Origin of the sequence: Lacibacter sp. H407 (assembly GCF_037892605.1) — a bacterium.
Classification (GTDB): domain Bacteria; phylum Bacteroidota; class Bacteroidia; order Chitinophagales; family Chitinophagaceae; genus Lacibacter.
The window spans coordinates 1,730,148-1,845,490 of record NZ_JBBKTU010000001.1 but is presented as its reverse complement, the minus strand read 5'-3'; the positions used below and the strand labels follow the sequence as shown (position 1 = coordinate 1,845,490).

The window sequence follows — 115,343 nt, the reverse complement described above, 5'->3', positions numbered from 1 at the left end:
CAAATGTGCCATCATCGTTCAACTCAAAACCCACCAGTTCTTCATCAAACAAGGATAAATGTTTGATCATGTTTGCATGCTTATCAAACACCAGCGAACCTCCATCAAAAACAATTTCTGTTTGGCTGCCTACACAATTGCAATACAGCATCGGCAGTTTGTATTTCTGCACATTCAGTTTTACAATTGCTTTCCGATCTTCAACATGGGTATAATCAAACGGAGATGCAGAGATATTCAACATCACATCCGGTTGATATTTCATCAATTCATCCATTGGACAAATACGATACAACGGATTATCGCCGAGGTTCCAGATATCTTCACAAATAGTGATCGCCAATTTCTTTCCTTTAAACTCTACAATGTTCCAATCGTAAGCCGGTTCGAAATAACGGTACTCATCAAACACATCATAATTGGGCAAACATGTTTTATGAACAACAGCCTTTACTTCTTTTTCATAGAGAAAGTAAGCAGCATTATGCAGATCTTTTCCTTCAACACGTTTGTTATGATCGGGTGCACCAATGATCACTGCTATTGTATCTGCATGTTGCCTGATTTGATCAATAGCGTCATTGCATTTATTGAGAAAGTCGTTGAACTCTAAAAAATCTCTGGGCGGATAGCCACATACACTCAACTCACTAAACATGATCAATTCACCACCTTGTGCTTTTGCCGCTTGGATCGCTTCAATAATCTTTTGCGTATTGCTCTCGAAATTTCCAATATGATAATTTTGCTGGGCAAGAAATATCTTCATTCGCTTGTATATTATTGTTTTTTACTCCCGATAATTATCGGGATTATTCGTCAAATTTCACGAATTTCAGCCACAGAACCGCACAACAATCATATGAAATAACCATAAAAATGGCCAAACTAACATATATCCAAAGAGATAATAATTTTTATGGTTATACTATGTGGCCAAAAAGCAATAACAATTAACACATTAATATTCCGTTAGTGAGCAACATGAAAAATCTCATCCCCATTTTCTTCATTTTCACACTCATTGCCTGTAACAATCAAACCAATGTACCGGATGTATCGGGTATCAAGGTTGATCTGAAGGTTGAGCGATTTGAACAGGATTTTTTTGGCATTGATAGCAACAATACAAAGTCCGGTTTGGCACAGGTGCAACAGAAGCACCCTCAATTTTTGCCTTTGTTTGTGAATCATGTGCTGGGGTTAGGACCTTTGGTGGATAGCAACTTCCTGGTGTATGATGGAAGCAAACGTTTTCTACACCTGAATCAACCGGTATATGAAGCGTCGCAGAAGTTGTATAAAAATTTCAGCAACACAGCAGAAGAACTCACAAACGGTTTCCGGTATGTGAAGCATTATTTCCCATCGTATCAAATTCCAACGGTCATTACAACTGTTGGACCAATGGATGCATTAGCACCCATGAGTAATAATGAACCAAGCCCTAATTATCTCGGAGAAAATTTTCTGGCTATCGGATTGCAATTTTACTTAGGGAAAGATTATTCGATCTATAATGATCAAGGTTATATCAGCAGCATTGCTCCCCAATACCGCAGCCGCAGGTTCAGCAAGGAGTTTATTGCAAGTGATGTATTTACATTAGTGATTGATGATTTATACCCCGACAGTAGCAACCGCTATCCGTTGATCGAACGTTTTGTAGAAAAAGGAAAACGTTTGTACCTGTTGAACCAATTCCTGCCAAACAGTAACGATACATTGTTGATCGGCTATACAGGCAAACAACTCAACTGGTGTAAAGAAAATGAACGAAGCATTTACAATTTCTTCATCCAGCAAAATCTGCTTTACGAAATTGATCCTTCACGTATCCAGAATTTTATTACAGATGGGCCAACAACGCAGGGAATGCCTGAACAAAGCCCGGGTAATATTGGAGCCTTTCTCGGTTGGGAAATTGTACGATCGTACATGGAGAAAAATCCTGCAGTTACTTTACCACAGTTGATGAAAACATCGAACAAGACCATCTTCAACGAATCAGATTACAAACCGCATTAAGCTGTTTGCGGCGGACGACCCATTTGTTTCATCATCTTGAAGTGAGATACAATCGCTGCTCTCATCGTTTTAATTGAATTATAAGGCAGTTTATATTCCTTACACTTCTGTTCTACTATTTTACTGATAGCAGGGTAATGAATGTGGCTGATACGGGGGAAAAGATGATGCTCCACCTGGTAATTCAAACCACCTGCAAACCATGAAACAATTCTATTACGTGGTGCAAAGTTTGAAGTTGTTTTTATCTGGTGTACAGCCCATTCGTTTTCAATAAGCAATGCTTCATTAGGTCCGGCATATTCAAATTCCGTTTCTTCCACCACATGTGCCAGTTGAAACACGATAGCCAAAACAAAGCCGAGTACAATTTCCATTACAAGGTATCCAACCAACCAAGGCACAAAGCCAACAACCATAATTGGTAAAGCGATATAGAAGAAAGCATACAATAGTTTACTCACCCAAAAAACAACATGATCATTCACGCTCATTTTCTGCATGGGCGTATTATTCACTTTCTTTTTGAAGTATTTATCAAAATCAAGATATGCGGCCCAGGCTAACGAAGAGATCGCATAAAGAAACACAACGTAAATATGTTGATACTTATGAGCCGGTTTCCATATTTGCGACTGGCATTGACGCATTAACGGGCTTCGTGCAATATCATCATCCACACCATCTACGTTGGTATAAGTATGATGAATAATGTTATGCTTGAACTTCCAGATAAATGCATTTCCACCCAGCGCATTGATGGTATAACCTAATAAGCTGTTTACCCATTTTTTACTGCTGTAACTACCATGATTCGCATCGTGCATTACATTAAATCCAATGCTTGCAAACACAATACCCAACACCGCACACAATGTCAACGACAACCATACCGGCATAGATACTGTTAATAACAATATGTAAATGAGTAGTGCTGCGGGAATTAAAACAATTGTTTTAAGATAAAGCTTGAAATTGCCCGTTTTTCGTGTATTTGTTTGCGAAAAATAATTCTCTACTGCTTGTTTGAGATCAGAAAAAAATACAGAATTCTTGTTGTTGAAAGTAACTTTTGCCATTGAAAAAGCTGCCTTTTATGTACAGAAAATGCAGTGGTCAAAGATACATTAAAAAAGCAAGGAAATAGTTTTGTAGAAGGCTGTTATAGCCCCAATACTGTTAAATTCAACACTTAATTATTTTTGAAGGGAGCGATCATCTCAAACATCGGGATGTTTACTTTGAATTGCTTTTTTGTGTGCATGTTTTCCATGCTGTAATTACCTTCCATTTTACCCATCTCGGTTTTCAGGTTACAACCACTTACATATTGGTACTGATCGCCTGGAAGAATCACCGGTTGAACACCCACTACTCCTTCGCCATCAATTTCTTTATAAGATCCATTGCTATCGAAAATATTCCAGTGACGTTGCAGAAGCTTTACGGGAAAGGTGTTGTTGTTTTCAATGGTAATGCGGTAGGCAAACATAAATTCAGCAGCAACCGGATCGCTGTAATCCGGTTGGTAGTAAGTTTCCACACTTACCTTAACGCCTTCTGAAATTTTGAAAACCATGTATTAATTTGCTATAAAAATAATCGAATTTTAGAGAACTGCAGCCATTGAGATGAAGAATGGCTTAAAAACAACAAAGATCAATATGCCAAAGTCAACGCATAAATACAAAAACGGAGAAGTAACCATTGTTTGGAAACCTGATTCTTGTATCCATTCCACACTTTGCTGGAAAGGATTGAGAGATGTGTTTAACCCTGGTAAACGCCCGTGGATAGACCCAAATGGAGCCTCAACCGAACAAATTATTGCGCAGGTAAGTAAATGTCCAAGCGGGGCTCTCAGCTATTTTATGAATGATGCGGAAGATGCAGAAAAAGAATGATGTTTACTTGTCGAACCACCAGCCCACATTTGTCTTGCTCATCAGCCATGTAACTGACATGCCTGCTACCAATACAGAGGAGATGACCATGAGAATGATGGCCCGCTTTTTCTTGCGGCGGCGGCTGCTTGATCCGGAAGCATCGTAAAACAGAAAAAAGCTCCAGATCAAAGCTCCGAATGACAGAAAGAAGAAGAACTTAAACAGTTCAAGTCTTGCTGTATATGCGCCTAACAGAATAATTGACATCACGGGTTAGATGGTTTGGTTGACTTATCGTGTTCTTGTAAAAATAATTAAAACCCTGTTTGCTTCAACAGAAAACATCAGCCGGCCTTTTTTGTTTTGCTGTATCCATTTTTCAATAAGTATTGTACTACTTTTTCACGGTGGTCACCCTGTACAATAATTTCACCGTCCTTCACCGATCCACCGCTGCCACATTGATTCTTTAATTGTTTACCCAGCTTTTCTGCATCCTCGTCGGTTCCCACAAATCCATCAACCAATGTAACCGTTTTTCCTGCACGATGTTTTGTTTCCAGTTTTACACGGAGATTTTGTTGTGCGGGCGGTAAGGTTGCCTGTGGCACCCGTTCCTCATCTTCAAAACGAAAGTTTGGATCGGTACTAAAAACAAATCCGCCTTTATCGGGTTTAAATTTTTTACTCATGATTTCTTCTTTTACTGTTCAACAACTGCTTTTAAACTCAGATCAAGACTGCGTGCCTGGTGGATCAATGCACCTACACTCACATAATCCACACCTGCAGCTGCATATGTTTGAATGTTTGAAAGATTTATTCCTCCGCTTGCCTCTGTTTCAACTTGCTCACCTATTAAAGCAACTGCTTCTTTTATCTGTTCTGCTGTAAAGTTATCTAACATGATGCGGTTTACTTTACCCGTTGCCAGTACTTTTTTTACATCATCCAGGCTTCTTGTTTCTACTTCTATTTTTAAACCAGGTTTTACCTCTTGTACATATTTATATGCTTTTTCAATGGCTGCTTCAATGCCACCACAATAATCAATATGATTATCTTTCAGCATGATCATATCGTACAATGCAAACCGATGATTATGTCCTCCCCCAATTGCTACTGCTTCTTTCTCGAGTAAGCGGAAATTAGGTGTTGTTTTACGTGTATCGAGAATACGTGTTTTATAACCGGCTAATTTATCGGAATAGGTTTTTGTAAGCGTTGCAATTCCGCTCATACGTTGCATACAGTTCAACACCAGCCGTTCGCATTGTAAAATTGTATGAACAGTTGCTTCCACATCAAACGCAATGTCACCAAACTTCATCTGATCACCATCCTTCATATATGCATGAAAAACAATATCGGGTTGTTGAAAACGAAAAATAGCTTCAGCCACTTTCATGCCGGCAAGAATTCCGGCTTCTTTAATTTTCAAAACAGCTTTCCCTTTTGTTTCGGGTGAAATACAACTGAGTGTTGAATGATCGCCTTCACCAATATCTTCTTTTAATGCCGAAGCAATGAGCTGTTGTAACAGTTCATTATAGTTTGCTACCATGCCACAAACGTACATGAAATTTTTGTTCACTGTTATGCACAAAAAAGCCCTCCGCATATCGGAGGGCTCATCATATTATCTTTTCCGTTTGCTTAATTCTTCTGTTCAAATTCAACACCCTGGATCAATTGCTTATCACCTTTTGTACGCATGTAAACAGTTGTGCGATAGGTACCTCCTGCCGAAGTGAGTGTTCCAATAATAAAATTGGATGATGGATTGCTGCCCGAGTGCTGCACTTCAAAGTTTCGTACTTTATTCAGGTTAAAGAAATCTCTGATCACCAGCTCCGCCTGTCCTTTACTGAAGGAATTACTTTTACCCGGAACTGTTACATCCACTGTATTATCAAAATACTTCGCCATTTTTTCTACGCTACCTGTTTTCAAGGCAGCCACAATATCATCTTTCTGTGTAAACGAATACAAAAAAACAGTCAGGGAAAGCAAAAAAGTCATTTGTAAAAAATACCTCATTTTCATATCAATAGGTTTAGGACATCATAATTGCTAAAAACATGCCAACTAACAATTATACAGACGTATAAAGTTAACCAATCGTTGCCTAACGTTTGTAATCAAATGATTTTGACCCAAATAAAGTAATTTTGGTCGTATGACAAAGAATAAAGCAATTCTCGTAATAATGGACGGATGGGGTCTAGGACCGGTAAAAACGGCTGATGCCATCCAAAATGCCAATGTGCCTTTTGTTAGCAGTCTTTACGCTCAGTTCCCGAACACAACATTAATTACCTGTGGTGAAGCTGTAGGCTTACCGGACGGACAGATGGGGAATAGTGAAGTTGGTCATCTCAACCTGGGTGCCGGCCGTATTGTATACCAGGAGTTACAGCGTATTCACGTTGCTGTTCGCAGTGGTGAATTTGTGGCCAACAAAATATTGAATGAAAGTATTGATTATGCAATTGCCAATCAAAAACCCCTGCACATCATTGGTTTGGTGAGCGATGGCGGTGTACACTCGCACACCAGTCATTTGAAAGCCATTACCACTTTGTGCAAAACAAAAGGACTAAGTAACGTTTTCATCCATGCATTTACCGATGGCAGAGATACCGACCCCAAAAGTGGATTGGGATATTTGACCGATCTGCAGCAACATCTTGATACAAGCGTTGGAATAATTGCGTCTGTTACAGGCCGTTACTATGCAATGGACCGAGATAAACGTTGGGAGCGTGTAAAACTTGCATACGATGCATTGGTGAATGGTATTGGTGAAACAACAACAGATGTTTTAAAAGCACTCGCTGCTTCCTATGAAAACGGCATTACAGATGAATTTCTGAAACCGCTTATCAATTCGAACGCAGTCAATTCTACTATCAAAGATGGTGATGCAGTAATCTGTTTCAACTTCCGCACCGATCGTTGTCGTGAAATAACGCAGGTACTTACGCAAATTGATATGCCCGAACATGGAATGCATAAACGCAACCTGCATTATACCACTATGACGGAGTATGATAAAACATATAATAATGTGCATGTAGTTTTTGAAACGGATAACCTAAGTAAAACATTAGGTGAAGTGTTAGAATTACATGGGCGTACACAAATACGTATAGCTGAAACTGAAAAATATCCGCATGTAAGTTTTTTCTTTAGTGGCGGGCGTGAAAAGCCGTTTGAAGGTGAGAAACGCATTATGATCCAATCGCCCAAGGTTGCTACTTACGATCTGCAACCGGAAATGAGTGCAGTAGAAGTTACTGATGCCATTGTTCCTGAAATTGAAGATGAAACTGCTGATTTTATTTGTTTGAACTATGCAAACGCAGATATGGTGGGCCACACCGGCGTATTCCCGGCGGCTATTAAAGCTGTTGAAACGGTGGATGCTTGTGTTAAGCGTGTTGTTACTGCGGCATTGGAACACGGCTATACTGTTTTTCTTACAGCCGATCATGGAAACGCAGATTATATGATCAATGAAGACGGCACACCCAATACCGCACATACATTAAACCCAGTTCCCCTGTTTGTGATCAGCCGTTCATGGAAAGGAAATCTGAAAGCCGGAAAATTGGGAGATATTGCACCGTCCATCTTAACTATTATGGGATTGCCGGTACCAAAAGAAATGACCGGCGATGTATTGATCGATCAATAATGTACTTCATCAGAACGATAACAGCCGCATGCTTACTCATTGGTTTATGTGTGCCCATGTTATCGCCTGTAATATTACAACTCAAACAACTGCATGTTCAACACGAAATGCTGGAGAAACTGGAAAAACAGGAACTCATCAGCATTCGTGTAAAAACAAATTCCATTCATTGGGTAAAGCCAAAGAAAGAATGTGTACTTGGAACTGAAATGTTTGATGTAAAGAAAATAGTGGTTGATGGAGATGAACTTGTTCTTACCGGATTGTATGATGCAAAAGAGAAAGAATTAAAGCGGATGATCCGTCAACAGTCGGAACAACAATCGAAACAATCAAAACAAACAGTACAGTTATTAGCTGCTTTAGCATTACCGGTTGACGCAGCGAACATCTTTTCATACAGAGCCGAACCAGTTGTTTTAAAAAATCTGTTCCGGCAATCTTTTTATCACTCCCCTTTTTTGGGCTTTCTTACTCCCCCGCCCCGATTTGTATAAATATATTTCAATCGACAGATTTTGAACATGAACCTGCAATAAGATGAATCGATCAATCTTGTTGTCAGGTAATTGGTATTTATATTTTATCAAACTAAACAAATGAGAAGAACAGCATTTGCTTTCCTGGCAAGTTTTGCCGGCTTGTGGGCGCATGCGCAGGAAACAGCAAGCGATAGTACGTTAAAAGAATTGTCAGAAGTGGTGATCAGTGCCAGTAAGTTTCCCGAAAAGAAATTAAATATTGCACAACGTATTGATGTCATCAGTTCAAAATATATCAGCAGGGTGAACGCACAGAATACAGGCGATCTGTTGATCAATACTGGAAATGTGTTTGTACAAAAAAGTCAACAAGGCGGCAGCAGCCCGGTTATCCGCGGCTTTGAAGCAAGCCGTGTATTGTTGGTAGTAGATGGTGTACGATTGAACAATCTGATCTATCGTGCAGGTCATTTACAGAACGCAATTACGGTTGACCAGAATATGTTAAGCAGTATGGAAGTATTGTATGGGCCTGCATCAACCATTTATGGCAGTGATGCATTAGGTGGGGTTGTACATTTTCGTACCAAAGCACCCATACTTGCAACAGAGGGTAAAAAAATGTTAGTGAAAGGAAGTGGCTTTGCACGTTACAGTTCTGCTAACAATGAAAAAACAATTCATGCAGATATTAATCTTGGCTGGAAAAAATTTGCCTGGTTACAATCGTACACCTTCAGTGATTTTGGTGATGTGAAAATGGGAAAGAATTATCCTGATGATTATCCAACATTCGGGCGCAGAGATTCTTTTATGACACGCATCAACGGTATTGATTCTGTTGTAAAAAACCCGGATCCACAGGTACAGAAATTTTCCGGTTACAAGCAATGGGATATGTTGCAGAAACTGTTGTTCAAGCAATCAGAAAAAGTATCGCACATGTTGAATGTGCAATACTCAAATACTACCAATGTTCCCCGTTATGATCGTTTGCAGGATAAACGCAATGGCACATTACGTTATGCAGAATGGTATTATGGGCCACAGGAACGTTTACTTACTTCGTATGAAGTAAGTATTGGCAAAGCAGGTTGGTTCGATAATATTAACCTGAATGTAAACTACCAGGCAATTGAGGAAAGCCGTTACACGAGAGATTATCGTCGTTACGATCGTTTGGATGGAAGAGTGGAAAATGTGCAGGTAGCGGGCTTTGTTTTGGATACACGTAAAATCTGGGGTGGTAATGAATTAACATTGGGTACAGATGGACAGTTCAACACATTAAAGTCAACTGCGTCACGAGTAAACATCAATACCGGGGCAGCAACAAAAATCGATACGAGATATCCGAACGGAAAGAATACCCAATTAAATGCAGGTTTGTTTGCACAACACGTTTTCAAATTCAAAAATAAAAAGTGGATATTGAATGATGGTTTGCGTGTACAAACAATTCGCCTTCATTCAACCATTGCTGATAACTCATTTTTAAATCTGCCTTTTACCGAGATCAATCAAAACAACACAACTGTTACCGGAAATATCGGCTTAGTGTATTTACCGGTTGCGGGTTCAAAGTTGAGTGCAAATGTGGCTAGTGGTTTCCGTGCACCAAATGTTGATGATCTTGCAAAGATCTTCGAGTCAAGTACAGCCGCCCGTCAGGTAGTTGTGCCGAATGCCGATATTAAACCGGAACGAACATATAATGTTGATCTTGGCCTTAGTCAAAATATTGGCAAGAATGTACGCTTTGAGGTAAGTGCTTTTTACACATGGTTCCGTAATGCATTGGTAAAAGCCCCGTATCGATTAAATGGCGAGGACTCTATTGATTATAACGGCATAAGAAGTCAGGTTCTTGCCAATACAAATGCAAACAAAGCATACTTGTATGGTTTCTCTGCTTCTCTGTATGCAACTTTTGCGAAGTATATAACCTTCAGCAGCCAGATCAATTTTACCAGAGGCCGTTTTGAAACCGACGATACAAAAAACTCATCGGTATACGAGAAACAAAGCAATGGCAGCTATGCATTGGTAAGCAAAAAAGTATCATCCAAACCACTTGATCACATTCCACCCGTGTTTGGCAAAACAAGTATCAGCTATCAAAAAGATAAAGTGATGGCTGAATTGTTTGCATTATACAATGGCTGGAAAAAACTTGATGCGTACAATGCAGATGGAGAAGACAATGCTCAATATGCAACTGCCGATGGAATGCCGGGCTGGGTTACATTTAATCTTCGTACTTCGTATAGCTTTGAGTTTGCAACACTGCAATTTGCTGTAGAAAACATCTTTGATCGCAACTATCGAAATTTTGCTTCGGGTTTTTCTGCGCCCGGCAGAAATTTCATTGTTGCAGCAAGAGTCAATTTTTAAACCAAGTAACAATGTCCCAAACAATTGTAAAACGAACCAGATGGTATCGCAAAATTCATCGCTGGATCGGCTCGGGTTTGTTTATCTTTTTCTTTTTTATTGCGGCCACCGGTTTACTCCTTGGCTGGAAAAAGAACAGCAATGGTTATTTATTGGCTAATTCCTATCAGGGAACAACCGCTGATGTAAAGCAATGGCTGTCGTTTGATTCGTTACAATCAATTGCCATCAAAACGATTCACGACAGTATATCCCTGGACCTATCTGCAACTATTGACCGGATCGATGCACGGCCGGGTAAGGGAATGGTGAAATTTGTATTCAAGGATCATTACTGGGCCGTACAACTCGATTGCACAACCGGGAATGTGCTCCATATTGAGAAACGACGGGCTGATTTCATTGAGCATTTACACGATGGTTCTATACTCGACAATCTCATCAAAAACAACAATGGACTGTTGAAACTTTCCTATACAACCTTCATGGGTGTTAGCCTGCTCCTGCTCACCTTCACAGGTTTCTGGCTTTGGTATAATCCCAAACGGATCAGGAATAAAAAAGAAAAAAGGCAGGATTGATCCTGCCTTTTTTAAACGTTGAACTAGTTTCTGAAAATGGACTTCAAACGATTGACAGACCTTGATTTCCTTGCTTTATTTTGACACTAAAGCAGCAGTAGTTTCAAAGAATTTGTCTAACTTGAGGGTTGCAAACCCATCTGTGAATGTCTGAGGAAGCAATCTTACAAGGATGTCTTAAAAATCAACCGGCTGCACAGCAGGAATTGTATAGTAAGTACAGTCCTAAAATGTTATCCGTTTGTTACCGTTTTGCCCGCAACCGGGAAGATGCGGAAGATATGTTGCAAGAAGGTTTTATCAGGGTATTCACTCAAATTCATCAGTTTCAAAGTAAAGGCTCTTTTGAAGGTTGGATCAGGCGGATTATCGTGCACACCTGCATTAATCACTTAAAGAAACACAAGAAGTTTAATGACAGTGTTGACATTGCACAAGCCCACACCTTACATGTAAGGGAAGATAGTGTGCCTTCGATCATCCAGGCCAAGCAGGTAGTTGAATGTATCAGAATGCTGCCCATTGGCTACCGAACGGTGTTAAACCTGTTTGCAATAGACGGGTACACACATCGGGAAATTGCCGGTATGCTGGATATTGAAGAAAGTACCAGCCGATCGCAATACACAAGAGCCAAAGCCATGCTGGAGCAGATCTTGATTCAGAAAAAAATCATTTTCCGGCCGCAGAAACAAGGTGAATGGGTGGCAGCAGCCCATGCTCGGTTTTAAATTATCCGTACTACTACCAAACCAAAACTGATTATGGAGCGCTACATGTACAAGGACGAATCTTTTGAAGGAATGCTGAAGGAAAAGGCAGATGAGTATAAAATGTACCCATCCCAACAGTCGTGGGAAAATATTCAAAAACGCATCCGTCATCAAAACCGCATCATCAATTTCAAGTCCATTGGTTTAAGTGCATTGCTTCTTATTGGTATCTCTGTTTCTCTTTCCAACGATCAAACAACAAACAAACAATCCGATTTCACCTCTTTTATAGCCTCAGTTTCTGAACAAAATCCGGCTGTAAGCACAGCATCGGTTAGTATATCTGTACAAAGAACACCGGCTAAAATAATTCCGATAACAACTACTGTTCCGGCAATCGAAAAATCTGAGCAGCCGGTTGTGTTCAATACAACAGCAGTAGCTGAAGAAATTGCTTCACAAAATAATACACAAGAGACCTCACAAGTTTCATCGAAAGAAGTAAGTCCTGCAGTGTTACCTGAGGAAACAGTTGTTACAACCAACCCAACAGAGCAATCATTACAAAAAGCTACTATACATATTGAAGCTCCATCGATCAAGCCTGAAGTAAGGATCAAAGCACCAGGCGAAATCGAGCCTCTTGTTGCTTCAGAAACAATTGCTACAACAGATTTAGTGCCTGAAACAATGCTCACCGATGCTGAATTGAATTATGAAGTGAATGTCCCGATGATCAGCAGCAGAAAAGATAAAAAACTATTGCAGTTCCATATTACACCTTCGGCGAGTTACCGTGTTTTATACAGCGACAATAAATTTACATTCGGCAACTTTCCTCAACAAACCCCTGAAAATGTAGTAAGGCATCGTCCTTTAATAGGGCTGGAGGCCGGAGCATCTGTTTTGTTCCCTGTTTCAAAAAATGTGAAGTTCAGAACCGGTTTGCAGTTTAATTATACCCGTCATAACGTGGAAGTTTTCAGAGCAGCGCCGCAGTTAGCAACTGTTGTGCTTAATTATTCTTCCACCATTCAGCGTGTGAGTTCATTGAATACAGATGGCAACCGTTATCTAATGACTGAAGTGGCGAACGAAACATACCAGGTTTCAATACCTGTTGGTCTGGAATTAAAATTAACAGGCAGGCAGAAATTGCAGTGGCATATGGCAGCGAATGTTCAGCCAACTTACCTGATCGCAGCTTCCGGCTACCTGCTTACAAACGATTTAAAGAAATATATCAAAGCACCCGATCTGTTAAGCAACTTAAATCTGAATACAGCCCTTGAAACATTTCTTCGGTGGGATATCAACAATGTGCAATTCCAGGCTGGTCCTCAGTTGCGTTATCAGCTTTTCTCAAATGTAAGAGGCGATTATCCCATCAAAGAACATTTAGTTGATTATGGATTCCGTATTGGCATTGTTAAAACCCTAAGGTGATTTTCTGCCGAACATTTTCGGCGCACATTCCCATTATAGTTTTCGATATTTTTACGGCATGATACGTATTATGTTCGCTGCTGCATTTCTGGCAGTTTTATTTACATTCTCCAGCTGTAAAAACAAGAAACAGGAACCAAAGAATTATATTGATGTAAGCTCCTACATGAAGGGGCAACTGAAATATATTGATACGGTCCCTTTTGCTTTTTTAAAAGTAGTACAGCAAGACAGCATTTATACCGACTCCCAATTTATCAGCAAAGAGCAGGTGAAAGCAATTGTACAGCCCTTTCTTGTAAAAGAACTGGAGAAGAAAAATTTTGAAGAGAACTTCAAAGAGATATCTTTTGCTGATGCCACCATTGAAACAGTTACCATTACTTATGATGCAGTGAACGAAAAATCGCCTGTGTCCAGAGTTGATATTTATGTGAACCCTGAAAAAGAACGGATCAGTCAATTATACCTGATCCGTCATGAACAAAAAGGCGATTCATCAGTTACACAACAATTACTTTGGAAACACAATAAAAGTTTTGTACTCATTACTTCCACCGCTAAAAAAGATCAGCCGGAAAAAGTGATTACCGAGAAAGTGATTTGGGATGAACGAGAAGATTATTAACGATGACCGACGTTGAATTAAAAAAAGTATTACCCGGCATACCTACACAGCCCGGCATTTATAAATATTATGATGCTGACAAGAAACTATTGTATGTAGGTAAAGCCAAACATTTACGTAAGCGTGTTTCTTCTTATTTCACGAAAACGCTGCAATCATACAAAACACAGGAACTGGTACGGCGCATCAACAGCATTGAGTTTACAGTAGTGAATTCAGAACAGGATGCTTTTTTCCTCGAGAATTCATTGATCAAACAATTTCAGCCTGTATTTAATATTGATCTGAAAGATGATAAAAGCTATCCCTTTATCGTTATCAAAAAAGAACCATTCCCAAGAGTTTTTCTAACACGAAGAAAAATACAAGATGGCTCAACCTATCTTGGCCCGTTTACATCCGTTGCAAAAGTGAGAGATCTGATCGATTTCATCAGACAGCACATTCCCATCCGAAATTGCAAACTAAACCTCAGCGAAAGCAATATTAAAAAAGGAAAGTTCAAAGTATGTCTTGAATATCATTTGGGAAATTGTAAGGGACCCTGCGAAGGATTGCAATCGCTGGAAGATTATCAGAACGATCTGGAGCAAGTCAAAAATATTCTAAAGGGAAATCTTTCGCCGGTGATCCGTCATTTGAAAGAAGAGATGAAGCAATTTGCAAAGGAGATGAATTTTGAGCGGGCCGAGATCAATCGTAAAAAAATTGAACATCTCGAAAACTATCGTGCTACTTCTACGGTAGTAAACCCACGCTTAGGAGATGCAGATGTTATCTCCATCATTATACAGGAAGAAAAAGCATTCCTCAACTATATGATGGTGCAAAACGGAAGTATTATTCAAACAGAAAATCTGCAACTCGAAAGTCATTTAGGTGAAACAGAAAAAGAAATTCTTGAATTTGCAGTGAGTTATATCCGCAACCGTTTTGAAAGTCTTTCACCTGAATTGATCGTGCCTGTTGAATTGGAACTATTAGATGAACAGTTAAAAATAACTGTTCCGAAATCTGGTGAAAAGAAAAAATTGCTGGAGCTATCGCAAAAAAACGTAGCGATCTTTTTTGAAGAATACAAACGAAAGAAAGCATTGCAGCTTACTGATAAACGAAAAGAAAACAGCATCAAGATCATTGAACAGTTGCAACAAGATCTTCATCTGCAACAATTACCAACGCATATTGAATGCTTTGATAACTCCAATTTCCAGGGAGCCTACCCGGTGGCTGCCATGGTTTGTTTCAAAAACGGCGAGCCCAGCAAAAATGATTACAGAAAATTCAATATCAAAACAGTAACCGGAATCAACGATTTTGCATCGATGAAGGAAGTGGTAATGCGACGTTATAAACGATTACTTGAAGAACAAGCTCCATTGCCTCAATTGGTAATTATTGATGGCGGTAAAGGTCAATTATCTTCTGCTATGGAAAGCATTCGTGAATTAAAGCTGCATAAACAAATGACAGTTGTTGGGCTTGCGAAGAATGTAGAAGAATTATTTTTTCCGGGAGATAATGAATCGTTGAAGCTGGATTACAATGGTGAATCATTACGCCTGATACGTACAATACGGGATGAAGTACATCGCTTTGGTATTACATTCCACCGGCAAAAAAGAAGCAAGGGTGCATTTAAAACGCAATTGGATGACATTAAAGGCATCGGTAAAGAAACCATTGATGTGTTGATGAAAGAGTTTAAATCGATCAATAATATCAGCAATGCTTCTGCAGAAGCGATTGCAAATGTAATTGGAGAAAGCAGGGCGAAGTTGATCAAACAGGCATTGGAGAAGAATGAAGAGTGAGAGCAAAAAAAATGGGGCCAGGATAGAAATCCAGCCCCGTCTTTAAAATCCAATATCCTATGAAAAACCGAAACGAAGATACAAACACTTCCTATAAAAGCAATACCCTAATACGGGTATTTTAAAAAAAAGTTGCGTATTTTTTCTGTTGCAATTTTCAAATTTCTCTATCGTAATCACTTGTAATTCAATTATAATATTATCAACAGGCAATAAAAAAACCGCCCTGACGGGGCGGTTTTTTTATACAATATATTTTTACCTTAGTACGACCATAGATCCTGCTCGTAATTGAAAATTTTGTCTTTGATATTCTCCCCTTCTAATAAGCGAAGGATCGGATCTTTGATATAATCTTTCAAACGACGATCATACGGATTATCCATAGTTGTTTTGGTAATATAGCTGCTGAACATGCGGTTTTCAAACAATTCTTCCCATGTCATACGTGCACCAAAGTTTTTGCCATTGAATGCTTCGTAACGTGAAAGAACGCTGCGGGCATCAGGATAATAAATCCAGAACAATGGAATCATTCCCACAAATACACCTGACGAAGTATACTGAGGTTTGATTGGGCAAATTCCTAAGATCCGCACAAACATGCGTGATGATTCTTTATCAAATACCCACTCTTCTTTTATACGGAACTGGTAAATGCTATCCGGATCAAATTCACGAGTACGTACTTCGTATTTTTCAATATTTCCCTGCATGTCATATACTGGCACTGTATCAACGCCACCTGAAAAAGATTGCATTACTTTATCAGGAGTAAGCGGAGTAGTGAATCGATCATCAAGAGATGCATCAAACGCAGTAACTTCCCTGTCACGTATTGCTTTCAAAATAATTGAAATGAAACGTTGGTTGCCATTATCCTCGTCCGCAGCATAGCGGAAAGGCAGATTCATTTTTTCACGAGTATCTAACTCTCTCCATACACGCTGGCGGTATACCGCATCATCCTCACGGATATGTTCATATGCCAACGGTTGACGATCTTTTATAAGATTACGCTCAATGGATGCATCATTACGCAAGGAAGGTATAATCGTATCCATTGCTGAATTACCGGTAGATTGAACAACTACAATTGGAATATTTACTAAAGGCTGATTTGTTTGTTGCTGCTGGTTATTATTACCATACGCAGAATTCTGCTGTGGTTGTTGCTGAGTTGGTGGTGTACCATAACCCGATGAGCCATAGCCGGATGTTTGTTGCTTCGGCGGTGTAGTTTTACGTGTTGTTTTCTTCCGCTGTTGAGCAGAAACAACACCCGAAACCATCAGGGATGCAACCAATAGACCAACGCCAAGGTTTTTCATTTTCATTTTACCGGTTTTATACTGTTTAAACGCAGATTTTATCGAAATAATATACAAGTCTTAATAAAGATTGAAAAACGGACCAGGAATTTTTCTGCGACCACCCGGACCAGATACCTGAATTTCATCAAGCGTAATGGTCGTACCTGGCTTTGCCTTATTGATCAAGTCCTGAACTGCATCAAATGAGTTACCATTTACCTGACGGAACTGAGGATCAGGAAAACCTGCACCGGTTAAGTAGATCACAAACCCTGTAACTGTAAATTGTACGCCTTCAAATACAAAGTTCTCCAAATCGGCTCTGATGCCTCGTTGTGCCTTGAAAATGTTTGATTGAATACGGCCACCTTTACTTGCACCAACCATTGCAACCGGATCCGGAACTGTTTTTACCCTGAATTCAAAGCTGCTTGGTTTACCATCGGAATTAACAGTAACGATTGCTTTACCAGGTGTATTTGGTTTTGCAATATATCGACCCGGGCCGATTTTGCTAAGCGAACCATTATTGATGCTGACAGTTACTTTTTCGTCACCCACGCTTCCACCACTCACAGCGAGCTCATTATCTAAACCGATATACAATACTTTCACTTTTTCAGCACTCACAAAAGCGCCGGTTGCAGTACCTACAGTATAATTAAGATTTGTTTCTTTTGATTGAGGGTTACCATCCTGATCTGTATAGTTTACAACTACTTTTACAGAACCACTTGTACTTCCAACTTTAAATTTCCTTACAGCCATTCCCTTCTCGTTCAGTTCAACAGGCGAACCCGCAATTGAAACAGTAGGGAGCTTGCTTTTACTGAATGCACCTAAACCGGCTGTGATTTCCATTTCCTGTCCTGGAAACAGGTAAGTAGTGTTAGCACCTACAATTGGTTCAAAGGCATCGAAACGAACAACAACCTGACCAACTTGATTATGAAACTCATTTACCAAACGGCTTTCGGTTGTCTTCACATCGTTCTGGAATTTGCTCAGCATGGTTAATGCCGCAACAGTTGGAGTCATGTGGAAGTATGCAGAAGCCCACGTTACTTTACCCATTTTGCGGGTAGTTGACTTAGGTATCTCGGTGTTGATCGGCAGGTTCTTTTCAAACAACTTTCCGATTGCCGGATCAATCGCCAACATCTTTGTTCTGTATTCTTCCAGTTTTTTACGAAGTTTTTCACCTTCGCCTTGCTTATCCATGATGCGGGTAGCAATGTCAACATTATCTTCTTTAAATGTTGAGTTCGGATCTTTTGGGTCGTAACCTCCCTCAACTTTAATTTTAAGTTTCAGTTGCTCAATATAATCAGTTACCTCTTTTGTAAGACGAACAGCCGTTTCAGCCTTTGGCATCCATATCTCGGCTTTTACTCTTGATTCAGGTGCAGCGAGCTTAATTTTGAACGATTCCATGATCGTTTCTGTAGAACGGTTTACGACTGTATTGGTAGTGGTAAGACTATTGTCAACTACTTTGAAGGCGTTAATGATCTCTGCAGATACGTTCAATGCTAACAGTGCTGTTAACACGAGGTACATGAGGTTGATCATCTTCTGCCGGGGCTCTTTAGGTAGTGCCATGATTCTCGGATTTTGGTTTTAAATCAGGTAATTAGTTTTGATTCGTCTGTTGTTTATCTTCCTTGCATTGCGTTGATCATATTACCATACACATTGTTCAATGTGCCGAGATTTTTGGCAAGCGCAGCAATTTGCTCCTGTGCACGTTTTGCATCATCTACACTACCCAACATAGCATCAGATGCCTGTGTGAGGTTACCGTAGAATTTGTTCATTGCTTTCAGGTGATTATTGGTATCCTGTAATTCCAATTCGTAGATCGTATTTAAAGAACCAAGGTTCTTGGTCATTACCTGTACTTGCTCATGGTATGCTTTTGTACCTTCTGCAGCGAGGTTGAAAGAAGTTACAGTTGCAGCAGCCTGTTGGTAAGCATCTTTCATGCCGCCCAACACTTGTGCTGCTTCTTTTGATTTTGCACTTAATTCACCGGTTGATGCAACTACATCACTTACATCTTTAATTCCACCAACTGTGTTGTTCAGTTTCTGGAAATTATCGCCCAGGCTTTTGAGACTGGTTGGAGTAATGTTCGCTTCATTCATCATTTTATCTAGAGAAGCTAACGCAGGTGTTCCTGCGGGAGCTGCAGCTTTATGTTCCTCGTGCATACCATATCCTTGCGACGCCAGGTAAGCATATACTAAGAAGATACCTGCTTCGGTCAACAGACCTACAGTAAGCATCATGTCAGCAAAAGAAAGGTGGAGAATTTTGGCCCACGCTCCGAAGATTACAACGGCGGCACCAGCGGATACGATAATGTTTGTGATTTTTTCGGTTGATTTAGAGACTGCCATAAAAGTTGGTTTTAAAAAAGGTAAATCATTGATGGTTTGAGATCAGCTCAAAAAACTAGGTTTTTGGACTAAAAGGTAAATATTGGGATACAAAATTTAAATGGTTGAGGCATTAACGCTTCTTCATCATTGGTGGAAGGTTAATCACACAGCGGAAGCCGATATACGATTTCGCTGTATCCTGGTACTCATAGTTGCGGGTACTTGTTTGCAGGAAGTAACCAACACTCTGCCAGCTACCACCACGAACCACTTTACGTTTCATACGTGGAGGATCGCTGTCCTTCGCATTATAACGGATATCGGGGTTCATGTCGTGTGCAAAGTTGTAAGCACCTTCGTAGTAAAGAGAACCTGTCCACTCTGCAACGTTACCGGCCATGTTATATAAGCCGAAATCGTTTGGCCAATAAGCATCGGCACGCACAGTATAGAAACCACCGTCTTCAGGATAGTTACCACGACCGGGTTTGAAGTTGGCCATTAAACAACCTTTACGGTTACGGAGATAATAGTTACCCCAAGGGAACATCGATTGTGAACGTCCGCCACGGGCTGCATATTCCCACTCAGCTTCAGATGGCAAGCGGTAGCTTGATTCTGTTGCATAACCTTTTGCGTCGTTGAAATTATTGAGGTGACGTGTACGCCAGTTACAAAATGCATTTGCCTGTTTCCATGTGGTACCAACCACAGGATAGTTTGCGAACGCAGGGTGTGCAAAGTAACGCTGACTCATTGGCTCATTGTAGCTGTATGAGAAATCACGTACCCACACCAATGTATCGGGATATACTTTAATCGGATTCTTGATAATGAATTTTGAACGAGGTTCGTTTGGTTTGCGGTAAGCAGCAGCTTTGTAATCCACATATTCTTCCTGATAAATCAATTTGTCAGGATCGATTTCCATTTTACCGAAGATGCGATCATCCGGTGCCATCATCATCTGGCCCAGTTTTTCATATACATTCTTCTCTTTCCAGATACCGGCTGCTTTTTTCCAGTCGATCGAATTTGTTTTCGGATCGATGTAGTTCAACACAGTAGCTGCAATGGAATCACGTACGTAGAAGATAAATTGCTTGTACTCGCTATTGGTGATCTCGGTGGCATCCATCCAGAAGCCACTGATCGACACCTGGCGGTTACGTGCAGTGTATGCGTAGTTGATGTCCTCATCACTTGGACCCATATGAAAGGTCCCTTGAGGAATCATCACCATTCCCATATGCGTGTTGTTGTTTTGCTTGGCCCCATAGGCTGCACCAACAAGTTGACCGTTGTTTGCTGATTTCGAAGAAGACTTCGATTTACCGCAGCTGACAGCTAGTACGGATAGGGCGGCGATTGTTAGGCAACTTAACAGTTGGTTCTTCATTTGTTAAGAATTTAATTTTCTTGATTAAGGTATTGGACAAATTTAAGTACTCCTTTCAGGAATCACCTTAAAATTCATCGCAATGCTAATAATTAATTTTTAAATATTCAAAATGTTTTTATAGCTCGTCAACGATAACGGGCATTTAATTATTTTATTGTTTTACCCTGTAACTGAGGCCAAAACTTCCCGTATTTCCTGTGTTTCAGCGGTTGGTTTGAGGCATGCATACCCTTTACATAAGTAGTAAAAGGTGGTACCCGGCGGAGGCTCCCTATTGAATAATAGCGGGAAACTACTATTCATTTCTGCGGAAGACTGCAGAATTAAATTCGGCTGATACCAACTCAATACCTCGTCTTTTTTGCTTTCATACTCCTTTCCAACAATTGCCAGCTCCTGAAAACCCTTGATCTGGTTCAAAAAAAGGCCTGCCCAAACCCCAAAAGAACCCGGGTAACGCAGTACAGCATCCTGCAAACCCAACAACATACGGGTACTTCGTTCACGCCAATCGGGTTGATCATACACTATACCAAGGTAATGCAGGTTAACTGCCATCACGGAATTGCCCGAAGGCACAGCCCCATCGTATACTTCTTTTTTCCGGACAACGATATCAGCCTGGTTTGCTTTGGTAAAGAAGAAATAACCCGTTTCCTCTTCTGAAAAATGAGTGGTCACATAAGCAACAAGCTCTTTTGCTTTTTCGAGATAACCGGTATCGGCCGTTATTTCCTGTAAATGAATGAGCGACTGAATAAGAAACGCATAATCATCGAGAAAAGCCGGGTATTTTGCCATGCCTTCCTTATATACATGCCACATGCCTTCACTGCTTTGAAATACTTTCAACAGAAGTTGCATATTGCTGATAGCTTTTTTTCTGTATTCTTCTTTCCCGGTGGCAGCAAAGGCTTTGCTATAGGCACTGTTCATTAATGCGTTCCAGCCAAGAATGATCTTATCGTCGAGTAAAGGACGAATACGCTTTTCTCTTACTGCCAATAATTGATCAAGACAGGTAAGCATTTTTGCTTCAAAAGCACTTAACTCCAACCCATTCTCATTACAAAAATCAGTTGCGGTCTGTTTGGTACGAAGAATATTTACTTGCTCCCAATTGCCATGTGCTGTAACATCATAAAACTTACAGAAGAGTTCTGCATCGTTTTGTAAAACGGCATCCACTTCTTCCTTCAGCCATGTATAGTATTTCCCTTCCACTCCTTCACTGTCTGCATCTAATGCAGAATAAAATCCATTTTCAGGAGAAGTCATCTCCCGTTCAATAAACTGCAATGTTTCTTCTATCGCCCGTTTATAATGTGGCTGTTTGGTAAGTTTATATGCATCGCTCAATACAATTACAAGCAATGCATTATCGTACAACATTTTTTCAAAATGCGGTGCCAACCATTCGGTATCGGTGCTGTAACGTGAAAAGCCTCCACCTGCATGATCATAAATTCCTCCCTGGATCATTTTATCAAGGCTGAGACATGCCTGTTTCAAGGCTTCATTGTTGTTACTGAAATAAGCATACTGCAATAACCATGAAATGGTGAATGTTTGAGGGAACTTCGGCGCTCCTCCAAAACCGCCCCATGTTTTGTCGGCCGATTTCATACTGTTTTCAAACATGAGCTCTCCTTGCTTTTTAACAAACAACTCTTCATTGGGAAAATCAAGCGTAATTACTTTTTGCGTGCCAAAGGAATTTGCATTTTGCAAATGTTGCAGCAATTCATCTGCCTGCGAATTGATCTCATCTCTGCGTTCAGTAAATGCATTCGCAACACCGTACAACACTTCTTTCCAGGAACTACGGTTGTATGCCTTTACTGGAGGAAAATAAGTGCCGCCATAAAACGGTTTCAGATCGGGTGTAAGAAAAACATTGAGCGGCCATCCTCCACTACCCGTCATCGCCTGTACAGCATCCATATAAATATGATCAAGATCCGGCCGTTCTTCCCGATCAATTTTAATATTCACAAAATGCCGGTTCATGATAGCAGCAGTTGCTTCATCTTCAAAACTTTCACGTTCCATTACATGGCACCAATGGCAGGAAGAATAACCAATACTTACAAGAATAGGTTTGTCTTCTGCAATTGCTTTTTGCAATGCTTCATTACCCCAGGGAAACCAATCAACCGGATTGTGTGCATGTTGCAATAAATATGGACTGTTCTCTTGTGCTAAACGATTGTTGTGTTGCATAAAACCTCAGCACAATTTGTGCAACAGCAAACCTACTTTGTTTGCGGAGAAAAAAGAAAATGAAATTACTTAGTAGCCTGTGCTAAAAATTTGTCCAATGCAGAAACCATACTTGGTGCCTGCGGATCGGGAGCTTTGATCTGTAATTGCAGCCCGGCTTCTTCTACAGCTTTGAACGTATTAACGCCAAATGCACCAATGAAGGTTCCGTTCTGTTTGTATTTGGGAAGGTTTTCGATTAAGCTTTTTACACCGCTTGGCGTAAAAAAACAAATGATGTCAAAATCACCGGTCGTAACCAGGTCTTTTACATCATTGCTAACTGTCTTATAAAGGATGGGTGTTTCAAATTCGCAGTTATGATTCCGCAACCAGGTAGTGATCTCGTTATCGAGATTTTCGCTGCAGGGATACAGAAAGCGTTCGTTGCCTTTGTGCTTGTTCACTACATCAAACAAACTTTTATTGGTACCATCGGCACCATAAAATACTTTGCGTTTGCGGTAAAGAATAAATTTCTGAAGATACAAGGCCACCGCTTCTGTGATGCAGAAATATTTTGTTTCCTGTGAAACTACGATCCGCATTTCTTCGCAAATGCGAAAAAAATGATCAATAGCGTTTCGGCTGGTGAATATCACAGCGGAGAAACTGGTAATGTCAATTTTTTGCTTGCGGAAATCTTTTGAGGGAATGCCTTCAATGCGTATAAAGGGCTGAAACGACAATTCAAGATTGTACTTCCGGGCAAGTTCGTAGTATGGAGACTTCTCGGATTCCGGCTTGGGCTGCGTTATCAGAATAGTCTTGATCGCTTTTTCTTTTTGGGGCTTCATACCGGTTTTTTCCTTGCGTGTATTTGGAAAATTTCTGCAAAGGTAAGCACATTTTCTTACAAAAAACCAAGGATCACCTTGTAGATCAGTAGCAGGGGGGCAATTTCAAAAGCCAGGAAAAAGATGAAAAAATGAAAGCGCCCCACTTTGATCTCAGACTGAACAGGTCCGTACGCCCGCAAAAACCGGTACAGAAATAATGCGGTAATAATTGACAGGGAAATAGTTATAGCAACCCCTGCCAAACCCCGTTCGGCAAAAGCGATCACAAACAGGAAAGGCAACAAAATAATGCCGATGATCTTATTGATCAAAAACACAACAAACGAATAGGTTTCGGCCGCCGTTTTCATACTGAATAACCAGCCGCTGAAATGAAGGAAAATATATTTGCCAAGGTATAATAACGCAATTACCCCCGCAGTGATCAGCGGAATGAACAACTCCGGCACCTGGATAGATACGTCAAAATAATCAATGAGTAAATAAACATAAGTGCCTGCTGCAACTGCAAAAAACAAATTAAACAATAACGACTGCAGGCCCGATTGCACCAACTGTTCCCGTATCTGGTTTACCCGTAAGGAGGTGCGGAAAAAAACACGGAACATGTCGTTGAAGTATCGGAGATAACTCAAACGCAACAAACCAAACAACAACGAAAGTCCGAGGATATAATAAAACAGCCATTCTTTTTGCAGCAATTGCTTTTCTTTTTCAATTTGAAATTGAGGGGATGCAAACAACTTCAACTTTGATTGCTGCAGCACGCTTCGGTAACAGGAATCAAAAGGAACAACAGGAGTTGGCGCAACAACATTTGTAATGGGCGCAATTGTTAACCCGGGTAACAACGAATCAGCCGGTTGCTTTACAACAGGTGAATCCTGTGCGTTGGCAACAATGTTGAACAACAAAAAAAGAAAGAGTAGATAATAGCGCATGCGTTGATTGCAAAAATACTATTACGGTTGTAACCAACACAACAAACTTCACTGTTCACAAAACAAATTTCTGTAACAGAAAATTTGAATTGTTGTCCATCAGAAAAAATTCACATAGCCGAAATGAATTTTACTCTGCCGAAGATTGAACGGAAGATCATCCCGCTTACCCGCCGCAAATGCAATATTGAAAATGCCGGCCTTTGTTTCAAACGCCAAGCCAAGCCCAGAACCGATATATGTATTGCTCGTATTAGCAAACTGGCTGTTGTTCCTTGCCCATCCGCCGTCTGCAAACGCATAGATATAACTGTTCAATCCAATAAGTATTCGATACTCCGCCGTTGCCACTGCATAGGCAGATGCAAAAATGCTCTCTTCATCAAACCCACGCAACAATCGAAATCCACCTAACTGATATAACTCATTTCTGAAAATGCGTGGGCTTTGGACCAAGCCGGCATTCACGGCTGTTTTGATCGTGGTTTGTTTTCCGGTTTTAAAATACTTCGCTATACTTCCCCGCAATCGGAAAGTGTATGCCCGAAGACCAACAGAATCGTACAGCGATTGATAATTGAAACCGGGATTGAATGGATCTTTCAGGTTTGAAATATTATTGTTGGGTCGTATTCGACGGATACCTGCCGAACCGGTGAACTTCATATCAAAACCTTTGCGTGGATTGAATCGGTAATCGGTGGTAAACCATTCGTATTCCAACCCAATATTTGAGGTAGTTTGATCGATCTGATCGGGCAATCGTTTGCTGTTGCGGATAGCATTGGTATCAACATCCAGCAGCGTTGAAATAAACTGCTGATAAAAAATCTTTCCGCTGCGGTTGCCGCCAAATGCATATTGCACGCCCATCTGCAAATTGATGTTGAGAAAGCTGCTGTCTTTTTTAAAACCGTCAAATGAAAAATCAACGCCAAAGGGAGAACCAAATAAAAATGGTTGCTGATAACCTAATTGCAAGCGAGGCGATTGTACCTGTATTTGCTGAAACACAATACTCAACGCTTCTCCTAAACCAAAGCCGTTTTTGAGGTTAAGATTAAAATCACCTGTTATTAATAATTTACTGCCGCCTAATTGATCGTTCGATGGAAGAAAACCAATCAAACCATTGATCTGGCTGCTCTTTCGCTCTTTGAGATAAAGATTCACAATTGAACCCGTTCCCAGGAAACTCATGTTCCACTTTTGTTCTTCCAGCAAGTAAGGTAATTGCAATAAACGTGGACTGATGTTTAATAATTTTTGTTTTTGATAAATGGAACCATCTTGTATTTCAAGATACCGTTGCAGAAAACGGTTACTGATCTTTACATCGCCATACACACGAATACTATCTATTTTATACAAGGGCCCTTCATCGATTTTCAGCACTGCATTGATACCATCATTTTGCAATTCAAAACTATCCAGGTACACATTAGCAAACGGATAGCCGGTGTTTTCCAAACGGTCGAGTAATTTTGTTTGTAATTGCTGAACAGCGATATAATCAAGTGGTTGCAGTTTAAAGTTTTTATCACGATAACCTGCTGCGTTGAGTAGTTCTTGCGGAATAGAATCTGCATTCAGTTTTGCCCAACGATAACTTTGCCCGAGAAATAGCAACACATCTGCTTTTGTTGAATCCATTTGTACCGAATCAACAGAAGCTGTAACAAATCCTTTTTTCTGTAACAACTTCGGCAAGTCAAAAATGTATTGCGAACAACTGATCCTGTCAAAAAATTCCTGTTGTAATCCTAACGAAGTGGATACGTCGGTTGTATCAATAAAACGATATTGCAATTGGTACTTGGTTTGTGCACCTACGGTGAATAACAGCAGGCAAAAGCTACCGATAAGAAAAACAGTTTTATAAAATGCTGAACGTTTTTGATGCACGAACGGTTAGTTTTGCAATGTCGAAATTAAGCTTTCATTTGACTGAAACTTCGATTCCTTTTTTCTTTTATTGATCGGTTGTACAGAAACATGGCAGGCAATTATATTCATAATCCTTTTTACAGGCAGGTTCTGCGGGAAAGTAAAATCATATTACAGTAGGCTAAAAATAGAGTTAAAATGCTTTGAGCGTTTTAATACGCCTTCACTGCCCGTTCAGTCTGATGGTTGCTATATTCCCCATGAAAAATCGGGAGCTATCGTTTCAATCTTTAATCGCAAAATAAATCGCATCCGGAACTTAAAATAAATCAATTTGACAGGTTCATGGCTCCTTTTGAATGCGATGGACCCAACCTTGGTTTTCCAACAATTTATTTTTGATTAATTATAAACCAAAAAGAACGACTTCTCTTCATTGAAAAACTCCCAGCGGCGGCATTTGGTGAATTTTAAGATTACTTCCCAAATCGTAACTAGCGCACTACTACAAAGTCAAATTACATTTCTCAGAGAATTGTTTGTTGTCTATTTATATACAGATTCTGTTAGGGTAATTTCCAAAATCGTGGTTGCTGGATTTAAGGAATAATCAACTCCACTAATCGTGATTGTTTTATCGTTATTTTTTACCCATTTAAGTTCGTTGCCGTCATAAAGATTGACCACTTTGCTCACTTTTTTATTTCCTAAAGACTGGGGCGTAAATGTTCTTGTGTTAAGATTGCGATAGCCTTGATAAACGTGACAATAAATTTTGTTCTCTTTAAACGTAAATCCATATTCACCAAAAAGCGGCTGCCATGGTCCACCTCTGGTGCCATAAATGCCTTGCCCTACTTTCGATAGCCAATCACCTGTTTGACGTAACACTTTCTGTTGGTTTTCAGGAATAACGCCTTCTCTATCTGGTGCCACATTCAATAATAAATTGATATTTCGAACCACACAGTTAGACAAGAAAACCGCCACATCTTCAAAACTATAAACATCTCTATTAGGTCTGTAACCCCAGCCACCTTTTTGAAGACTCACGCATTTTTCGCCATAATGTTCAAAGCGAATATCGCCAGATGTAGCACTACCGCCTTCTTCCGCATGCACATCACCAATCCATGAAAAGCGTTCATTCACCACCAAATCGGGTTGGAATTTACGGACCAATCCCATGATGCCTAAAGGTTTACCGGTTGCATCGTCTTTGGTGATATATTTTTCATTAATTGGCCATTCATTATCTGGATTTTGATACTTTCCAGGATCCCAAAAAGCTCTTTCCAATTCTGGGTTAATGGTCTGCCCTAACCAGCCGCCGTCCCAAAACATATAATCTATTTTGCCATAATCTTTTAAGATTGTTGTTACTTGCTCATAGACTTCCTCTTTCATGTCACGGGCATCTTCTTTATGCCAGGCAGCTGTTTTGTAGCCCCAAACATTGGGTTTTACATCTTTTCCGGTCACATCATAATAGCCTGGATAACGCCAACTCATAGGCGAATAATACATGCCCACACGAAGTCCAGCCGCTCTTACTGCAGCAGTATACTCTCTGACAAAATCACGTCCTAAATCTTTTTGACTTGTCCAACTAAAAGGGTGCTTGCTATCAAAAAGGGCGTATCCATCATGATGCCTTGTGGTTAAGGCCATGTATTTCATACCCGCTTTTTTTGCCAAAGATGCCCATTCATTGGCATCGAATTTTGAAGCTGTAAAACCCGTTTTGGGGTTTCTTGCCCGCCTTTGATAGTATTCAAATCCCCATGCTTCTTGGTGTCTTATCCATTCAGCGCCTTCATCCATGGCAGCATAAACTCCCCAATGGATAAACATGCCAAATTTGTCATCAAGAAACCAATCCATTTTGTTGTTTGGTAATTGCCTAACACCACCTTCTTCTTTAAGCACTCTTTCAGGAATTTTTACGAATTCCTGTATTTTGGGTGCGGGTGCTTCGCCTAAATAGATCAATTCAATTTGATCAGCATAACCACTGCCATTTCCTGAAGGATGGATTAACGATATTAATAACTTATCTGTACTAAAAGCTGTTTGAAAGTCAACACTCACTTTGCTGTATTCGGTAAGCGCACTTGAAACAGATTTTGCAGGACCCCCAAAATCACTGACTACTAATTGAACTTCTTCGGCGCCTGACTGTGTTTTTACAAAAGCTGAAATTCTGTAAAGGCTGTTGGGTCTTACTTTAGTTTCCTGAATACAAAACCCTCTTTCTGGTCCGATTTTAATGGCATATTTTCCTGAATATGCTTCGTTAGTGATGACGGAATTTTTTGTTTTCCAGTGTTTCCAACCATCTAAATTACCTGTTTCAAAATCTGAATTGACGATTAATTTGGTATCATTTTGAATTGACGTTTTAGAAGTTTGGGCGTTTATAGTTAGTGTAATGATTAATAAAAAAACTAAAACAACTTTGTTTTTTGATACACTTAAAAGATAGTTTAGTTCCATTTTATTTTTATAAGTATCCTTTTGATTGAATAATTAATTTTTGACCTTTTATACTTTCCGGAGACGATTCATTCAATGCAATAAAGAGAATCCAGTAAGGATTGGTGCCAAAAACAAACCGATCTATATACCTTCCTGCATTAATAGACGCATCAATAATTTGCCATAAACATGTTGAGTTTAGCCAGAACCTTTTATTGAATTATAATTTTCCTGGTAAACTTTTTTTCGCCGATCGTTACTTTAAGAGCAACAATTGTATTCTCTCTTAAATCATACTCATTCAAATTAATTTGAACAAGGGTTTTCCCTGCATTTACTTGTCTATTTTCATTTTTGATGATTCTTCCATCAAGTCCATAAATCTGAATAATAGCTTGTCTATTAACTTTGGAAGAAATTAATAAATTCAAGATTCCATTTTTACTGACAGGATTGGGATAAATCACTTCCAAATAATCCGGAATATCTTCTTCTGAAAAAGAAGTTGTTTTATTAGAAATTTTAGTGCACTCTTTCGTGTCATTTTTTGTGATACCTAATTTCCCTTTTTCATCGTTCCACGATATTTCAAGAGTTTGAATATCCATACCCATTACTTTTTGTGTTTCGATGAAACTATCTCCGGGAAGGGCAAGTATTGATCCTGTTTCACCAGATTCCAATACCTTCCAATTAACTAATACCGAAAAATCATTTGGGTTCTTAACAGCCCACTTGACAGTATTTTCAGAAGGGGCACCACAATCTGCCACTACAATCAACTTATCAACTTTTAAACCTTTTCCAGCATACGCACCAATTGGCGTGAGCGGCGCTCCATATTCATCAAAAAGGGAATTCCCAAAGAAATCTGTAGTTGGTTCCTCAGAAATATGGGCAAAGATACCGGTGCCGGCTGCCGGAAAAGAGGGGTGCGGTTTTTCTTCCCTATTCTTAAGGGCCGGACTATTTTTGAAAAGCCTGTAGCCAGCAGCCTCCAATTTTCCTGGCTCCACATATTTTGGATCAGCTATTACCGCTTTTGTATCAAGACCCTTAAAAACAGTATTTATATCCCCATCAAAAATGTTATTTGAAATATCTAAGGTTCCTTCTTTAGTATCCAAAATATATTCCTCTCCTATTTTTGAGCCATTAACCGACTGGAATATATTGTTATATATGTAAGCATCATTGGATTCTATGGAAATATCGGGCGTTAAACCGTTCCCCACGTAAACTGAATTATTATAAATATAATTTTTGGAAGACCTAATACTTCTGGTACCAGCAAAATCTGATATCCATAACGTATTTCCTTTTCGTTGCCTCAACCCGTCATTCACACTAATGTTATATCTCCAGATACTGTTAATATTGTCACCCAATATTTCCACAAAGCCACCTTCAGAATCTTCAGAGTAGTTATACTGAAATAAAATATTTTTATTACCATAATCAATATGCATTCCATAAGAGTCATTACTTCCACGGGCATGTCTGGAAATATTATATTGAGCAACGACATCGGTACTCTGAAAAAACCAAGCACCGCTGCCACGGGCAGTCATTTTATTTGGAACAACCCCTGAACCTGTGAACTCAAAAATATTAGATTCCACAAGCGCATTCGCTGTGCTTGACAGTACAATACCAGACCCCCCATTTTCAAAAACAGTATTGTTTCTGAAAATAACATCACGATTTTTTATGGATTCCCTGTCAAGGATTTCATTGGGTGAAAATATCCGTCTCGACCAAAAACCTAACTTCCCAATTCTGGAGAAATAACAATCTTCGACCAAAACATCTTCAATATACTTTACAGAGCCCGGGTGACTATTGTCCGTTTCAGCAAAAATACCTGTTACCCTTATTGCATCAAAAGGAACATCATTAATATTCGAAACAGAAAAAACATTGGTAATGGTAAGATTTTTAAATACAAAATTCTCCAATTTTTCAGTTCCTGAGTTTAACAGGTAAATGCCGAAGCTTTCCGAATCAGGGACGCCTTCACGGGAACTACTTCTTGGATTTGTGATGGCTAAATTTTTAATTTGAATATTATCCCGATTTTCAACACGAATAACTTCCAGATACGAACCTTTACCATCGGGAGCATTACTTCCATTCAATAACGGTTTATCTCCTTCACCGTAACTGCTTACCACAATCGGATCGTTTTCAACTCCGCTGGCAGAAATAACCAATTGGCCGTTAAAAACATCGCCGGTTTTAAAAAGAATATCGTCACCGGTAATTTGACCCAATTCGGTAACCCTTGCAAGTGTTTTTAACGGAGTTGCTTCCGATTTACCATCATTACTATCGTCACCTTCAGAAGAGCTAACATAAAAAGTTTTAGGAATAGTGGTAATTTCAGCATTATTACTTAGCCTGTTACCCAGCACCACATCTTTTGAAGTAGTTCCCGTTAATGTTATTTGTATTGATTTCTCACCAATTCCTTTATTTGGCGTAAAAGAAACAGCACCTACAGATTTTCCTAACCCAATAATTATTTCAGTATTGCTAACCGAATAGTCTGACGGATCGATTCCCGTTATACTAAATTGAAAAGAATTGTCTCCATTCACAGGGATATCACTTTTCGCCATAATAACAATGGTTTCACCGGGCATCAAACGTTGCTTTGTCAAAGCAAGATTAATGGTAGCAGGAGTAAATTTAATTAACTCCAACCAGTCGATAGAAGGCGTGGTTACGTTGCCACCAATAGGTTTAAATTCCAAAGTGTTGACACCTGCATTAAATTCAATTAAAACACTTTCAAACAAAGCTCCACCATCCCTACACAGACTTCCGGTTTTAATTGAAGAAATTGTTTTTGAGCTTCCATTCACCAAAACATTCAAGCTTTGCCCTTCAGTAATCCCGAAATAAGCAAAGTTTAATTTGTAATAGCCAGCCTCCGGTACAGTAACATTATTAAACGACAAACGATTATTTGTTGATCCGTACAAGTTGACAAAAGAACTGTTCGAGGCATTTGTACAGCCTGTTATGATTTGCGAACCAGCACCGGACAGAGAACCTGCTTCAGCTTCAGAAAACCAATCGTTCACAGGTTTTTCACTTAGCTCAAATCGGTCTAAAAATGGTGAAGGTTTTCCTTGAGATGGGGCAACCTTAATCGAATTGATTCCCTTTTTGAGTGGCAATTCAACCCTGGTGGACGTTGCAGGCGCCTGAAAGCACCAAGGTGCTTGTTTTACCAAAACCTGCTTTACAAAAACCCCATTTACAAAAAAGGATAAATAGCTATCGCCCCCGTTATAAAAATACTTCGTGTTAAGGCTGTAGGTACCTGCCTCACTCACCGAAACATCATTAAAAGTTAAGGTATTTCCACTTTCTTTTTCTAAGTTCACAAATGAACCACCGGATGCGTTGGTACATCCCGAAGTTGCAGAGGCATTACCAGCAAGTACACCAAGTTCAGCTTCAGATTGCCAATAACCCAATGTTTTGCTATCCACAAATACATTGTCCAACATAAAACTGTTTATCCCAAACTGATAAATCTGTAATTGTGCCTTGGTTTGCCCCGGAGGAGCTATAAATGTAACTGTTGTGGTACCAAACACATTAGGTGTCAGGTTTTCTATTCTTGACGCATTTGCATTGTTTACCGTGCCATTGGTAGTACTTAAGCTAACCCCTGAAATAGGCATAAGGGTATTGTTTCCAAGATTGTCTTCCGTACGTATACGAATAAGATAAACGGCATTCGACAAAGAAATATCAAACTTGATTGTATAACTTTTTCCACCTTGTATTTCAAATAACGGAGATCTTAAAAAATGATCGCCGCCAACGGAGTTTGAAGCCAAAAGAACCTTTGAAGTATTGCCGACACTGCCTTGAACCACTCTACTAGCTCCCCTGTCAAAGAAACTGTTCCAGCCTAACAGACTACCATTATCCCCGATGTTTGCAGACTCAAAATCTTCCCGATAAACCTGTTGTGCTGAGCTATACAGACAGGCAATCGCAAATAATACAAAAAGTAATTTTTTCTTCATAATAATATATTAGGTAATAAAAAAGTTGAACTCAGAAAAAACATAACATTGTATCTTCTATTTATAAAAAGAAAATCTGCTTTGTCACTGATATAACAGCGGAAATTGAATTCGTACATTTCCAAATTCTATATTTTGCTAAATGCCGTGGGCATGATTTTGATTTTTTCCCTTAGTTATAAGCAATTGATAGATATTAGGTGTAGTAATATCTTGGCTACCCTATAGATTGAATCCTATCAGGGTTTCACTTTTCACACATGTAAATTGAATTAATTTGAACTAAACTGAAGGGATAAACAGTTCATAGTGCGGGTATAAAAAGGTCACGAGTCTCCAGGAGAATTAAGTACCGTTAACTATAGAAGCAAAAACTTTGGATTGTTTTTTAAAGGCATACGATTAAAAGCTTGTCGTATCTGCGGGTTTCCACTCGAAGGATTACATTTTGCATATTGCAGGCATTCATCCAGTTAGTTCAGCAAATTGTAATTTATACTTTCCGAAGCTTTGTATCCATGCTGTAAAAAAATCAGCTGATACTCTGTTATTCATGATTGATTGAATCGGCTTTCGTAGTTCCTTATCTGCCTCTGCAATCCGCTTCACTTTCTTCGGGCAATCCTTATCAACCTGAATATTTAAAAACTCATAATTGCGCATACCTTTGATAGTACTTTTGGGTATATATCTAAGTAAGATCCAAACTTAACGGATTTAATTTTTTTATCGAACTGTTATCATGATACTTTGTTACTCGGCGTATTTAAAAAGAATCAGGGCATTATATACCAGTTTATAACTAATCAAAGCAATGGCTGGTATTTATATTCATATTCCGTTTTGCAGACAGGCATGCAATTACTGTAATTTTCATTTCAGTACAAGTCTGCACTATAAGAACGATTTTGTTGAGGCTTTATTGAAAGAGATCGAACTTCAATCGAAAGCCGGCTATCTCCAGGGTCAAACTGTCGAAACAATTTATTTCGGAGGAGGTACACCCAGCATTCTGCAAATTGATGAATTGAAAATGATCATGCAGCAACTTCATCAGCATTTTAGCATTGATCCATCTGCTGAAATTACATTAGAAGCAAACCCCGATGATGTAAATGATGATAAGCTGAAAGGTTGGAAACAACTCGGCATCAATCGTCTCAGTATTGGTATCCAATCGTTGTTTGAGGAAGATCTTCGCTGGATGAACCGTGCACATACCTCTGATGAAGCAAAACAAGTGATCAGCAAAGCAAGAGCCGCAGGATTCGATAGTTTTACGGTTGATCTGATCTATGGTACTCCCGGACTAACTGATGAGAAGTGGTTATATAATTTAAACTGGGTGTTGCAACAAAACATCAATCATCTTTCCTGCTATGCATTAACGGTTGAAGAAAAAACACCGTTAGATAAACAGATACGTCAGCATCAAAAACAGGATGTTGACCCCGAACAACAAAGTCGCCAGTTTTTATTGCTGATGGATCATCTGCAACAAGCAGGTTTTGAACATTACGAAATATCCAATTTTGCAAAACCCGGCCACCGAAGCAAACACAACAGCAGTTATTGGCACGGTACACATTATCTTGGTCTTGGACCATCGGCACATTCGTTCAACGGCAACAGCCGGCAATGGAATGTTGCCAATAATCAGCAATACATTCAATCGTTGGAACAAGCGATCATCCCGTTTGAAAAAGAAGAACTGACTGAAACGCAACAGTTGAATGAATACATCATGACGAGCTTACGGTTGATGGAAGGTTGTGATCTGAACCATATTACAAAGAAATTTGGACAAGAGAAAATAACTGAATTAAGTCGTAATGCAGCAGACCATATCAGTAAAGGCTTACTTGTATTGAGAAGCAATCACCTAATACTTACTAAAACTGGCAAATTGTTTGCTGACAATATTTCGGCAAGTTGCTTTTTCACATCTTAGCATAAGTTTTCAGCTTCAAACTGTCACTCAGAAATCTATTTATAGCCTCTTCATTAGGTATTTTTTCCGTTTCAACCAATTCCCATATCATCTGTCGCATAGGTATTATACGGGGACTATAAGTAACTTCATCCTCTTTGAATGAATACTCAACTCTATTTATTTTCATTTTTTGTTTATCTTCTAAAAAAGTAGAAAACGAAATAAAATCGTTATACGTACGCTTTGTAAAATGAAATCGCAAAGTATCAATTTTTTCCTTACTTGTACTATTTGTAGGTAAATATGTATTTACTATACTTTCATCAGAGAAAGTTTCTGATTTCACCTCCTTGTATAACTCAGGATCAAAAAAATCTACTCCTTTGAATAGTTTTACCCTGTAGAACGAGTCACTAGAAAAAGATCTAATATTAGATAACTTCATATCATAATATCGATTACCAAGACTGTCACTTTTCTTAATGACATTAAGAATATATTTTCTTGTTTGACCACCCATAGCACTTTGTCCTAAAAAATTTCCAGCCCTATCAAAATCCAATCTGGATGTGCTTTCTAATACTGAAGTCAATATCACTCGAAATCCATGATACTCCTTAATAAAAACACTATCCTCTATTTTGTTTACAAACACAGTATCATTTTTTATCCCTACAACCGTAAACTGTGTTCTTAATATGAAAGTTCTGTTTTCAATTTTCATTTTTTTTGCATTATAGCAAGAGCCACTAATCAGATAACCAAGCACTAGTAAAATCAAAAACAGAACTTTCATATTGAATTCACATTAATCATTAATATTAATATATGCCGTTGTATTATACTCCATTGACCAAGAGATGGGGGATTTATTGGGAATTATACACGAGTAATTTGTTGTAAATGCTAGAGACATGGCTGAATTATAAGTGCCAATAGTGGGGTATCCAATATCATTTGTAATACTAACAGACCCCCCTATAATAATTCCGAGAACCTGAACCCTTTCATGTGCTAAAGATTTCCAAGTCCAGTTGCTAACATTCGGACCTGATCTCCTATGATGACCTATTTCTGAACTTTGAGCTACTATAGTGGCTGCTTCTGCCGCAATCCACTTGTATCGTTTTACTCTAAGCGTATCATTTACAGAAATAGTTGTTGAAACGATATCTTTTGCGGTAGCTATCATTTCGAAATTCTCCTTAAAGTTATTTAAAATAATTTCGTCGACATCTTCGAATGCACCGCCACTTCCACCTGAATTTGGGCAAGTATTAACTTCTTGAGAGTTCACTAAAGTCCATTCACTGCAATAATTATCAAAACATGTACGCTCATAAGTATCAACTATATATGTTATACAGTCATTATTGGGATCGTCAATTCTACTGTTAACCTTTTTTCCAATTGGTTTTATTTGTCTAGTTGTGCCACCATTTTTATACTCCCAGCCACAAATAATTTGATTCTTTAAACTTGAGAAAAATACTGATCCAGAAAAATCTTTCGGAACATTTTTATAAAAACCTTGGTTATACTCACTTGTGGTATTAGATTGAATATTCATTTTTATACAAAAAATATTTCCCTTTTTTTTATCCTTTAAAATCAATAACCTTGGTTCGCTTTCGTGAAAATCATCATTCCTGAATTTCAAATAATGTACTGTGGATTCCAATAAAGGTGATTCGACTACCCAAAATTCATCATCTTCAAAGGCATGTGATTTGTCCCATACTACTTCAATATGGCTAAATTCTTTTTTTTGATTTTTTAAACCAATTGAAGAATTGCCTTGTTGGTAAATATTATTAAACCACTCTCTAGCAATAGATATTGTCAATTTGGAACCAGATTCCTGAGTCAAGAGGTCATGATGTCGTGAGTTTTTTTGACAAGAAGATATCAAAGTGAAAGTAAAAAAAAACAGCAAAAGCTGCTTGGAGATGTTTTTTCATAATTGTTAGGTTTAGATACTAAACTTAAAAACTCCTTTTCAATTTTCCTAATATTTTTTACTTTTTTTCATCAGCTTTCATTCTCACCCTCTTGCAACAACGAAGGTTATTTCGTAAATTGAAGAAGCCGCGATGATCTCTCACTGTAAAACCAAGATCGCTCATGCTTCAGCCAGCTGCTGATATTTCCCGTATGCCGGGTGTTGAATGGTTTGGCATCACCATACTTGAACCGTTTACGGTTCTTACAAATCTTATTATTGCGGCCGTTTGTTTTTATGCATACTATGGTTTACGAAAAAAACAGCTCACTCAATTTTCGCCGGTACACAGGTATATCAGTTTGTTTTTTCTGTTGATGGGAATTGCTACAATTGTTGGCGGCGTAGTTGGACATGCGTTTCTGTATGCCACCGGCATGTATGGAAAAGTACCGGGATGGTATTTGAGTATGGCTGCAGTAGCCTTTTTTGAACGGGCTGCTATCCGTCATGGACGCACTGTACTGCCCTTTTCAGTCGGCCGTTTTTTTTCAACGCTGAATTATATAGAGATCCTTGCATTTATGTTTCTTTCGCTCTATACATTAAACTTTGTGTACGTGATTCTGCATGCCATCTACGGTTTGTTTGTAGTTGTATTCTGCTTTATGTTTTACATGTATCTCAAAACAAAAGATCCCGGTTTGGTAAACCTATTTATTGCCACAGGATGGGGAATCGCAGCAATGCTCTGTCATGCATTTCAACTGGGCATTAACGAGTGGTTTAATTACAACGATGTAAGTCATCTGGCAATGACGGCTGCCATTTACTATTACTACAAAGCAGCTTACAGCATGCAAACCGAAATCAGCAAAGAATTAACGCCATCAAATAATAAATAAAAAAGAAGTACTTAGAAGAAGTGTTTTTTTGGCTTTCTGTTTGAAAGTACATGCTGAACAATGCCCACCACCAGCATCAGTAGTAATACCCAGGCGCCAAAACCGGTAAAAGAAACAGGCATCGTTTTTTTGTTTGTATAAAGTTACAAAGAGAAAAGAAAGCTTTTACTGCAAGAACGAATTTTAACAAGGCTTCCTGTTCTTTTGACAAATGTGTCAGGTATTTTCAGATGTGTCGACACAACTCAAATCAACACCAGCTCTAACTGCTCAAACGCAACGGCCGGTTGTACATTTTCCCAAAGAATAGAATAGATCGCTGTAGCAATCGGCATATCAGCACCTACTTCTTTATTGATATGAAAAAAACATTTGCTGGCATTGTAACCTTCGGCCACCATATTCATTTCCAGTTGTGCAGCTTTTACACTAAACCCTTTACCGATCATATTTCCAAACGTACGGTTACGGCTGTACAGTGAATAACAGGTAACCAACAGATCGCCCATGTACACACTGGCAGCATAGTTGGCCGATTTACGGAGCGATGTTTTCATTAACTGTACACCGGGTATCGGCTCTTTGTGTACACCCACTTCCATATTGCGGATACCTACTTTGCGCAGAAAGCCCGCCATCTCATCGGCCGCATTGGCGATGAGTACACTTAAAAAATTATCGCCATACTCAAGACCATGTGCAATACCACTTCCTAACGCATAAATATTTTTGAGGATAGCGGCAAACTGCACACCATATACATCATCATTAATAACAGTATTGATATAATGATTGCGGAACTGATCGGCGATCCATTGTGAAGTGGTTTGATTGATGCCGGTAAACGTGAGGTAGGATAATTTTTCAGATGCCACTTCTTCTGCATGACATGGGCCCATGATGGTGTAATAATCATTCACATCAAAGCCAAACTCATTTTTCAGATGATCGTTGAGCAATATATTTCCACGAGGCATAATGCCCTTGATAGCTGAGATGATCTTTTTACCATGAAAAATATCTTTGGGCAGCGTATCCAACACTTCTTCTGTATAGGCTGATGGAATAGCAAGTATAATGTAATCGGCCTGCTGAATGGTTTCCTCCAGATTCGTGCTAAGCGATAAGAGATTGTTTTGAAATGTAGCCGACCGCAGATAACTGGGATTGTGACCATATTTTTTTACATGATCAATGATATGCTGGCTACGCACACACCAATGCAAATGCACACCGTTTCCATTAAGGATCTTGGCAAGGGCGGTGGCAAAACTGCCGCTCCCGATCATCGCAAAACGTTGATTCTGTTCTTCTTTTTTCAAGCAGTTGATTTTCAGTTCATCTAAAATAAAAGAATCCCGCCTGTTGGCGGGATTTTAGCTTTACTTTTTTCGAATTTATTTTTCGTCGTATACTTTATCTTTTGGCACCACCAACACTTTCATGCCATCTTTCAGTGTTTTACTGATGGTATTATACGGTGCACTTACCACTTCATCTCCTTCTTTCAATCCACTCATTACTTCAATGTATTCATTATCCTGAATATTGGTACGAATGGCTACCTTCTTAACAGTTCCATCAGCTTTTATTACAAATACCACTTCTTCCATTTCATCGGTCACCACGGCATTGTTGGTAGTTGTTACTTCCTGACCCTGTGCTTTCTTTTTATCCTGCTCTTCTTTTGCTTTTGCTACGGCGCTTGCTTCATTCTTATCTCTTGTTGTTACCGCAAGGATGGGAACTGCCAACACATTTTCCTGGCGTGTAGTCATAATATCTGCACTTGCACTCATACCCGGACGGAAGGGAAGATTTCTTCCTTTTACCGGATCAATTAAATCGGCATAGGATGATTGATCGATACGGATGTACACTTTGTAATTGGTTACATCACCTGTAGCGGTGGCTGCAACTGATTGTGCTGATGTACTGCTGCTGGATATTTGTGTAACCACACCCATGAACTTGCGATCATTGTATGCATCCACTTCAATAATGGCACTGTCGCCGATCTTCACTTTTGGAATATCATTCTCACCCACATCAACCCGCACTTCAATTTTACTCATATCAGCAACACGCATAATTTCAGTACCAAGGCTAAAACTATTACCTGCTACACGTTCACCTTTCTTTACCGCCAACAATGAAACAATACCATCCATTGGTGAAATGATGCCTGTACGTGAGAGATTTTTTTGTGCCTCTGTTAAACTGGCCTGTGCACTTTGCACACTTGCTTTACCGCTGCGGATGGTTTGTCTTGCTGCATCCAGATCAGCTTTTGCAGTGAGGTAAGCACTTTCTGCCTGTTCAAACTCAGCTCTTGAAATTACTTTTTCATCAAACAGTTTTTTCTGGCGATCGTAGCTTTGTTTCGCTTGTGTTAATCTAGCTTCAAATGCTTTGAGTGATGCTTCTGTATTACCTACCTGTGCCTGTTGCTGATTTACAACTGATGCTGCACGGTCTTTCGCAGAAGTTAACACATCGGCAAATACTTTCGCCAACAGTTGACCTTTCCGTACACTGTCGCCTTCCTCCACATACATTTCTACTACTTCCCCACTCACATCGGAGCTTACTTTACGTTCATCTTCAGGATACACTTTACCACTTGCACTAACTGTTTCAATAATGGTTCGACGGATGATTTTTTCAGTGGCAACTTTTACTGCTTCTTTTTTTCCAATGATCTCTTTTTTCTTCAGGATGAGAAGGGTGGTGGCTACTACCAGGAGAATTCCAATGGTCCACCAGATTTTCTTATTCATATTCGGTTGTTAATTCCTTATTTAAAATAGTGATTCGCTTATAAACGTAAACCAAGTCCTTTGTAAAACTCCAGCACTTTCATGCGGAATACATAATCAAACTGATCTGAAATATTTTGAATGCGTGCACGGAATAAATTATTCTGGTTCGTGATCAATTCAATTGTTTGCAGCAATCCTGCTTCATAACGTTTTTGCGCCAATACATTTGCACGTTCTGTTACCTCGAGGGTTTTCTTACTTGCATTAAATCGTTGCATTGCATTTACAGCAGCATTGTAAGCCTGATAAATATCATTTTTCAATTGCATATCGGCCTGTTCCTTTATCAGCTTTGCATTTTGCACTTCAAGTTTTGAACGATTGTAATTGGTACGTACCGTTGCTCCGTTGAAGATGGGAACAGATATCTGAATCCCGATATTTTGACGGAAGTTCTGATTCATTTGAGTACCCCATCCTGACCACATTTCTCCAAAACCTTTTTTAGAAGATAGTATGGCAACATCAGGACTTTGAACAAAATAATTGGTACCTCCTACATTCACAATTGGCGAAAGCGGCGTAATGGGATCATATCCGAGGAAGTTAAATCCGGTTACTTTACTGTTGGGGCTGGCAAAATTGGTTCCCAATCCTCCAAATGCAGAAATGGATGGATAAAACTGGCCACGGATCGATTTTACATTTGCTTCAAGAGACTTGATACGAAGATCGTTTACACGTTGCCGTGGTTGTGTTTGCAAAGCCATATTATACACAACATCCGGCTGCAGATCACCAATATTTTCAACCGGTATCATTGCAACCGGTGGCTCTGTAATATCAAATGGTTGCGCTGCATCAAGATTCAAGGTTGCCTTCAGCGTAAGCAACGTTTGTTGCGCTGTAGTAGAAGCATTAATGAAATTCGCACTATCCGCAGCATATTGCGACTCCAGTTCCAATGCATTTAACTCAGGCAAGGAGCCTGCATCTACCCGTTTGCGTGTATCGGTTAAACGTGCTCTTGTTAATTGCATCTGTACTTCTGCAATTTTTGCCTGCTCTTTTGAAAGCAATGCCTGCAAGTAGGTTGTAGCTACCGATAAGGCAATGTCGTTTTTTGTACTCTCAACAGAGGCATTGGCTGCAGCCACATTATATTTTGAACTGAGGATGCCGTTTTTTACACTGTTCCAGTTAAACAACAATGCATTTACATTCAACCCATATTGCTGGAACAACAATGTTGTGTTTTCAAATAAGTTAGTAGTAGGGTTTACGGCACGACCAAAGTTTGTTCCGGTAGAAGTGGTGAAATTCGCGTTGGGGTATTGGGCAAGTCTGCTTTGCTTGTAGGTAAGATCAGCTAAACGAGCCTGCACATCGGCCTGGCGCACAGATACATTATTTGCAATGGCATACTCTACGCAACGAACGAGATCCCATTTTTCCTGAGCTTGCAACGTAGTTCCGATAAAAACAAGGATGGATGATAAGAGTAAAACCGGTGAAATCTTCTTCATATATAGTTTAAAATGACAATATAGTGACGTTTGGGGCACGAATTTATTGATTTTTGACCAGCGGGCACATGATGGTTTGAGTTTTCTGAAATTATTCAACTACATCAACCCAATCCTGCTTTTTCGAATGCCTGTTTCAGATCGCTGATCAGATATCCGGCCTCTTCTAATCCAACATACAACCGGATCATCTGATGCTCCTTATTCGCTGTATCAAAGTCCTCATCCCGAATACCGGCGCACTTTGGTAACAGCAAACTTTCATGGCCTCCCCAACTTACTGCCATTTGTATATGTAGCAAACTTTCGCAAAAGGTTACAATCTGTTGCCGGGATACAGCTTTTATATAAAAGGTAAACAGCCCCGGCGCCTCCTTCATTTGTTGTTTGGCTAACTTGTATTGGTCAAAGCTTTCATCAAACGGATAGATAATGCCGCTAATTGCCGGATGATGCTTTATAAAATCGACGACTTGCCGGGTAGTTTGGTTGATACGCTCCAGCCTTGTTGGCAACGTTCGCAGCCCCCTTATCAGCAGCCAGGCGTTGAAGGGTTGAATTCCGCTGCCGATGTTGAGGTACTCGCTGTCGAAGATCTTTTTCATCATGGCATGAGTGCCACTCAGTACACCGCCCAATGTATCACTATGTCCGCCGATATACTTGGTGGCAGTTTGCATCGCCAGATCAATGCCCATTTCGATGGGTTTTTGATAAAGGGGTGTACAATAGCTGTTATCGATCAACGTAGTGATGTTGTGTTGTTTGGCATAGGCAGCAATAGCACGTATATCCTGCATAGCAAAATCCCAACTGTTGGGACTTTCCAGATAATAAAACGTAGTGTTGGGCTTTGTAGCTTCGAAGTAGTTCTCGGTTCGCCGTCCATCAACATAGGTTGTAAAAACGCCAAACCTTGGCAAGATCACATCGAACAAACGTTGCACCCAAGTATAGGGCTTGCTCACACTTACAATATGATCGCCTGCTTTTACATTAGCCAGTACGCCTGCAAAGATGGCGGCTGCTCCGTTGTTGAATACCAAACAATCTTCTGCTCCATCCAATGCTGCTAACTTTTTGCGAAGAATATCAACTGTTGGGTTTAATCCACGACTGTAGAGATAGGTACTCATCTCATCGGCAAATGCAGCACGCAATTCATCTACTTTATTAAAACGAAAATTACTTGTCTGTATAATGGGTGGCGCAATGGCATTGAAATAATGCTCACGGTCTTCGCCCAGTTCGTTGAGGATATATGAAATGTCCATTATAAAATATTATGCGCCGGTTATAAATCCAATATGATTGCCGAATGGATCTTCTACAATTGCTACTTCTATTGTGCCGCCAACATTGTGTACAGGATCAATAATGGTTGCACCAATTGACACTGCTTTTTCAACGGCTGACTGTATATCATCAACAGTCCAATAGGCAGTACTGTGATTGCCTTTTTGTGTGTTGCTCATATCAGGATCAAGCCCCAATTCAAAACCATTGATATCAAAACCCACATAAAATACTTCATCAAAATAAGGTTCTTTACCTGTTAGTGAAGTGTACCAGCTTTTGGCTGCGTCAAGATCGTTGGTATGATAAATAACTGTGCGGAGTTTCTGCAGCATACTGTTATTTTTTTCGATGAAAAATAAAATAAATGATGATAAATGTTACCAATACGCCAAGCCCCGTTAACGCTGCTGTTGGATCGGCAATCGCAATACTTGTTCCTACAAACAAATAAGCTGCTATAAAAATGATGGGCATCAATGGAAATAGTTTCATTTTATAAATACCTGTACCATCTAAATGCTTTGTCTTTTTACGGAACCAGAAAATAGTAGCGCTGCTCAATACCATTCCAAAACAATCAAGAAAAATAGTGAAGGCCAATATTTTTTCAAACTCCTGCGCAAAGAATAAGATGATGATGCAAAGAGCTGCAAACACCGTTAACGAAAATGTAAGCACATTGGTCTTTTCATTTTGTTTGGCAAAGATTTTTGGCAAACTTCCATCATCGCCCATTGCATACATCACCCGAGGATTGCTCATGAGTAAACCGTTTACGTACGCCAACACACCTAAAAATAAAAAGGCTGAGAAAACGGTAGCACCGGTTGATCCGAATATTTTATCGATCACCACGTAAGCAATTTCACGTTCGCCTTTCATTTGTTGAAAGCCTACCAGATTATAATAACTCATATTCACCAGCAAGTACAAGCCAATGATGATGGCAATACCCATGAAAATACCACGTGGAATATTTTTGGTGGGGTTTTGTACTTCATTCCCGAAGTTGATGGTTTGCTGGTAACCACCATAGGTAAATGAAACAGCGATCAAACTCACACCAAGACTTTTGATCCAGTCCATATTACTGAATGTTGTTACTGCAGTAGTTGTTTCCTGTACAGCATATTTATCGGGGAAGAATAACGCAGCGATCAACACCAATATCATTCCGATCTTGATGATCATTAAAATATTCTGCGCCATTGAACTCAACTTCAAACCACGCAGGTTAATAAAATAAAAGATAGCGATCGCCGCACAGCTCACCAACGCCTTATGAATATCTGTCCATTCACCGGGAAATAATTTTAATAAGTAACCGCTACCGATCAATGCCACACCACTTAAGCTTGCTGCATTACTAACTAAGATCAAACAGTTAATAGCAAAGGCAATACTTGGATGATAGGCTTGTGCAAACACTTTATAATAACCACCTGTTACGGGAAAGCGGCTGCCGATCTCTGCATAAGTTAATGCACCACATAAGGCCACCAAACCACCAATAAGCCATGCACTAAAGTAAACCGATGGATCAATGGCATCTTTTGCACTCGTGGCTGCTGTACGGAAAATACCCATACCGATCACCAGACCTACAACGATCATGGTAAACGAAAACAGGTTGAGTTTGTTGGTTGAAGTTTTCATGCTTTTTCTTCTGGCGTTGAAGATAACTTTTCTATGTATTCTAAAAACAAAAACACAGGAAAGATGTCGGATGTATGATTGCTGATGTGTGATTTATTCGTCCCCACCTCATTAATTTGCCTGTTGCACATTAACGATTGCTTATTGGCTTCCTCTTTTGCTTATTTTTACTCCATGAAGAACCAATCACTAACTCTGCTTGCAACAGTTGCTGCACTTTTTTCATTTGCACAGTCTCAACCCGACTCCAGTTCCAAAGAATTAGGCGAGGTCGTTATCACAGCGTTTGAACAGAACCGTAAGCTCATGGATGTTCCCGCAGCTATCAGTTATGTGGGCCAGAAACAATTGAACCGATTCAGTAACGCATCGATTGTTCCAGCTCTGAATGCGGCACCCGGTGTACGCATGGAAGAACGAAGTCCCGGCAGTTACCGATTAAATATTCGTGGCAGTTCATTGCGTTCGCCGTTTGGTGTGCGCAATGTAAAAGTATACCTCAACGATATTCCGTTTACCGAACCCGGCGGCTCCACTTATTTAAACCTGTTGGGTTTTTATAATATCAACTCGGTTGAAGTATTGAAAGGACCATCAAGCAGTTTGTATGGTGGCGGCAGCGGTGGTGCCGTGTTACTGAAAACAAATGGCAACAACCAACCTTCAGGTGTTGGTATTGATTATACAGGTGGCATTTTTGGTTTGAGTAATGTAAATGCTGTTGTACGTATTGGCGAAGGTGCAACGCAACAAACCATCAGCTATAATCGACTGCACAGTGATGGCTATCGTGACTGGACAAAACTCGACCGCACAGTTTTTAGTTGGGACAGCCGCTTTGCACTCAACGAAAAACAAAGCATCCGTACGTATGTGATGTATGCTGATCTTTCGTATCAAACTCCCGGCGGATTAACTCCTGCTGAGTTTGCGGCCAATCCAAGACAGGCAAGGCCAAGGGTGGGTGCTACTCCTTCGAGTGCGCAAGCTAATGCAAGTGTGAACCAGGAAACATTCTTTGCAGGATTGAGTCATGACTTCCAGATCACGGAAACGTTTAAGAATACCACTTCTTTATATGGAGCTTATTCACAGTTTGCAAACCCAACCGTTCGCAACTTCGAACGCCGCAGCGAGCCTCATGCCGGTGGAAGAACAGTATTAGCGTTTACTCCACGCAATGTAATTGGTGAATTAAAGTTTGTTGCCGGCGCCGAATTGCAACGAGGCTGGTATAACATTCGTGTATATAAGAATGTGAATGGCACAAGCGATAGCCTGCAAACTGAGGATGAAGTGAATCCATTCTTATGGAATGTATTTGCACAAGCCGATTGGAAATTACCACAAGGCTGGATCATTACTGCAGGCGCAAGCATTAACCAGAATAAGATCGAGATCATAAGGCTGAATAAATTCCCTTTGAATCCGCAACGCAGAACGTATGATAATGAAATTGCACCACGACTTTCTGTTTTGAAAAAGATCAAAGAAGAATTGTCGTTGTATGCGTCTGTTGCCAAAGGGTTCTCTGCCCCCACTTCTGCTGAAGTGTTGCCTTCTACCGGCGTTATCTCTACCAACCTGAATGCAGAAGAAGGATGGAACTATGAAGCTGGTATCCGTTTCAACTACAAACGCAAATTATTTTTGGATGTAAATGGCTTTCTCTTTAACCTCAGCAATACAATTGTGCAACGCAGAGATGGTGGCGGCGCCGATTTTTTTGTGAATGCCGGCAGCACACGGCAACATGGTGTGGAAACATTTGCCCGCTATGCAATTGTTGATGATGAAAAAACGTTTCTTTCAACAGCAAATGTTTGGTTGAGTTATTCCTATAACGATTTTACCTATAAAGATTTTAAACAGCTCACCAACGATTTCAGTGGCAAGCAACTACCCAGTGTACCAAAACATATCGTTGCCGCAGGAGTTGATATAACCCTAAAGCCCGGTATTTATCTCAACGTTACTTATAACTACAATGAGAAAACGCCGTTGAATGATGCCAATACGTTTTATGGTGGTGATTTTCATTTGCTGGGTGCAAGACTTGGCTACAAACAATTATACTTTGGAAAACTTCGTGCTGAAGTATTTGTTGGTGCCGATAATCTCTTTAATGAAACCTACAGTTTAGGAAATGACATCAACGCCGCTGTAAATCGCTTTTACAATGTAGCACCGGGACGGAATTACTATGCAGGGATTTCTGTTTTTCAGGGATGTAAGAAGAAGTAACTGGTTCATTTTATTCAGCAGTTTGAAATTGCAGAGATTTCTCTTTCGTAGAAATGATGAGACGCTGAAAATTTGCATCTCTAACTTTACTTAAACTAACCGAACCGTCATGTCGAGGAACTAGACATCTCTACACAATTAGAGAGTTGCAAACAAGTTTAACTCTTTTATTCGTAGGCGAGTCTCCTAAAAGGGACTTGCCGTAATACATCCACAAATTTTGCAGCATGTAAATTATACCCTAATAGCAACTGGTATGTTTTATTGAAACAAATAAAAGCAAAGGTTGCCGAATAACATTCAACAAACGATAATCCCGCTATTTCTGTTTCAAGCAAACAACACTATCGCACCGGCGGACAATCCCAACTGTTCTTCCGGCCGAAGCGATAGATCAATCCAACAGCGATATTGTAATAATGATCCTTCCGTTCGGAGTTGGCAGCACGGCTGAATCCATCCAAATAATCAGTAAACAAAAAACGATACGAAGCTTCTGCATTCAATACTATCGTTGGCGAAATGGAATAGCGAATTCCCACTCCAACAGGCACTGCTGGTAGCAACCGTGGTGTACGTGTTGAGAGATCGGTTGCCAACTCCAACAACAATTCCGGCTCTGCTTCAAAATAAGCAGCATTGAATGCACTTGCATCTCTCCGGATGCGCACTAAACTTAATGCTGCACCGCCAAATACATAGGGCGACAATTGTTTTCCTGCATCGGCCCAACCAAGCGGACTCCATACAAATTGCGGCGAAAGTTCAATTAATGACGTACGAAAATTAAAATTGCGTTGCTGTCGGTAAGTAGGGTTGTTATACTTCGCATCATCGCCATGTAATGATGCAATTGATAATTGTAAACGCAGCGCCATTGTACGATTCAACAGGCGTGAGCCATACAGCACCAACCCCGGCCGGATGGTTTTCCAGGAACCAAAACGGCTGGGTGTAAGGTCGCCTTGATAAACAAAGGCACCTGCAGCCGCACCTACTTCATACTTCGGTTGCGTGATCTGCGCCTTTACCTGTGTACATATACTGATAAGAACAAGAATGCACTTGCTGATGAAACGGATCATAAACATTGGTTTAATTGGTAACGATCAATGTTTCTGATAAGCCCAGTTTGGAGAATTGCGAATAGAGAGATCAGCAGGTTGTTGTATTAACGGAGAGAAACTCATGTGCGTATCTGTAAATTGTTAAAGTCATGCGAAGAGAAAACGCATCATTTCATATATAGAATTTTATTTATTCAGATGCCATGTGAACAATTCAGGTAAAACAAATTTGCAACTGCACAACGGCTCCCCTACTTTTGCTCCCGTAGCGGTTTCCGATGTTCATAGTCGGGATTAAAAGGGAAGTCCGGTGCAAATCCGGCGCTATCCCCGTAGCTGTAAGTTCTAATTGTGAATGGTCAATCGTCAATGGTGAATGATTCTCTTAAGGGAATCCCACTCACTATTCACAACCCTCCACTCACCTGCTGATTCTACATACCACTGTTCATGAAAGGTGTTTGCCACACGAACGGGAAGGTGCTCAGCAGCGAACGAGCCAGAAGACCTGCCGATACTATTTCATTAATCATTTGCTTTCGGGTGAAAGGCAGGAGGTGTAACGGCTCGTTAGCTTTTATATTTTCTATTTCTTTTTCTGAAAGCAGTCACAACAAACCCTTTTTTCAACACATGAAAAAGAATTTATTTGTAGTGGCTGCCGGATTATTCATCAGCAGTCAACTAAATGCCCAGGACAGTACCGCAAAATCATTAGGCGAAGTATTTGTAACTGCCAACCGCATTGAACAGAAACAACGTACAACAGGTAAGGTAGTAACAGTGATCGATCAGGCAACCATTCAACGCAATGCAGGTCGTACCGTTTCCGAGATCATTAATCAGCAAGCAAGTGTATTCATCAACGGCGCCAACAATACATTAGGCACCAACCAGGATGTTTATTTCCGTGGTGCTGTAAGTGGTAATGTATTGATCCTGATAGATGGTGTTCCTGTTGGCGATGCATCACAAGTGAACAATGCATTTGATCTGAATCATATCAGCACAGGCATGGTAGAACGCATTGAGATTTTAAAAGGCGCACAAAGCACCATGTGGGGTAGCGATGCGGTTGCCGGTGTGATCAATATCATCACAAAAAAAGCAGGACGCAAAAAGGCAGAAGTAAATGGTTTGCTTAGCTATGGCAGTTACAATACATTGCGTGCAAATGCAGGTGTTGGCGGCAAGTTGAACGCCTTTTCTTATAATGTGAATTATAATTTTACTGACAGCAAAGGCTTTTCTTCTGCACAGGATACAACCGGCACAAAGAATTTTGATAATGATGGATTCAAGCAACACAACTTTGTTGCCAACCTTCGCTACGATCTCAGCAAAAACTTTTCAGTGAAAGGCTTTAGTAATTTCGGTCAATATGTCAATGGCATTGATGCCGGCGCATATAATGATGATGCTGATAATAATGTAACGCAGAAGAACAGGAACAACGGCCTTTCATTCCTGTACAACAATAAAAAGTTGAGCCTTACTTTATCACAAAACTTCCTCACCAATACAAGAGTTTATTTAGATGACAGTGCAAGTGTTGGTGGTTTTGCAAAATATTCAAGAGGTTCGTACGAAGGCAACAGCAGTATTACTGAATTAAGCGGTAACTACCGCTTCATCGATCAGTTATCGTTGGTGGCTGGTGTTCAAAATTTAGCTCAGAACACAACTCAATCTTATAAAAGCATTAGTGTGTATGGTCCGTATGAGTCCGCTTTAGGCGATTCAGCCAAGGCAAATAACTTTTCGTTCTATGCCTCTTTGCTTGCAACCGAACTTGCAGGTTTTAATGTGGAAGCAGGTTTCCGTATTAACAGCCACAGCATTTATGGAACAAATGCAACTTATACCTTCAACCCTTCATACAACATTGATGATAAAACAAGAGTATTTGTAAACATTTCATCAGGTTACAAAATACCATCGCTCTACCAATTGTATAGCGAATACGGTAATAAAGAACTGAAACCTGAAGCAACGCAGAATTATGAAATAGGTGTACAATCATTTAGTGCAGATAGAAAGAACTCTATCCGTTTTGTAGCATTCAAACGTGATATTAAGAATCTCATCATTTTCTATACTGACATGACAACCTACGCAAGTCAGTACATTAACCGTGACGAGCAACATGATTATGGTTTTGAAGTAGAAAGCAGCATTGGTCTTGGAAAGATCGGCAACTGGACAAATAACTTCACCTACATTGATGGTGAAGGAAAAAACGACAATGTGAAAGTGAAGAATCTATTCCGTCGTCCAAACTTCAGCTTCAACAGTGCACTTACACTTGAGCCAATTAAAGGATTAACTGTTATGCCTTCGTTCCGTTTCATTAGTACAAGATTAAAGGGTGCATATGATCCGGGACCAACGCAAATGCCTGCTTATTACACGATCGATCTATATACCGGCTACCAGGCAACAAAAAATCTGCGTGTATTTGTTGATCTGCGTAACGTTACCGATCAGGAGTATTATGATGTGCCGGGTTATAACAGCCGCAAGTTTAATGTAACAGGAGGCGTAAGCTTTCAATTTTAATAATCAGTGATGAGTAATGAGTGATCAGTTGAACCCACTCATTACTCATCATTCATCAATCATTACAAATGTCAATACAAAAAATCAATCCCCGTTTTGCAGTACTGGCCATTATTATGGTTGCAGTAGCAGCCTTACGTATTCCCAATGCTGCACAGCTTGGACCATTGAGTAATTTCACACCCATCGGCGCTATGGGTTTATTTGGTGCAGCATATTTCAGTAAAAACTGGAAAGCATTTGGTTTTCCATTACTCACTTTACTTGCAAGCGATCTCATCATAAACATTTTTGTTTATGACGGGCAGTATGGCATTATGTATGGTAGTTGGTATTGGGTGTATGGTGGTTTTGTGTTGATTGTTTTATTAGGAAGATTATTACTGAAAAAAGTATCAGTAAAATCGGTAGTGTTCACCGGCGTTGCTGCAACATTGATTTACTGGCTGGTTGTTGATTTTGGTGTGTTCTTTTTTGGATGTACTGATATTACTACCGGCCAAACCATGGATCACAGTTTTGCAAGTCTTATTAAATGCTATGCGCAAGGTGCACCATACATGAAAAACTTTCTGATCGGCACATTGGTTTACAGTGGTATCATGTTTGGTGCATTTGAATGGATGAAAGCTAAAAACACTTCCTTCCAGATAGCATAACCATTAACCATTTAACCTTATTCAACTCATGATGAAAGCATGCTCCTTTTTACCAGCCGCTACGCAAATGATCTACGACATGGGTTTGCAACATCTGCTCCATGGCGTTACGTTTGAATGTTCTGCTACAGCATTAAGCGAAAAACAAAAAGTTGTTCGTTGTGTAATGGAAGGAAAAAATTACAGCAGTGAAGAGATCGATAAAATATTTTCTGCCAGCAAAGCGCAAGGCAAGAGTTTATATTATGTGGATGAAGATGTATTACAAAACATACAACCCGATGTGATCTTTACACAGGATGTATGTGAAGTATGCCAGATCGATACCGCCTGCACAGCGGCAGCCGTTGCGAACCTTGAAAAACAACCTACGCTTATCACGCTGACGCCGCAAACACTCGACGATGTGTATTATACGGCCGTAACTATTGCTACAGCGTTGGGCCATGAATCGGCAGCCTATCATTATCTCGCAGGTTTGCAAAAAAGAACAACGCATATTCTTGAAAAACTCCGTCGCCATCAAATGCCGATGAAACGTGTGTTGCTGATGGAATGGATCGCACCGGTTTATAATTGCGGCCATTGGATCCCTTTCCAAGTGGCACAGGCAGGCGGTATTGATATGTTAAGTAATCCCGGTGGCGACAGCATCGTTACCAGCTGGGAAAAAATTGTAAAGTATAATCCGGAGATATTAGTGATCGCTCCTTGTGGTTTCCATGTGGATCGCAGCAGAGAAGAACTGCATCTCTTAACTGATAAACCAGAATGGCAACAACTGGAAGCTGTAAAGAATAACGCCGTGTTCATTTGTGATTACGATCTGTTTACACAACCATCTGCTTCAACATTAGTTGATGGTATTGAATTATTAGCGGCGTTATTTCATCCTTCCTTGTTTCGTGTACCCAAGCACCTGCAAACAAAATACTTTCACTTCTCAACCAGGTTAGAGCATGTGTAAGCATGAACAAAAAAACTGTCCACGTTGTGGTCAAGGTTTTGAATGTAAAGTGGGCGATGTTACCAATTGCCAATGCTACGGTATTGAGTTGAGCGTGGAAGAAGAAGCATTCATCACAAAACAATTTGCCGATTGTTTATGCCGCAACTGTCTGCAGCAATTGAAGAGCAGATACACATTATTTGTAGAACAGAAAGATCTATACAGCAATCGTTGATATGGCGAAAGAAAAGAATTGCAGCAGATGTGGTATTGCTTTCGGATGCAGTACAGAAGATAACGGCAACAGTTGCTGGTGCAATCAATATCCTCCGCTATTTACTCCTGACCCTGTCGTCAATTGCATGTGCCCGGAATGTCTGCACAACGCAACCAAAGAAAAAATCGATGTGTATGTTGCTGAGATGACGGTTGAAAAAGCATTGAATCATAACATAGCGAAAGATCTTGCACCTGCAAAACAATTAATAGAAGGGATTGACTACTATATGGAGAATACAAACTTTGTGTTCACTGCGTGGCATCATTTACGCAGGGGATATTGTTGCAGGAGCGGATGCAGGTATTGTCCGTACGGCTTTAAAAAACAAACAGCATGATCATTTTTATAACAGGTGGTGCAAGAAGTGGTAAGAGTAAGTATGCACAGGAGATGGCTTTATCACTAAGTGACAGTCCTGTGTATGTAGCTACTGCCAAAGTGTGGGATGATGATTTTGAGAAACGGGTGAAGCGGCATCAGAACGATCGGGATGAACGTTGGACGAATATGGAAGAACAACGCAGTGTAAGTACACTACCCATTGTGAACCGTGTTTGCGTTATTGATTGTGTAACATTGTGGCTCACCAATTTTTTTGTGGATACAAAGAACGATGTGGAAGCATCACTTGCATTGCTGAAAAAAGAAATTGATGCGTTGTGTACAAAGCCCGGCACGTTTATCATCATCAGTAACGAAATTGGAATGGGTGTGCATGCTGATACAGAGATCGGTCGTAAGTTCACCGATCTGCAGGGATGGGCCAACCAATACATTGCTGCATATGCACATACAGCAGTATTAATGGTAAGCGGGATTGCTGTCAAGATAAAGTAAGTAGTAAGTAGTGAATAGCAAGTAAAAAACAATCGCACTCACCACCTACAACTCATCACTCATTATTCACCACTCATCATATGATCCCATCGATATTTTGTTGGAGCGGAGGAAAAGACAGCAGCTATGCATTGCATAAAGTGTTGCAGGAAGGCGTGTATGATGTAAAGTATTTACTCAGCACATTTAACGGTAATTACAAACGCTTATCCATGCATGGAGTAAGAGAAGAGTTGATCGAAGCACAAGCTGCATCTATCGGTATTCCGCTATTGAAAGCGTATGTGTACGAAGCGAGCAATGTAGAGTATGAACAACAGATGAAAAGCATTTTGCTGCAGGCAAAAGCAGAAGGCATCAATCATGTGTTGTATGGTGATTTATTTTTAGAAGACCTGCGTGCTTACCGTGAAAGAAAAATGAACGAACTCGATATGCATTGTGTCTTCCCTATCTGGAAAACCGATACACAATGGATGATCAATGATTTTGTAGCGAAAGGTTTTCAATCTGTTCTTTGCTGCATCAACGATGGTTACTTAGATGAAAGCTGGGTTGGAAGAACCATCGATCAGCAATTTATCAACGAACTTCCATCAACTGTTGATCCATGTGGAGAGAATGGAGAGTTTCATTCTTTCTGTTTCAGTGGCCCTGTCTTTAAACAACCAATACCTGTTACTACCGGTGAAAAAACATACAAAGCTTTAGAAATAAAAACCAGTGATCACCCCACTCCTATTAAAGATGTGGGCACAAAAGGTTTCTGGTTTTGTGACCTTCTTTTACAAACAAACAACGCATGACACTCAAAGAACAACTGCAACACAAGATCAACAATAAAACCAAGCCACTTGGTGCGTTAGGTATGCTGGAGGAACTGGCATTGAAGATCGGTGTAATTCAAAACAGTTTATCACCTGCTATCAGCAAACCGCATATTGTTGTGTTTGCAGGCGATCATGGTATTGCTGCCACAGGAAAAGTAAATCCTTATCCGCAGGCAGTAACCGCACAAATGGTTTTGAATTTTGTAAATGGCGGTGCAGCTATTAATGTATTCACCAAACAACACAACATTGGTTTAACAGTGGTTGATGCAGGTGTGAATGTTGATTTTGATGCTTCGTTACCAATTGTGCATGCAAAGATCAATCATAGTACAGCCGATTACAGTGAATTCAATGCAATGAGTATTGATGAAGTAAATGCGGCGATTGAAAAAGGTCGCAGTATTGTACAAGATTTATTTGATGATGGTTGTAATACAATCGGCTTTGGTGAAATGGGCATTGGTAATACTTCCTCTGCATCACTTATCATGCATCACATACTAAATCTTCCATTGAGTGAATGTGTGGGAAGAGGAACGGGTTCTACTGATGAACAACTCCAACGCAAACTTGTTACATTAGAAGATGTCAGTCGTTTACATGAATTGAATCGCTATGACATTACGCCGCATCAATTGCTTTGTCGTATCGGTGGATTTGAAATTGCAATGATGGTGGGCGCTTATCACAAAGCAGCTGAACTGAACATGGTCATTGTTGTGGATGGTTTTATTGCAACCGCTGCTTTACTGGTAGCAAAACAATACGATCAAACAATTACCGATCATTGTGTATTTGCACATTGCTCTGATGAGAACGGACATCGTAAAATGCTGGAACATCTCAATGCAAAACCAATCTTACAATTGGGTATGCGACTGGGAGAAGGAACAGGGGCAGCATTAGCGATCCCTTTATTACAAAGCGCTGTTCAGTTTTTAAATGAAATGGCTAGTTTTGAAAGCGCCGGTGTATCCGGTAAAGAATAAGTATGGAAAAAATAATGAATGCCGGTATTCAGGTTGTACCGGTCAATATCGTTGATCCAACCTACAGTATTGTTGACAAGGCCATTGCTGTTATTCAGCAATCGGGTATGGAATATACTGTTACTCCATTTGAAACAGTGGTGAATGGAACCACGGAACAGATCCTTCAACTCATTGCACAATTAAAAACTACAGCTGAAGAAGCAGGCGCTGATGAACTCATCATCAATACCCGTTTCCACAGTAAGAAAACAGCAGATAATATTTTCAACAGCAAAATCAATAAGTTTTGAGGAAGCAGATTGAAATATTTTTTACAGCATTGATGTTTTATACAAGGATCCCTTGCCCGAAATGGGTAACACATGATCCGGAATATCTCAACAAAGCCACACGTTACTTTCCACTCATGGGTTGGATCGTTGGCGGCATTTGTGCTCTGGTGTTCATCGGCACAGATTTTTATGTAGGTACTCCTGTTGCCATTTTATTATCAATGATAGCAGGGGTTTTGACCACTGGTGCGTTTCATGAAGATGGATTTGCAGATGTATGTGATGCGTTTGGTGGAGGATGGACCAAACAAAAGATCCTCGACATTATGAAAGACAGCAGGGTTGGCGCATACGGTGCCATTGGCATGATCCTGATCCTGTTGTTGAAATATACATCATTGAGTTCTATTCCATTCAGCCTGATGTGGATCGTGTTATTGGCAGCACATAGCTTTTCCCGTTTGTGTGCAGTACTTATTGTTGCAACGAGCAAATACGTACGGGAGAATGATGATGCAAAAGCAAAGCCACTGGCTAAATCGATCACTGCAAAAGAAATTATTCCGGCAGTGGTATTTGGATTAGCACCACTATTGCTTTTTCAACGTATTGAAATTTTATATGTGCTCATTCTCCCATTGCTCGGTACATTCTTTTTACGTCGGTATTTTCATAAATGGATCGGTGGCTACACGGGCGATTGCTTAGGCGCTACCCAACAGGTAGCCGAAGTTTTGTTCTACCTGAACCTGTTGGTATTTTGGAAAATAGAATATAACTTTTTATAAACGTTTTAATCAAGTCTGAATCGTACATGGAAATATATCTCATCCGACATACAACACCTGCTGTTGAAAAAGGGACCTGTTACGGCCAGGCTGATCTTGATGTAACAGAAAGTTTTTATGATGAAGCGGCACTGATTAAACAATGTTTACCTGCAAGTATAAAATCGGTTTATGCAAGTCCGTTACAACGTTGCAGTAAATTGGCACAACATTTATTTCCTTCACACAACATTTTTTTTCACGACGATTTGAAAGAGATCAACTGTGGCGAATGGGAGCTTCGCAAGTGGGATGATATTCCTCAAGAAATTGTAATGCCTTGGATGAATGATTTTGTGAATGTGCGGATACCCGGCGGCGAAAGCTATCTCGATCTGTTTGCACGCACCACAACCATTTTTCAAAACATTGCGGAGAAAAAAGAAAGTGCTGCCATCGTTTCGCATGGTGGTGTGCTACGGAGCATTCTTTCTCATCTTACCAATACTGCATTGATCGATTCATTCAATGTATTTAAACTGCAATATGGTTGTGTTGTAAAATTATACTTGCAAGATGATCGGTTTGAACATGACGTATTACATAATGTACAAAGCACATCGGAGCAACATAAACCAAGCTTTAAGTAATCCCTTTTGCCGATGAGTTAACCTTGAAGAAAACAGGTGACTCACCAGCCTAATCGTTGCATAAATGCAGGCTTAAAAGAAAAGTTATCTTTGCCGAAACAATCGCTATGAACTTCGACTTCAGCCTCAGCCAGCTGCTTACTGTTTCGTTTACTTTATTTGCCGTTATTGATATCATCGGGTCTATTCCTCTGCTGATTGCCATGAAGGATAAGATGGGTGCTATCCGGGAATTCAAAGCCACACTCATCTCCGGTGCATTGATGATCCTGTTTTTATTTGTAGGCGAATCGTTTTTGCAGATGCTGGGTGTCGATCGTCGTTCGTTTGCTGTGGCCGGTTCAATTGTGATCTTTGTGTTGGGCTTGGAAATGGTATTGGGGCATGAGTTTTTCAAAAGTGATAAAAATGCAAAGAGCGGAACAGTGGTACCGATCGCCTTCCCTATTATTGCCGGAAGCGGAACGCTTACTACCATTATGTCGCTGGGTGCCAACTATTCTGATTTAGTGATTCTTGTAGCAATACTTTTGAACCTGGTGTTGGTATTCTTTGTCCTCAAATCTTTAAAGTGGATCGAGAAATTGCTAGGTCCTGCAGGTTTACTTGCTGTGCGAAAATTTTTCGGCGTAATATTGCTGGCCATTGCCGTAAAAATATTTGCTGGTAATGCAGGTGGATTGATCAAATAATTTAAAAATGAATAGAACTGTCATTGTCAAATTCATTCATTTTTAAATATCCCGGCCTCGTAGTACAATGGATAGTATAAGGGCCTCCGAAGCCCCAGATACAGGTTCGATTCCTGTCGAGGCTACAAAAACAAAGAGTCGCATTGCTGCGACTCTTTTTCATTCAACCTCATCATCATCAACCTATTTTAACCGATGTCATCGTTAACGAGCCGCCAACGGCTTTGTCATTAAAAAATGATACATCTTCTTTACTGTTTTGTAACCCCAATGTGTACAACAAGGGCAGATAATGTTCAGGGGTTGGAATTGAAAGCTGTGCTTCTTTTCCAAGCAATGAATAATTGATCAGCTTATCGTGTGTTTTATTTCCAATCAATTCTTTGAACTTATTGTTCATGTGCAAAGCCCAATCATAACCATATGCAGGAGCATCTAATTTATCCCACGCCACCATACGTAAATTATGTACCATGTTGCCACTGCCAATGATCAACACACCTTTCTTACGTAAACTGTACAACTCTTTTGCGAGATCATAATGGTATTGCGGACCTTTGGTATAATCAATACTTAACTGCAGCACAGGAATATCTGCTTTGGGATACATATGACGAATGATGGTCCACGTTCCATGATCCAATCCCCAGTCGTGACTTAAGCCAACATCTGCCGAATGAATCAACGACTTTGTTTCTTTTGCCAATTCAGGCGAACCGGGTGCAGGATACTGCACATCGAACAACGCCTGCGGAAAACCGCCAAAGTCGTGAATGGTTTCAGGAAAATCCATTGCAGTAATATGTGTTCCTTTCGAAAACCAATGCGCCGATACAACCAACACTGCTTTTGGTATTGGAATTTCAGTAGCCATCTTCGCCCATCTTCTGCTGAACTCATTGTCTTCAATTCCATTCATGGGCGAACCATGACCAATGAACAACACCGGCATCAATTGATCTTCTTCTTTCAACTCATCTGTAAAGCGATTGAACGCTGCCAAGCCTGTCATACCTGCTGCTCCTGTTAATACTGTTGTTATAAATTGTTTCCGTTGCATGAACGATCGCTTGATTAATATGCAACTGTAAAACGTTGTTGAATATGTTGCTTCTGCTCCACTTCATCTGCAATGGCAATCGCCATATCTTCTACTGAAATAACACTTCTGTTATTTTCATCAAACACAGGTGTATCATTTCCTTTTCTGTAGGTTCCCTTACGTTCACCTGAAGTTCCCTGGTGCATTTCCAAAGCTGGACTTAAAAATGTCCACTTCAAATCTTTTTCTTCTCTGATCACATTCAGGTAATCTCTTGCTGCCAATGCACCCGGTTTCCATTCCGCAGGAAATTGTGGAAGATCAACAAACTGTTCGCCTGTTGCTGTATGCAAACTGCCGCCACCACCAACTACAAACAAATGTTGCACACCAGATTTTTTCACTGCAGATTGAATGCGTTTTGATCCTTCCAGGAAATCATTATACAGGTTTGGATTTGTCCATCCTGCATTGTATGAACTGATAACCGTATCATGTCCTTCCACTGCGTTGATCAATTCGTCTTCCTTATTAATATCTGCTTTTACTGCCGTTACGTTCTCTGCTGAAGGAAGTTTGTCTGTATTACGTGCAATAGCTGTTATCTGATGTCCTCTATGCTTTAATTCATTTACGATTGCCGAGCCAACAAAACCTGTTGCGCCTATCACTGCTATTTTCATGCTTATTCTGTTTAAGTGTTTAGTTATCTGTTTGTCCACGCAAGCGATGATTGTTTGCGTTGCAACAAATAATCAATTGAATATTTACCACTGCCGGTAATGAAGAGTATCACATAAAGTATGAGATATTGAATACCCGGTTCTTGTTTTGCAAAGGGATCAGCTGAATGGATATACAATACTGCTACCAGCATGGTAATGATCAACGGTACCACTGCCAGTCTTGTACCCAATCCGAACAGGACAAATACCGAACAACCCACTTCTGCAAATACGGTTAATGTTAATGATAGTTCCCCGCTCATACCAAGTACTGCAGGAAATTGATTTCCATTACCTGAGAACAACATTCCCAGTTTTGGTAACCCATGCGACAGCATTAATGCAGCAGCTGTAATACGGGTGAGGAGTATAGCCAGGTCAATCCCTTTTTGGCTGATGTGAATACTTGTTAATTTTTTCATTGTTTAGTATTTAGATTATTTATTGTGCAAACTCACCATCTGCTTTAATGATCACTTCATCGCTGATCATTGGTGCAGGGAAACCACTACCCAATGTAAAGTCTGAACGTTTGATAATACCTGATAACTGGAAACCTGCTGTTGGCTTTTTACTCATTGGGTTTTCAATGATGCCTCTGTACTCAAGATCTAATACAACAGATTTGGTAATGCCTTTTAAAGTAAGATCACCACTGAGTTTGTATTTGTTCTTACCAACGCTTTTAATTCCCGTGCTTTTAAAAGCTATCTCAGGATATTTCGCTACATCAAAAAAGTCGACGCTTTTTAGATGGTTATCTCTCATTTCAATACGTGTATCAATGGATGCTGTTTTTGCCGAGAGCGTAAAAGAAGCATCACTGAAATCCGGTTTTGATGATTTTACTTCCACATCAAAATCGTTGAATGTACCTGATACATCAGAAACACCTAAGTGTGTAACTGTAAATGCAAGTTGAGAATGTGCTTTGTCATTTTTCCACACGGCAACAGTTGTAAAGGCAGTTGCTAAAAAGAATACCGAAAGAATAATTGCTGCTTTTTTCATTTTTTGTTTTTTGTTTATGTTGATGAATGTTTACTTATTGATGCAGGATCTTCCAACCTGCGAGCCAGTTATAGTTATATTTCATGGTAAGTTGTATCAGCAATAACTGCATTGCTTCCAGTGTACGACTTACAGAGAGTTTACCTGCTATGATGGGATTGAAACCGGTGGTCTTCACCAATTCTGCTGTTGTTTCCAAAGCAGCATCGTTGTTACCCGCAATAAATGCATCGGCCTGTTTGCCATCGATAACTGTTTGCGCAAAATTCGCAGCGTAAGTAGTATTAAATGCCTTCACCACTTTGGCATGTGGTAACAAAGCCTGCAATTCTTCAGCTGCACTTGTCTCTGGATTGGTAACAAGCGCATCGTATGATGCATTGAGTGGGTTTGCAATACTGATTACTATTTTTTGATTGGCTACCTGTCGGATGGAATCAGCAATTTCTGCCTGCGCCTCATAAGGCGTAGCGAGTATAATAATATCGGCTTCCCAGCTTGCATGCATGGGGCAAGTCATACCGTCAATATCTGCTAACGGATATTCACTTGTGATCGCTGCCTTTAATGCTTCCACTTTGTCAAGCTCTTTGCTGAACAGCAATAACCTGTCGTTCCCTTTTGCAAGTGACTTGGCAATAGCAGAGCCCATGTTACCGGAAGCTCCTATAATTGCGATGGTTCTTTTTGTTTGCATATCAATGAATTTGATAATGCAAAACTACCGTGAGCAAGCTCCTTGCTCCAATGACATGTGATAAGAAAAGGCATTGACATCGGATAAGAAAAATCTTGACATATGTCAAGAGAAATTACCGGGAGGCCATCTGCTTGCGGATGCGACTGAGTGTTTCGGGAGTAATTCCTAAGTAAGAAGCAATCAAATGTTGGGGCACACGATTTACAATGGTAGAGTATTGATCAACAAGGTGCGAATACTTTTCTTCAGCAGTAAGTCCAATTGTTCCTTCCAATCGTTGCTGCAATGCCACATAAGCATTCTGGTATAAAATGCGGATATAAGTTTCGTACTGACGTACGTTCTTTAACAGGTTTTCGTGTTGTTCATGATCAAGCAGCAACAGTTCACAATCTTCCAATGCTTCGATATTGAGTTTCGATTCTTCTCTTGTAAAAAAACTATACAGATCCGAGATCCAAAATCCCTCAAAAGCAAACTGCATTACACGCTGACCGCCTTTTGCATCGGTAGTGTAAGAATATAAAGCACCTTTCTCAACAAAAGCCATGCGGTTGCATATATCACCTTCCTGTAACAAGAATTGTTTGCGGCGCAGCTTCTTGGGTGTAAAATAGGTTTTACACAAATGCAGATCTTCTTCTGAAGATGGTACTTTATCCTGTATACTTTTTATAAGAAGTTCAAACATGATCACCCGATTGAGCGTTCAAATGTACGGCTTTGTACTGTAGTGATAAGAAAGAGGAAATCCGGAAACTATTAATGACAGATATTTTACGATGCAGATCTGGAGATGACTTTCGTTCTGCTCCCTCCTGCAGATGCTCTTTGTATTACCTTTAATAGTGCATCTGCTTGATCAATGAATTATTGCTCAGCAATCAATACAAGACATGGAAATCATTATCATTACCATCGCTGCATTCCTGGTTGCCATCCTTACGTTCTTTTCAGGTTTTGGTTTGGGTACGATCCTCACGCCTGTTTTCATGTTGTTCTTCCCGGTTGAACTGGCGATTGCGTTAACAGGCATTGTTCATTTCTGCAACAATCTGTTTAAACTTTTCCTGGTTGGCGCAAAAGCAGATAAAGAGGTGCTACTAAGGTTTGGTGTACCTGCTGTAGTTGCAGCGTTTGCTGGCGCATGGTTACTTTTACAAATTACCGATCTGCAACCATTGTTCTCTTACAGCATTGGCAGTAAAACTATCGATGTGTTTCCAGTAAAGTTTTTCGTTTCGCTTTTACTACTCACATTCGCCATCATTGAATTGCTTCCTTATTTTAAACATCTGCAGTTCAATAAAAACAAATTACCGATCGGTGGAATACTGAGCGGCTTCTTTGGCGGACTATCCGGTAACCAAGGAGCATTACGCAGCGCCTTTCTCATTAAAGCAGGTTTATCAAAAGAAACATTCATCGGTACAGCAGTTGTTGTATCAACCTTTGTTGATTTTACAAGGTTGTCTGTTTATGCAAGCAGATTCAGCAAAGTGGGGATTGAAGAAAATATTGTGTTGATCGTTTGTGCAGTAGCCGGTGGCATTACCGGTTCTTATATTGGTTTGAAATTACTGAAGAAAGTAACGTTGGCTTTTATTCAAAAATTAGTTGCAGTGCTACTGATCGTTCTTTCAATTGCATTAGGCTCAGGGCTTATTTAATTAATCATGCTCTCTCCCAACGATCTTTCCATTGCGCCAGTTATTATTCAACTCTTCAAATTCTTTCAACTCTTCAGCAGTAAATTCTTTATTGCTGAGTTTTTTCAGATCAGGCTGACCAGCATTGATCCATGCAGTATACCAAAAACTTGCAACTGCAAAAATGCTTTGACGCATGCGCCGTTCAATCATTCCATTCAACTTATTATTATAGGTAGTAGTAAAAGCTGTTGAATAGGTTCTTATTGTTATGCCATTTCTGTTTTCAAATGAATATTTCTGATCAGCAGGAAAACTTTGAGTCAATTCTTTTTCATAACGTAACACAGTATCGGCAGCCGCAGCACTTTCCAATACACGTGCCCAAATAAACTGTCCCGGATTTTTAATATGCTCTGCCTTATCCATCCAGAAATCAAATTCTTTTTCGGCCAACAACTCCGGTACACGGCTTTCCCAAAAACCATGAATACCGTTTTGATTGGTGAATTGTCCATTATGATTATGCGAAGCATGTAACGGTACATGTGCGTCGGCAATGTAATGGCCTATCTCTGCACTAAGCTTTAAAATTTTTACCTGGTTCTTTTCTTTGAAGGCAGAGGTTAAACGCCACAACATAGTTTGCACCCACCATGGAACAATGCCATACGTATTCACTGTATCGGCACTGAATTTTGCAACAGCACTATCGTAGTTATGTGGTAATTCAGAAAAAGGAAATGAACCGTAATGATCAATATCTATATAATGGCGTGGCCCTTCTTCCGGAATTGCGTAGCGGCGTTTATCCGGATCAACTGAATGTTCTGTAAGAAAATCAATATGTGTTTTATAAAACCCGATCATATCAGGTGGTAACAGAAACACCGCCTGGTAATTGATCTTGCGGTGTCCATAAAACCCCCAGCAGAAACATTGTTCTGTAACCAGTAATAAAATAATAACGAATAAAGTCTTCCGCATGAAACCTATTTCTTGAGTGCGTTGTCTTCTTTCAAAATCTCCTCTTCAATCTCTTCATCCATTTTAGTAACACCACCACTAATTGCAAACTTCATAGCTTCTGTGCCGGTCAAGTGTCCTTCCAACGATTTAATTCTGTTCGCCGGTATCAAATAAACGTTCCCTGCAATCGAATAACTCATGGGCACGTATACAGCTACATAATCTTTCAAACCAAAATCTTCCGTATCATCTCTCGTTAAAAAACCTACACGCCACACATCGTTATCATCAATATTTGCCAGCACCGGGCGGTTGAACTTTTTTTTCTCACCTGCAAATGCCTCAAAGAAATCTTTTACCGTAGTATAAATAAACTTGATGCCAGGTACTTTTTCCAGCCAATGATCAAACAAATTGAAAATGCGGCTTTGAATAAAGAATGTACTCAGGTAGCCAACCAGGCAAATGGCACCTATAATAATAAGGAAGCCCAAGCCAAAGTTGCGGACAATTACTTTTCCTTCATCATCCGTAAAAGTAAAAATGGGGATGAGTTCGTCTATACTCGTTATAATCCAGAATAACGCATATCCGGTTACTACAACGGGGGCTAACACCAGTAAGCCTTGTAAGAAATACTGAAGTAATTGTTTGTAATTGAATGATTTGAACATGTTGATGGATTTGCCTTTTCAAAAATACAGCTTTCGACAGCGGTGGGTGCAGGTTAATTTATTATGATAAATGGTAAAAAAAAGAGATGGAAACTTTGGCAACGATAAAAGTTTCCATAGTTTTGCGTCCGATTTGCAATTATGGAGACAAAAGAACGAATACAAAAAAAGGCCCACGAGCTGTTTCTGCGTTACGGCATACGTTCCGTTTCAATGGACGATATCGCCACGCAGCTTGGCATGAGCAAAAAAACCATTTATCAGTTCTTTTCCGAAAAAGATGAACTGGTGAATGCCGTAATGGACGATGAGGTTACACAAACCCAGCACGACTGTGAATTCTGTAAGAAAAATGCAAAAGATGCAGTGGATGAGATCTTTCTTACGCTGGAACAGTTGTACGATCAGTTTTCGCAATTAAACCCGATGGTGTTGTACGATGCCGAAAAATTTCATCCGAAAGCATTTGAAAAATTCAGGAAGATGAAAGAAGTGTATTTGATGGAAGTAGTGGCCCACAATATACGCAGAGGTATTGCTGAAGAATTGTATCGGGCAGATATCAGTGTTGAAATGATGAGCCGTTACCGGGTAGAAACCATGATGGTTCCTTTTGCAATGGCAGCAACGGCACCGAGCAAATTTAACCTTGCTGATGTAACAAGAGAAACCATGGAGCATTTTCTTTTCGGGCTTGCAACGTTAAAGGGATTTAAGTTGATCAGCAAGTACAAAGAGGAGTATCATAAAAAACGAAACAATAAACCTTAACATTCATCCTGCTGATCATTCAACAAAAGAAATCGACAGGATCACACAATCACAAACTAAAGACAAGCAATGAAAAAAAATCAAAGAAACAAGTGGCTGCTGGTTGCAACCATGCTGCTTGGTTTCACTGTTGCAAATGCGCAAACTGAATACCGACTAACCGTGAAAGAAGCCGTGAATATGGCCTTGAATAATGTAGCCGATATTAAAAACCTTCGCATCGATTCATTGAAACAGGAAGCACAGAACAAAGAGATCCTTGGTTCTGCATTACCACAGGTTACCGGAAGTGGACAAGTGGCACACTATCTTACCTTACCAAAAATTTTATTTCCCAGTGCAGGTAAAACAGATGTTTATACTGTATTGAACCAGGAAGGCGTAAAAGACGGAAATGGCGCCACCATTCAGCCAAAAAATGAATTTACCGTTCAGGAATTCAGCTTTGTACAACCGTGGAGTATTACCGCAGGTGTAAGTTTGAATCAATTGTTATTTCAACCGGATGTATTTGTTGGCTTGATCGCTCGCAAAACTTCTATTGAATATGCAAAAGAAAACATCAAAGTACAGGAAGATAAAACACGTGAGCAGGTGCAGAAAGCATACTACCAGGTGTTGATCGCTGAGCAGCAGTTGAAAACCCTTCAGCAAAGTTTACAACGCTTCGAAAAATTACTGAGCGATCAGGAACAATTGTTCAAGAATGGTTTTATTGAAAAACTGGACATTGATAAAACAACAGTAAGCTTCAATAATACTAAGTCGAGCGAAACACAGTTAAAAAATATTATTGAACTGGGTTATGCGTCACTGAAGTTTACCATGGGTCTTGCACAAAACGATAAGATCGTTCTTACAGACCAGTTGAACAACGAATCTGTAAAAGAAAATGTGTTGGATGATGGCACTGTTAACTACAACAACCGTAGCGAAGTGCGTTTACTCAACACCGTACAAAAATTACAGGAGCTGGATGTTCGCCGTAACAAATTAGGGTACGCACCTACACTGGCATTCTTCTATCAGTTTCAACAGCAAGGTCAGTTGAATAAAAACTTCTCTGCTTTTACAGGGCAAAACTGGTTCTGGTTTAACTCCAACTTGATTGGATTAAACCTGTCGATTCCCATTTTTGATGGCTTTCAGCGCAAGTATAAAATTCAACAGGCGAAATATACACTCGACAAAACAACTAATACCATCGAGAATATTAAGAAGGCGATCGATTTTGAACAAAACGCTGCAAAGATCAATTTGCGTAACGCCATTATTAATATGGATGCACAGCAAAAAAATCTGGAGTTGGCAGAGCGGGTGTACAACACTACCAAGAAAAAATATGAGCAGGGTGTTGGCAGCAGTTTCGAAATATTACAATCAGATACAGAGCTGCAACGTGCACAAGGAAATTATTTTGACGCACTGTACAACGCAGTTGTTGCCAAAATCAGTTACTTAAAAGCTATCGGACAATTAAACTAATCATCAACCATTACTATAAATTAAACAACATGAAACGCATTTTGCAATACACATTCATCGCTGGTTTTGCTCTTGTTCTCGCTTCTTGCGGCGCAGGTGCAAAAGAAAAAAAGGGATCACTTGGCGAAAAGAAAGCCGAGCTTGAGAAACTGAAAACGGAGCAGATCACACTTGCTACAAAAATCAAAACGCTTGAAGAAGAAATTACAAAGCTCGATACTGCTGCAGGTAAAAGCGATAAAGCAAAGCTGATCGCTATAACACCTGTGTTGACAGAAGATTTTTCGCATTATATTGATCTGCAGGGATCAATTGATGCAGATAATATTTCTTATATCGCTCCGCCAAACGGCCAAGGCGGTCTTGTAACTGATCTTTACATTAAAGAAGGACAGTTTGTGAAGAAAGGACAGCTTATTTTAAAAATGGATGATAAAGTGTTACGTCAGCAAGTAAAAATTTCTGAAACACAATTGGCATTGGCAAAAGATCTGTACCAGCGTCAGAAAAATTTATGGGATCAGAACATTGGCAGCGAAGTACAATTAATTTCTGCCAAAACAAATGTAGAAGCACTGGAACGCCAGATCGCTACTGCTTATGAGCAGATCAAACTATTTACCGTTTACTCGCCGGCAAGTGGTATTGCAGATGTGGTAGCAGTTAAAGTAGGTGAATTCTTTTCGGGTGTAATGGGCGTATCCCCGCAAATACGTATTGTCAATAACAGCACTTTAAAAGCGGTGGTTCAGGTGCCTGAAAATTACATGACACGTGTACGTTTAGGTAGCCCTGTTATTGTTACGATCCCGGATATGAACAAGTCGTTCAATTCTTCTGTGAAGCTTTCTTCGCAAACCATCAATCCTTCAACAAGAACATTTACAGTTGAAGCAGCTATTCCCGGTGGCGGTGTTCGTCCAAATTCAATGGCAACAGTACGCATTAAAGATTATAGTGCACCAAATGCATTGGTAATTCCTGTTAATCTCATTCAAACAGATGATAAAGGTAAGTACGTGTACATTGTAGAAAAAGACAGCAAAGGACGTTCTGTAGCTGTTAAAAAACCAGTTGTAGTTGGCGAATCATATGGCGACAAGATCGAGATCAAAGCAGGTTTACAATCGGGCCAGCAATTGATCTCTGAGGGTTACCAAAGTGTTTACGACAGGCAGGTTGTAACGATCGGATAAAGACATCATCAGTAGAATATCATTATTAAATGATGTTCTACTGATCAACTAAAACAAGTGCTGACTACATAATCTTATTATATGCAATCAAATTTTTTAGAAGGTCTCAGCAAAAAGTTCAAGGAATTTAAACCTACGAGCTGGAGTGTTGACAATCGCACGGCCATCTATATCATCACCATTTTAATTACTGCGTATGGGTTGTATAAATTCAACACCATGCCTAAGGAGCAATACCCGGATATTGTGGTACCTACTATTTCTGTAGCTACTATTTATGTAGGTAACTCTCCTGCTGATATTGAAAATTTAGTAACACGGCCCATTGAAAAACAACTGAAGAGCATCAGTGGTGCAAGGGTTATTAAAGTACAATCATCATCACAACAGGATTTTTCGTTGATCGTTGTTGAGTTTGATACAGATGTAAAAACCGATCTCGCCAAACAAAAAGTAAAAGATGCAGTTGACAAAGCAAGAACTGATCTTCCGCAAGACCTTACAGCCGAACCGGATGTACAGGAGTTTGCATTCAGTGAAATGCCCATCATGTTCGTAAACATCAGTGGTGATTACGATCCGGTGAAACTGAAACAATATGCAGATAAAATGCAGGATCGTTTCGAAGAACTTAAAGAGATCACCCGTGCTGATATTGTTGGTGCACCAGAAAGAGAGATACAGGTAAATGTTGATCCTTACCGTATGGCAAGTGCAAGACTTACGTTCACTGATATTGAAAATGCAATTGCACGTGAGAACAACGACATTACAGGTGGACAGGTTGAGATCGGTACCATGAAACGTACAGTACGTGTTCGTGGACAGTTCAACAGTTCATTTGATCTCAATAATATTATTGTGAAAGGAGTAAGTGGTTCACCCGTTTACCTGAGAGATATTGCTACAATAAAAGATACGGTTAAAGAAAAAGAAAGTTTTGCCCGTTTGGATGGCAAGAACGTTATCACCCTCAACATTGTAAAACGTAGTGGTGAAAACCTGATCAACGCAGCGGACAATGTAAAAGCTGCTGTAAAAGAAATGCAGGACAATGATATTCTGCCGAAAGATCTGAAGGTAACATTGACAGGCGATCAAAGTAAACAAACAAAAACATCCTTCAATGAATTGGTAAATACAATTGTGATCGGTTTTATACTTGTATTACTTATCCTCATGTTCTTTATGGGAGTAACCAACGCCTTCTTTGTGGCATTGAGTGTACCGTTGAGTGTGTTTGTGGCCTTTCTCTTTTTACCGGTTGCCGATCTTATTATTGGTACGGGCGTTACGCTCAACTTCATTGTATTGTTTGCGCTGTTGTTTGGGCTCGGTATTATTGTGGATGATGCCATTGTGGTAATTGAAAATACCCACCGTATCTATCATAATGGAAAAGTGCCGATTATACGAAGTGCAAAAGAAGCTGCAGGTGAAGTATTTATTCCGGTACTTGCAGGTACAGCAACAACGCTTGCTCCATTCTTCCCGTTGATCTTCTGGAAAGGAATCATTGGTAAGTTCATGATCTATCTGCCGGTGATGTTGATCTTAACATTGGCTGCATCATTGATCGTTGCCTTTATCATCAACCCAGTATTTGCCGTAAGCTTTATGAAACCTGAAGGCCGTGCTTACGATGATAAGAAAAGCAACATCTTCCGCAAATGGTATTGGTGGGCATTCTGGATCATTGGCATCATCAATCATGTGATCGGAAATCATGGCACCGGTAACTTCCTGTTCTTTATGGCACTGGTTGGTATTCTTAACCGTTATGTATTGCGTGATGCGATCTATTTCTTCCAGGAAAAGGCATTACCAAAACTCATGAACAGTTATGAAAAAATGTTACGCTGGGTGTTGAAAGGATGGAGACCGGTATGGGCACTTGTATTGTTATTCGTACTTTTTCCAATTGCAGTATTTATGCTGATAGCACGTGGCAATCCATCTACCTTCTTCCCGAGTGGTGATCCAAACTTTATTTATGTGTATTTGAAAATGCCGGTAGGTACAGATGTAAAGCAAACCGATTCGATTACACAACTGCTCGAAAAGAAAGTTTATAAAGTACTGGAGAAAGAAAAACCGGGCGAAGAAGGTTCTATTGTTGAAAGTATTATTACAAACGTTGCGGTGAGTGCTAACAAACCTGAAGATAATAACCGTAGTACACAACCAAACTTAGGTCGTATCCAGGTTTCATTTGTTGAGTTTGAAAAACGTCATGGTAAATCAACAAAGGTTTATATCGATGAAATTCGTGAAAATATAAAAGGTATTCCGGGTGCAAGCATTAGTGTTGAGCAGGAAGGCGGTGGCCCTCCTACTGATCCTCCGGTGAATATTGAAATTGTGGGCGACAACTTCAACAACATTGCGAAAGTTGCAACTGAGTTATACAATTATCTCGATACAAACCGTGTGGATGGTATTGATAACCTGTTGATGGATGTTGATCTGAATAATCCTGAAATCACCGTTAGTGTTGACCGTGAACGTGCATTAATTGAAGGTGTAAGCACGGCTCAGGTGGGAATGGAATTACGTACTGCATTATTTGGTAAAGAAGTAAGCAAGCTGAAAGAAGGTGAAGATGAATACAAGATCCAGCTTCGCTACAGCGAAATGCAACGTAACAATATCATTAACTTGATGAATATGAAGATCACGTTCCGTGATTTTAATACAGGACAAATTAAGCAGGTGCCCATTAATGCCGTTGCTAAGTTTGATTATACAAGCACAACAGGTGGTGTAAAACGGAAAAATCTGAAGCGTACAATTCAGCTCCAGTCAAATGTTGCTGATCCTACACAGGCAGGACCTATCAATGCAATGCTGAAGAGTAAGATCGATGACTTTAAAAATAAAGTACGTATTCCTGAAGATGTAACCATTCGTCAAAGCGGACAAAGTGAACAGGAAGCAGAAACAAATGCGTTTTTGGGGACTGCTCTTATTATCGCCATTGGCCTCATCTTCCTCATTCTTGTGTTACAGTTTAACAGTATCAGTAAACCGTTCATTGTAATTACGGAGATCTTCTTCAGCATTATTGGTGTATTGTTGGGTTATGCCATTACAGGTAAAGTAATTGCAACCATCATGTTGGGAGTAGGTATCATTGGTTTGGCCGGTATCGTAATTAAGAACGGTATCCTGTTGATCGAATTCACAGATGAATTACGTGGCCGTGGTTACAAAACCAGAGAAGCAGCTATCCAGGCAGGCAGGATCAGGATCATTCCTGTATTGTTAACTGCATTGGCAACCATGCTTGGTTTGTTACCATTGGCTGTTGGTTTCAATATCGATTTCGTATCGCTCTTCCAGCATCTTGATCCAAAGATCTTCTTTGGTGGCGATAGTGTTGTTTTCTGGGGACCATTAAGCTGGACGATCATCTATGGTTTGGTTTTCGCTTTCTTCTTAACACTGATGATGGTACCGAGTATGTATATTATCTCCGAACGTTTAAGAAGACCAATGGAAAGTTTCTATGGCACCAAGTATGTTGCATTATTTGGTTTCCTTGGTCCGCTCTTCTTCATCTTTGTAGGTATTATGTACCTTGTAAGAGCCATACAAGGCAAGAAGGTTTGGGTGGGACAACAACGTAAAACAGTTCCTTCGAAAATTTAAGATAATCAGTAACCTTTTTCTAAAACCCTCTTCTAATACGAAGAGGGTTTTTCTTTTCAGTTTACCAAAAAAGTGATCGTTATTTGACAGCAGCAATTTAATTTCACAAAAAAAATTATCATCATGGCAACAGCACACGAAATTGATTACCGCATTGTAGGCGAGGAAATGCAGTATGTAGAAATTGAACTTGATCCCAATGAAACAGCCATTGCAGAAGCAGGTAGTTTCATGTTGATGGATGAAGGCATCCAGATGGAAACTATTTTTGGCGATGGCAGTGCAAACCAGGGCACAGGTGTATTAGGTAAATTATTTTCAGCAGGAAAGCGATTACTCACTGGTGAAAGTTTATTCATGACTGCTTATACCAACATCGGTCAAGGAAAAAAGATGGTGAGTTTTGCATCGCCTTATCCCGGTAAAATTATTCCACTCGATCTGATGCGTTTAGGCGGACCAATCGTTTGTCAGAAAGATGCGTTTCTCTGCGCTGCAAAAGGCGTAAGCGTTGGTATTGCATTGCAACGTAAACTCGGCACCGGCTTATTCGGAGGCGAAGGTTTTATTATGCAGAAACTTGAAGGCGATGGATTAGCCTTTGTACACGCAGGTGGTCATGTGTTTGAACGTGAGCTGAAACCCGGCGAAGTTCTGAAGATCGATACAGGTTGTGTGGTAGCATACACACACCAGGTTGATTTTGATATCCAGTTTGTAGGTGGTATCAAGAATACCATTTTTGGTGGTGAAGGATTATTCTTTGCTACACTCCGTGGCCCGGGTAAAGTATGGATCCAAACATTACCTATTTCAAGATTGGCCAGCCGTATTCTTTCTTATGGAAGAGGTGCACGTAAAGAGGAAGGAAGCTTGCTGGGTGGTTTGGGTAATTTGCTTGACGGAGACGGTAGATAATAAAGCTCATTATAACTGTCATCCCGGGGAATGATGGATCTGCAGAACATTTGTACTAAAGCCCAACAGATCCCTCCTTCGTCGGGATGACAAAAAACAAAAAGCCGGAAAAATTTTTCCGGCTTTTTGTTTGGAAATCTGAAATGCTTAATCGTATATTTGCGATATAAAATAAACAAGACGAACAAATCGTCTTTTTGTTTGAACATATTCATCGCAAAAACACGATAAACAAAATGGCCATCCACAAGAAAGAAGAATTCAGTACAAAAGAGCAACACCTGGCAGCATTTGCCAAAGCCATCAGTCACCCTGCCCGTATTGCCATCCTGAGTGTATTGGCAAAACGCAATCAATGTATTTGTGGTGAGATCGTTGAGATATTACCACTGGCACAAAGCACCGTAAGTCAGCACCTGAAAGAATTAAAAAATGCAGGACTCATCGATGGCGAAACCGATGGACCACGCAGTTGTTATTGCATCAACTGGAAAGCCTTTGAAAAATTCAATGCTGATTTTAATTCGCTCTTTGAAAAACTAAAAGAAGCGAATGCCAAATGCTGTTAATTATCATCATTAAACCATAGCAATATGCAGCCATTATCATTATCCCTTATCAGTATCATCATCACTCAATTTGTTTTTGCTCAAAGTGCACAACCGAAACAAGGCCCTGTTCCAATAGCGTGGGGTCACTATCTAAAATTGCAACAACTACCTTCATCAGCACAAGCTGGACAGGAAGCAACAGATGCACGCCGCTTTGAATTAACTACCGCACACAAAAAGGTAACCGATCTTTCCGTTACTGAAGTATTTGGATTTCGTTTACGTAAGCCGTTTTATTTAAAAGGAACAGAAACATTTTCCATTGCTCCACCACCGGCCAACAGCTCAGCACAAACAAGAGCAGAATTGAATTTTTTACTGCAACTGCAACAACGCCGTTCTGAAGAAGATATCCGTGCATCAAAATATTATGCAACGGTTTATTACAACACCGAAACAAAACCTGGTGATGCAGATTATGAAAGAATGCAACGCAATCTTTTTCATATTGGTCGATCTATTGGCACATGGTTCAATGCAGATTCGTTACCAGTCACTGCAGCATTAGCCGTCAATGTTTGGAAAGATGCAAGTTTTGTAATCTGGAAATACAAGAATTATTTTCTCCGCATCAGACCGGGTAAACTTGAACCCGAATTAAAGTATCTCGAAGAAACTCCCTGGGCTGCTTACCCCAGCGGACATGCAACAAACTCATACGTAAACGCCTATCTCTATGCTGCACTGATTCCTGAATTTGAATCATTCTTTTTAAAAGATGCGTTTGATATGGCCCATTCAAGAGAGATCATTGGTGTGCATTACCCCAGCGATTCAGAAAGTGGTCGTTTGCTGGCTTATGAACTTATTCAACGCTTAATGAAGAACGAACAGTTTCAAAAAGATTTTGCAGCTGCAAAAGCAGAGATCAAAGAAATAAAAAATACAAAAGGATTCTAAACATATAAACTTACAGGCCATGACAACAGAAACACAACTCAAAGAAATTGTAAAACAGAAGTACAGCGAAATTGCTTTGCAGGATAAAGAAACCAATCAATCTTCCTGCTGCGGTGCAGGTGGATGCTCAACTGAAGTATATAACATCATGAGTGATGATTATACAAATCTGAAAGGCTACAACCCTGATGCTGATCTTGGTTTAGGTTGCGGCTTGCCAACACAGTTTGCAAAAATTCGTCCCGGTGATACAGTCATTGATTTAGGAAGCGGCGCAGGCAACGATTGTTTTATTGCTGTTGCAGAAACAGGGCCAACCGGCAAAGTGATCGGCATTGATTTTACGCCTGCTATGATCGACAAAGCAAGAACCAATGCAGAAAAAAGAGGATTGAATAATGTGGAGTTCCGTCAAGGCGATATTGAACATATGCCTGTTACTGCAAACACCGCAGATGTGGTTGTGAGCAACTGTGTGTTGAATTTAGTACCGAATAAAGATGGCGTGTTCAAAGATATTTTTCGGGTGCTGAAAGCAGGTGGTCATTTCAGTATTTCAGATGTGGTGTTGGTTGGAAATCTTCCTGATGCATTACGGAAAGATGCGGAGATGTATGCAGGTTGTGTGTCAGGCGCCATTCAAAAAGAAGTGTATCTCGAACTGATCCAGCAAAATGGATTTGAACATATTACCATCCAGAAAGAAAAAGCAATTGTTATTCCCGATGATATTCTAAAAAATTATTTAAACGAACAAGAGTTGGCCGATTTCAAACAAGGAAACACCGGCATCTTCTCTATCACAGTATTTGCACAAAAGCCTGCCTGCTGTGCACCCGGCAGCGGCTGTTGTTAATTATTTTTTTCACATATAAACCTTAGCATCATGAACACAAATCAAAATGATCCCGGGTGTTGCGCAGGCAACAATGATTGTTGCGGCGGCATCACCGACATGGGATGTTGTTAAAACTAAACGGAGCCCTGCAAATGCGGGGCTCCGTTCTTATTTCATACAATTCGAAAATTTATAACGTTGATCTTACTGCGCCTCCATCAACCATAATGGTTTGTCCCGTTACAAACCGGCTTTGCTTACTCAACAACCAAACAGCAAGTGATGCAAAATCATCTGCTTCACCCAATGCACCGACAGGGATCTGTTGAATTGCATTCTTCTTTACTTCATCAAAAGGTAAGCCCGTCTGCTCACTTTTCTTGTAATACAACCGATCAATGGCTGGTGTGCTATGGCTACCCGGACCAAGTATATTCAACGTAACACCACTCTTTGCAATTTCCTGGCTTAATGTTTTCACCAACCCAACTACTGCCAAACGCAGAGATGTACTCAGCACTAAATTTTCAATCGGCTGTTTTACACTGGAGCTTTCAATAAACACAACACGGCCATATCCTGCCTTGACCATGGCAGGAACAAATGTTTGGGTCAGTTCAACTTTCCAACGTAATAGTTTTTGATAAGCATCATCCCAATCAGCCAACGTAGTTTCTAATACTGTTTTGGCAGGAGGGCCACCTGCATTTACCAGCATGCCATGCAGTTGACGATCGCCAACAATTGCTTTCAACTGTTCAATTACTTCATGTTGCGTAATGTCGCCTGTAACTATTTCTGCATTTGCTGTTGATCCATATTGTTCGTTGAGCTTCTCTTCGCCTCTTGCTACCACAATTACCTTTGCTCCTTCATGTAATAATGCAGTGGCAATGGCTTTGCCAAAACCACTTGTTGCACCACCAACGATAAAGAGCTGATCAGTTAATTCAAGATTCATAAAAAATATTTTTTGTTCAGGCCGCTCAAAGCGTCCTGACCATCGTTTCTACTGTACTAGTTTGTTTGCATGTCGGCTAACCAGCAACCAACCGTTCTGCCGCTTCGCATAAACTTCTGTATAGAGCAGATAAATGTCAACCGGTTTGCCGTCCATCAACACATTAAAAGTTCCTTTACCATTTACAATCACAAAACCTTTGTACACTCTTGCCGATGCCTCCGTAACGGTAACATTGTTCATCGTTAATTTTCCCGAGCGTATGTCATCAATTACTTCTTTCTTGTTTTGTACCCATCCGTTTGAGTGAACATATTGAATACGATCGTCCAATAGATTATTGAGCGAGTCAAGTTTCTTCTGCACCATCCAGCGAAACTTTGCATCATGCAATTTCAACACAAATTTCTCTGTGGCAGATTCTTCTTTTGTTTTTTGTGCAACAGCAGCAAATGCAAAAAAGAGAAAGAAAATAAAAAAGAGTTGTTTCATGCAAAGTGATTTATCCAAAACAAATGTAAAGCGGGGGAAGCGGAAAGACGGAAAGAAAAATCAGGTACATAAAAAACCCCGGCATTTCTGCCGGGGTTAAGTCAATATCTGTAAAGCATTACGCCTCCCTGCCCGACTAAGTCATTCAGGCGGGCATATGTACTTCAATTTCCTTTTGCAACGATTCGAAAATTTCATCGATCGTTCCTTCACCTTCAATTTCGGCGAGTTTATCAAACTGTTTGTAGTAATCTGCAACAACAGATGTTTTGGTGCGGTACTCCACAATTCTTGCACGGATGATCTCTTCGTTTGTATCATCGCTGCGTCCACTTGTTTTACCACGGTTGAGTAAACGCTTCACCAGTTCTTCTTCACTCACCAGCATCGAGATCATGGCATGGATCTGTGTGCCCTTCAGCTTCAATAATTTGTCCAACGCTTCGGCCTGGGCTACGGTGCGGGGAAAACCATCAAACAAAAAACCTTTGGCTTGTGGATTGCTATCCAATGCAGAGCTGATCATCCCGATCACCACTTCATCCGGCACCAACTGGCCTTTATCCATCAGCTTTTTTGCTTCCAGACCCAACGGCGTTTGCCCTGCAATTTCGCTACGCAGCAAATCGCCCGTGCTCAGGTGCTTCAGACCATATTTTGTAATTAATTTCTCTGACTGGGTTCCTTTACCACTGCCCGGAGGGCCAAATAAGATCAAATTAAACATATGCAGAATGTAAGCTTGATGAAGTTGTAAATATAAACAGCATGATTTAAAAATCTGCAATCTGAACCTATTTTGATTGCAATTTGTTTAATAAAAGAGTTTGTTAAGATCAAAATACTGTCGTTAAACAGACATCCGTTAGCCTGCAGGCTTTCGTAACTTTAGCAACTAAACAGAAATGAACATGATGAAGCTATTGATGATTCTTGCCTTCGCACAGCTTACATTTGTTAGCTGCGAAGCGCAAACCAGTCAAACCAAAGAAAAAAAGAATACTATGAGTGAAACAAAGAAAAACCCGGTTTATTCAAAAAATGATTCTTCCAAAGTGAATTTGAGCGAAGAAGAATGGAAAAAAATTCTGCCTTCTGATGTGTATTATATCGCACGCCAAAAAGGTACCGAGCGCCCATGGACCAGCAAGTTTGAAAAATTTGAAGAAGTAGGAACATATTACTGTGCTGCCTGCGGTAACTCATTGTTTAAAAGTGATACCAAATTCGATAGTGGTTGCGGATGGCCCAGCTTTTACGAACCCATCAGCAAAAGCTCCATCATTTACACACCCGATAACACACTTGGTATGCAGCGTACCGAAGTACAGTGTGGACGATGCAAAGCACATTTAGGTCATGTGTTTGAAGATGGTCCGCCTCCAACAGGTTTGCGTTATTGCATTAACGGTGTGATCCTTGATTTCGAAAAAGCAAAAGAGACCGAGAAGAAATTCAACGAGAAGAAAGGATAAATTTTTAGTTTCGATAATTATCAAAAGAAACGAATCAGCAATGGTTCGTTTTTTTATTTGATACTTAGTCTGACACAGATTAGAATATAGTTGTTGTTTGTTGATGACTCATTCACTAACTCACTTATTCATTTCTTTGATCCATTTACTGATCAAAGCCACTCCTTCTTTATGAATTCGGTTGCGGCCAATTTCAGGCATGGCAATACCGGGATCGATACTGCTCATTCTGTACACTAAAAAAGATTGATTGGGTTTGCCGGGTTCGATCGCAAATGAAAGATTACCACTTCCTCTCCCTGCTGCTACAGGTGTTTTGTTGATACCGAGTGCAGTTGTATTGGTTGTATGAATATCGAGTAACAAGCCCGATGTATTTGCCGGACCGTTTGCATTGTGGCAATGACCGCAATTAATATCAAGATATGCCCGTGCACGATCGTTCAAACTGCCGCTTTGTTCATTGTTCCATTTTGCATTTGCAGGGATAGTTGCTGATGGAAGATCGATCATGCCCAACTGTTGCCAATATTGCAATTGATTTTTTGTACCGCTTGTATAACTATAATCACCATTGAGATGCCGTGCTGCAATTCCGATCGGGACGATGGTGTCATTCCGGTTGTGGCATCCTTTGCACTGCGGTTGACTGGGCACCACATAATCTGCTTTGATCTTTTTTCCTGCCCCATCAATGTATTCAACAGTTGTAACATCGCCGATCGGTTCAAACACGGCTTCTGTTTGTTCCTCGTTCCAGATGTATTGATAGGTATGCCAGCCATCCTGCATGTTTGCCAGCAACCGTGTTTCAATGATGCGTCGGCCGAGTTCCGGTTTTCGAACATCGTTGTAATAATAAAAGTTTTTAATGAGCACCGTGCCTAATGGCAAATCGAATACTGATGCAGCGTTGTAATTGATCTTTTTGCCAGCAGGTAATTTGATGAAGCGGGCTTTCTCTGCATAATTGGTAAACAACGGCGTGTTGAGATCGTACGGAAGAATTTCGTCAACGGGTTGAAGTAGTTTGAGTTCGCCTTTAAAGAAATTGTACTCACTCAAATTTTCATGAAACTGAAAATATGGATCGGTTTTTTGTTGATTGAATGAAAGAACAATCAACATACAACTTAAAACAACTCCTGTAATAAACAGTTTCTTCATGCTCCGAATGTATAAATTTCAATGCTTACTTCAACGATCAATGTGTTGGGCTTTGTATTGTTGATGAGCAGATCCCTCCTGCGTCGGGATGACAAACGCATTTCATCAATTCTTCAACTCCACTTTGGGTACAGCTTCTAACGTACAATCATGTTTCGATGCATCACGACTGATATTTTTAAATCCGTTCTCTGCATCAAGGTTTGCAAAACTTTGATTACTGTTATTGCGGATGCAAATTTGTGCCGGTTGTTTTTTATCGGTAATACCATCGTATTGAATGTGTGGTACATTTTTTCCAAACCGCAATTTGAAACGATACATTTTTCCCATTCGTCCTTTACCGGTTGTTCGCACCGCTTCACGTTCGTAGTTGTTATTATAAATATTGATCTGCGTAGGGAATGGATAATAACTGCTGTCGTTGATAGGGTTCTCTGTAATATAATAACTTACAACAGCTGTACTGGCGGTAATATTATTGCTGATCTTATTTTCAAACACATCTACATGATTGGTTGCAAGAATCATTACACCTGTGCCCTGCGGAACTTTGCCTACAATATTTCCTTTGGGTGCAAAGTTGAGATGGTTGTTATGATGCACATTGTTTCGAAACACACGGATATATCCTCCTTTCTTTTGTACCAGATCGGGCAAATCAAAAATGAGGATACCACCGGTATTATTGGTTGCTTCATTATCGAACACATCTGCATACATTGAATTTTCAATTTCAATACCGGCCACATTCTCCGTTGCTTTTGAATTTTTTACAATGATGTAATTACTCTGGCCCACGTAAATCCCTGCATCGCTTGCGCCTCTTGCTTCGCAGCCATCGATCAACACATTGGTACACTGCACCGGGTACAGTCCATACGCACCATTCTTACTGTTGGCACCACGTGTCCATTCTGCTCTTACATTTTTGAACGTAATTCCATTTACATGTTGCGTTTTAATGGCATCGCCTTTTGTATCCTGCACGGTGAGATCTTGCAGTGTAATATTTTGTCCGTTAGTAACTTTAATTCCTTCGGCACCACTTACCTGATTGGTGAAATTGAGAATGGTTTTGTCCATTCCTTTTCCTTTGATGATGACGTTTTTCTTACCGTCGAGCCACAGGCTTACGTTGAGTTGAAATGTTCCTTCCGGTAATTCAACTGTAGACTTATCAGTTGCTGTAACAAAAAGGCGCTGTAGTTTTTTCTGTTCTGTATCCTGGGCTTGCAATTGAAAAGAGCAGCAAAAAAACGTTGCGATGAACAACCATTGTAAAGCCGATTTTGCTGAGTAATGATAAGATTGCACAAGAGCGTCCTTCGACAAGCTCAGTATAAACTGCAAGCAAAGCATAATAGTAGTACTTAGGTTGGGAACAAATTACAAATTCTTTTCTACGCATGGTCTGCTTTCATTAACTTTCCTTACTAAATTATTTGCTATGTCATTCAATGGAAAAACAGTGTTTATTACCGGTGCATCGAGAGGAATTGGAAAAGCGATGGGATTAAAGCTTGCAAAGGAAGGCGCCAATGTAGTAGTGGCTGCAAAGAGCGTGGAAGAAAATCCGAAACTCGGCGGCACCATTTTTTCAGCTGCCGATGAAATGACGGCCGCCGGTGGAAAAGGATTAGCGATTCAGGTAGATATTCGGTTCGAAGAACAGATACAGGCAGCGGTTGATAAAACAGTTGAAACGTTTGGCGGCATTGATATTTTGATCAATAATGCATCGGCGATTTCACTAACGCCCACCGAACAAACCGAAGCCAAACGTTTTGATCTGATGCACAGCATCAATGTGCGTGGTACGTTTTTAATGACGAAAGCCTGTATTCCGCATTTACGCAAAGGGAAGAATCCGCATATATTGACGTTATCGCCACCGGTGAATTTAAAACCTAAATGGCTGGCCGGACATATTGCATACACGCTTACCAAATTCAACATGAGTATGATGACGCTTGGCTGGGCAGAAGAATTAAAAAAAGATGGCATTGCTGCCAATGCATTGTGGCCACGCACAACAATTGATACAGCTGCTGTACGAAACCTGTTAGGTGGTGAAGCATTGGCGAACATGAGCCGAACAGTTGATGTATTGGCCGATGCTGCACATATTATTTTAAGCAAACCATCGAATGAATGCAGCGGTAATTTGTTTGTGGATGAACAGGTATTTGCTGCGGAAGGAATTACTGATCTCAGCAAATACAGTGTGGTGCCGGGTGGAAAGTTGTTTACAGATTTGTTTGTAGACTGATCGCCACAAAGACACGAAGACAGAAAGGAACACAAAGAAATCCCAACTCATCTTCCGGTATCAAATTATCATTCTTCTTTGTGCATCTTGCGCCTTACCGTCTTTTGAAAAAAATGAAATACTTATCTATACTGCTACTATTCATCGCATGTAAAACAAAACCAACCATGCAAACTGATGAAGTAAAAATGCATGCCTTCCGTTTAAAACCGGGACAGGATCTGAAAAAAGAAATTGCAGCGTACGTGCAGTTGCACAAGATCGAAGCAGGCTGGATCGTTACCTGCGTGGGCAGTGTTACGCAATACAATCTTCGTTTTGCCAATATGCCCGAAGGCAAAAAAGCCAATGGCCATTTTGAAATTGTAAGCCTGGTGGGTACCGTGAGCATTAATGGTTCGCATTTGCATTTAAGTGTGAGCGATAGTACAGGCACCACCATCGGCGGTCATTTACTGGACGAAAATATCGTTTACACAACAGCCGAAATCGTTATTGGCGAAGGCAAACAACTTGTGTTTACACGGGAAAAAGATGGAACAACTGAATGGGAAGAGTTACAGGTAAAACCAAAACAATAGTTATGTTTCCACTCAGCCGGTTGCAGGTGATCACTTTGTTTTATACCCTTGCGCTTCTTTTATTTACGGTGTACTGGGCGTTCTATTACCACACCTATCCAACGACGAAAGGCGATGAATTGTTTACTGCGTTAACCGTGCTTTTGCTCATCACGTATTTTTATTTTGTTGCATTGCAATTTGCCATTGAGCGAACCAACTGGGCATTGGCCTTGCTACTGCCCGTGTTGAATACCATCATTTCATTTTTAATTACCGTTGTGGTATTGTGGCTTGGCGGATTTGATGGAGCGCCGAAAGAAGTGATCCTGATTTTCGGAATTGTGTTTACACTGCTTTCGGGGATGGAGGGGTTGGTGTTGTGGAATAAAATCGATTAACAAAAAATCAATTAATGTAAATTATGGAACTCCTAGATCAAGAAATAAGTTTTTCTGGGGATGACTGGAGAACAAGATTTGTACTGTATAGTAAGGCAGAACTTGAAGACGAGTTATATGGAGTTAGAGACAACATAATAAGAATAGTTTCAGACAAAAAATTCTCTCACCCTTATTACATTGCTGATGTTTTCATAAAAAAGAATCAATTTGACGACATACGTAAAAGCATGTATTATAGTATTGATATCATTAATGAATTTGTTAGCCAAGTTGCTGTGATTTCATATGGAGAATGTGATTTGATTGAAATAATTTCTACCACCCCTTATATTGTTAAGCCTGGAATTCCTTTTGAAATGCTCTTAGTACAAGGAGATTTCCATCTTAAAAAAATACAAATTTTTAGAGCTGATATTAAGTCTTATTCTGCAAGAAGTGATAAACTTAAGTATGTTAACTTACTTACTATTATTAAAGATGCAATTAATGCAGAATCCCTAGAAACTAAGTTTATAAACTACTTTTCTGTTCTAGATTATGTCGCACAACAAGAAACCACTGAAATGGTTTTTTTAGAATGTAAAAATTGTAACAGTATGACGCCGACCCAAAAAGCAACATCAAAATTTTTAGCAAATCTTTTTAGTACTTATGGAATTAATAATAAACAATATCAAGAAATAAGAAAGCTGCGATCTAAAATTGCACATGGATCAGGTATTAGAAACAGTGAGTTTTATTCTGAAATAAGACGAAGTTTATCTTCACTAGAATCAATCGCATTGCAAGAAATAAGCAAAAGAACGGGTGTAACAATAAAAAGAAGAAGCAGCTTTGTTATGGATTTGCCATTACTTAAATTGTTATGTATTAAGAAAAGCAACCCGATATGGATGATTCCATCTACATTTCGCATTCAAAATGTTTCTTGGTCAACTACTCTTTCCTTCAGTGGTATAAAAAATTCCTCTGATAATTCTGCAGAACTTGATGGAGATTTTGGACCAGTTGGTAACCCTTCTAGACCAAAGGTTCCTAACATTGCTTGGCCATACTAATGCTTACAAAAAAACCGGAGCTCATCACTCCGGTTTTCGTTTAGATCAACTCAACATCTTATCGCACCACTTCCTTCGGTACTTCTCTTTCCAGCAAATGCTTATAAATAAATAAATTGTTTTCATTCGTGCTGTGTGCGTCCTGGTTGGGCAGGTTACGCCATCCATGGCGTCCGCCGGGATACAGCATAAACTCAAAATGCTTTTTCTTCTCCTGTAATTTTTTTACCAGTTGCATACTGTTCTGCATATGTACATTGTCGTCCATTGTACCATGATAGATACGAAGCAACCCTTTGTACTTATCAATGTGCGTATAAACAGAAGATGATTTATAACCTTCCGGGTTTTCTTTTGGTGTGTCCATAAAACGTTCGGTGTAATGACTGTCGTACAAACTCCAGTCGGTTACGCTACCACCTGCCAAACCATGTGTAAAATAATCAGCACCGTACGTCAATGCATAGGCGCTCATATAACCACCATAGCTGAAACCGCTGATGGCAACTTTATTTTTATCTACGCTTGCATTTTCAATCAACCATTTTACGATCGTGATCCAGTCTTTCATTTCCCAGTAACCAAGATTGCGATGCATGTAATTGATCCCTTCTTTTCCAAAGTGGCCACTGGCACGATGATCCATTGCTACCTGGATCAATCCTTCTTTTGCCCACCACTGTTGCTGCATATTCAAGGCCCAACCATCTGAAACAGTTCCTGCATTTGGACCACCATAAATGCTGATCATGATCGGATACTTTTTATTCTTATCGTAGTTCAACGGCCAAACGATCCGCAACGGCAGATCATATTTTCCATCTTCACTTTTTACACGAAGCAATTCTGTTTTTGCCAATGCAGTTGTAGCAAATGCTTCGCCTTTTGCATTGCCTAATTCACGGATCAGTTTTCCTTTGTTGTTTACCACCACCATTACATCGGGTGTAGCAACATTGGAATAAGATGTTACAAAATGAGTTCCGTTGGGTGATACACGGATATTGCGATGGGTGTAGTCACCAAATGTCAATCGCATTAAACCACTGCCATCGAATTTCACTTTGTACAGATCGAACCGTGCACTGTTATCTTTCCGGCAAGTGAAATAAACGAGTTTATTTTTTTCATCAACAAGATTTACGGATGTAACAGTGTACGAACCGCTGGTGATGGCATTGATGCGGTTGCCACTCATATCGTGCAGATACAAATGATTCCATCCGCTTGCATCACTTTGCAGAATGAACTGCTTTCCGTTTTGTAAAAATGTAATACGGTTTTGATCGTCGAGATCAACCCATGTTTTTTGTGTTTCATCATACACCACTTTCTTGCTGCCATCAGTCAAATTCATTTCATACACTTTCAGGTTGTCCTGCGTACGTGGCATCCACTGGATCCACAAGGCACTGCCGTCCGGCTTCCACAACGGCATACCAAAATACTGATCATCCTTCTGGTTAAAATCGGCCCATACCGTTGCACCACCATCAGGACCAACCACACCTACTTTTACTTCAGGATTTTTATCTCCCGCTTTTGGATAACGTGTGCGCTCAATAAAACCATGCTGACCTTCTTCGCTGTAGATCGGGAACATCGGCACTTCGCTTTCATCCATGCGCATGTAAGCAATCTTCTTACTATCGGGGCTCCACCAAAACGATTTGTAACGGGTAGCACGACCAAGAATTTCTTCAAAATACACCCAGCTTGCATAACCGTTTAAGATCACATCTGTACCGTCGTTGGTAAGCTGTGTTTCTTTTTTTGTAGCAAGATTGATCGTGAAGAGATTGTTGTTTCTTGTAAAAGCAACATATTGTTTATCGGGCGAAAGAACAGGATTCTTTTCTTCCTCTTTATTATTGGTGAGACGGGTTTCTTCGTTCGCCATTTTAAGGTAGAGATCATTTCCTTTATTAATGATCTCAGGAATCACCACCATGATCTGCATATCGGGTGCTTTGTAGTCGGTTTCCTTTCCGGTTTTAATGTCGTGTACATATTGTTTTCCTTCACGACGGATAATGAAACTGTTGTCACCAGCCCAATCTACAAATTGCGGTAACGGCTTTGTTATACTTTGCTTTGCTCCTTTGAGCATCTGATCATTGGTCAAAGCTGTTTGTGCCGACACTGAACCTGTAGCTACGATCCATAACAGCAACAATCCTGTTTTTCTCATGCTTGAAATTTTTAAGGGGATGAAGATAATTTTTTTAGGCAAACGAAAACTGCTATTTGGATGAATGGAATAAAAAAGCCGCAGTTTCTTTTACTGCGGCTCAAAAGCTATGTTTGGAGTTACTTCTTACCTAAATTGACCTGCACACCAAAATTTAAGTTCATTGTTTTCGACGAATAAGTATAGCCGTTCCAATTTCTGTCATAAGTAAGTTGCGAAAACAAGGCAACACGTGACGATGCAAACCAGGCAACACCTACACCAGCATTTGCACTCCAGTAATTCGTTTTATATGTAACTGTATTGGCATCTACATAATATGTATTATTTGCAAACCAATTGTATCGAGTTCCAGCTGTTATGTAAGGTTTCACCGCACCTTTTCCGAAATAATACTTTGAGTAGATCTGCAGGCCTATGTTATTAGAGCTATACTTTTCCGGATTATTTGGAAATATCTCTCTGTATCTGGATTGACTGGTGCTAAGTGCAACACCTCCACCAATCTCCCAATTGTTTTTTATAAAATATCCAACATTCGGGCTTAATTGAAGCGAAAAAGTTCTTACTAAATTTCCAGATGAAACCTGCCCATCTCCACCACGATTGGAGCCGAATTGTCCATTGATATTGATCGTGCCTTTTTGTGTTTGTGCAGTTACAGCGATGCATGATGTTAGCAGCAGTGTAGCCAGGTAAAATGTTTTCATGTGTTGTTTTTTGTTGTTTTTAATTGGTTACATGTTATTCGCTCTAAAAAATTCGTTACCGATTCGTGTTCGAATGAATATTTTTAAAGTTCAGTTCATGCTTTTAATTTTCAGCAAAGAAAATAGTGGGCATTGTTATAAAAAAGCAAACAAACGAATATGATTTTATTTTAACATATTCCAAGGAAAGAAATAAGCCGCAGCTTTTCAAAACTGCGGCTTACTTTTTATTAAACTATTCATCAACTATTAACTACAAACTACCTCACTCCACCGTCTTCTCCGGTCTCATCATCGGGAACAACAACACATCCTGAATACTTGGCTGATTGGTCATCAACATACACAAACGATCGATCCCTATACCAATACCGCTTGTGGGCGGCATACCATATTCCAATGCACGTAAAAAATCATAATCAATAAACATCGCTTCATCATCACCACGTTCTTTCAGTTTCACCTGGTCTTCGAAACGGTCACGCTGATCAATTGGATCATTCAACTCCGTATATGCATTCGCTACTTCTTTTCCGTTGATCATTAATTCAAAACGTTCTACCAGTCCGGGTTTGCTGCGGTGTTTCTTCGTAAGCGGACTCATCTCCACCGGATAATCAATAATGAATGTTGGCTGAATACATTTTGCTTCACTTGTTTCGCTAAACAGTTCATCGATCAACTTTCCTTTCCCCATTGTTGTATCTACATGAATGTTGAGTTGTTTACATACATCACGTAAACCATCTTCTTCCAAGCCACTTACATCAATGCCTGTGTTTTCTTTAATGGCATCGAAAATAGAAATACGTTTGAACGGTGCTTTAAAGCTGATGGTTTTATCTCCCACCGTAACATCAGTTGTACCATGCAATGCAATGGCAATTTGTTCCAGTAGTTTTTCAGTCACATTCATCATCCAGAAATAATCTTTGTAAGCTGTGTACCATTCAAGAATCGTAAACTCAGGATTATGTGTGCGATCCATTCCTTCGTTACGGAAGTTGCGGCTGAACTCATATACCCAATCAAATCCACCAACAATCAAACGTTTTAAATACAGTTCATTGGCAATACGCATGTACATGGGTACATCCAATGCATTGTGATGCGTACTGAACGGCCTGGCTGTTGCACCACCGGGAATAGTTTGCAATACAGGTGTATCAACTTCCAATGCACCATGTGCATTTAAATATTCACGAATGGTATTGATCATGATGGTACGTTTTACAAACGTATCCTTCACCTGCGGATTAATAATGAGATCAGCATAACGCTGACGGTATTTGAATTCCGGATCAGTTACTGCATCAAAGGTTTGTCCTTCTGCTTCTTTCACTACCGGCAATGGTTTCAGAGATTTTGTAAGCACGGTCAATTCTTTTACATGCAAACTTGTTTCACCTGTTTTGGTGGTAAACACAAGTCCTTTCACACCAATAATATCACCAATGTCTAATAATTTTTTAAACACAACATCGTATAATGTTTTGTCTTCGTCCGGGCAAATATCATCCCTGCGTACATATACTTGCAGGCGGCCGTGGCTATCCTGAATCACAGCAAAACAAGCCTTCCCCATATCTCGTACACTCATAATACGGCCTGCCATACAAACTTCTTTGTACTCTTCTTTTGTTTCTTCGTTAAACCCTGCTTTAACCGCAGTAGAGTAATGTGAAACGGGGTATAAAGGAGCCGGATAAGCATCAATACCCAACTTGTTGAGTTCGGCTAATTTTTCCCGGCGAATGATCTCTTGCTCAGATAAATGTGTACTCATAATTATTGGCTGTAATTCTCCCAAATCAGGGCGTTGCTGCACCTGCTTGAATTTTAACAGGTCGCAAATTTACCGGAAGTACGCCACATCAGCAAAGAGAGTATCTTCGGCATGATGTATGCAACTCTTTTAGCTATAAATCCGTTTAATGTATAAAACCGATAATTTATGATCAAGCGTTACCTTTTAATTTTGTCCGTTACCTTGTTTTTTACCTCCTGTGAAGTGTTGAGTCAACTGCCAAACGCCATGGGAACAGGCGTTACAGAAGCTGAAGCCGGCCAGGGAATCAAAGAGGCATTGGGCCAGGGCCTTACCCGTGCTGTATCGAATCTCAATAAAACCGATGCATTTTTTGGCAATGCTTTCTACAAAATACTGTTACCACCCGAAGTTCAGAAAGTGGAACGTACACTCCGCAACATCGGGCTTGGACAAACCGTTGACAAAGCTATTCTGCAGATCAACCGTGGTGCCGAAGATGCGGTAGGATTTGCCACACCCATTTTTGTGAATGCCATCAAGCAAATGAGCATTTCGGATGCCATTAATATCATACGGGGTCCGAAAGATGGTGCTACCAATTTTTTCCGGGAGAAAACAAGTGCGGCGTTGATCGCTGCGTTCTCACCTTCCGTAAAAGCATCGTTAGACAAAGTGGAAGCAACGAAATATTATGGCGACCTGGTTAATGGATACAATCGCTTACCCACAACAAGGAACAAACTCAACCCTGATCTAACGGCCTATGTGGTTGGTAAAACAGTGGATGCTTTGTTTGATCAGATTGCAAAAGAAGAGTTGGAAATTCGTGAAAATCCAGTGAAGCGTACTACTGAAATACTGAAGAAAGTATTTGGTGCTACATGGAATTGATCTGAAAAAGAATCGTAATGCAAACGGGCTGTACAGTGTACAGCCCGTTTTTATTTGATACGTATTGGCTGCAAAATGCTTGCGTTTCTGAGCAAATTCACCACCCATCAAATTCTTTCTATCCGTTTTATTTTCCCGTTATCTTTAAAGCTCCACAACAATTCATGTATGAAGAAAATTATTCTGTCTGTGCTGATAGCTTTTGGCTTCAGCTTTAGTTCATTTGCCCAGTCTCCAACCTGGCTTCGTTATCCTTCTATTTCGCCAGATGGGAAAACCATTGTGTTTACGTACAAAGGCGATCTGTACAAAGTATCTTCAACAGGTGGCACAGCCACCGCATTAACCCTGCACGAAGCACATGATTTTATGCCTGTGTGGAGCAAGGATGGTAAAAGCATTGCTTTTGCCAGCGACCGCTACGGCAACTTCGATGTTTATGTAATTCCGGTTGAAGGTGGTGAAGCAAAACGCCTCACCTATCATTCATCAGCAGAATATCCGTATAGTTTTACAAACGATAACAAGAATGTAGTGTTTGGTGGCACACGGATGGATCTTCCAACAAACCGCCAATACCCTTCCGGTTATATGACGGAGCTGTACAGCGTTTCTGTTAATGGCGGACGTGTATCGCAACTCTTTACAACTCCCGCTGAAGATGTAAGATTCAGCAAAGATGGCAGCAAACTTATCTATCAAAATAAAGTAGGTGGTGAAAACATTTGGCGCAAGCATCATACATCTGCAGTAACAAGAGATATTGTTCTGTATGATTTCAAAACCAATACACACAAACAGATCACTTCGTTTAATGGAGAAGACAGAAGTCCTGTGTTTACCACCGATGAAAGTGGTTTTTATTATTTGAGTGAAGAAAGCGGATCGTACAATATTCACAAGATGAATTTGAGCGGTGGCAAATCAGAAAAACTCACTTCGTATAAAAAACATCCGGTGCGTTTTCTTACAAGCAGTAACGACGGATTGTTGAGCTATGGATACGATGGTGAAATTTATACCATGAAGCCCGGCGCATCTGCACAAAAAGTAAACATTACCATTCTGTCTGATGCACGGAATAATAAAGAACAGGTATTTCGTGTAAGCACGGGAAGTGGTATGAGTCTTTCACCCAACGGAAAAGAAATTGCGTTTCTGTATCGTGGTGAAGTATTTGTAACCAGCGTTGATGGTGGTATTACCAAACGTATTACCAACACACCCGAAGCAGAAAACAGTGTGAATTTTTCGCCCGATGGAAAAAGCATTCTCTATTGCAGCGAACGTGATGGTAAATGGAGTGTATATGAAACCAGGATGGAACGCAAAGAAGAACCGTATTTCTATGCGTCTACTATTTTGAAAGAAACAGCAGTGCTTGAAAATAAGAATACCAATACACAACCGGTGTACTCACCTGATGGAAAAGAAATTGCATTCATTGAAAACAGAAATCAATTACGCATTTACAATCTTGCATCAAAACAAAGTCGTACCATTTTAAATGGCGATTATCTTTTTGCATGGACAGAAAACGATCAATACTTCCAATGGAGCCCCGACAGCAAATGGTTGTTGTTTGATTATGCAATGCCCGGCAGTGCTGTGGGTGAAGTAGGTTTGGTAAGTGCTGACGGTAAAAAAATTGTAAACCTTACCGAAAGTGGGTTTAATGATTCCCGTCCCAAGTGGATCAATGGTGGCAAAGCCATGTTGTGGTTCAGCAACCGTGATGGTTTGCGTGGAGCAGCCATGAGCGGCGGCGCACAAAGTGATGCGTATGCGTTGTTCTTTACACAAGATGCATTCGATCGTTTTAAATTGAGCAAAGAAGATGCGGCGTTATTAAAGGAAACTGAAGAAACAAAAGCAAAAGCCGATACAACGAAAAAGAAAACGCCTGCTAAAGATTCAGTAGTGATCGATTGGGATGGACTTACACAACGTAAAACAAAACTAACGATCCATTCATCTGCAATGGGCGATGCACTCATCAGCAAAGATGGTGAAACACTCTATTACCTCGCCCGTTTTGAACGTGGAATGAATTTGTGGACCACTAATCTCCGCACAAAAGAAACAAAAATGTTGGTTCCGCTCAATGCAGGCTTTGCCAATATGGTGTGGGACAAAGAACAGAAGAGTATTTTCCTGAATACAGATGGTGGCTTTGCAAAAATTGATCCCAACAGTGGTAAGCAAGACCGCATCAGCATCAATGGCGAAATGATCGTTGACGGATTGAAAGAACGTCAATACCAATTTGATCATGTATGGCGCAGAACAAAAAATACATTCTACACCCAATCATTCCATGGCATTGATTGGGACAGTTACAAACCTGACTATGAAAAACATTTACCAGGCATTGGCAACAATTATGAAATGAGTGAATTACTCAGTGAATTGTTGGGTGAATTAAATGTGAGCCACAGCGGTGCAGCATACGGTGGTGCTAACAATCCAACTGCTGATGCTACTGCTGCACTCGGTATTTTTTATGATGTGAATTTCAAAGGCAACGGTATCAAGATACTGGAAGTGATCAAAGATGGTCCGCTGGATAAAGCCGGCATGAATGTAAAGGCAGGGATGATCATTGAGTCGATCGATGGCGAATTGATCACTCCTGATAAAGACATTGCTCAATACCTCAATCGTAAAGCAGGAAAAAATACATTGCTTGTATTGGTGGATGGCACAACGAAAAAAGAATTGATCGTAAAGCCTGTTACCATCGGCGAAGAAAGCCGTTTACTTTATGCACGTTGGGTAAAACGCAATGCGGATGAAGTTGATAAGATGAGCAACGGCACATTGGGTTATGTACATATTCCCGGTATGAACGATGGTGCGTTCCGTACAACGTATGAAGAGATCATGGGTAAACATTTCCAGAAGAAAGGAATTGTAGTTGACACCCGTAATAACGGTGGTGGTGATCTTGTTGCAGATCTGGCGATGTTCCTGAGCGGTAAAAAGTTTATGGACTATGCAACAGATACACGCAGCAATGGATTTGAACCAAACTTCCGCTGGACCAAGCCAAGTATTTCATTGGCAAATGAAGGCAATTACAGTGATGGACATTGTTATGCTTATATGGTGAAGGAAGTTGGTATTGGCAAACTGGTTGGTATGCCGGTGCCCGGCACTTGTAGTTTTGCTGCATGGGAAAGTTTGATGGATACCGGTATCCGTTGGGGTGCACCAACTGTTGGTTGTAAAGATTCCAATGGTAAGTATTTAGAGAACGCACAAACAGAACCTGACATTAAAGTGAAACCGGAAAATGAAAAAGTAAGTATGGGTAATGACCAGCAATTAGAAGTTGCGGTGAAGGAATTGATGAAAGAAACAAAGTAAGAACGAGATAAGAAGATAAAAGTACTTAATGACGCCACTGCAGAAATGTAGTGGCGTTGTTGTTTATTACAATTTCTTCTTCCCGGTTGTAAAACTCTGCTAAATGAATTAACTTGACCCTTCCTTTCCATTCGCACTCAGTAAAACGTTAATAGCTAACCGCAACGATCCTGAAACAGTTTTTTGACACAAATAAAAAATATACATGACCACTAACCGTGAAGCAGCCATTGAAATGAACCAGGAAGAGTTCAAACAAATGGGCTACAAATTAATTGACAGCATTGCTGATTTCATCAGCAACATTGATCAAAAACCAGTGACCACCGGCGAAACACCGCAACAGATTCAACAGTTATTAGGTACTGCCTCTTTACCTGAGCAAGGAACAAATGCCTCTGCGTTACTTGAGAGGGCAACCGAATTAATGATGAATCATTCACTGCTCAATGGTCATCCGAAATTCATGGGTTATATCACTTCGTCTGCTGCGCCAATTGGTGCATTGGCAGATTTACTTGCAGCAACTGTGAATCCGAATGTTGGCGCCAACATTTTAAGCCCCATGGCCACTGCTATTGAAAAGCAAACTGTACGATGGTTAGCGGAGTTGATTGGTGTTTCTCCATCGTATGGTGGTGTGTTGGTGAGTGGTGGCAATATGGCCAACTTCACTGCATTCCTTGCAGCAAGAACAGCCAAAGCACCAAAGAATTTGAAAGCGGAAGGTCTTGCAAAAGCCGGAGCTGAACTGGTATTGTATTGTCCAAAAACAACACATACATGGATCGAAAAAGCAGCGGTGTTATTTGGTCATGGTATGAATGCGATCCGTTGGATTGAGACGGATGCAAATAACAAAATGAACAACGATGTGCTGATCGAAACCATTGAAGCTGATCTGCAGAATGGCAAGAAACCATTCCTTGTAGTTGGTACTGCCGGCGATGTGAGCACCGGTGTTGTGGATGATCTGAAAGGCATTGCTGCTATTTGCAAAAAGTATGATCTGTGGTTTCATATTGATGGGGCTTATGGTATACCTGCTGCGGTTATTCCTGAACAAAAAGAATTATTTGCCGGCATTGAAGATGCGGATTCCATTGCACTTGATCCGCATAAATGGTTATACAGTCCGTTGGAAGCAGGCTGTACGTTAGTAAAAGATCCCAATCACTTGATCGATACTTACAGTTCGCATCCTGTTTATTACAATTTCGGCAATAATGATGAAGCTCTTACCCAAAACTTTTATGAGTATGGCTTACAGAACTCCCGTGGTTTCCGTGCATTGAAAGTCTGGATGATGTTGCAACAGGTAGGTCGCAGTGGTTATATCAAAATGATTGATGATGATATTCAATTATCGAAATTGTTTTTTGATTTAGCTGATCAGCATCCCGAGCTGGAAGCAGTAACACAAAACCTGAGCATTACTACGCTTCGTTATGTTCCATTGAATTTTGAAAACTACAGTGAAGTAACCGCAACCTATTTAAACAAACTGAACGAAGCATTGCTGAACGATCTGCAACAAGGCGGCGAGGTGTTCTTATCCAATGCAGTTATCGCCGGCAAGTATTGTTTACGAGGATGCATTGTCAACTTCCGTACATCAAAGAAAGATATTGAAGAGATCATTGAGATCATTGTAAAGGAAGGACGAAAAGTGCAGGCACAAATGAAGAATGAAGAACCAAGTATGCAGCTTTGATCTGCTCTTGATTCTTCATTCAACATGATTGTTTTATTTATTACTGCACCTTCATCTTGAAACGTTTTACCTGTTCGCTAATAATTCGTTCCACTTCTGTTTCAAGTGTTGAAACTGTTGTGCCACCACCATTCTTTTTCTGATCGTTGATGTATTGCTGACGCTGCTGATTCAATGCAATGATCTTTGTTTGAATAGCAGCACGTTCTTTCTTCTTTTGATTCACGATCACTTTCAGTTGTGCTGTTGTTTTGTTCTGTAAACTGTCGGGTAATGTTTTCTTGTCGATCTTTTCAATTTCTGCTTCATTCTCTCCTGCACGATCAACCAGGTCCCAACCTGCATTGTTATATACTTTCGAATTACTTTTTGTTTCGGCACGTTTGATGGCAGCTTTTTTACTCATAGCTTCATTCGCCACATCCATTTGCTGTTGCTTGCTATAGTACTCCTGACCTCTTGCCCCATAGGTGATATAAGTGCCGTTCAATTTCTCATTGAGTTTAAAGATCTCATCATCATAAGGTGTCGCAATGTCTTCGATCTTATGATCCTGGTTGATGTTGCTGAAGCTGCCGTTACCACATTCCCCAACCAGATTCCAGTATTCACGAATACCCTGCTGACGATCGCCGCAATAAATGGTGTTCACGATCACGCCTTTACTTTTTGCTTCCGTACAAGCCTGTGTAAAACTCACATTGCCTTGGCGGAAACTTTCATTCCCTGCAATAAAAACAACTTTGTATGAATTGGGGTTTGCATCCCACTTTAGTTGCTGTATTGATTTGAAAATAACATGGCCACAATATTCATCACCACCATTGGTAGTTAAGGCAAACAGATTTTCAGAAAGCGAATCAAGATCAGTAATGAAATTATTGATCTGTTTGATATAACCACTACGCACATCATTCCGTGGTGTACCATATTCATACAAAGCAATTTCAATTTTTGGATTGGCTTTGTTATCGCAATGTACACGACCGAGTGTATTCACCATTGTCCAGAGTTGAGCTTTTGCCTGATCGATTAGTCCATCCATACTATTACTTACATCAAGCAAAATAGCGACCTGTATTTTTTGATCGGTTGTTGGAGGAGGAAGTGTTTCATTTTGTGCCGATTGCGTTTGCGTTTGCAAAGATGGTGTTTGAACGGCTGAAGGATGTGGTTGAGTCTGAGTTTGTGTTTGTGTTTGTGTAATTACTTGTTTACGTTTTTTAGGTTCATTAAATGCTGACACGGTAACAATAGCTGCGAGTATAACTACAGCAGCCAGTAATGGTTTGCGATACGATTGCATAGCGTTGATTTTTCAATTGGATGCAGTGGCTTGTAAAAATGCACAAGATGAGAAAACTGTTTGCATTGTTTTAACAGTAAGCCTTTTTATTTTTTCGAAATAAAAAGGCCGCCCGTAGAAACAGGCGGCCTCACTTTACTTAAACCAATAAAATTATCGACGTATCAATTTTACTGCCTTACTATTCTTCCCTTGTTGTACCATAATAAAGTACATACCGGGAATGTATCGATCACCAAAGCGGATGGTGGTGCCAGACATCACATTTTCTTTTTGTTCTACCACTCTGCCCAGTTCATCCATTACACGTACCAAAATGCGATCGGTTGTGTTACTGCTTTTCACGGTTAAGGTGAAGTAACTGTCGCTCGGGTTTGGTGCGGTGATGACTTCGAAGGTTTCGGTTGTAAACTCACCTTCACGTTTGGTTGGTTTACCTCCACCACCTGTACTGCCGCCTCCACTTGTTGCATCAGGGTTTACGATGGTAACAACGCTTCCCGCTTTTACAACCGTTATTGGGTCAATATCATCGCTTGCTCCCGGTTGATTATCGTAGAACACTTCACCGGTATTCTTATTGAAGATCTTCATACGAATTTTATCAATGCCTGTTCCATTTAACTCACCATCTACAACTGTCATAATAAAGCTCACACCACTTTGTCCATTCGTGATCTTGCCACTTCCTCTGAACTGTGCTTTGGCTCCTGAGATGGCGAGGTACTCGTAGTTGAGCGCATTGAATTCGAAGTCGCCTACTTTAAACTCCAGTTGTGTTTCACCTTTTGGATAAGTAGCCGTTTTGAAGTAGTTGCTCTGGAAGCCATAGCTCACCATTCCCTTTGCGGACGGGTTGGCTGTTTGTGCTCCTGCCTCTGAGTAAAACTTACCACCACCAAATGCATAGCCTCCGTTTGGATCATAGATCACCACAATGGCATCCATATCGCCATTGGTATTAGCATAGCTTACATTACCGTTCTGATCGATGATTTCCATTTTCAGTTTGTACACACCTGCTGTGCTGAATTTATAACTACCGGTAACCGTTCCGTTTTTCAATCCACTTGGTTCGGCTGTTACTCGGCCTGTAACAGTGCTGTTATCAATTACCCAACGGGCGGTGTGCTTGTTACCTGGTACATCCCAGAAGGTGCCCGCAAAACTTACGGTGCTTCCGATTTTGTAGGACGAGCCACTCATTGGTGCAGTAATATTATGTGCTACGATGACATTGGTTGTTGACTGTGTTGGGTTGCCCGATGCATCTTTACATTCAACTGTTATCGTATAAATTCTACCATTACCCGAACCAGACCGTTCTGCACGCAGGTTAACGGTATTATTGCTTGTGATTTGCCAATCACCTGCAACATCATCATCACCTGTTCCTTCCTGTGGTTCGTTACTGCTTACACTGATGATCTTACAATCGGGTGTGCCACAATTATCGGTGCTCACGGTTGTTACAGTTACGGCTTTCATTTTATGGTTTGGAGGCCAGAGTGATGAAGGACTGGCTTTAACACTGCTGATTGTTGGCGCTATATTGTCAACCACTGTTACTGTGGCTGTTGCACTGGCTTCATTTCCATTTACATCTTTTACTGTTAATGTAACCGTGTTCGCTCCAACATTGGCACATGTGAAGCTGGTAATATTTAGTACTCGTGTGGCAATAGCGCAATTATCAGTTGAACCATTGTCAACTTGTGCGGCCGTTACATTTGCGTTGCCATTTGCATCCAGGTAAACGGTTACAGATTGGGTTTTAACTGTTGGTTTGATATCATCAACAACAGTTATTGTGGCTGTTGCACTTGCTTCATTTCCATTTACATCTTTCACTGTTAAGGTTACCGTGTTCGCTCCAACATTTGCACAGGTGAAGCTGCTTATATCCAAAGTTCGTGTTGCAATACCACAGTTGTCGGTTGATCCATTGTCAATCTGGGCTACTGTTACACTTGCTGTACCTGCTGCATTCAGATACACGATTGCAGATTGCGTGTTAACCGTTGGCGGCTCACTGTCAGCAACTGTTACTGAGAATGTGCTTCTACTGACACCGCAATCATTTTCAGCGACCAGCAGTACATCAGTTGTGCCCACGTTAAAAAAGGAACCACTGCCAGTGCCCGGACCTGATCCATTGGTAGCACCCGAAAACTGATAGGTAACTACGGGTGCAGGGTTGCCTGTAATTGTACTTGAGTAAGTAACGGCTGCCCCGCATTGGCCGGCTGCATTCGCAACATTGAGATTTCCCGGTCCAACAATTGAAGCGGCTGTATTCACCGTTACTGTTACTGATGCACAGGTAGTGGTATTGCAAATGCCGGCATAACGTACAAAATAGGAGGTTGTGCCAGTGGGCGAAACAGTAATACTGTTACCCGTTCCAATAAGCGTGCTTGCGCATGAGCCGGCAAACCACTGTGCTGTAGCACCAGTTCCCGCTGTTCCACCTGCTATCGTTAAGGTGGTACTTTCGTCAGCACAAATAATGAGGTTACCTGATGCACCCGTTGGTGCAACGGACAACGTATTTACCGTTACTGTTCGCATTGCACACTCGGTGGTATTGCAATCACCTTTATAACGTGCATAATAAGTGGTGGTGGTAACAGGCGATACAGTAATAGCATTTGTTCCTGTTTGTATAGGTGTGCCTCCGCATGAGCCGGCAAACCATTCTACTATTGAACCAGTACCCCGTATTCCGCCAGAAGCCGTCAATGTAGTACTTCCTCCGATACAGATAATGTTTGTGCCGTTGATAGTTGGCGCCGTTGATAAACTTTTTACTATTACCGTTATAGTAGCACAGGTGGTAACATTACAAATACCGGCATAACGTACATAATAGGTTGTTGTACCCGTGGGCGAAACAGTAATGCTGTTACCTGTACCAATAGGCGTGCCTCCGCATGCACCCGTAAACCATTCTGCTGTAGCACCAGTGCCTGCAAATCCACCGGCTGCTGTTAACGTGGTGCTTTCGCCGGAGCAAATAACGAGGTTACCTGTGGCACCAGTTGGCGCTACGGATAACGTGTTAACCGTGACTGTTCGCATTGCACACTCTGTTGTATTGCAACTGCCTTTATACCGTGCATAATATGTGGTTGTAGCAGCAGGAGATACATTAATCGAATTTGTTCCTGTTTGTATAGGCGTGCCCTCACATGAGCCGGCAAACCATTCTACTATTGCACCCGTACCCGCTGTTCCACCCGAAATCGTTAATGTGGTACTTCCGCCACTGCAAATCGTGTTTGTGCCGGTAATACCTGTTGGCGCTGTTGATAAGGCTTGAACTGTTACTGTTACTGATGCACAGGTGGTGGTATTACATATTCCACTATATCTTACAAAATAGGTAGTGTTGCCCGTTGGCGAAACAGTAATGCTGTTACCAGTTCCAATAAGCGTGCTTCCGCATGAACCGCTAAACCATTGGGCTATTGCACCAGTACCCGCTGTTCCGCCCGAAATCGTCAGCGTAGTATTTCCACCGCTGCATATCGTAGTAGTGCCGGTAATACCGGTGGGCGCTGTTGATAAGGTTTGGACTGTTACCGCAACGGATGCACAAGTGGTGGTATTACATGTTCCACTATATCTTACAAAATAGGTAGTGTTGCCTGTTGGTGAAACAGTAATGCTGTTACCCGTTCCAATAAGCGTGCCTCCGCATGAACCGCTAAACCATTCTGCTATTGCACCAGTACCCGCTGTTCCACCTGAAAGCGTCAGCGTAGTACTTGCACCACTACAAATTGTAGTTGTACCGGTTATACTTGTGGGCGCTATTGATAAACTTTGAACCGTTACCGCTACCGATGCACAGGTGGTGGTATTACATGTTCCACTATATCTTACAAAATAGGTCGTGTTGCCTGTTGGCGAAACAGTAATGCTGTTACCCGTTCCAATAAGCGTGCTTCCGCATGAACCTGCAAACCATTGTGCTGTAGCAGCAGTTCCCGCTGTTCCACCCGAAAGTGTCAGCGTAGTACTTTGACCGCTGCAAATCGTGGTTGTGCCGGTTATACTTGTGGGCGGTGTTGATAAGGTATTTATCGTGACATTGACCATTTGCGCAGGTCTGCATTCAGTATTTGCCGGCACAGGCGATAACACTGCGTAGATGAACCCGTTGCCAGATGGTAGCGCAGATGTGGAAGTAGTTGCCACTGTGCCATTGTCTGTCAAACTACTGTTTGCCAAAGAGGCTATCACTGTCCCGCCTGTATAGGGATCAGTCGTTTGTTCATTAAAGTATTTAAATGTAATACCATAAGTAGCACCCATACCCATTAAGCCCGAAGCTGTGAGCGTAACATTAGTGCCTTGGCAGGATGCAGGTGTGGGGCTTGTAGTGATTGAAGAAATGGAAGGACATGGTTGAACCTGTACCTGTAGTTCATAGGCCCCCATATCAATAACACCAAACTTGCGTGGCTTAGAATCCAAGTCGAGTGAATAAATAACACCCTCCTGGTATAATTCATCACTGCCAGCATTAATTGCAGGTGAACTTGATGATAAGCGGAGATCTCCGGCAGCAGCGTTGACAAATTGAGGATCGGTTTTAAGATTACCTGTACCGAAAAATCCTGTTTGAACAATGGAGTAAGTCACTTTAATTATTCCATCTGTTATCCAATAGAAAATTTCGGGGCCTTCCTCTCCTGCAGCGTTCTCCCAAAAAATAGAGTTAACAGCCTCACAGTTGCCCGTTAAATATAAGGCTCCTCCTTTTTGAGTTGCACGATTACCATTAAAAGTTGAATTAATAACATATAAGTAGGACCCTGTATTGAAAACTGCGCCACCGTTGGTTGCCTCGTTTTTGTATAGAAGGCAGTTCACCAATTGCATTCCATAAGGAGTACCTAATGGAATATTTCTATCTTCTGAGAGCATTAATGCCCCTCCGATAGAAGCCTTGTTATTCAAAAACTTGGAGTTATAAAAAATGTTGTATGAATCTTTGCTGTAAACACCTCCTCCGTCTGCAATAGCCATATTTCCATCAAATTCACAATTTAAAAAAACAGCACCACGACCTGAAGCCGCATCAGGGGGTCCCAGATAAACTCCCCCACCGTAATAAGCCCTGTTATTTATAAACTTGCAATTCACAATGAAGGGTGTAGCTTCCAAAATATACATACCACCGCCCAAATTATTTGGCTCATAGACTGTGGATACGAAAGCGCTCCCCCCTCGTATAATAAATCCATCTAACTTACTACTCCCTGTTACACCAGCATCACCTCCATTTATAACATGATGAGAATTTTCAGACATGTTTGTAAAATTGGATGCGTCGTTTCTGTTTAAATCTCCATTTAGAATAGTTGGATTACTTTCCCAAAAGCGCTGATTTAAACTGGTTTCTGTTCCTACAAAACCTCCATATATAGAGACATCTTTTAATAGTTTAAAGGATGCTGTTCTATCATTATCAATGATACCTGTTCCTTCATCCGGATAATAAGTGCCTTTCGCTACCCAAATCTCGGTTACGCAGCCTAGATCATCGTTCAATGCATCTTGTAGATATTTATAGGCATTGCCCCAACTTGTACCATTACCATTGGCAGCCACACCAGCATTTACATAACGGATGGTACTATTTGTTGCATCATTATCGTTGCAATCAAGCGCATTGGCCACATATCCAGCGGGTGCTATGGTTGTAGTGGCTGTTGTTGAAATAGCAGGATTGCCTTTACCATCTCCATCTGCATCCCGGTAAAAAGTAAAAACGGCATCAGTCTCATCGTTTTGTCCGTTACAGTTATTGTCTATATTATCGCTAGGAATTTCTGGTGCATTGGGATATACAGCACTATTTCCATCATTGCAATCGCCACCTGCTATCAGGCCGCTGCTTCTATAGCCTGCACCAGGTGAAGTACATTTGCTAACAGATCCCGTACCTTCCTTCCAGTATCCATCCCCATCAGCATCGAGGTACCAGGTTAGAGCAGTGCACCCACCTCCACCACCTCCACCTCCACCGCCTCCAATTTCAGGATCTAAAATCAGAAACTGACCTTCCGGCCCTTCGCCCTCAACCGCTTCTCCTCCAGCAAGTGTCGTAAATGTGGCGGTTGAAGATGTACTGTTACTCAAAGCACCGGTTACCTTCCAGGTATAGGTTGTACCGGCATCAAGTGCGGTAACAGTTGTTGTGTTGGCAGAAGTGCTTATACTTTTCACCTTCAATCCCTTCCTGTATACTGTTGCTGTATACTTTTCAGCAATTGCAGATTTTGCCCAACTGAGTGTTGCCTGCGTAGCTGTAATATTCGTTGCTTTTAACTGCACAATTGAATCTGCATACGCCGGAACAGCTGTTTTGCTGAACAGGCTTTTGATAACGGTAAACTGCGAAAGGTTGGTTCCCTTTTTCGCATACAGCCCGGCAAAGGCTGCAATACTACTGCCAAGAAGCAGTAGCATAAATAAATGTTTAAAATGGACCCGCTGATTCAGCAGCAATTTTTGGCAGATGGTTTTAACCCTGTACATACATTTTAGGTTTGGTGATTAAGAAAAGTTTGGGCTAACGCAGGGTATCGGAACTGTCAGTTGATGTTATCAGGTATGGCTTCAATTCGTTTTTCGAAAATGAAATACACAAGGAGGATGAGGAACAGGACGGTGATAATCAATACCAGCAGAGTCCAGTCTTTTTTTCTCATACATGCAGTTTCAGATGAAAAAGAATATGGGTGGTAAGGTAGGTTGCAAGCAAAGGGCAATGCAAGTATTTGAAGCGACAAAAGGCTGACAGGTGGGGGTACAAAATACTGACAGGCACCGGACAAAGACCGGACAGCTTAATAAAACCCCTTTGTTATCAACGGGTTCAACTACAGGAGTTTTCAGTACTTAATTTTTAGAACAAGGTTCAAACAGAGTCTTTGTGCAACTTTAAAAAAAGAAAACCCATTAGAAAATGGGTTTTGATACTTGATCTAATCAACATGAGGAAAAAGTAAGATGCAGGTTAGAACGGCCTTAAAACGATTGATGAACCGCTTACCTGTTTTCAAGAAAGATGGTTCTACACGTTGGGTTTCGGACAAACTGCCGTGTAGCTATTTCAATCAATGAATTGTCAGGAACATGAAAATAATGCATGCCTGCATTCATCTGCATTTTTGAAGCAGGACAAAATCCGGACAATTCAAATCGGGAGTCTGTTTTGCCTGGAAAAGATTAAAGTAAATTAAATGCCTGCAATGTATTCGTCGAGATTGATATCGGAGCTTAGTTGAAGACGTTGCCTCAACCGCTGCCTTGTTTTGTGTACACTGTCAACCGAAATGCCTAACATGGCCGCCATTTGTTTGCTGGTTAACTGCATTCGTGTAAGAGCCGCCATGCGTTGCTCGGCCACTGTTATATCAGCCGAATTCTCTTTCAGTTTCTGGAAGAAGGACGGATAAATTTTTTCGAAGAGCGATTTAAATTTCAACCAATCATCTTCAGTTAATATGGTTTGTTGGCTGAGTTCGGTAATCAGCAATTGCTTTTCGGTGGATAAGCTCTTATCCTTTACCTGTTCTTCCAGCTTTTCAATAAGGCTGGTTTTCTCCACAATGTTTTCAGTAAACATAGTGAGCTGCTCACGGGCTGATGAAATCTCCAGTTGAATGCGTTGTTTATCCTGTTCCATTCGCTCGACCTGTAATTTTGCTTTCAATCGCTGTCTTGTAATTGCAAGGAATCCAACAATACCCAAGAGCACAATGGCAGCAATTAATATATTACGCAGCAGTACCTGTTTCTCTTTTTCCTTTTGTAAAGATTGGATACTGTACCTGTTTTTTTCATCGTTGGCCCTTGCTTTGGAAACAGCGATACCACTTAATGCAATCACTCTTTCCAGTGAATCGTTCAGCGCAGCATGTTTTGCATTATAATAAAAAGCACTGTCGTACTCGCCTAATGCTTTAAATACTTCTGTTGCGGTGTATAATGCATTTCTCAAATAATGTACATCGGGATTGTTTTTCAGTAGTGCCATCGCTTCCCGCAACTGTTTTAACGCCGTTGATTTATTCCCTAATTGTACTTGTGTGCGTGCTGCCCATTGCAAAGAATTAGCTGCATTATCAAACAATTCCTCTTTTGTACTGATCCGGTAATCGGTTAACAGCAAAACGAGTGCTGAGTCATATTTTTTTTGCTGATAATAAACCTGTCCCATATTTCCGCTGATGATTCCTTGCCATACTTCCAGCTTTAATTCATCTGCCAATTCCATCGCTTTCCTGTACCAGATAAAAGCTGAATCGTATTGCTGCAGGCGGTGATAACCAAGCGCTGCCGTATTACAGCTCCACATCATTCGTTTTTTTTCATTCGTCGCATTTCGCTGTTCCCATATCGTATAAGCCTTCAGACTATGCTTCACACTTTCTTTGTATTCCCTGATCTTATATAGAATTTCACCAACCACCATATGATTCGGGGGGCTGTTTTCGATGTTAAGTTTCTCATTCAGTTCCAACCCATTCAAAGCATAGGTTACGGCAAGTTCAAGTTCTTTCATAGCATAGCACCTGAGTCCGTAAACAATACTTGTTTGTGCAATAAACCGATCATCTCCGGTTAAATAGGCTTCCTGCATTGCTTTTGCAAACAGTTCCATGGCTTTTGGTTTTACTAGCGGATTGAGTTTTGGTTCGTGATTATTTGAATCGGCTTTAAGCCCTTCGAGATAAACAACTGTGGATTTGATCATGTAGAAATAGGACCAGGCGGCATGCGTTTCCATTTTTTCTTCTAAGGCCGACAAAACCGAATCTGCATTCCCGCTTTTAAAAATTTTCAAGCCTAATGATTCTGCCGAAAACCCACCTTTTTTTGAGGGATCGTTTAACAGCTTTGCTACTTCATCTACGTTAAAACTCTTTGATTGTGCATTCAACGAACACAAACAAAGCAGTGCAAATGAACTGACAATGCAGATGCGGAGTAATTGGGTTTTGAAACAACTCATAATAACAAAATATAAAAAAATAAATGGAGATAACGTCCTCAATGTAGAGGCAGCTTCGCTTATTAAATTGAAAACAGTGTGTCGTAAGATGCTTCTTTTAATGTAAGAAAGTGCATCTTCATTCTCTTGAATCGACTGCAAGCTGATACGAAATTTCGCTATACTGTATCCGGATAAGATCAAATACCGGCAATGTATTCGTCGAGATTTGTATCTGAACTCAATTGCAGGCGTTGACGCAACCGTTGCCTTGTTTTATGCACACTGTCAACCGAAATACCCAGCATGGCGGCCATTTGTTTGCTGGTTAACTGCATGCGTGTAAGAGCCGCCATGCGTTGCTCGGCCACTGTTATATCGGCCGAATTCTCTTTCAGTTTCTGGAAGAAGGACGGATAAATTTTTTCGAAGAGTGATTTAAACTTCAACCAGTCATCTTCCGTTAAGATCGTTTGCTGGCTGAGTTCGGTGATCAGCAGTTGCTGTTCGGCGGATACGCTATTGCCCTTTACCTGCTCTTCCAGTTTTTCAATGAGGCTGGTTTTCTCCACAATGTTTTCGGTAAACATGTTGAGTTGTTCACGGGCCGATGCAATTTCCTGTTGCATCCGTTGTTTTTCCTTTTCCATACGCTCTACCTGCAACTTCGCTTTCAGTCGCTGCCTTGTAATTACGAGGAAACCAACAATCCCCAACAGAATAATCGCAGCGATCAAAATATTACGCTGAAACAACTGTTTTTCTTTTTCTTTTTGGAGAGATTGAATGCTGTATCTGCTTTTTTCATCATTGGCCCTTGCTTTGGAAACGGCAATACCACTTAAGGTAATTACTCTCTCTAATGAATCGTTCAACGCATTATACTTTGTGTTGTAATAAAAAGCACTATCGTAGTTGCCCATTGCTTTGAACACATCCACGGCTGCATAGTAAGTGTTGCGGAGATAGAACATTTCCGGCGTGTGTTCCAGGAGACTGAGTGCCTCCCGTACGTATTTCAAAGCGGCAGATTTATTACCTAACTGCACCTGAATGCGTGCAGCCCACTGCAGCGAATTAGCCGCATTATCGTACAACTTTCCTTCTTTACTGAATTGATGATCTGCCAGAAATAATGCAAGTGCAGTATCGTACTTTTTTTGCTCGAAATACATCTGCCCCATGTTGCCCCCGATAATTCCTTTCCATATATCGAGCTTCAATGCAGTTGCTATTTTGAGTGATGTGTTGTACCAGAAAAAAGCTGAATCGTATTGCTGTTGGCGATGATAACCCAGCGCTGCTGTATTGCTGGTGAACAACATGCCAACAGTATCACCCGGCCGTTTCAATGTTTCAAATATGTGAAATGCCTTAACACTGTTTCTTGCGCATTCCTCATACTCTCTTATTTTATAAAATATCTCCCCCACCACCATGTAATTGTCCGGGCTGTTGGTAATACCCAGTTTCTCATTCAGCTCCAACCCGTTCATTGTGTATGTTACCGCCAACTCGAGTTCTTTCATTATCGAGCAGGAATTTCCGTAAAAAATACTTGCCACTGCAATCAAACGATCATCACCTGATAGATATGCTTCGTTCATTGTTTTTTTCCATAATTCAAGAATTTCCGATTTCGCTGCGGAACTTACCCGGTCTTCTTCTCCTAAGCTGTTGTTACTCGGATCTACATCTTCGTAATAAAGCACTCCGGCTTTCAGTCCATAGATCCGTGCCCGTAATTGATGGTTATCCGCTTTTTCTTCCAACTCACGAAAAATTGCTGCTGACTGTTTGCTTTTGGCAATCGGTTCTACCAACGCATAATCATATAAAACAGCTTTACTGGAATTTCCAGTTAATGATTTGATGATTTCATTTACAGTAGGTGCAGATGTTTCTGCCACAACCGGACAGTTGAAAAGAGAAAACAGCAGTATTGCTATGCAGATTCGGTGCCGGTTGGTTTTGGGACGATTCATAAGCGGGGCTAATATAGAAAAATAAAGCTAACACTGTATGCTGTATGTAAGCAGAAGAATTTTTAGTTAGATGACCTTGCGGACTTCTGCCGAGTTGTACCTTTAAAACAAAAAACTATGCTACTCACAACAACACCCACTATTGAAGGCAAACCCATTCAGCAATACATTGGTATTGTTACTGCCGAAGCAATTATTGGCGCTAATATTTTTAAAGACCTGTTTGCAGGCATCCGTGATATTGTGGGTGGCCGAAGCGGCACCTATGAACGTGTGATTGAAGAAGCCCGGCAAAATGCCTTGGTTGAATTGCAACAAAAAGCACAACAGCTTGGCGCCAACGCAGTAGTAGGTATTGATCTTGATTTTGAAACGGTGGGTAGTGGTGGCAGTATGCTCATGGTGGTAGCAACGGGTACAGCAGTAAAAATATAGAGGCTGTGTGATTTTATTTTTGCAACATGGCAGCAGGAATATTTTCTGTGTGCACAGTTCTATCGTTTAGTTTTGTATGGTGAAATTCATTGTTGCACTGCTTACGGTTTATTTGTTGCTGCTGAACATTTTCCCATGTCCGGAAGAAGTATTTTCATTCGAAGATGAATCAGCAGTTGTTGCAACAACACATTCTTCTGATTCAAATGAAGAGGATGATTGTCCGCCGTATTGCGACTGCGCCTGTTGCGGAGTGCAACTGATGCGTGTGTGCAATTGTGTAAACATCAAAACACCGGCACAGTTTGCCGTATTTCATCCGGTGATCAGCGATCTTCCTGTATTTGATGTTTACCGCCCTATCTGGCAACCCCCAAAGTTGAGTTAACAGCTCCTGTTATTTCTCAACTTAAATCAATCATTCAATCATGCAGAAATTATTCTTGCTGTTGATGCTGGTATGCATCGGCAGTAAAAGCATCGCACAACATTCACTTACCGTCATCGTAAAAGATCAAACAACAAAAGAAGCATTAGCATCGGCAACTGTACTACTCGTTGGTACAAAACAATCAACTGTTACCGACAGCACCGGTACAGCCACCTTCAGTAATTTGGCACAAGGAGATTATACAGTTGAAGTATCGTATGTTGGTTATGAAACAACAAAGGCAAACGTAACAATACCAACGAGCGGGCCGCTCAGCATTTTGCTCGAAGCTGAAGAAGGGGAAGAAGAAGAGATCATCATCACCTCTACACGCAGCACAAGAACCTTTCAAAACATTCCTACCAGGGTAGAGTTTATTGCCGGTGAAGAGCTGGATGAAAAAGCGAATATGAAACCGGGCGACATTCGTATGCTGCTCAATGAAAGCACAGGTATACAAACACAACAAACATCTGCCACATCAGCCAATGCATCTATTCGCATACAGGGTTTGGATGGACGCTACACGCAACTGTTGAAAGATGGATTTCCCTTATTTAACGGAGCTGCCAGCGGATTGGGTTTGTTACAAATTCCGCCGCTTGATCTGAAACAGGTGGAAGTGATCAAAGGCGCTGCCTCCACATTGTATGGTGGTGGTGCCATTGCAGGTTTGGTGAACCTGATCTCAAAAACACCTACTGCTGACCGTGAGTTGAAGTTTCATCTCAATGGCACAAATGCCTTAGGGTTGGATGTAAACATGTTTTATGGTCAGCGCTTCAGGAAATTCGGGCTCACCATTTTTACATCACGCAACAGTAACGTGGCCTATGATCCGGCAGATATTAATCTATCAGCTATTCCCGAATTTCAACGCTATACGGTTAATCCTAGTTTGTTTTTCTATCCATCTGATAAAACGACCATTGTTTGGCGCATCAATGCCGGCATTGAAAACCGGTTAGGTGGCAATATGGATTATATCAAGGAAAATACAAGCTCAGGATACTTTGAAAAAAATAAATCAGAACGGTTGTCGTCGCAGCTATCGATCGATCACGATTTTGGCGAACACAGTCATTTCAACGTTAAACAAAGTGTAAGTTATTTTAACAGACAACTCAGTTCGCCGGGTTATGTGTTTGAAGGCCGGCAGTTGAACAGTTTTACGGAAGCCAGTTATTCCCGTCGTGGAGAAATAGCTGAATGGGTAGCGGGAATGAATCTATGGAACGAAAATTTTGAAGAACGTCCTTACAGCAATTTTCCGGCACGCAACTTTCAACAAAACACCGTTGGCGCATTTGTACAAAACACGTTCAAGGCAAACGAATGGCTGCATATTGAAAGTGGTGTACGTGGCGATTATGTAACAAACTATGGCTTTGCCTTTTTACCACGTGTAGCTGTTTTACTAAAACCATCCGAATCGTTCACTTCACGTATTGGTGGCGGTATGGGTTATAAAGCGCCAACGATCTTTACAGAAGAGAGTGAACGGATCCAATACAGACAGGTGCTGCCAATCAGCGACAACAATAAACTGGAAAGAAGCTATGGTTTTAATGCAGATGTTAACTACAAAACAAAATTGTTTGATGAGATCAGTTTCAACATCAACCAACTATTCTTTTATACACGCATCAACGATCCATTATTACTTACCGGCACCAGTGGTTTCAATTATGTATTTGTAAACAGCAGCGGCCATATTGATACAAGAGGTATTGAAACAAACATCAAATTGGGTTATAAAGATTTTAAACTCTTTCTTGGTTACACGTTTACAGATACTGAAATACATGAAGGCAATAACAAACGTGTAAATCCACTTACTGCACGTAACCGCATTAATGCCGTATTGATGTATGAAGTAGAAGAAAAATGGAAAGCCGGTTTGGAAGCTTACTATTTCGATAAACAACAATTGACCGACGGAAGCACCGGCAGAGCTTATTGGATCACCGGTTTTATGGTGGAACGTTTGTGGGAGAAATTTTCAATCTATATCAACTTTGAAAATTTTCTTGATACAAGACAAACACGTTTCGACAGTATTTACACCGGTTCCATCAACAATCCCGTTTTCCGTGATGTGTATGCACCACTGGATGGTTTTGTAATTAACGGAGGTTTGAAATTCAACCTGTAGATGCATTCAGCATTATGCTTCATCATACTTTAAATAAAGAGCCACTCGTTGAGTGGCTCTTTATTATTAATGCTGTTCCGGTGCCAGCATTTCATTGGGCGAACGCCACAAAGCGCTCAACAATAACTGCCGCATGAATAAAAACTCTTTCGGTAAACGATCATATAGTTTTTCAAAGAGTTCTTCATGTCCCAGCAACTCCTGTTTCCATAATTCAGAATCAATCCGCTGCAGTTCATGAAATTCTTCACGTTTAAATTGATCAAATCCCAAACCGTTCCAATCAAGGTCACGGTAACGTGGCCGCCATCCAATGGGGCATTCAACAGCACTTGCTTTTCCGCTGCATCGTTCAACGATCCATTTCAGCACACGCATGTTTTCACCAAAGCCGGGCCACATAAATTCTCCTTTCTCATTTTTGCGAAACCAGTTCACACCAAAAATGCGAGGTGCGTTGGGAAGGTCACGACCAAACTGTAACCAATGGTTGAAATAATCGCCCATATGATAACCAAGGAATGGTAACATCGCAAACGGATCTCTTCTTACTTTTCCTAACTCGCCAAATGCAGCGGCCGTCATTTCACTACCCATTGTTGCAGCGAGGTAGACACCAAAATTCCAGTTGAACGATTGATAGACCAATGGAACAGCAGTGCTTCTTCTTCCACCAAATACAAAAGCTGAAACAATTACTCCGTTTGGATTATTCCATTCGGAATCAATTGCCGGGTTTTGATTGGATGGTGCAGTAAACCGAGCATTCGGATGTGCTGCTGGCTTTCCACTGTTTTTATCGTATGGTTTTCCATGCCAGTCAGTCAAGCCATCGGGTACTTCTTTCGTCATCCCTTCCCACCAAATATCACCATCTTTTGTAACAGCAACATTTGTAAAAATGGTGTTGGCCTTAATGCTGGCCATGGCATTGGGATTTGTTTTTTCATTAGTGCCCGGTGCCACTCCAAAATAACCTGCTTCCGGATTGATAGCATATAATTTTCCATCTTCACCTTTGTGAATCCATGCAATATCATCACCAACGGTTGTGATCTTCCAGCCATCCAATTCTTTCGGCGGGATCATCATGGCAAAATTTGTTTTACCGCAAGCACTTGGAAAAGCAGCAGCGATATATGTTTTTTCTTTCTGTGGATTTTCTACACCCATCAGCAACATGTGTTCGGCAAGCCATCCCTGGTCTCGACCCATCACCGTTGCAATACGCAAGGCAAAACATTTTTTTCCAAGCAATGCATTGCCACCATAACCACTGCCATATGAAATGATCAAACGCTCTTCAGGAAAATGTGAAATATATTTTACAGTTGGATTGCAGGGCCATTTTACATCCTGTTCTCCCTCCTGCAATGGCGCACCAAGTGTATGCATACATTTCACCCATTCACCATTGATATGTTTCAGCACGTCATCACCCATGCGTGTCATAATGCGCATGTTCACCACTACATATTCACTATCGGTTATCTGCACACCATAACGGGAAAGCGATGAACCAACGGGGCCCATACAAAACGGGATCACATACATGGTTCGGCCGTGCATACTTCCTTTCGTAATGTCTTCGAGGATATGTTTCATTTCGGATGGTTCCATCCAGTTATTCGTGGGACCAGCATCCTGTTTCCGTGTACTACAAATAAACGTGCGGTCTTCCACACGGGCCACATCGCTTGGATCACTGAAGCAGGCAAAGCTGTTCGGTCGCTTTTCGGGATTCAGTTTAATGAAGGTTCCTTTATCAACTAATTGTTGACAAAGCTCATCATATTCTTCCTGTGAACCTGTGCACCAGTGTACATTGGCGGGCTGGAAATGTTCTTCCATTCTATGAACCCACTCTTTTAATTCTGTTTTGTTAGGAGCAATCATTTTTTTGCGGGGTTTTGATGCGACAAACATAATATTCGATTTAGATATCGCAAGTAAATTCTATTGCAATTCTTAAAATATGACTCAAGTAAGTGTGCTGTCCAATCTGTATCATTCATTGGAAATTTGACCATAAACAGTCAATAAATAGATGAACGTTCAGTTCAGCAAGCAAACAATGCCAAAAAACGCTCAACTGCTTTCGTCGATTAGAAAATGAAATCTGCCGTCGCATTGATGTGGCTTGTCTACTTCCTGTTTTTTCAGTTTTGCACAGTAATAATTTTACAGTCATCAAACGATTCATCATTAAACCTTTTTATCATGCTTAACAATTTGAAGAATTTCCTTCTTGCCGCCTTCTTAATCTGTTGCAGTGTAACGGCATTTGCGCAGGAAGAAACCGTTCAACCTAGTACACCTCGTTTTGTATCCGAAAAAGGATATTGGGTGATCAAGAGCAATGTGAAACAACCCAAAGAAGCAGTTGTTTATTTTTACAATCTGCAGAACGACCTGGTGTACGAGGAAGAAGTGAAAAATGTAGCCCTCAACATCAAACGCACAAAAGTGAAGATGCGTTTGAAACGGGCATTGGAGCAAGCCATTGCAACATACGAACGGGGTGAACTTGCAATAAAAGACGAGAAAATTATTGCGTCTATCTTCCGAAAAAACTAACGAAAAAAAGAAAGGTGCCGAGGGCACCTTTCTCCATCAACGCTCAAAACCGTTTATCGACTGAATAAGACTGTTTATCGATGAACAGGTACAATCACTTCGTATTGCGTAAAGAGCTATGTAACTTTAAGCATGATGATCGAAAAATATCCCTTTATTTTTTCGGACGAACGTAGGTACCGGCTTTCAAGACACATCTGTTTCTGGGCATTCTGGTGGATATTCCAGGGTTTTTTGTATTCGTTTGTAGCGGTACGCAGCGGTTATTCTTACCCACTACGTTTACTGTCATCATCTATCGAATCGTTTATCTATTTAGTCCCGCATATTTTCCTGTCGTATTCACTTGCATATTTTGTGATACCGAGATATTTACTCAAACAAAAATATCTTGATACCGTTGTATGGGTTGTGTTGCTTTTTCTGATTACATCGGGAATGGCCGCTTTTCTTTCACTAACAATTATTGAGTGGGTTCGTGAGCAAATTATGGGGGCTGACTATATCAGCAATATCCGAAGGGGTGGCATCGGACTTTCCATCTATTTAGGGTTACTGGCCGGTTTACGTGGAGGTATTACCATTGGAGGCATTGCAGCCGCTATCAAACTAATGAAACACTGGTATGTAAAAGAACAGCGTAACCTGATTCTGCAAAAAGAAAATATGGAAGCACAGTTAGAGGTGTTGAAAGCACAGATACATCCACATTTTTTATTCAATACGCTCAATAATATTTATTCGCATACACGCAACAGCTCTCCTGTTGCTTCCAAAATGCTGATGGAATTATCGGATATGTTACGTTACATTTTATATGAGGGTAATCAGCAACAGGTTTCATTAGGCAAAGAGCTGAAAATGATTAGCGACTACATTGAATTGGAAAAACTCCGCTACGGCAACAAACTGGAAGTAACAATTGATCTGCCAACGAATGCCAACAGATATTCAATTGCACCATTATTATTGTTACCATTTGTAGAAAATTGTTTTAAACATGGCGCCAGTACAATGCTTGAACATCCGTGGGTGAGTTTACACATCAGCATCAACGACAATCTGCTTCATATGAAACTGCTGAATGGAAAAATACAAACAAATGAAATGCATCCAACAGGTATTGGATTGAAAAATGTACAGGAACGACTTCGTCTGCTATATCCCGGTAAACATGAATTACAGATCATTAATGAACCGGATGTTTTTATTGTGAATCTGAAAGCAGAACTGGAATTATTACCTGTTTCTTCAACAACTGTTTTAACTAATGAAAGAACCGTTGCCCATGCATGACCAAACGTTGATACGTTGTTTGATTGTTGATGATGAACCGCCGGCACGAGATATCATCAAACAGTACATTGCAGATACGCCGATGCTGCAACTGTCGGGCGAATGTGGCAATGCCATCCAGGCGATCAGTTTTTTACAGCAATATACCGTTGACCTTATTTTTCTTGATATACGCATGCCGCAATTGTCCGGCACCGATTTTATAAAAACATTATCGCATCCGCCAAAAGTAATTTTTACCACTGCGCATCCGGAATATGCATTGGAAAGTTATGAGTTGGATGTAATGGATTACTTATTAAAACCGATCCGCTTCGATCGTTTTTTGAAAGCAGTGAATAAAGCGTATCAACAAACTGCAACACGCAACACAACGGAACGTTCAATTGTTGAACCCGAACACAAAGATGCGTTTGTTTATTTCCGTGCCGACAGAAAGATGATGAAAGTATTGCTCTCCGATATTCTTTATATCGAAAGCATGAAAGATTATGTGAAAGTGGTAACAGGCAATGAAACCATTATCACCAAACAATCCATCAGTTCAGTAGAAGCGATGTTGCCGGAACAGAAGTTCATTCGTACGCATCGTTCGTTTATTGTTTCGGCAGCATCTATTCATTCGTTTACCAGCGAACTCATCAATATTGGAAAAACAGAGATTCCCATTGGCAGATTGTACCGCCAGCAAGTACTCAAATCACTAACCTGATCTTGCATTAAGTTTTTGTTGCTTCCAAATTTCAACCTACCTTTTCTCACTAAATCGCATTGTATGGTTGGCTGGATCACTTCGCTTTGGTGGAAAATAAACGGATGGAAAATAAACGGAACATTCCCAAATCATATACCGAAAATGGTAATAGCAGTTGGGCCACATACCAGTGCATGGGATATTGTAGTTGGCTTGGCAGCACGCTATGTTACGCCCATTCCTAAAGCGTATTTCCTTGGCAAAAAAGAATTGTTTGACGGTGCGTTCGGCTGGTTTTTTCGTGCATTGGGCGGCACGCCTGTTGATCGTTCTTCATCGCAAGGAATGGTATCGCAAGTAGCTGATAAATTTAAACAGAATGATGTGTTCCGCATTGCCATGAGTCCCGAAGGAACAAGAAAGAAAGTTGAAAAGCTGCGTACAGGGTTCTATTACATAGCGAAAGAAGCAAATGTTCCTATCCAGTTAGTGGGTTTTGATTTTAAAAATAAACAAGTGATCTATGGCCCACTCATTCATCCTTCAAACGACGAAGCAGCCGATTTTAAACAGATCACTTCTTTCTTTGCACCCATTGAAGGAAAAATCAAAGAAGCGGGAATGGCACATCTTAATTAGTATTCATTCATTTACTTCATCATACCAAAACCAATCAGCATGAGAACAATACTTACCAGCTTTCTTTCTCTTTTATTTACTTCCACATTAATTGCACAAACAAAACCCATTCCTCAAACAAAAGCAGATGCATGGAAAAAAGAAGTAATGGCTGCTGTTGATGGCAAAGCAAAAGATGCACAGGTAATGGTTGATATGGTGTTCAGTTTTGCTGAGCTTGGTTTTCAGGAAACTGAAACCAGTGCTTATCTCACAAAAATTTTAGAGCAGAATGGATTTACCATTGAACGTGGAGTTTCAGGTATGCCTACTGCATGGATTGCTAAATGGGGAAACGGCAAACCATTCATTGCATTAGGCAGTGACGTGGATTGTATTCCAAAAGCATCGCAAAAACCGGGTGTTGCTTACAAGAGTCCGATTGTAGAAGATGCGCCGGGACATGGTGAAGGACATAATTCCGGTTTACCATTGGTAATTCTTTCAGCGATTGAAGTAAAGAAAATTATGGAGCGTGAAAAGTTACCCGGCACCTTAATGATATGGCCCGGTATTGCTGAAGAACTGGTTGGAAGCAAAGCATGGTATATCCGTGATGGGCTATTTAAGAATGTTGATGCCTGCAT

General features: G+C 40.5%; 97 protein-coding genes, 1 tRNA gene and 1 riboswitch (2 of these 99 cut by a window edge). Of the genes, 51 read left to right on the top strand and 47 right to left on the bottom strand.

Annotated features, from left to right (window positions below; all coding sequences use genetic code 11):
• Positions 1 to 769: the 5' end (the start) of an NAD+ synthase gene (locus WG989_RS08020; RefSeq protein ID WP_340428557.1), read on the bottom strand. It extends 914 nt beyond the left edge of the window; only the first 769 of its 1,683 coding nucleotides appear in the window; the start codon lies at positions 767 to 769; its stop codon lies off the left edge, out of view.
• Positions 770 to 984: 215 nt separating this feature from the next.
• On the opposite strand from WG989_RS08020, the gene gldB reads away from it, so the two are divergent.
• Positions 985 to 2,028, top strand: coding sequence for a gliding motility lipoprotein GldB (gene gldB / locus WG989_RS08015; RefSeq protein ID WP_340428556.1), 1,044 nt, complete (start codon positions 985 to 987; stop codon positions 2,026 to 2,028).
• Here the strand turns inward: gldB and WG989_RS08010 are convergent.
• Together WG989_RS08010 and apaG are read right to left on the bottom strand one after the other, a co-directional pair.
• A complete protein-coding gene (locus WG989_RS08010) occupies positions 2,025 to 3,107 on the bottom strand; it encodes a fatty acid desaturase family protein (RefSeq protein WP_340428555.1) in 1,083 nt (360 codons plus the stop codon). The two genes, gldB and WG989_RS08010, sit on opposite strands and share 4 nt — an antisense overlap.
• Before the next feature lie 113 nt (positions 3,108 to 3,220).
• Complete coding sequence (apaG, locus tag WG989_RS08005) at positions 3,221 to 3,607, bottom strand: Co2+/Mg2+ efflux facilitator ApaG/CorD (protein ID WP_340428553.1); 387 nt, start codon at positions 3,605 to 3,607, stop codon at positions 3,221 to 3,223.
• Positions 3,608 to 3,659: 52 nt separating this feature from the next.
• Here apaG and WG989_RS08000 point away from each other — a divergent pair, with 52 nt between their 5' ends.
• On the top strand, positions 3,660 to 3,932 hold the full coding sequence (locus WG989_RS08000) for a (4Fe-4S)-binding protein (protein ID WP_340428551.1): 273 nt from the start codon (positions 3,660 to 3,662) through the stop codon (positions 3,930 to 3,932).
• A gap of 3 nt (positions 3,933 to 3,935) precedes the next feature.
• Here the strand turns inward: WG989_RS08000 and WG989_RS07995 are convergent, their stop codons facing one another.
• The 4 genes from WG989_RS07995 to WG989_RS07980 form a co-directional block, all read right to left on the bottom strand.
• Complete coding sequence (locus tag WG989_RS07995; RefSeq protein WP_340428550.1) at positions 3,936 to 4,181, bottom strand: hypothetical protein; 246 nt, start codon at positions 4,179 to 4,181, stop codon at positions 3,936 to 3,938.
• A gap of 77 nt (positions 4,182 to 4,258) precedes the next feature.
• Positions 4,259 to 4,606: a translation initiation factor gene (locus WG989_RS07990; RefSeq protein WP_340428549.1), complete on the bottom strand. Its 348-nt coding sequence runs from the start codon at positions 4,604 to 4,606 to the stop codon at positions 4,259 to 4,261.
• A gap of 11 nt (positions 4,607 to 4,617) precedes the next feature.
• A complete protein-coding gene (nadC, locus tag WG989_RS07985; RefSeq protein ID WP_340428547.1) occupies positions 4,618 to 5,493 on the bottom strand; it encodes a carboxylating nicotinate-nucleotide diphosphorylase in 876 nt (291 codons plus the stop codon).
• Positions 5,494 to 5,570: 77 nt separating this feature from the next.
• Positions 5,571 to 5,960, bottom strand: coding sequence for a DUF4783 domain-containing protein (locus WG989_RS07980; protein WP_340428546.1), 390 nt, complete (start codon positions 5,958 to 5,960; stop codon positions 5,571 to 5,573).
• A gap of 133 nt (positions 5,961 to 6,093) precedes the next feature.
• Here WG989_RS07980 and gpmI point away from each other — a divergent pair, with 133 nt between their 5' ends.
• The 8 genes from gpmI to uvrC all read left to right on the top strand — a co-directional run bounded on the left by gpmI (position 6,094) and on the right by uvrC (position 15,672).
• Positions 6,094 to 7,614 carry a 2,3-bisphosphoglycerate-independent phosphoglycerate mutase gene (gene gpmI, locus WG989_RS07975; protein WP_340428545.1) on the top strand — a complete coding sequence of 507 codons (1,521 nt, stop codon included), beginning with the start codon at positions 6,094 to 6,096 and terminating at the stop codon, positions 7,612 to 7,614.
• Positions 7,614 to 8,111: a hypothetical protein gene (locus WG989_RS07970; RefSeq protein ID WP_340428543.1), complete on the top strand. Its 498-nt coding sequence runs from the start codon at positions 7,614 to 7,616 to the stop codon at positions 8,109 to 8,111. The genes gpmI and WG989_RS07970 overlap by 1 nt, the downstream gene beginning before the upstream one ends.
• A gap of 102 nt (positions 8,112 to 8,213) precedes the next feature.
• Positions 8,214 to 10,490 (top strand): TonB-dependent receptor, encoded by a 2,277-nt coding sequence (locus tag WG989_RS07965; RefSeq protein WP_340428542.1) that lies wholly within the window; start codon positions 8,214 to 8,216, stop codon positions 10,488 to 10,490.
• Positions 10,491 to 10,501: 11 nt separating this feature from the next.
• The gene (locus WG989_RS07960) at positions 10,502 to 11,071 is read left to right on the top strand and encodes a PepSY domain-containing protein (RefSeq protein ID WP_340428540.1); all 570 of its coding nucleotides are present in this window, start codon (positions 10,502 to 10,504) and stop codon (positions 11,069 to 11,071) included.
• A gap of 146 nt (positions 11,072 to 11,217) precedes the next feature.
• Positions 11,218 to 11,802, top strand: coding sequence for an RNA polymerase sigma factor (locus tag WG989_RS07955; RefSeq protein ID WP_340428539.1), 585 nt, complete (start codon positions 11,218 to 11,220; stop codon positions 11,800 to 11,802).
• Between the two features lie 33 nt (positions 11,803 to 11,835).
• Positions 11,836 to 13,230 carry a porin family protein gene (locus tag WG989_RS07950; protein WP_340428538.1) on the top strand — a complete coding sequence of 465 codons (1,395 nt, stop codon included), beginning with the start codon at positions 11,836 to 11,838 and terminating at the stop codon, positions 13,228 to 13,230.
• A gap of 58 nt (positions 13,231 to 13,288) precedes the next feature.
• Positions 13,289 to 13,858, top strand: coding sequence for a hypothetical protein (locus WG989_RS07945; protein ID WP_340428537.1), 570 nt, complete (start codon positions 13,289 to 13,291; stop codon positions 13,856 to 13,858).
• A gap of 2 nt (positions 13,859 to 13,860) precedes the next feature.
• Complete coding sequence (gene uvrC, locus WG989_RS07940) at positions 13,861 to 15,672, top strand: excinuclease ABC subunit UvrC (RefSeq protein WP_340428536.1); 1,812 nt, start codon at positions 13,861 to 13,863, stop codon at positions 15,670 to 15,672.
• Positions 15,673 to 15,935: 263 nt separating this feature from the next.
• Here the strand turns inward: uvrC and porN are convergent, their stop codons facing one another.
• From porN to WG989_RS07890, 10 genes are all read right to left on the bottom strand, one after another.
• On the bottom strand, positions 15,936 to 17,009 hold the full coding sequence (gene porN, locus WG989_RS07935; RefSeq protein WP_340428535.1) for a type IX secretion system ring subunit PorN/GldN: 1,074 nt from the start codon (positions 17,007 to 17,009) through the stop codon (positions 15,936 to 15,938).
• A gap of 54 nt (positions 17,010 to 17,063) precedes the next feature.
• Positions 17,064 to 18,587: a type IX secretion system motor protein PorM/GldM gene (gene porM, locus WG989_RS07930; RefSeq protein WP_340428534.1), complete on the bottom strand. Its 1,524-nt coding sequence runs from the start codon at positions 18,585 to 18,587 to the stop codon at positions 17,064 to 17,066.
• A gap of 53 nt (positions 18,588 to 18,640) precedes the next feature.
• Positions 18,641 to 19,387 carry a type IX secretion system motor protein PorL/GldL gene (gene porL, locus WG989_RS07925; RefSeq protein ID WP_340428533.1) on the bottom strand — a complete coding sequence of 249 codons (747 nt, stop codon included), beginning with the start codon at positions 19,385 to 19,387 and terminating at the stop codon, positions 18,641 to 18,643.
• A 112-nt stretch (positions 19,388 to 19,499) separates the two neighbouring features.
• Entirely contained in the window at positions 19,500 to 20,768 is a 1,269-nt protein-coding gene (porK, locus tag WG989_RS07920; RefSeq protein ID WP_340428532.1) for a T9SS ring complex lipoprotein PorK/GldK, read from the bottom strand.
• A 162-nt stretch (positions 20,769 to 20,930) separates the two neighbouring features.
• Positions 20,931 to 22,994: a thioredoxin domain-containing protein gene (locus WG989_RS07915; RefSeq protein ID WP_340428530.1), complete on the bottom strand. Its 2,064-nt coding sequence runs from the start codon at positions 22,992 to 22,994 to the stop codon at positions 20,931 to 20,933.
• A 65-nt stretch (positions 22,995 to 23,059) separates the two neighbouring features.
• On the bottom strand, positions 23,060 to 23,830 hold the full coding sequence (locus WG989_RS07910; RefSeq protein WP_340428528.1) for a uroporphyrinogen-III synthase: 771 nt from the start codon (positions 23,828 to 23,830) through the stop codon (positions 23,060 to 23,062).
• A 56-nt stretch (positions 23,831 to 23,886) separates the two neighbouring features.
• A complete protein-coding gene (locus tag WG989_RS07905) occupies positions 23,887 to 24,774 on the bottom strand; it encodes a DUF4271 domain-containing protein (protein WP_340428527.1) in 888 nt (295 codons plus the stop codon).
• A 99-nt stretch (positions 24,775 to 24,873) separates the two neighbouring features.
• On the bottom strand, positions 24,874 to 26,679 hold the full coding sequence (locus WG989_RS07900; RefSeq protein ID WP_340428526.1) for a BamA/TamA family outer membrane protein: 1,806 nt from the start codon (positions 26,677 to 26,679) through the stop codon (positions 24,874 to 24,876).
• 528 nt (positions 26,680 to 27,207) lie between these two features.
• A complete protein-coding gene (locus WG989_RS07895; protein ID WP_340428525.1) occupies positions 27,208 to 29,157 on the bottom strand; it encodes an alpha-L-fucosidase in 1,950 nt (649 codons plus the stop codon).
• Between the two features lie 194 nt (positions 29,158 to 29,351).
• On the bottom strand, positions 29,352 to 33,188 hold the full coding sequence (locus WG989_RS07890) for a right-handed parallel beta-helix repeat-containing protein (protein ID WP_340428523.1): 3,837 nt from the start codon (positions 33,186 to 33,188) through the stop codon (positions 29,352 to 29,354).
• 814 nt (positions 33,189 to 34,002) lie between these two features.
• Here WG989_RS07890 and hemW point away from each other — a divergent pair.
• A complete protein-coding gene (gene hemW / locus WG989_RS07885; protein ID WP_340428522.1) occupies positions 34,003 to 35,139 on the top strand; it encodes a radical SAM family heme chaperone HemW in 1,137 nt (378 codons plus the stop codon).
• Here the strand turns inward: hemW and WG989_RS07880 are convergent.
• Positions 35,129 to 35,917, bottom strand: a complete 789-nt coding sequence (locus WG989_RS07880; protein ID WP_340428520.1) for a hypothetical protein — start codon at positions 35,915 to 35,917, stop codon at positions 35,129 to 35,131. The two genes, hemW and WG989_RS07880, sit on opposite strands and share 11 nt — an antisense overlap.
• A gap of 12 nt (positions 35,918 to 35,929) precedes the next feature.
• Complete coding sequence (locus WG989_RS07875) at positions 35,930 to 36,991, bottom strand: hypothetical protein (RefSeq protein WP_340428518.1); 1,062 nt, start codon at positions 36,989 to 36,991, stop codon at positions 35,930 to 35,932.
• 254 nt (positions 36,992 to 37,245) lie between these two features.
• On the opposite strand from WG989_RS07875, the gene WG989_RS07870 reads away from it, so the two are divergent.
• Positions 37,246 to 37,968, top strand: coding sequence for a DUF6962 family protein (locus WG989_RS07870; RefSeq protein ID WP_340428517.1), 723 nt, complete (start codon positions 37,246 to 37,248; stop codon positions 37,966 to 37,968).
• Between the two features lie 245 nt (positions 37,969 to 38,213).
• Here WG989_RS07870 and WG989_RS07865 read toward each other — a convergent pair whose 3' ends face one another.
• The 6 genes from WG989_RS07865 to WG989_RS07840 all read right to left on the bottom strand — a co-directional run bounded on the left by WG989_RS07865 (position 38,214) and on the right by WG989_RS07840 (position 45,211).
• Positions 38,214 to 39,290, bottom strand: coding sequence for an NAD(P)H-dependent glycerol-3-phosphate dehydrogenase (locus tag WG989_RS07865; protein ID WP_340428516.1), 1,077 nt, complete (start codon positions 39,288 to 39,290; stop codon positions 38,214 to 38,216).
• Between the two features lie 75 nt (positions 39,291 to 39,365).
• A complete protein-coding gene (locus WG989_RS07860) occupies positions 39,366 to 40,748 on the bottom strand; it encodes an efflux RND transporter periplasmic adaptor subunit (protein ID WP_340428515.1) in 1,383 nt (460 codons plus the stop codon).
• A gap of 38 nt (positions 40,749 to 40,786) precedes the next feature.
• Positions 40,787 to 42,256, bottom strand: a complete 1,470-nt coding sequence (locus tag WG989_RS07855) for a TolC family protein (RefSeq protein ID WP_340428514.1) — start codon at positions 42,254 to 42,256, stop codon at positions 40,787 to 40,789.
• A 104-nt stretch (positions 42,257 to 42,360) separates the two neighbouring features.
• A complete protein-coding gene (locus WG989_RS07850) occupies positions 42,361 to 43,530 on the bottom strand; it encodes a trans-sulfuration enzyme family protein (protein WP_340428513.1) in 1,170 nt (389 codons plus the stop codon).
• 9 nt (positions 43,531 to 43,539) lie between these two features.
• A complete protein-coding gene (locus tag WG989_RS07845; protein ID WP_340428512.1) occupies positions 43,540 to 43,887 on the bottom strand; it encodes a VOC family protein in 348 nt (115 codons plus the stop codon).
• Positions 43,888 to 43,891: 4 nt separating this feature from the next.
• Positions 43,892 to 45,211: an APC family permease gene (locus WG989_RS07840; RefSeq protein WP_340428511.1), complete on the bottom strand. Its 1,320-nt coding sequence runs from the start codon at positions 45,209 to 45,211 to the stop codon at positions 43,892 to 43,894.
• Between the two features lie 174 nt (positions 45,212 to 45,385).
• Here WG989_RS07840 and WG989_RS07835 point away from each other — a divergent pair, with 174 nt between their 5' ends.
• Positions 45,386 to 47,455, top strand: a complete 2,070-nt coding sequence (locus WG989_RS07835) for a TonB-dependent receptor family protein (protein ID WP_340428510.1) — start codon at positions 45,386 to 45,388, stop codon at positions 47,453 to 47,455.
• A gap of 344 nt (positions 47,456 to 47,799) precedes the next feature.
• On the opposite strand, the gene WG989_RS07830 is transcribed toward WG989_RS07835, so the two are convergent.
• On the bottom strand, positions 47,800 to 48,540 hold the full coding sequence (locus WG989_RS07830; protein WP_340428508.1) for a DUF6089 family protein: 741 nt from the start codon (positions 48,538 to 48,540) through the stop codon (positions 47,800 to 47,802).
• 234 nt (positions 48,541 to 48,774) lie between these two features.
• Positions 48,775 to 49,052, top strand: a riboswitch (cobalamin riboswitch).
• A gap of 103 nt (positions 49,053 to 49,155) precedes the next feature.
• Between WG989_RS07830 and WG989_RS07825 the strand changes: the two genes are divergently transcribed.
• From WG989_RS07825 to WG989_RS07765, 13 genes are all read left to right on the top strand, one after another.
• Positions 49,156 to 51,081: a TonB-dependent receptor plug domain-containing protein gene (locus WG989_RS07825; protein ID WP_340428506.1), complete on the top strand. Its 1,926-nt coding sequence runs from the start codon at positions 49,156 to 49,158 to the stop codon at positions 51,079 to 51,081.
• A gap of 68 nt (positions 51,082 to 51,149) precedes the next feature.
• On the top strand, positions 51,150 to 51,740 hold the full coding sequence (locus tag WG989_RS07820; protein ID WP_340428505.1) for a DUF6580 family putative transport protein: 591 nt from the start codon (positions 51,150 to 51,152) through the stop codon (positions 51,738 to 51,740).
• Positions 51,741 to 51,768: 28 nt separating this feature from the next.
• Positions 51,769 to 52,707: an ABC transporter substrate-binding protein gene (locus WG989_RS07815; protein ID WP_340428504.1), complete on the top strand. Its 939-nt coding sequence runs from the start codon at positions 51,769 to 51,771 to the stop codon at positions 52,705 to 52,707.
• Positions 52,700 to 52,924 (top strand): cysteine-rich CWC family protein, encoded by a 225-nt coding sequence (locus WG989_RS07810; protein ID WP_340428502.1) that lies wholly within the window; start codon positions 52,700 to 52,702, stop codon positions 52,922 to 52,924. Before WG989_RS07815 ends, WG989_RS07810 begins: the two co-directional genes overlap by 8 nt.
• A 1-nt stretch (position 52,925) precedes the next feature.
• Positions 52,926 to 53,306, top strand: coding sequence for a C1orf53 family protein (locus tag WG989_RS07805; RefSeq protein ID WP_340428501.1), 381 nt, complete (start codon positions 52,926 to 52,928; stop codon positions 53,304 to 53,306).
• Positions 53,303 to 53,806: a bifunctional adenosylcobinamide kinase/adenosylcobinamide-phosphate guanylyltransferase gene (locus WG989_RS07800; RefSeq protein ID WP_340428499.1), complete on the top strand. Its 504-nt coding sequence runs from the start codon at positions 53,303 to 53,305 to the stop codon at positions 53,804 to 53,806. Before WG989_RS07805 ends, WG989_RS07800 begins: the two co-directional genes overlap by 4 nt.
• Positions 53,807 to 53,886: 80 nt before the next feature.
• Positions 53,887 to 54,612, top strand: a complete 726-nt coding sequence (locus WG989_RS07795) for a Dph6-related ATP pyrophosphatase (protein WP_340428498.1) — start codon at positions 53,887 to 53,889, stop codon at positions 54,610 to 54,612.
• Positions 54,609 to 55,628 carry a nicotinate-nucleotide--dimethylbenzimidazole phosphoribosyltransferase gene (cobT, locus tag WG989_RS07790; RefSeq protein ID WP_340428496.1) on the top strand — a complete coding sequence of 340 codons (1,020 nt, stop codon included), beginning with the start codon at positions 54,609 to 54,611 and terminating at the stop codon, positions 55,626 to 55,628. Before WG989_RS07795 ends, cobT begins: the two co-directional genes overlap by 4 nt.
• A gap of 2 nt (positions 55,629 to 55,630) precedes the next feature.
• Complete coding sequence (locus WG989_RS07785) at positions 55,631 to 55,921, top strand: thiamine-binding protein (RefSeq protein WP_340428494.1); 291 nt, start codon at positions 55,631 to 55,633, stop codon at positions 55,919 to 55,921.
• Positions 55,918 to 56,691 carry an adenosylcobinamide-GDP ribazoletransferase gene (locus WG989_RS07780; protein ID WP_340428492.1) on the top strand — a complete coding sequence of 258 codons (774 nt, stop codon included), beginning with the start codon at positions 55,918 to 55,920 and terminating at the stop codon, positions 56,689 to 56,691. Before WG989_RS07785 ends, WG989_RS07780 begins: the two co-directional genes overlap by 4 nt.
• 26 nt (positions 56,692 to 56,717) lie before the next feature.
• Positions 56,718 to 57,320: an alpha-ribazole phosphatase family protein gene (cobC, locus tag WG989_RS07775; protein ID WP_340428491.1), complete on the top strand. Its 603-nt coding sequence runs from the start codon at positions 56,718 to 56,720 to the stop codon at positions 57,318 to 57,320.
• Positions 57,321 to 57,427: 107 nt separating this feature from the next.
• A complete protein-coding gene (locus tag WG989_RS07770; RefSeq protein WP_340428490.1) occupies positions 57,428 to 58,012 on the top strand; it encodes a MarC family protein in 585 nt (194 codons plus the stop codon).
• 53 nt (positions 58,013 to 58,065) lie between these two features.
• Positions 58,066 to 58,137 (top strand) — tRNA-Arg (locus tag WG989_RS07765).
• A 53-nt stretch (positions 58,138 to 58,190) separates the two neighbouring features.
• Here WG989_RS07765 and ygiD read toward each other — a convergent pair.
• The 6 genes from ygiD to WG989_RS07735 form a co-directional block, all read right to left on the bottom strand.
• Positions 58,191 to 59,072 carry a 4,5-DOPA-extradiol-dioxygenase gene (ygiD, locus tag WG989_RS07760; RefSeq protein WP_340428489.1) on the bottom strand — a complete coding sequence of 294 codons (882 nt, stop codon included), beginning with the start codon at positions 59,070 to 59,072 and terminating at the stop codon, positions 58,191 to 58,193.
• 14 nt (positions 59,073 to 59,086) lie between these two features.
• Positions 59,087 to 59,737: an NAD(P)-dependent oxidoreductase gene (locus WG989_RS07755; protein ID WP_340428488.1), complete on the bottom strand. Its 651-nt coding sequence runs from the start codon at positions 59,735 to 59,737 to the stop codon at positions 59,087 to 59,089.
• Positions 59,738 to 59,760: 23 nt separating this feature from the next.
• On the bottom strand, positions 59,761 to 60,201 hold the full coding sequence (locus tag WG989_RS07750) for a DoxX family protein (protein WP_340428487.1): 441 nt from the start codon (positions 60,199 to 60,201) through the stop codon (positions 59,761 to 59,763).
• Between the two features lie 19 nt (positions 60,202 to 60,220).
• Positions 60,221 to 60,790 (bottom strand): YceI family protein, encoded by a 570-nt coding sequence (locus WG989_RS07745; RefSeq protein WP_340428485.1) that lies wholly within the window; start codon positions 60,788 to 60,790, stop codon positions 60,221 to 60,223.
• A gap of 34 nt (positions 60,791 to 60,824) precedes the next feature.
• Positions 60,825 to 61,487: an NADPH-dependent F420 reductase gene (locus WG989_RS07740; protein WP_340428484.1), complete on the bottom strand. Its 663-nt coding sequence runs from the start codon at positions 61,485 to 61,487 to the stop codon at positions 60,825 to 60,827.
• Between the two features lie 115 nt (positions 61,488 to 61,602).
• The gene (locus tag WG989_RS07735) at positions 61,603 to 62,181 is read right to left on the bottom strand and encodes a Crp/Fnr family transcriptional regulator (RefSeq protein ID WP_340428483.1); all 579 of its coding nucleotides are present in this window, start codon (positions 62,179 to 62,181) and stop codon (positions 61,603 to 61,605) included.
• Between the two features lie 205 nt (positions 62,182 to 62,386).
• Here WG989_RS07735 and WG989_RS07730 point away from each other — a divergent pair, with 205 nt between their 5' ends.
• Complete coding sequence (locus WG989_RS07730; RefSeq protein WP_340428482.1) at positions 62,387 to 63,160, top strand: sulfite exporter TauE/SafE family protein; 774 nt, start codon at positions 62,387 to 62,389, stop codon at positions 63,158 to 63,160.
• Here WG989_RS07730 and WG989_RS07725 read toward each other — a convergent pair whose 3' ends face one another.
• Together WG989_RS07725 and WG989_RS07720 are read right to left on the bottom strand one after the other, a co-directional pair.
• The gene (locus WG989_RS07725) at positions 63,161 to 64,126 is read right to left on the bottom strand and encodes a zinc dependent phospholipase C family protein (RefSeq protein ID WP_340428481.1); all 966 of its coding nucleotides are present in this window, start codon (positions 64,124 to 64,126) and stop codon (positions 63,161 to 63,163) included.
• A 5-nt stretch (positions 64,127 to 64,131) separates the two neighbouring features.
• Entirely contained in the window at positions 64,132 to 64,782 is a 651-nt protein-coding gene (locus tag WG989_RS07720; RefSeq protein WP_340428480.1) for a DUF502 domain-containing protein, read from the bottom strand.
• Positions 64,783 to 64,923: 141 nt separating this feature from the next.
• Here WG989_RS07720 and WG989_RS07715 point away from each other — a divergent pair, with 141 nt between their 5' ends.
• From WG989_RS07715 to WG989_RS07680, 8 genes are all read left to right on the top strand, one after another.
• Entirely contained in the window at positions 64,924 to 65,553 is a 630-nt protein-coding gene (locus WG989_RS07715; RefSeq protein WP_340428479.1) for a TetR/AcrR family transcriptional regulator, read from the top strand.
• Positions 65,554 to 65,622: 69 nt separating this feature from the next.
• Entirely contained in the window at positions 65,623 to 67,038 is a 1,416-nt protein-coding gene (locus tag WG989_RS07710; RefSeq protein ID WP_340428478.1) for a TolC family protein, read from the top strand.
• Between the two features lie 29 nt (positions 67,039 to 67,067).
• Positions 67,068 to 68,234, top strand: a complete 1,167-nt coding sequence (locus tag WG989_RS07705) for an efflux RND transporter periplasmic adaptor subunit (protein WP_340428477.1) — start codon at positions 67,068 to 67,070, stop codon at positions 68,232 to 68,234.
• Positions 68,235 to 68,315: 81 nt separating this feature from the next.
• On the top strand, positions 68,316 to 71,885 hold the full coding sequence (locus WG989_RS07700) for an efflux RND transporter permease subunit (protein WP_340428476.1): 3,570 nt from the start codon (positions 68,316 to 68,318) through the stop codon (positions 71,883 to 71,885).
• A gap of 123 nt (positions 71,886 to 72,008) precedes the next feature.
• Positions 72,009 to 72,803 carry a TIGR00266 family protein gene (locus tag WG989_RS07695; protein ID WP_324232397.1) on the top strand — a complete coding sequence of 265 codons (795 nt, stop codon included), beginning with the start codon at positions 72,009 to 72,011 and terminating at the stop codon, positions 72,801 to 72,803.
• Positions 72,804 to 73,039: 236 nt separating this feature from the next.
• The gene (locus tag WG989_RS07690; RefSeq protein ID WP_340428475.1) at positions 73,040 to 73,372 is read left to right on the top strand and encodes an ArsR/SmtB family transcription factor; all 333 of its coding nucleotides are present in this window, start codon (positions 73,040 to 73,042) and stop codon (positions 73,370 to 73,372) included.
• Positions 73,373 to 73,396: 24 nt separating this feature from the next.
• The gene (locus tag WG989_RS07685; RefSeq protein ID WP_340428473.1) at positions 73,397 to 74,314 is read left to right on the top strand and encodes a phosphatase PAP2 family protein; all 918 of its coding nucleotides are present in this window, start codon (positions 73,397 to 73,399) and stop codon (positions 74,312 to 74,314) included.
• Between the two features lie 19 nt (positions 74,315 to 74,333).
• On the top strand, positions 74,334 to 75,170 hold the full coding sequence (locus WG989_RS07680; RefSeq protein ID WP_340428472.1) for an arsenite methyltransferase: 837 nt from the start codon (positions 74,334 to 74,336) through the stop codon (positions 75,168 to 75,170).
• 172 nt (positions 75,171 to 75,342) lie between these two features.
• Here WG989_RS07680 and WG989_RS07675 read toward each other — a convergent pair whose 3' ends face one another.
• The 3 genes from WG989_RS07675 to WG989_RS07665 all read right to left on the bottom strand — a co-directional run bounded on the left by WG989_RS07675 (position 75,343) and on the right by WG989_RS07665 (position 77,332).
• Positions 75,343 to 76,113, bottom strand: a complete 771-nt coding sequence (locus tag WG989_RS07675) for an SDR family oxidoreductase (RefSeq protein ID WP_340428471.1) — start codon at positions 76,111 to 76,113, stop codon at positions 75,343 to 75,345.
• A gap of 48 nt (positions 76,114 to 76,161) precedes the next feature.
• A complete protein-coding gene (locus WG989_RS07670; RefSeq protein ID WP_340428470.1) occupies positions 76,162 to 76,605 on the bottom strand; it encodes a nuclear transport factor 2 family protein in 444 nt (147 codons plus the stop codon).
• A 145-nt stretch (positions 76,606 to 76,750) separates the two neighbouring features.
• The gene (locus WG989_RS07665) at positions 76,751 to 77,332 is read right to left on the bottom strand and encodes an adenylate kinase (protein WP_340428469.1); all 582 of its coding nucleotides are present in this window, start codon (positions 77,330 to 77,332) and stop codon (positions 76,751 to 76,753) included.
• A gap of 184 nt (positions 77,333 to 77,516) precedes the next feature.
• Between WG989_RS07665 and msrB the strand changes: the two genes are divergently transcribed.
• Positions 77,517 to 78,080 carry a peptide-methionine (R)-S-oxide reductase MsrB gene (msrB, locus tag WG989_RS07660; RefSeq protein ID WP_340428468.1) on the top strand — a complete coding sequence of 188 codons (564 nt, stop codon included), beginning with the start codon at positions 77,517 to 77,519 and terminating at the stop codon, positions 78,078 to 78,080.
• A gap of 120 nt (positions 78,081 to 78,200) precedes the next feature.
• Here the strand turns inward: msrB and WG989_RS07655 are convergent, their stop codons facing one another.
• Both WG989_RS07655 and WG989_RS07650 read right to left on the bottom strand, forming a co-directional pair.
• The gene (locus WG989_RS07655) at positions 78,201 to 79,247 is read right to left on the bottom strand and encodes an SO2930 family diheme c-type cytochrome (protein WP_340428466.1); all 1,047 of its coding nucleotides are present in this window, start codon (positions 79,245 to 79,247) and stop codon (positions 78,201 to 78,203) included.
• Positions 79,248 to 79,352: 105 nt separating this feature from the next.
• Complete coding sequence (locus WG989_RS07650) at positions 79,353 to 80,582, bottom strand: parallel beta-helix domain-containing protein (protein WP_340428464.1); 1,230 nt, start codon at positions 80,580 to 80,582, stop codon at positions 79,353 to 79,355.
• Positions 80,583 to 80,697: 115 nt separating this feature from the next.
• Between WG989_RS07650 and WG989_RS07645 the strand changes: the two genes are divergently transcribed.
• The 4 genes from WG989_RS07645 to WG989_RS07630 all read left to right on the top strand — a co-directional run bounded on the left by WG989_RS07645 (position 80,698) and on the right by WG989_RS07630 (position 83,541).
• The gene (locus WG989_RS07645) at positions 80,698 to 81,519 is read left to right on the top strand and encodes an SDR family oxidoreductase (protein ID WP_340428463.1); all 822 of its coding nucleotides are present in this window, start codon (positions 80,698 to 80,700) and stop codon (positions 81,517 to 81,519) included.
• A 113-nt stretch (positions 81,520 to 81,632) separates the two neighbouring features.
• Entirely contained in the window at positions 81,633 to 82,100 is a 468-nt protein-coding gene (locus tag WG989_RS07640) for a PPC domain-containing DNA-binding protein (RefSeq protein WP_340428462.1), read from the top strand.
• A 2-nt stretch (positions 82,101 to 82,102) separates the two neighbouring features.
• Entirely contained in the window at positions 82,103 to 82,480 is a 378-nt protein-coding gene (locus tag WG989_RS07635) for a hypothetical protein (protein ID WP_340428460.1), read from the top strand.
• A gap of 23 nt (positions 82,481 to 82,503) precedes the next feature.
• Positions 82,504 to 83,541 (top strand): hypothetical protein, encoded by a 1,038-nt coding sequence (locus WG989_RS07630; protein WP_340428459.1) that lies wholly within the window; start codon positions 82,504 to 82,506, stop codon positions 83,539 to 83,541.
• A 58-nt stretch (positions 83,542 to 83,599) separates the two neighbouring features.
• Here the strand turns inward: WG989_RS07630 and WG989_RS07625 are convergent, their stop codons facing one another.
• The 3 genes from WG989_RS07625 to lysS form a co-directional block, all read right to left on the bottom strand.
• Positions 83,600 to 85,732: a S9 family peptidase gene (locus tag WG989_RS07625; RefSeq protein ID WP_340428457.1), complete on the bottom strand. Its 2,133-nt coding sequence runs from the start codon at positions 85,730 to 85,732 to the stop codon at positions 83,600 to 83,602.
• A 119-nt stretch (positions 85,733 to 85,851) separates the two neighbouring features.
• Entirely contained in the window at positions 85,852 to 86,442 is a 591-nt protein-coding gene (locus WG989_RS07620) for an autotransporter outer membrane beta-barrel domain-containing protein (RefSeq protein WP_340428456.1), read from the bottom strand.
• Between the two features lie 265 nt (positions 86,443 to 86,707).
• On the bottom strand, positions 86,708 to 88,228 hold the full coding sequence (gene lysS, locus WG989_RS07615) for a lysine--tRNA ligase (protein ID WP_340428454.1): 1,521 nt from the start codon (positions 88,226 to 88,228) through the stop codon (positions 86,708 to 86,710).
• Between the two features lie 168 nt (positions 88,229 to 88,396).
• On the opposite strand from lysS, the gene WG989_RS07610 reads away from it, so the two are divergent.
• The 3 genes from WG989_RS07610 (at position 88,397) to WG989_RS07600 (ending at position 94,187) form a co-directional block, all read left to right on the top strand.
• A complete protein-coding gene (locus WG989_RS07610; protein WP_340428453.1) occupies positions 88,397 to 89,104 on the top strand; it encodes a DUF4197 domain-containing protein in 708 nt (235 codons plus the stop codon).
• A gap of 168 nt (positions 89,105 to 89,272) precedes the next feature.
• Positions 89,273 to 92,473, top strand: a complete 3,201-nt coding sequence (locus tag WG989_RS07605) for a S41 family peptidase (protein ID WP_340428452.1) — start codon at positions 89,273 to 89,275, stop codon at positions 92,471 to 92,473.
• A gap of 205 nt (positions 92,474 to 92,678) precedes the next feature.
• Positions 92,679 to 94,187 (top strand): pyridoxal phosphate-dependent decarboxylase family protein, encoded by a 1,509-nt coding sequence (locus WG989_RS07600; RefSeq protein ID WP_340428451.1) that lies wholly within the window; start codon positions 92,679 to 92,681, stop codon positions 94,185 to 94,187.
• Between the two features lie 40 nt (positions 94,188 to 94,227).
• Here WG989_RS07600 and WG989_RS07595 read toward each other — a convergent pair whose 3' ends face one another.
• The 4 genes from WG989_RS07595 to WG989_RS07580 form a co-directional block, all read right to left on the bottom strand.
• Positions 94,228 to 95,493 carry a vWA domain-containing protein gene (locus WG989_RS07595; RefSeq protein WP_340428450.1) on the bottom strand — a complete coding sequence of 422 codons (1,266 nt, stop codon included), beginning with the start codon at positions 95,491 to 95,493 and terminating at the stop codon, positions 94,228 to 94,230.
• 153 nt (positions 95,494 to 95,646) lie between these two features.
• Positions 95,647 to 101,976 carry an Ig-like domain-containing protein gene (locus WG989_RS07590; RefSeq protein WP_340428449.1) on the bottom strand — a complete coding sequence of 2,110 codons (6,330 nt, stop codon included), beginning with the start codon at positions 101,974 to 101,976 and terminating at the stop codon, positions 95,647 to 95,649.
• Between the two features lie 772 nt (positions 101,977 to 102,748).
• Complete coding sequence (locus WG989_RS07585; RefSeq protein WP_340428448.1) at positions 102,749 to 104,527, bottom strand: tetratricopeptide repeat protein; 1,779 nt, start codon at positions 104,525 to 104,527, stop codon at positions 102,749 to 102,751.
• 179 nt (positions 104,528 to 104,706) lie between these two features.
• On the bottom strand, positions 104,707 to 106,416 hold the full coding sequence (locus WG989_RS07580; protein WP_340428446.1) for a tetratricopeptide repeat protein: 1,710 nt from the start codon (positions 106,414 to 106,416) through the stop codon (positions 104,707 to 104,709).
• 192 nt (positions 106,417 to 106,608) lie between these two features.
• On the opposite strand from WG989_RS07580, the gene WG989_RS07575 reads away from it, so the two are divergent.
• From WG989_RS07575 to WG989_RS07565, 3 genes are all read left to right on the top strand, one after another.
• Entirely contained in the window at positions 106,609 to 106,926 is a 318-nt protein-coding gene (locus WG989_RS07575) for a heavy metal-binding domain-containing protein (protein WP_340428445.1), read from the top strand.
• Positions 106,927 to 107,002: 76 nt separating this feature from the next.
• On the top strand, positions 107,003 to 107,314 hold the full coding sequence (locus WG989_RS07570) for a DUF6660 family protein (protein WP_340428444.1): 312 nt from the start codon (positions 107,003 to 107,005) through the stop codon (positions 107,312 to 107,314).
• 40 nt (positions 107,315 to 107,354) lie between these two features.
• The gene (locus WG989_RS07565; protein ID WP_340428443.1) at positions 107,355 to 109,511 is read left to right on the top strand and encodes a TonB-dependent receptor; all 2,157 of its coding nucleotides are present in this window, start codon (positions 107,355 to 107,357) and stop codon (positions 109,509 to 109,511) included.
• 66 nt (positions 109,512 to 109,577) lie between these two features.
• Here the strand turns inward: WG989_RS07565 and WG989_RS07560 are convergent, their stop codons facing one another.
• Positions 109,578 to 111,437 (bottom strand): phosphoenolpyruvate carboxykinase (GTP), encoded by a 1,860-nt coding sequence (locus tag WG989_RS07560; RefSeq protein WP_340428442.1) that lies wholly within the window; start codon positions 111,435 to 111,437, stop codon positions 109,578 to 109,580.
• A gap of 294 nt (positions 111,438 to 111,731) precedes the next feature.
• Between WG989_RS07560 and WG989_RS07555 the strand changes: the two genes are divergently transcribed.
• The 5 genes from WG989_RS07555 to WG989_RS07535 all read left to right on the top strand — a co-directional run.
• The gene (locus tag WG989_RS07555; RefSeq protein WP_340428441.1) at positions 111,732 to 112,088 is read left to right on the top strand and encodes an invasion associated locus B family protein; all 357 of its coding nucleotides are present in this window, start codon (positions 111,732 to 111,734) and stop codon (positions 112,086 to 112,088) included.
• A gap of 132 nt (positions 112,089 to 112,220) precedes the next feature.
• Positions 112,221 to 113,384 (top strand): sensor histidine kinase, encoded by a 1,164-nt coding sequence (locus WG989_RS07550; RefSeq protein WP_340428440.1) that lies wholly within the window; start codon positions 112,221 to 112,223, stop codon positions 113,382 to 113,384.
• Positions 113,377 to 114,096 carry a LytR/AlgR family response regulator transcription factor gene (locus WG989_RS07545; protein ID WP_340428438.1) on the top strand — a complete coding sequence of 240 codons (720 nt, stop codon included), beginning with the start codon at positions 113,377 to 113,379 and terminating at the stop codon, positions 114,094 to 114,096. The genes WG989_RS07550 and WG989_RS07545 overlap by 8 nt, the downstream gene beginning before the upstream one ends.
• A gap of 63 nt (positions 114,097 to 114,159) precedes the next feature.
• Positions 114,160 to 114,717, top strand: a complete 558-nt coding sequence (locus tag WG989_RS07540; RefSeq protein WP_340428437.1) for a 1-acyl-sn-glycerol-3-phosphate acyltransferase — start codon at positions 114,160 to 114,162, stop codon at positions 114,715 to 114,717.
• A 39-nt stretch (positions 114,718 to 114,756) separates the two neighbouring features.
• Positions 114,757 to 115,343, top strand: partial view of an amidohydrolase gene (locus WG989_RS07535; RefSeq protein ID WP_340428435.1) — the 5' end (the start) only. The gene runs 1,024 nt beyond the window's last position; only the first 587 of its 1,611 coding nucleotides appear in the window; its start codon is at positions 114,757 to 114,759; its stop codon lies off the right edge, out of view.

What these genes read in the sequence shown, in the direction of transcription:
- gldB (WP_340428556.1), top strand. Translation starts at nt 985, where the DNA reads ATGAAAAATCTCATCCCCATTTTCTTCATTTTCACACTCATTGCCTGT.
- WG989_RS08010 (WP_340428555.1), bottom strand. Translation starts at nt 3,107, where the DNA reads ATGGCAAAAGTTACTTTCAACAACAAGAATTCTGTATTTTTTTCTGAT.
- apaG (WP_340428553.1), bottom strand. Translation starts at nt 3,607, where the DNA reads ATGGTTTTCAAAATTTCAGAAGGCGTTAAGGTAAGTGTGGAAACTTAC.
- WG989_RS08000 (WP_340428551.1), top strand. Translation starts at nt 3,660, where the DNA reads ATGAAGAATGGCTTAAAAACAACAAAGATCAATATGCCAAAGTCAACG.
- WG989_RS07995 (WP_340428550.1), bottom strand. Translation starts at nt 4,181, where the DNA reads ATGTCAATTATTCTGTTAGGCGCATATACAGCAAGACTTGAACTGTTT.
- WG989_RS07990 (WP_340428549.1), bottom strand. Translation starts at nt 4,606, where the DNA reads ATGAGTAAAAAATTTAAACCCGATAAAGGCGGATTTGTTTTTAGTACC.
- nadC (WP_340428547.1), bottom strand. Translation starts at nt 5,493, where the DNA reads ATGTACGTTTGTGGCATGGTAGCAAACTATAATGAACTGTTACAACAG.
- WG989_RS07980 (WP_340428546.1), bottom strand. Translation starts at nt 5,960, where the DNA reads ATGAAAATGAGGTATTTTTTACAAATGACTTTTTTGCTTTCCCTGACT.
- gpmI (WP_340428545.1), top strand. Translation starts at nt 6,094, where the DNA reads ATGACAAAGAATAAAGCAATTCTCGTAATAATGGACGGATGGGGTCTA.
- WG989_RS07970 (WP_340428543.1), top strand. Translation starts at nt 7,614, where the DNA reads ATGTACTTCATCAGAACGATAACAGCCGCATGCTTACTCATTGGTTTA.
- WG989_RS07965 (WP_340428542.1), top strand. Translation starts at nt 8,214, where the DNA reads ATGAGAAGAACAGCATTTGCTTTCCTGGCAAGTTTTGCCGGCTTGTGG.
- WG989_RS07960 (WP_340428540.1), top strand. Translation starts at nt 10,502, where the DNA reads ATGTCCCAAACAATTGTAAAACGAACCAGATGGTATCGCAAAATTCAT.
- WG989_RS07955 (WP_340428539.1), top strand. Translation starts at nt 11,218, where the DNA reads ATGTCTGAGGAAGCAATCTTACAAGGATGTCTTAAAAATCAACCGGCT.
- WG989_RS07950 (WP_340428538.1), top strand. Translation starts at nt 11,836, where the DNA reads ATGGAGCGCTACATGTACAAGGACGAATCTTTTGAAGGAATGCTGAAG.
- WG989_RS07945 (WP_340428537.1), top strand. Translation starts at nt 13,289, where the DNA reads ATGATACGTATTATGTTCGCTGCTGCATTTCTGGCAGTTTTATTTACA.
- uvrC (WP_340428536.1), top strand. Translation starts at nt 13,861, where the DNA reads ATGACCGACGTTGAATTAAAAAAAGTATTACCCGGCATACCTACACAG.
- porN (WP_340428535.1), bottom strand. Translation starts at nt 17,009, where the DNA reads ATGAAAATGAAAAACCTTGGCGTTGGTCTATTGGTTGCATCCCTGATG.
- porM (WP_340428534.1), bottom strand. Translation starts at nt 18,587, where the DNA reads ATGGCACTACCTAAAGAGCCCCGGCAGAAGATGATCAACCTCATGTAC.
- porL (WP_340428533.1), bottom strand. Translation starts at nt 19,387, where the DNA reads ATGGCAGTCTCTAAATCAACCGAAAAAATCACAAACATTATCGTATCC.
- porK (WP_340428532.1), bottom strand. Translation starts at nt 20,768, where the DNA reads ATGAAGAACCAACTGTTAAGTTGCCTAACAATCGCCGCCCTATCCGTA.
- WG989_RS07915 (WP_340428530.1), bottom strand. Translation starts at nt 22,994, where the DNA reads ATGCAACACAACAATCGTTTAGCACAAGAGAACAGTCCATATTTATTG.
- WG989_RS07910 (WP_340428528.1), bottom strand. Translation starts at nt 23,830, where the DNA reads ATGAAGCCCCAAAAAGAAAAAGCGATCAAGACTATTCTGATAACGCAG.
- WG989_RS07905 (WP_340428527.1), bottom strand. Translation starts at nt 24,774, where the DNA reads ATGCGCTATTATCTACTCTTTCTTTTTTTGTTGTTCAACATTGTTGCC.
- WG989_RS07895 (WP_340428525.1), bottom strand. Translation starts at nt 29,157, where the DNA reads ATGGAACTAAACTATCTTTTAAGTGTATCAAAAAACAAAGTTGTTTTA.
- WG989_RS07890 (WP_340428523.1), bottom strand. Translation starts at nt 33,188, where the DNA reads ATGAAGAAAAAATTACTTTTTGTATTATTTGCGATTGCCTGTCTGTAT.
- hemW (WP_340428522.1), top strand. Translation starts at nt 34,003, where the DNA reads ATGGCTGGTATTTATATTCATATTCCGTTTTGCAGACAGGCATGCAAT.
- WG989_RS07880 (WP_340428520.1), bottom strand. Translation starts at nt 35,917, where the DNA reads ATGAAAGTTCTGTTTTTGATTTTACTAGTGCTTGGTTATCTGATTAGT.
- WG989_RS07870 (WP_340428517.1), top strand. Translation starts at nt 37,246, where the DNA reads ATGCTTCAGCCAGCTGCTGATATTTCCCGTATGCCGGGTGTTGAATGG.
- WG989_RS07860 (WP_340428515.1), bottom strand. Translation starts at nt 40,748, where the DNA reads ATGAATAAGAAAATCTGGTGGACCATTGGAATTCTCCTGGTAGTAGCC.
- WG989_RS07855 (WP_340428514.1), bottom strand. Translation starts at nt 42,256, where the DNA reads ATGAAGAAGATTTCACCGGTTTTACTCTTATCATCCATCCTTGTTTTT.
- WG989_RS07850 (WP_340428513.1), bottom strand. Translation starts at nt 43,530, where the DNA reads ATGGACATTTCATATATCCTCAACGAACTGGGCGAAGACCGTGAGCAT.
- WG989_RS07845 (WP_340428512.1), bottom strand. Translation starts at nt 43,887, where the DNA reads ATGCTGCAGAAACTCCGCACAGTTATTTATCATACCAACGATCTTGAC.
- WG989_RS07840 (WP_340428511.1), bottom strand. Translation starts at nt 45,211, where the DNA reads ATGAAAACTTCAACCAACAAACTCAACCTGTTTTCGTTTACCATGATC.
- WG989_RS07835 (WP_340428510.1), top strand. Translation starts at nt 45,386, where the DNA reads ATGAAGAACCAATCACTAACTCTGCTTGCAACAGTTGCTGCACTTTTT.
- WG989_RS07830 (WP_340428508.1), bottom strand. Translation starts at nt 48,540, where the DNA reads ATGATCCGTTTCATCAGCAAGTGCATTCTTGTTCTTATCAGTATATGT.
- WG989_RS07825 (WP_340428506.1), top strand. Translation starts at nt 49,156, where the DNA reads ATGAAAAAGAATTTATTTGTAGTGGCTGCCGGATTATTCATCAGCAGT.
- WG989_RS07820 (WP_340428505.1), top strand. Translation starts at nt 51,150, where the DNA reads ATGTCAATACAAAAAATCAATCCCCGTTTTGCAGTACTGGCCATTATT.
- WG989_RS07815 (WP_340428504.1), top strand. Translation starts at nt 51,769, where the DNA reads ATGATGAAAGCATGCTCCTTTTTACCAGCCGCTACGCAAATGATCTAC.
- WG989_RS07810 (WP_340428502.1), top strand. Translation starts at nt 52,700, where the DNA reads ATGTGTAAGCATGAACAAAAAAACTGTCCACGTTGTGGTCAAGGTTTT.
- WG989_RS07805 (WP_340428501.1), top strand. Translation starts at nt 52,926, where the DNA reads ATGGCGAAAGAAAAGAATTGCAGCAGATGTGGTATTGCTTTCGGATGC.
- WG989_RS07800 (WP_340428499.1), top strand. Translation starts at nt 53,303, where the DNA reads ATGATCATTTTTATAACAGGTGGTGCAAGAAGTGGTAAGAGTAAGTAT.
- WG989_RS07795 (WP_340428498.1), top strand. Translation starts at nt 53,887, where the DNA reads ATGATCCCATCGATATTTTGTTGGAGCGGAGGAAAAGACAGCAGCTAT.
- cobT (WP_340428496.1), top strand. Translation starts at nt 54,609, where the DNA reads ATGACACTCAAAGAACAACTGCAACACAAGATCAACAATAAAACCAAG.
- WG989_RS07785 (WP_340428494.1), top strand. Translation starts at nt 55,631, where the DNA reads ATGGAAAAAATAATGAATGCCGGTATTCAGGTTGTACCGGTCAATATC.
- cobC (WP_340428491.1), top strand. Translation starts at nt 56,718, where the DNA reads ATGGAAATATATCTCATCCGACATACAACACCTGCTGTTGAAAAAGGG.
- WG989_RS07770 (WP_340428490.1), top strand. Translation starts at nt 57,428, where the DNA reads ATGAACTTCGACTTCAGCCTCAGCCAGCTGCTTACTGTTTCGTTTACT.
- ygiD (WP_340428489.1), bottom strand. Translation starts at nt 59,072, where the DNA reads ATGCAACGGAAACAATTTATAACAACAGTATTAACAGGAGCAGCAGGT.
- WG989_RS07755 (WP_340428488.1), bottom strand. Translation starts at nt 59,737, where the DNA reads ATGAAAATAGCAGTGATAGGCGCAACAGGTTTTGTTGGCTCGGCAATC.
- WG989_RS07750 (WP_340428487.1), bottom strand. Translation starts at nt 60,201, where the DNA reads ATGAAAAAATTAACAAGTATTCACATCAGCCAAAAAGGGATTGACCTG.
- WG989_RS07745 (WP_340428485.1), bottom strand. Translation starts at nt 60,790, where the DNA reads ATGAAAAAAGCAGCAATTATTCTTTCGGTATTCTTTTTAGCAACTGCC.
- WG989_RS07740 (WP_340428484.1), bottom strand. Translation starts at nt 61,487, where the DNA reads ATGCAAACAAAAAGAACCATCGCAATTATAGGAGCTTCCGGTAACATG.
- WG989_RS07735 (WP_340428483.1), bottom strand. Translation starts at nt 62,181, where the DNA reads ATGTTTGAACTTCTTATAAAAAGTATACAGGATAAAGTACCATCTTCA.
- WG989_RS07730 (WP_340428482.1), top strand. Translation starts at nt 62,387, where the DNA reads ATGGAAATCATTATCATTACCATCGCTGCATTCCTGGTTGCCATCCTT.
- WG989_RS07725 (WP_340428481.1), bottom strand. Translation starts at nt 64,126, where the DNA reads ATGCGGAAGACTTTATTCGTTATTATTTTATTACTGGTTACAGAACAA.
- WG989_RS07720 (WP_340428480.1), bottom strand. Translation starts at nt 64,782, where the DNA reads ATGTTCAAATCATTCAATTACAAACAATTACTTCAGTATTTCTTACAA.
- WG989_RS07715 (WP_340428479.1), top strand. Translation starts at nt 64,924, where the DNA reads ATGGAGACAAAAGAACGAATACAAAAAAAGGCCCACGAGCTGTTTCTG.
- WG989_RS07710 (WP_340428478.1), top strand. Translation starts at nt 65,623, where the DNA reads ATGAAAAAAAATCAAAGAAACAAGTGGCTGCTGGTTGCAACCATGCTG.
- WG989_RS07705 (WP_340428477.1), top strand. Translation starts at nt 67,068, where the DNA reads ATGAAACGCATTTTGCAATACACATTCATCGCTGGTTTTGCTCTTGTT.
- WG989_RS07700 (WP_340428476.1), top strand. Translation starts at nt 68,316, where the DNA reads ATGCAATCAAATTTTTTAGAAGGTCTCAGCAAAAAGTTCAAGGAATTT.
- WG989_RS07695 (WP_324232397.1), top strand. Translation starts at nt 72,009, where the DNA reads ATGGCAACAGCACACGAAATTGATTACCGCATTGTAGGCGAGGAAATG.
- WG989_RS07690 (WP_340428475.1), top strand. Translation starts at nt 73,040, where the DNA reads ATGGCCATCCACAAGAAAGAAGAATTCAGTACAAAAGAGCAACACCTG.
- WG989_RS07685 (WP_340428473.1), top strand. Translation starts at nt 73,397, where the DNA reads ATGCAGCCATTATCATTATCCCTTATCAGTATCATCATCACTCAATTT.
- WG989_RS07680 (WP_340428472.1), top strand. Translation starts at nt 74,334, where the DNA reads ATGACAACAGAAACACAACTCAAAGAAATTGTAAAACAGAAGTACAGC.
- WG989_RS07675 (WP_340428471.1), bottom strand. Translation starts at nt 76,113, where the DNA reads ATGAATCTTGAATTAACTGATCAGCTCTTTATCGTTGGTGGTGCAACA.
- WG989_RS07670 (WP_340428470.1), bottom strand. Translation starts at nt 76,605, where the DNA reads ATGAAACAACTCTTTTTTATTTTCTTTCTCTTTTTTGCATTTGCTGCT.
- WG989_RS07665 (WP_340428469.1), bottom strand. Translation starts at nt 77,332, where the DNA reads ATGTTTAATTTGATCTTATTTGGCCCTCCGGGCAGTGGTAAAGGAACC.
- msrB (WP_340428468.1), top strand. Translation starts at nt 77,517, where the DNA reads ATGATGAAGCTATTGATGATTCTTGCCTTCGCACAGCTTACATTTGTT.
- WG989_RS07655 (WP_340428466.1), bottom strand. Translation starts at nt 79,247, where the DNA reads ATGAAGAAACTGTTTATTACAGGAGTTGTTTTAAGTTGTATGTTGATT.
- WG989_RS07645 (WP_340428463.1), top strand. Translation starts at nt 80,698, where the DNA reads ATGTCATTCAATGGAAAAACAGTGTTTATTACCGGTGCATCGAGAGGA.
- WG989_RS07640 (WP_340428462.1), top strand. Translation starts at nt 81,633, where the DNA reads ATGAAATACTTATCTATACTGCTACTATTCATCGCATGTAAAACAAAA.
- WG989_RS07635 (WP_340428460.1), top strand. Translation starts at nt 82,103, where the DNA reads ATGTTTCCACTCAGCCGGTTGCAGGTGATCACTTTGTTTTATACCCTT.
- WG989_RS07630 (WP_340428459.1), top strand. Translation starts at nt 82,504, where the DNA reads ATGGAACTCCTAGATCAAGAAATAAGTTTTTCTGGGGATGACTGGAGA.
- WG989_RS07625 (WP_340428457.1), bottom strand. Translation starts at nt 85,732, where the DNA reads ATGAGAAAAACAGGATTGTTGCTGTTATGGATCGTAGCTACAGGTTCA.
- WG989_RS07620 (WP_340428456.1), bottom strand. Translation starts at nt 86,442, where the DNA reads ATGAAAACATTTTACCTGGCTACACTGCTGCTAACATCATGCATCGCT.
- lysS (WP_340428454.1), bottom strand. Translation starts at nt 88,228, where the DNA reads ATGAGTACACATTTATCTGAGCAAGAGATCATTCGCCGGGAAAAATTA.
- WG989_RS07610 (WP_340428453.1), top strand. Translation starts at nt 88,397, where the DNA reads ATGATCAAGCGTTACCTTTTAATTTTGTCCGTTACCTTGTTTTTTACC.
- WG989_RS07605 (WP_340428452.1), top strand. Translation starts at nt 89,273, where the DNA reads ATGAAGAAAATTATTCTGTCTGTGCTGATAGCTTTTGGCTTCAGCTTT.
- WG989_RS07600 (WP_340428451.1), top strand. Translation starts at nt 92,679, where the DNA reads ATGACCACTAACCGTGAAGCAGCCATTGAAATGAACCAGGAAGAGTTC.
- WG989_RS07595 (WP_340428450.1), bottom strand. Translation starts at nt 95,493, where the DNA reads ATGCAATCGTATCGCAAACCATTACTGGCTGCTGTAGTTATACTCGCA.
- WG989_RS07590 (WP_340428449.1), bottom strand. Translation starts at nt 101,976, where the DNA reads ATGCTACTGCTTCTTGGCAGTAGTATTGCAGCCTTTGCCGGGCTGTAT.
- WG989_RS07585 (WP_340428448.1), bottom strand. Translation starts at nt 104,527, where the DNA reads ATGAGTTGTTTCAAAACCCAATTACTCCGCATCTGCATTGTCAGTTCA.
- WG989_RS07575 (WP_340428445.1), top strand. Translation starts at nt 106,609, where the DNA reads ATGCTACTCACAACAACACCCACTATTGAAGGCAAACCCATTCAGCAA.
- WG989_RS07570 (WP_340428444.1), top strand. Translation starts at nt 107,003, where the DNA reads ATGGTGAAATTCATTGTTGCACTGCTTACGGTTTATTTGTTGCTGCTG.
- WG989_RS07565 (WP_340428443.1), top strand. Translation starts at nt 107,355, where the DNA reads ATGCAGAAATTATTCTTGCTGTTGATGCTGGTATGCATCGGCAGTAAA.
- WG989_RS07560 (WP_340428442.1), bottom strand. Translation starts at nt 111,437, where the DNA reads ATGTTTGTCGCATCAAAACCCCGCAAAAAAATGATTGCTCCTAACAAA.
- WG989_RS07555 (WP_340428441.1), top strand. Translation starts at nt 111,732, where the DNA reads ATGCTTAACAATTTGAAGAATTTCCTTCTTGCCGCCTTCTTAATCTGT.
- WG989_RS07550 (WP_340428440.1), top strand. Translation starts at nt 112,221, where the DNA reads ATGATGATCGAAAAATATCCCTTTATTTTTTCGGACGAACGTAGGTAC.
- WG989_RS07545 (WP_340428438.1), top strand. Translation starts at nt 113,377, where the DNA reads ATGCATGACCAAACGTTGATACGTTGTTTGATTGTTGATGATGAACCG.
- WG989_RS07540 (WP_340428437.1), top strand. Translation starts at nt 114,160, where the DNA reads ATGGTTGGCTGGATCACTTCGCTTTGGTGGAAAATAAACGGATGGAAA.